This window comes from Sphingomonas ginsenosidivorax, assembly GCF_007995065.1.
Taxonomy (GTDB): domain Bacteria; phylum Pseudomonadota; class Alphaproteobacteria; order Sphingomonadales; family Sphingomonadaceae; genus Sphingomonas; species Sphingomonas ginsenosidivorax.
Genome location: NZ_VOQR01000001.1, coordinates 3,136,409 through 3,250,937, shown reverse-complemented (window position 1 = coordinate 3,250,937; position 114,529 = coordinate 3,136,409). Strand labels below are relative to the sequence as shown.

Genomic DNA, 114,529 nt, shown 5'->3' with positions numbered 1-114,529 from the left:
TGCACCTCGTTCCAGCGCAGCGGCCAGCCTTCGCGCGGAACGGGCTCGCGAAACTCCCAGCGCCCGCCGCCATCCTCGTCGGACCCGGGCACGAACTCGCCATGCGCCTGCCAGTCGTCGGACTTGGGCGCCCACATCGCCTGCGGTTCGGGCCGGACGAAGCGGAAGCGGCCATAGCGCTCGAGCTTCTTGCCGTGCCCCGAATCGACCAGGCCGTAATCCGCCCAGGGTTCGCCGATCAGCGTGTCGAGCTTCATGCGCCGCCCCTCACGCCGTGGCCGTCGCGCGCTCGGCGATGTAGCCGGTCACCGCCTCGAACGTCGCGGGCAGCGTCGCCAGCCGCTCCTCGCGCTCGAACAGGTCGCCCAGCCGCGCGGGCAGGGGCGGCCGCAGCCCGATCGCGCGTTCGACCGCATCGCCGAACTTGGCCGGATGCGCGGTCGCCAGCGTCACCATCGGGACGTCGCCCGGCGCGCGGCGGGCGGCGGCCAGCGCGATCGCGGTATGCGGATCGATGACCTGTCCGGCATGCTCGTGCGCCCAGCGCATCGCCAGCGCCATGTCGTCGAAATCGACCCGGTCGCTCGCGAACAGCGCAGACGCCCCCTTCGACTGCGCGTTGCTCAGCCGCATCGCACCCGACGATTCGAATCCCGCCATCTGCGCTGCCTGCGCCTTGCCGTCGCGACCGCCGAGGTCGAACAGCAGCCGCTCGAAGTTCGAGCTGACCTGGATGTCCATCGACGGCGTCGGCGTGTGCGTCACGCCCTTCTGCGAATAGTCGCCGGTCGACAGCGCGCGGTGGAGGATGTCGTTGACGTTGGTCGCGACGATCAGCCTGGCGACCGGCAGCCCCATCTTGGCCGCGACATAGCCGGCGAACACATCGCCGAAATTGCCCGTCGGGACCGAAAAGGCAATTTCGCGCTCGGGCGCGCCGAGGCGGACGGCGGCGTAGAAGAAATACACTACTTGCGCCATCAGGCGCGCCCAGTTGATCGAGTTGACCGCCGACAGCGTGAACCGGCCCGCGAAGGCGCGGTCGTTGAACATCGCCTTCACCAGCGCCTGTGCCTGGTCGAAGCTGCCGTCGATCGCGATATTGTGGATGTTCGGGCTCAGCACCGTCGTCATCTGGCGACGCTGCACCTCGGAGATGCGGCCCGACGGGTGGAGCATGAACACGTCGATGCCCGCGCGCCCCGCCAGCGCATCGATCGCCGCGGACCCGGTGTCGCCGCTGGTCGCGCCGACGATCGTGACATGCTTGGTGCTGCCGGTCAGGAAGCGCTCGAACAACAGCCCGAGCAGCTGCAGCGCGACGTCCTTGAACGCGAGCGTTGGCCCGTGGAACAGTTCCAGCAGCCACTGGTCATGGTCGAGCTGGACCAGCGGCGTCACCGCGGCATGCGCGAACCGGCCGTACGCCTGCTCGCAGAGCGCCTTCAGCTCCTCGCGCGTCATGGCGTCGCCCACGAACGGCATCATCACCGCGACCGCCGTGTCGACATAGGAGAGGCCGGCAAGCTCAGCGATCTCGTCGCGGGTCATGGTCGGCCACGCGTCGGGCAGGTACAAGCCCCCGTCCGAGGCGAGGCCGGCGAGCGTTACCGCTTCGAAACCGAGGACGGGCGCGTCCCCGCGGGTACTGACATAGCGCATGGGGACGAGGGGTTAGCCGCGGGGCGCGCGCCGCACAACCGCGAGGACGTAGATCACGCTCGCGATCCCCGCGAACAGGAACCACTGCACGCCATAGGCGAGGTGGTTGTTGGGAACCGAGGCGATGTCGGGCCGGCCGTTCGGGGCGAGCCCCGCCGGCGGCGTCGCCGCGACCAGCATCATGTCCTGCGCACGGCGGTCGAACAGCGACCCGATCAGCGACCGGCTGTCGGGCGCGTGGCTGATGAAGCCGCGGACCTCGCCGCCGGCCCAGGCGACCTTGGCGTTGGGATCGCGCGTGGTGCCGAGCTGGACGATCATCCCGGGCCCCTCCGCGCCGGTGCGGCAGCGGGCGATCGCACGGTAGCCCGATGCACCCGCACCGGCGAGCGCGATGCTGGTCGGCTGCAGGCAGAAGCCGCTCGCCCGGCGGAACAGCAGCGTGTCGTCGGGAAAGCGCGGGAACGCGATCGGAGGGCGCGCCGGATTGGTGGCAAGCTGCGCTAGGAACGCCTCCTTCTTGGGCAACCGGTCGACCAGCTGCCACACCCCCAGCGCGATCATCGCCGCCACCGCGAGCGCGACGAGGATCGTCGGGACGACGGGCAGGCGCCTCACGGCTGGATGCGCCCCTCGCGCGCGGCGTTGCGATATTCGGCGGCGATCAGCGCGCCCTTGGCGGCCCGCAGCGACAACACGACGCCGCCCGCAGTCACCGGGATCCAGATCAGCATGTGCAGCCACAAGGGCGGATGCAGCGTCAGCTCCAGCGTGATCGCCATCGCGACCACGATCGCGCCCAGGATGAGGGTCAGGAACGCCGCCGGCCCGTCGCCGACGTTGAACCCGCTATAGTCGAGCCCGCACGCCGAACAGCGATCGGCGAACCGCGCATACCCCGCGAACAGCGTCTTCTTGCCACACCGCGGGCAGACCCCCTTGAGGGCGACGTCGACGATCGACGGGGCGTTGGCGAGCGGGTCGGGGGTCAATTCAGTCATCACAACCTTCCGTCATGCCGGGCTTGTTCCGGCATCCACCGTTCCGCACGCTCGACGGCCTGGGGTTCGCGGAAGGGTGGACCCCGGACCGAGTCCGGGGTGACGGCGGTGTCGTGGCCCTTGCGATCAGCCGGCGTGGATGGGTGCGCCCCAGCCGCCCCAGACATAGACGGTCACGAACAGGAACAGCCACACCACGTCGACGAAATGCCAGTACCAGGCGGCCGCCTCGAACCCGAAATGCTGCTTCGGGGTGAAGTCGCCCTTGTAGGCGCGCACCAGGCAGACGATCAGGAAGATCGTGCCGATCAGCACGTGGAAACCGTGGAAGCCCGTCGCCATGAAGAACGACGCGCCATAGTTGATCCCCTTGAACGGGAACGGCGCGTGGACATACTCGTACGCCTGGATCGAGCTGAACAGCAGCCCCAGGATCACGGTCAGCCACAGCCCCTTCAGCACGCCGTCACGGTTGCCGACGCCGATCAGGCCCCACAGCCCGGTCTTCTCGCCGCCACGCTGGTCGTGGATCAGCGCATGATGCGCCCAGGTCACCGTGGTGCCGCTGGTCAGCAGGATCAGCGTGTTGAGCAGCGGGAATTCGAACGGGTCGATGACTTCCAGGCCCTTGGGGGGCCACTGCGCGACGACCGCGGCACCGCCCTCGACGGCGCGGGTGACGGTGCCGTCCGCGAACGTCATCGCGGTCGGGAACAGCGAGAAGTCGAAGAACGCCCAGAACCAGCCGACGAAGAACATGACTTCGGACGCGATGAACAGGATCATCCCGTAGCGGAAATGGAGCTGCACGACCGGCGTATGATCGCCGTGATGCGCCTCGCGGACGACGTCGGCCCACCAGCTGTACATCGTGAACAGCACGCCGGCGAGGCCGGCCAGGAACAGCCAGCCGCCATGCGCGGCATCGTGCATCCACATGATCCCGCCCGACGCCATGACCAGCGCGGACATCGAGCCCACCAGCGGCCAGATGCTGGGGGGAAGAATATGATAGTCGTGGTTCTTGGCGCCGGCCATCGTTGGTCCCCGTTCCTCTGTCCTAAATGTCGTTCTAGCTTGCGAGCTTCGCCGAATCCACCGGGTAAAAGGTGTAGCTCAGCGTGATCGTCTGGATGTCGCTTGCGTCCGGATCGGTGAGGATCTTCGGATCGACGAAGAAGATCACCGGCATCCGTGCGGTCTCGCCCGCCTTCAGCGTCTGCTGCGTGAAGCAGAAGCACTGGATCTTGGTGAAATACTTGCCGGCCTGGGCGGGCGTCACGTTGAACGTCGCGGTGCCGGTCATCGGCCGGTTCGACGTGTTGGTCGCGGTGAAGAACACCATGTCGCGCGCGCCGACGTCGATCGTTTCCGACGGATTCTCGGGCGCGAACTTCCAGGGCAGCTTGGCGCTGACATTGGTGTCGAAATCGACGCGGATCTTGTGGTCGGTCGCGCCCGGCGCCACCAGACCGCGCTGCGTCGTGCCGTTCAGCCCGGTCACCTGGCAGAACAGCCGGTAGAGCGGCACGCTCGCCCAGGCGAGCCCGGTCATGAAACAGATGCCGATCACCGCGAACAACGCGGTCCGGTTGGTCCGCGAGATCCTCATCCGTGCGGCATCCCCGCCTGGATCTTGGCGATCGAGATCGCGAAGACGAGGATCACGAACGCGCCCAGCAGCAACGCCATCACGCGCGCCCGCCCGCGCTGGCGGCGGCGGATTACGTCGTCCGTGACAGGGGCGGGGGCGATGCGCGGCTCGTCGGGGGTCATGCGAACCACCGGTCGAGCACGAGCGCGCCGAACGTCGCGAACAGGTACAGGATCGAATATTTGAACAAGGCCTTCTCCGGCTTCATCGCGTCGTCGACATGGGTAGTGCGCGTCGCCACGCGAACCGCGAGCAGCGCGAACCACGCGGTGAGCAGGGTCGCGGCGACCCCGTAGATCGGGCCCGTCAGGCCCAGCGGCCAGGGCAGCACCGCGGCGGCGGCCATCGGGATGGTGTAGAGCCCGATCTGCGTCCGCGTCACGCGCTCGCCCGCGACGACGGGCAGCATCGGGACGCCCGCATTGGCGTAATCGATCTTCACGAACAGCGCGAGCGCCCAGAAATGCGGCGGCGTCCACAGGAAGACGAGCAGGAACAGCAGGACCGGCAGCAGCGCGACGTCGCCGGTCGCCGCCGCCCAGCCGATCAGCGGCGGAAACGCGCCGGCCGCACCGCCGATGACGATGTTCTGCGGCGTCCGGCGCTTCAGCCAGACGGTGTAGACGAAGACGTAGAACAGGATCGACACGGCGAGGATCGCGGCGGCGACCAGGTTCACGGCAAAGCCCATGAACAGCACCGAGAACGCGCTCAGGCCGACGCCGAAATGCAGCGCCGACTGGCGGTCCATCCGGCCGCCGGGCAGCGGGCGCTTCTGCGTCCGGCGCATGATCGCGTCGATGTCGGCCTCGTACCACTGGTTGAGCGCACCCGCCGCGCCCGCGCCGAGCGCGATGCACAGGATCGCCGCGAATCCGATCACCGGGTGGATCGGCACGGGTGCCGCCAGCATCCCGCACAGCCCGGTGAAGACGACCAGCGTCATCACCCGCGGCTTGGTCAGCGCCAGGAAGTCGCGCCATTCGGCCGGCGGCAGGAGGGGAGCGGCGGTGGTCATGATCGCGGGGCTATACGCGTTGCAGCGGTTCGGGGGAAGGCGGGGTTTTTGGCGAGCGGCGGCCTTTCATCCTCCCGTCATCCTGAACTCGTTTCAGGATCCACCGGCAGGCAGGCGCCACCGTCTCGATCGGGCGCCGCGTGCCGCTCGGTGGATGCTGAACCGAGTTCAGCATGACGAGGGCGGAAACGAAAAACGCCCCGGGTTTCCCCGGGGCGTCGGTCTCTCGGCTGGCCCGACATGGCAGTAAATCCCATGTCGTCGGACGGGCGGTGCCGGCCGGCCGGGCGGGGGCCTGATGGCCCTTGTCCGCCTCAGTCGATCTTCGGCAGCGTCTCGAACTGGTGATACGGCGGCGGCGAGGACAGCGTCCACTCCAGCGTCGTCGCACCGTCGCCCCAGGGGCTGTCGCCGGCGGGCTTGCCCGCGGCCAGGCTCCAGATCAGGTTGATGAAGAACACCACCATCGACGCCGCCATGATCTCGTAGCCGTGCGTCGCGACCGCGTTCCACATCGCGTAGGCGTCCGGATAGTCCGGGTAGCGCCGCGGCATGCCCTGCAGGCCCAGGAAGTGCATCGGGAAGAACATCACGTTCACGCCGATGAAGAAGATCCAGAAGTGCAGATGTCCGAGGAACTCGTTGTACATCTTGCCGCTCATCTTCGGGAACCAGTAATAGAACCCGGCAAAGAGCGAGAAGACCGCACCCAGCGACAGCACGTAGTGGAAATGCGCCACCACGTAATAGGTGTCCTGCATGTAATCGTCGATGCCGCCGTTCGCGAGCACCACGCCGGTCACGCCGCCGACGGTGAACATGAAGATGAAGCCGATCGCCCAGACCATCGGGGTCTTGAACGTCATCGACCCGCCCCACATCGTCGCGATCCACGAGAAGATCTTGATGCCGGTCGGCACCGCGATGATCATCGTCGCGGCGGTGAAGTACATCTTGGTGTTCACGCTGAGGCCGGTCGTGAACATGTGGTGCGCCCACACGACGAACCCGACCACGCCGATCGCGACCATCGCGTACGCCATGCCGAGATAGCCGAACACCGGCTTGCGGCTGAACGTCGAGATGATCTGGCTGACGATGCCGAAGCCCGGCAGGATCATGATGTACACTTCGGGGTGGCCGAAGAACCAGAACAGATGCTGGTAGAGGACGGGGTCGCCGCCGCCGGCCGGATCGAAGAAGGTCGTCCCGAAATTGCGGTCGGTCAGCAGCATCGTGATCGCGGCCGCGAGCACCGGCAGCGCCAGCAGCAGCAGGAACGCGGTGACCAGCATCGACCACACGAACAGCGGCATCTTGTGCAGCGTCATGCCCGGTGCGCGCATGTTGAAGATCGTGGTGATGAAGTTGATCGCCCCCAGGATCGACGACGCGCCGGCCAGATGGAGCGCCAGGATCGCCATGTCGGTCGACGGCCCGGGCTCGCCGTACGTCGACAGCGGCGCATAGAGCGTCCAGCCGTTACCCGCACCGCCGAAGAAGGGCGAGGCGAGCAGCAGCGTGAAGGCCGGGATGAGCAGCCAGAACGACACGTTGTTCATCCGCGGGAACGCCATGTCGGGCGACCCGATCATCAGCGGCACGAACCAGTTGCCGAACCCGCCGACCATCGCCGGCATCACCATGAAGAACACCATGATCAGGCCGTGCGCGGTGATCAGCACGTTCCACAGGTGGAGCGACTGGTCGAGGCTCTGCGGCCCGCCATGGAGCAGCGAGGCCCAGGTGCCGAGATACTGGATCCCCGGTGCGGCCAGCTCGGCCCGCATCAGGCCGGAAATGCCGCCCCCGATGATTCCCGCGACGATCGCGAAGATCAGGTACAGCGTCCCGATGTCCTTGTGGTTGGTCGACATGAACCAGCGCGCGAAGAAGGCGGGCTTGTGGTCGGCGTCGTGATGGCCGTGCGTGTCGTGCGCGACGAACGCGGAGGGGTGGAGCGCGGTGTCGGTCATATCACTGTCCAGCGTTGCCGGCACCGGCCGGGTTGGAGGTCGCGCCCTGCGTGGTCGCAGGGGCTGCAGTCGTTGCGTTCTCGACCGGGCCGGTGGTGTTCGACGCGGCAGCCGCCTCGTCCACCTTGGCGGCCGAGCCATCGGCGCCGGGCTGCGGGATCACCTTGTCCGACGCCTTGCCCGGGGTCGGCATCGTGCCGCCCTTGGCGCGGACCCAGGCGGCGAACTGCGCCGGCGGGACCGCTTCGACCGCGATCGGCATGAACGCATGGCGCGCGCCGCACAGTTCGCTGCACTGGCCGAAATACACGCCGGGCTTGTCGATCGTGAAGCTCGTCTCGTTGAGGCGGCCCGGGATCGCGTCGAGCTTGATCCAGAAGGCGGGAACCGCCCAGCTGTGGATCACGTCGTTCGCGGTGGTGATCAGGCGGATCGGCACGCCGACCGGCAGCACGATGCGGTTGTCGGCCGCCAGCAGGCGGGGACCGTCGGCATCGGTGCGCGCACGCTCGCCGGGACCGACCTGGTCCTTTTCCTTCAACATGTTGGCGGTGATCTCGAAACCGCCATTGTCGGGATATTGATAGGTCCAGTACCATTGGTTGCCGATCGCCTTCAGCGTCACGGCACCCGACGGCGCGGGCTTGAACTGCGCCTGCAGCAGCCCGATCGACGGCACCGCGATCAGCACCAGGATGACGACCGGGGCCAGCGTCCAGATGATCTCGATGAAGGTGTTGTGGCTGGTCTTCGACGGCACCGGATTGGCACCGCGGCGGAAGCGGAAGATGACCCAGGCGAGCAGCGCCAGGACGAGCACGCAGACCGCGGTGATCGTCGGCATCAGGATCGAATCATGCATCCAGTGCGCGAACACGCCGTTCTTGGTGACCTGCGTCTGCAATCCGAAGACGCCGGCGGTCGGCTGGCCGACATGCGGCTGCACCGCCATCGCCGGCGCGCCGTCCACCGCGAGCTCGGGGCTGGCGGGTGCGGCGGTCGCGGGGGCGGCCGACGTGGTCGGCGCGGTGTTGGAGACGCCTGCGGGGGCCGCGGCGGCCTGGGGGGCAGGGGTCGTTGTGGGGGTCGTTGCGGGACTTGCCGCCTGGCCGGCGACGCCGCCGAGACTCGCCAGGGCGATCCCCGCTGCGATCGCGATTCCTCGGATCCTCATTTTGCGCATCGTTATCCTTGACCCCTGTTGCGATGGCTGAAAACCCAATGGCGATGGGTCGGCGGGCACGCACCTGCCCTTTTGCCTAGGGCCTATACGCGGCGCGCGCATCGGCCTCAAGCACCGTTGCAGACGAATTTTGCCGGCCTGTCCGTGGCCTGCGTTGCGCGGCCGGCGGGCGGCTTCTATCAGCGGGCGCGTTGCGCAGGAGCCAGAGATGACCGAGACGACGATAAACGAAGACGCGGTCCTGGCCGAGTTCCGCGCCGCGGACGCCTTGCTCGAAGGGCATTTCATCCTGTCGTCGGGGCTGCGCAGCTCGCGCTACCTGCAATGCGCGCGCGTCCTGATGGACCCGGCGCGCGGTGCCCGGCTCGCCGAGGCGCTGGTGCAGCGCATCCCCGCCGACCTGCGGGCGAAGATCGCCGCGGTCGTCTCGCCCGCGATGGGCGGGGTGATCGCGGGGCACGAAATGGCGCGTGCGCTGGGCGTCGAGGCGATGTTCCTCGAACGTCCCGACGGCGTGTTCGAACTGCGCCGCGGCTTCCGGCTCGAACCCGGGCAGCAGGTGCTGATGATGGAGGACGTCGTCACCACGGGGCTCAGCTCGCGCGAGGCGATCGCCGCGATCGGTCGCGCCGGGGGCGTCACGGTCGCCGCCGCGGCGCTGGTCGACCGCTCGAACGGCTCCGCCGACCTGGGCGTGCCGTTCTTCCCGCTGATCCGGCTCGACGTGCCGACCTATCCCGCCGACGCGCTGCCGCCCGAACTGACGGCGATCCCCGCGATCAAGCCGGGGAGCCGGGCGGCATGACCCCCCACCACGCAGACGCGGGCGCGCTCCGACTCGGCGTCAACATCGATCACGTCGCGACGGTCCGCAACGCACGCGGCGCGGGCTATCCCGATCCGGTGCGCGCGGCGCTGGTCGCCGCCGCGGCGGGGGCGGACGGCATCACCGCGCATCTGCGCGAGGACCGGCGGCACATCACCGACGACGATATCGCGCGGCTGTCGGCGGAGTTGTCGATCCCGCTCAATCTCGAAATGGCCGCGACCGACGAGATGCTCGCGATCGCGCTGCGCCACCGCCCCCACGCCGCGTGCATCGTCCCCGAGAAGCGCGAGGAGCTGACCACCGAGGGCGGGCTCGACGCGGCCGGCCAGTACGACCGGCTCGCCCCGCTGGTCGCCGCGCTGCGCGACGCCGCGATCCGCGTCTCGCTGTTCATCGAACCCGACGCACGCCAGATCGACGCCGCGATCCGCCTCGGCGCGCCGGTGGTCGAGCTGCACACCGGGCGCTATGCCGAACTCGACGGCGAAGCGCAGACCGCCGAGCTCCGCCGCCTCGCCGACGCCGCCGCGCTGGCGGCCAAGAACGGCGTCGAGGTCCATGCCGGCCACGGCCTGACCTATGCCAATGTCGCGCCGATCGCCGCGATCCCGCAGGTCCGCGAACTCAATATCGGCCATTTCCTGGTCGGCGAGGCGCTGTTCGTCGGTCTCGGCGAGGCGGTCCGCCAGATGCGCGACGCGATGGACTCCGCGCGTGGGTAGCGGGGATGCGCGTGGGGCGACGGTGGTAGAAGAAGGGTTTGTTCGCGCGGAGGCGCGGAGACGCGGAGAAGAAGGGAAAGCGGTTCCTGTCGAGCGGCTTGTCCCTGTTCGCAATCGTCATGCTGGAAAGGCGTCTGCGACGCCGGGCACAATCCGCGCGCAGCGCAATAATAGTTTCTTCTCTTCTCCTCCGCGTCTCCGCGCCTCCGCGCGAACCCACCTTCTTCTTGAACGACCGCAATCATGATCCTCGGCCTCGGCTCGGACCTGTGCAACATCGATCGGATCCAGGCGTCGCTCGACCGCTTCGGCGACCGCTTCGAGACCCGCGTCTTCACCGACCTCGAACGCGCCAAGGCCGCCCGCCGCCCGTTCACCAAGGCCGGCACGCTCGCCAAGCGCTTCGCCGCGAAGGAGGCGTTTTCCAAGGCGGTCGGCACCGGCTTTCGCGCCGGCGTGTTCATGAAGGACATCGGCGTCGTCAACGCCCCCTCGGGCGCACCGACGCTCGCACTGACCGGCGGGGCCAAGGCGAGGCTTGACGCGTTGGTGCCACACGGCCACGGCGCCCGCGTACATCTGACCATGACCGACGATCATCCCTGGGCGCAGGCCTTTGTGATCATCGAAGCGGTACCCCTCGACCCGGATGCGAATCGATGAAGGAAGCGGTGTTGGACGGCAGCGAAACGCCCCGGCTCGAAACAACGGAGACGGACCCGCCGCCCCCGGTCCAGGCGAAACGCCGCGGCACCGACTGGTGGGGCGAGATCAAGGGCATCTTCTGGCTGATCCTGGTCGTGCTCGGCTTCCACAGCTTCATCGCCAAGCCCTTCTACATTCCCAGCGAATCGATGCTGCCGGGCCTCAGGATCGGCGACCGGCTGGTCGTCACCAAATTCGCCTATGGCTGGTCGTTCGTCTCGCCGACGATCCCCAACCCGGTCGCGATCTTCAACTCGGTCGTGCTGCATCGGCCCGAGGAGAGCTGGAGCGTCGCGATCCCGTTCATGAAGGGCCGGTTGTTCGGATCGCTGCCGACGCGCGGCGACGTCGTGATCGTCACCCCGCCGGGCACGCACAACGACTATATCAAGCGCGTCATCGGCCTGCCCGGCGACCGGCTCGAGGTCCGCGGCGGCGTCGTGATCCTGAACGGCACGCCGGTGAAGCGCGGGGCCGTCCACGACACGCTGATCCCGGTCGACACAAACAGCCCGTGCAAGGAAGAGGATTATCCCGGCGCACGCGAGACGCTGGGCGACGGCCGGATGATGTGCCGCCTGCCGACGATCACGGAGACGCTGCCGAACGGTCGTCATTACGAGACGATCGAGCTCGGCTGGAGCCCGGGCGACGATTACGGCCCGGTGACGATCCCCGCCAACCACGTCTTCCTGATGGGCGACAACCGCGACCGCAGCGCCGACAGCCGCTTCGAGCTGTCGCAGCTGGGCCTGGGCGGCCCGGTGCCGTACGAGAATCTCGGCGGTCGCGCGGAATTCATCACCTTCAGCCTCGACGGCGACGCGAACTTCAACCCGCTGACCTGGTGGGGGTCGCTGCGCGCGAACCGCGCCGGAACCTCGCTCCATCCCGCAACGACCAACTAGGATGGCCGACGATACCGCCGGGACCGAACGCAGCCCGGTCGAGATGCGCGATCCGTTCCTGCGCAAGGAACTGAAGCGCGCTCTCATCTGGCTCGGCCTCGCCTGTGCGATCGCGCTGACGATCGTGCTGGTGCAGCCGTTGCTGATCATCTTCGCCGGGATCGTCTTCGCCGCGCTGCTCGATGGCGGCGTGCGGCTGCTCGGGCGGGTCCTGCCGATCGGGCGCGGCTGGCGGTTGCTGATCGTCGTGCTGCTGACCTTCGCGTTCCTGATCGGGACGTTCGTCCTGACCGGCGTGCAGGTCAGCGAACAGGTCATGCAGCTGCGCACGACGCTCGAATCGCAGGCCAATCGCTTCACCACCTATCTGACCTCGAAGGGGCTGATGCCGGGCGCGTCCGACGTCAACGGCATCGTCAAGGAGGCGCTCGGCTCGGTCGGGCGAGTGACGTCGTGGGTCGGCACCGCGATCGGCGCGATCACGAGCATGTTCATGATCCTGATCCTCGGGCTGTTCATCGCGATGGATCCGGGCACCTACGCGCGCGGGCTTGCGTGGATGATGCCGACCGATCTGCGCCCCGAATTTGCCCGGACGCTCGACAAGATGGGCACGACGCTGCGCAAACTGCTCGCCGGGCGGCTGCTCGGGATGGCGGTCGAGGGTGTCGCGAGCGGCATCGCGCTGGCAGTCGGCGGCGTGCCGATGGCGATGCTGCTCGGCATCATCGCGGGGATCCTGGCGTTCATTCCCAATGTCGGCGCGATCGTGACCGGCGTGCTGATGGTCGCGGTCGGGTTCAGCGCGGGCGTCGATACGGGCTATTGGGCGATCGGCACCTATCTCGTGGTGCAGACGATCGACGGCTATGTGATCGTGCCGATGGTCGCCAAGCGCACCGTCGACCTGCCGCCGGCGCTGACGCTCGGCGCACAGATCGTGGCGAGCGCGCTGTTCGGCATCCTCGGGCTCGCACTGGCCGACCCGATGACGGCAATGATCAAGACCGCGCTCGAGCGTCGTTCCGAGCGCGAGGCCGAGCACGCCGCCCAGTAACCCGCTGCTCGGTAACGAGCCGGTCGAACAGGGCGAGATAGCGCAGCGCCGAATCGGCGCCCGGCTGCGGTACCGGCGCAGGGCGATCCGCGGTCAGCCAGTGGCGCAGCGCGGCCACCAGCGCCGCCGGGTCGTCGCGCGGCACGATCGTCCCGAGCGTGGGGTCGTCGACGATCTCCGCCACCGCCCGGCTCGACTCGGTCGCGACCACCGGCGTGCCGACCGACAGCGCCTCGCGCAGCACCCCCGGCACGCCCTCGAAATCCGACGTCAGCGCGACCACCGTGGCGCCCGCCATCGCCGGCATCGGATCGGGGACATGCCCGGGCAGGTGGATGCGGTCGGATAGCCCCAGCGCCGCGATCTGCGTGGTCAGCGCCGTCCGCTCGGTGCCTTCCCCGAGCAGGACGAGGTCGATGCCCGCCAGCGCCGGCATCGCCGCGATCAACCGGTCCCAGCGCTTCTGCGGCGCGAGCCGCCCGACGCCGAGGATATAGCGTGGCGGTAGCGCGGGCCCCGTCGCCGCGTCGGCGATCGGCACCGCGGGCGGGTTGGGGATGACGCTGACCCGCCCCGCCATCCGCAGCGCGCGCGCCGCGTCCGCCGCGGTCGCCGGGGTCATCGCCACCAGATGGTCGAGGAACCGCCCGTGCACCGCCAGCCAGCCGGCATGCACCGCGCGCATCGCGGGCCCGTGATCGGCGCGGACCGGCGCGTTCGACATCTTCGCCACGATCGGCGGGCCTTCGCGACCGAGGCGCAACCGCAGCCACGCCGCCAGCCCCGTATAGAAGTTCCCGGGACAGAACAGGATGTCGGGCGCCGCGTCGCCGACCAGCCGTGGCAGCGTCCGCCAGGTCATGCCGGTCACGACCTGCACGCCCTCCGGCATCTCGCGCGCCAGCGGCCCCGCGTCCGATCCGATCAGCAACGTCACGCGCCGTCCCGCCGCGATCCATCCGCGCACCAGCCGCAACTGCGCGCGCTCGACGCCGCCGCCGCGCAGGTCGCGCGCATAGGTCAGGATATGGTCGGCGCGCATGGCGCGTCCGCTAGAGCGGGAATCGCGTCCGATGGAAACCATGTTCACGTGCATGCCACAAACCAGGTGTCTATGGGCGACGCCACGCGGGCAACCCGCTGCGAACCAAGGACGATCGATTGGCAAGCCGCATCGCGGACAGACGGGCAGGGACGGCGAAGGCCACGGCGACGGCGGTCGCGGCGGACATCGCCGGGCTCGAACCGCTCAGGACCGTCAGGACCCGCTGGCCCGCGATCATCGGGGCGCTGCTGACGCTGGCGATGATCGCCGGGCTGCTGCGCGAACTGCTCGGCCACGGGCTGGCAGGGCTCAGCCGCTCGGTCCCGCACGACCCGCGCTTCTATTTCTGTTTCGCCGCGCTCTACATGTCGCTGCCGACCGGCGACTATGTCATTTTCCGCCGGCTCTGGCGGATCCCCCTTGGCGGACTGGTCGCGCTGCTGAAGAAGCGGATCGCGAACGAGGTCGTGTTCGGCTATTCGGGCGAAGCCTATTTCTACGCCTGGGCGCGCAGCCATGCCAAGATGGTGGCGGCGCCGTTCGGCGCGGTGAAGGACGTCAGCATCCTCTCCGCGATCGCAGGGAACGCGATCACGCTGGCGATGCTCGCGGTCGCGCTGCCGCTCGGTCGCGGCCTGCTGACGCCCGACCAGTTCCGCATCGTGCTGGGCTCGGCCGCGATCACGCTCGGCATGTCGCTGCCCTTCCTGATCTTCTCGACGCGGATCTTCTCGCTGCCCACGCGCACGCGCTGGTGGGTGTTCGGCGTGCACTGCGTCCGACTGCTTGCCGGATCGGTGCTGATCGCGCTCGCCTGGCATTTCGCGCTGCCCGGCGTGTCGGTCGGGATGTGGCTGTTCCTCGCCGCAGGAAGGCTGCTGGTGTCGCGGCTCCCGCTCGTCCCCAACAAGGACCTGCTGTTCGCGAGCTTCGCGATCCTGCTGATCGGGCAGGACCGCGCCCTGTCCGAACTCATCGCCTTCACCGCCGCGCTGACATTGCTCGTCCATGTCGTGCTGCTCGCGCTGTTCAGCCTGCATGCGCTCGCCACCCGGAAGGCTGCATGAAGCGCCTGCTTGCCGGCCTGCTCCTGGTCCCGGTTCCCGCGGTCGCGCAGGCAATCCTCGGACCCGATGCGGCGGCCTGCCGCGCCAGCGAAGGTCCCGCGATCCAGGTCGACGCGACCGGCCTGAAGGACCGCACCGGCGACCTCAAGCTCGAACTCTACCCCGCCGACGAGGCCGATTTCCTGAAGCCCGACAAGGACCTGGTCGCCGCGGGCAAGACGTTCCGGCGGATCACCGTCGCCACCCCCGCCGAGGGTCCGGTCGCGCTGTGCATGCGCGTCGCACGCCCCGGCCGCTACGCGCTGCTGCTGGTCCACAACCGCGACGGCAAGAACAAGTTCAGCTTCTGGAGCGACGGCGCCGGTTTCCCCGGCAACCGCAAGCTCGGCCGCTCGCGCCCCAGGGTGGACCAGGCGCTGATCGACGTCGGGGCGGGGATCACCGTCACGCATATCCACCTGCAATATCTGCGCGGGCTCGGCGGCTTCGGCCCGGTCGACCCGGACTGAGGCGGCGATGCGGATCGTCGACGTCAACGAATTCTACTCGCCGGCCGGCGGCGGGGTGCGCACCTATGTCGACCGCAAGATCGGCATCCTGTCCGACTTGGGCCACGAGCTGATCGTCGTCGCGCCCGGCCGCGAGGACCGGATCGAGGAGCGCCCCGGCGGCGGCCGCGTCATCTACCTCAAATCGCCCGCGATGCCGTTCGACAGCAATTACGGGCTGTTCTGGGACCGCCGCGCGATCCACGACCTGCTCGACGATCTCGAGCCCGACGTCGTCGAGAGCTGCTCGCCCTGGCGCCCTGCCTGGTTCGTCGGCGACTGGCGGGGCGGCTGGGACCGTCAGGCGGTGAAGGTCTTCTTCATGCACAACGACAACATCGCCGCCTATGCGCAGCGCTGGTTCTCGGGCGTCGCGAGCCACGAGCGGATCGAACAGGCGTTCGGCTGGTACAGCCGGTACATGCGCCGCTTCCTCGTCAAGTACGACGCGGTCGTCACCAACGGCCCGGCGCTGGAGAAGCGGCTGCGCGCGCGCGGCCTGCGGATCGACGCGGCGATGCCGCTGGGGATCGAGCGCGGGCATTTCTCGCCGACGCTGCGCGATCCGCGGCTGCGCCGTTCGCTGCTTGCACAGTGCGGGCTGCCCGAGGATGCGATGCTGCTGCTCGGACTCGGGCGGCATCACGGCGAGAAGCGCTGGCCTCTGGTCGTCGACGCCGCGACGCGCGCGGGCACCACGCTGCCGATCGGGCTGATCCTGATCGGCACCGGCGCGCAGACCCGCGCGATCGAACGCCGCATCGGCGGATCGCCGCACATCCGCATGTTCGCGCCGGTCTATGACCGCGAACGGCTCGCGCGGATCATGGCGAGCTGCGACGCGCTGATCCACGGGTCGGAGGCGGAACCCTTCGGGCTGGTCGCGTCGGAGGCGATGGCGTCGGGCCTGCCGCTGATCGTCCCCGACACCGGCGGCTGCGCCGAGGTCGCCGACCCGCTGACCAGCGAGCTCTACACCGCGCGGGACGCCGGCGCCGCGGCGAACGCGATCGGCCGGCTCTACGCGCGCGATTCGGCGATGCTGCGCCGTACGGCCTGCGTCGCTGCCGCGCGGGTGCGCAGCGACCGCGAGCATGCGGTCGAGCTCATGGACTATTATGCCGGGCTGGTTGCGGCGAAGCGGGCGTCGCGTACAGGCTGAACCGGCCCGCGCCGCCGATCCGGCGCCCCCGGACCATCGCCGCATCGAGCGCCGGGTCCCCCGCGGTCGCCGCGGACTCCCCACCCGTCAGGATCACCGTTCCCGGCGCGAAGTCCGCCCGGTCGCGCGACAGCACGTGCAGCCGGCCGCCAGCAACGCGACCGGCAGCGCATCGTTGCGCGCGGTCCCGATCCCGAACAACAGGATGTCGCATCCCGCGAACAGCGCGATCGGCGAGCAGCGCCGGTCTCGGCCCGGCTCCCGCCGCGCGCATCGCCGCGTGCGTGAAGGCGACCGCCGCGCCCCCCCAGCAGCGCGTTGGCGATCCGCAGCGCGGGCCACGTCCACGGCCCCGCGATCGGCGCGAACAGGAATGGCTGCAACGGCGTCTGCAGATAGGCGAAGTCGCGGTACGGCAGCAGCCCGTGCGTGGTCAGGACGGTTGCTGCGACATACTGGCTCTCGTCATGGTCCACAGGTCGCAGGAGAGCGAGCGCCATGAAGATGATCGCGAGCGTCGCCCAGGCCATCATGTTCCCCCGCGCAGGCGGGGGCCCAGTCTGGACCCCCGCCTTCGCGGGGGAACAGGGTTGGGAAACGGTGCCCGTCACCCCTCCACCACCCCGGCGAAGGCCGGGGCCCAGTTGGTGAGGTCCTGGTGAGGACACGCTGCGCTCAGTTCGCGAGCGTTCCCATTTGGGCCCCGGCCTCCGCCGGGGTGGTACGCCCTGGGATCCACCCGCCCGGCTTCAATCCTTCACCGCCGTCAGGAAATAATCGAGCGCCACCGAGTCCCCCAGCGCGAACCCGGTCGCCGGCGAGAAGACCAGCCCGCGCGTATCGACCACGCGCAGCCCCGCCGCCACCAGCAGGGCGGTCAGTTCCTCGGGCGTCAGGAACCGGTCCCAGTCGTGCGTGCCGCGTGGGATCCGGCCGGTCCCCTCCGCCACCGCGATCAGCGCGAGCTTCGACAGCGGCGTCCGGTTCGGCGTCGACAGGATCAGCAGCCCGCCGTCCGCGACCGCGCCCGCCAGCCCGCGCACGAACCCCGCCGGATCGGTGACATGCTCGATCACCTCCAGGCTGGTCACCAGGTCGAACTGGCCGGTCATCGTCTCGACACCGCAGGCGCGATAGTCGATCGCGAGCCCGCCCTGCGCGGCGTGTGCCTCGGCGACCGTGATATTCTCGGGCGCGGCATCGATCCCCGTCACCGCGGCACCCAGCCGCGCGAGCGGCTCGCACAACAGTCCCGCGCCACACCCGACGTCGAGTGCGGTACGCCCCTCGAGCGGGGTGAACCGCGTCGTGTCACCACCCCAATGCGCGTCGACCTGTTCGCGGATATAGCGCAGCCGCGCCGGGTTGAGCTTGTGCAGCATCGCCGACGAGCCCTTCGGATCCCACCATTCCGCCGCCATCGCGCCGAAATGCGCGGCTTCCTTCGGATCGATTGTTGCGTTCGTGCGGGTGTCGCTTGCCAGTATCATGCGCGCTACCTATCAGGGCCGCCGCTTCGACCCAAAGGGATTTGCGCACTTGGCCCGTATCGTGATGAAGTTCGGCGGCACGTCGATGGCCGGGATCGAGCGGATCCGAAACGTCGCGCAGCGCGTGAAGCGCGAGGTCAATGCCGGCAACCAGGTCGCGGTCGTCGTCTCGGCGATGGCGGGCGAGACCGATCGCCTCGTCAATTTCTGCCGCGAGGCCTCGTCGCTCTACGACGCGAAGGAATATGACGTCGTCGTCTCGGCCGGCGAACAGATCACGAGCGGCCTGCTCGCGATCGCGCTCCAGGCGGCGGGCGTGCCGGCGCGCAGCTGGCTCGGCTGGCAGCTCCCGATCAACACGTCGGACGCGCACGCCTCTGCCCGCATCGGCGAGATCGATACCGCCGAGCTCGACGCCAGCCTCGCCGCCGGCGTGGTCGCGGTGATCCCGGGCTTCCAGGGCGTCGCCGACGGGCAGCGCGTCTCGACGCTCGGCCGCGGCGGCTCGGACACGTCTGCGGTGGCGATGGCGGCGGCGATGAAGGCCGATCGCTGCGACATCTACACCGACGTCGACGGCGTCTATACCACCGACCCGCGCATCGTGCCGCGCGCGCGCAAGCTGTCGAAGGTGACGTACGAAGAGATGCTGGAACTCGCCAGCGTCGGCGCCAAGGTGCTGCAGACCCGCTCGGTCGGCCTGGCGATGAAGGAAAACGTGCGCGTGCGCGTGCTGTCCTCGTTCGAGGATGGCGACACCAATGACGGCCATCGCGGTACTTTGATCGTGGGCGAAGAGGAAATCGACGACATGGAACGCCAGCTCATCACCGGCATCGCGCACGACAAGAACGAGGCGAAGATCACGCTGACGCAGGTCAGCGACCGGCCGGGCTCGGTCGCCGCGATCTTCGCGCCGCTCGCCGACGCCGGGATCAACGTCGACATGATCGTGCAGAACGTCGCGCACGCGAACGGCGGGACGAAGTCGACCGACGTCACCTTCACCGTCCCCGCCGCCGACCTCGCGCGCTCGCTCGACGTGCTCGACAAGGCGAAGGACGCGATCGGCTATGCCACCGTCGTCCACGACACCCGCGTCGCCAAGGTGTCGGTGGTCGGCGTCGGCATGCGCAGCCACGCCGGCGTCGCCGCGACGATGTTCACCACGCTCGGCGAGCGCGGCATCAACATCCAGGCGATCGCGACGTCCGAGATCAAGGTCAGCGTGCTGATCGAAGAGGACTATACCGAACTCGCGGTCCGCGTACTGCACACCGCCTACGGCCTCGACGCCGAGGACGCGGCCTAAGATCCTCCCCCGCCAGGGGGAGGTGGCGCGCGCAGCGTGACGGAGGGGGCGGAAAGCGAAACGCCCGCTCGGTGTCCTCCCCCTCCGACGCCTTCGGCGCCACCTCCCCCTGGCGGGGGAGGATTTGCGAAGTCGAATTGCGGATTGCGCGACGGGAGGGCATGAGGCCCCGATGACCGATACGCTCGCCCCCACCGATACGTCCTCCGCTCCTGCCGCCACCACGATAGGGGAGGAGAGACTCGCCCGCCGCATGGCGCGCGGCGCAGCGTTTCTCGGGTCCGAGGTCGCGATCCTCGGCGGCGCGATGTCGTGGGTCAGCGAGCGCAACCTCGTCTCCGCGATCTCGAACGCCGGCGGATTCGGCGTGATCGCCTGCGGTGCGATGACGACCGCGCTGCTCGACGCGGAGATCGCCGCGACCAAGGCGCTGACGGACAAGCCGTTCGGCGTGAACCTGATCACCATGCACCCCGACCTGTTCGCGCTGATCGAGGTCTGCGCTAGCCACAAGGTCACGCACATCGTCCTCGCCGGCGGGCTGCCGCCCAAGGGCAGCATCGAGGCGATCAAGGCGCCAAGAGAAGACGGGGGCGGCGCCAAGCTCATCGCCTTCGCCCCCGCGCTGTCGCTGGCCAAGAAGCTGATCCGCAGCGGCGTCGATGCGCTGGTGATCGAGGGGATGGAGGCTGGCGGCCATATCGGCCCGGTCTCGACCAGCGTGCTCGCACAGGAGATGCTGCCCGAGATCGCCGACCAGATCCCCGTCTTCGTCGCCGGCGGCATCGGCCGCGGCGAGGCGATCGCAGGGTATCTCGACCAGGGCGCGGCGGGCGTGCAGCTCGGTACGCGTTTCGTCTGCGGCACCGAATCGATCGCGCACCCCAATTTCAAGAAGGCGTTCATCCGCGCGTCCGCGCGCGACGCGGTGGCGAGCGTCCAGCTCGACTCGCGCCTGCCCGTCATCCCGGTCCGCGCGCTCAAGAATGCCGCGGGCGAGCTCTTCACCGCCAAGCAGCGCGAGGTCGCCGGCCATCTCGACGCCGGCCGCGTCGAGATGATGGAGGCGCAGCTGCAGATCGAGCATTACTGGGCGGGGGCCCTTCGCCGCGCGGTGATCGACGGCGATATCGAGCATGGCTCGGTGATGGCCGGACAGTCGGTCGGCATGGTCAAGAAGGAAGAGCCCGTCGCGGACATCATCGCGTCGCTGATGGCCGAAGCCGCCAGCGCGCTGGAGGCCCGCGCGGCCTGATCCGGGCGCGGTCTGATTCGGGCGCGGGGCGGGGGCACGCCACCGCAAAACCTGCGCCCACTTACCCGCTGTTAACCTTGGCGTGCCACTAATCGGGACGCCGGGGGGCCAGCGAGGTGATGTCGATGAATCGTGTACTAGTGTCCGTTTCCGTCGCCGCCTTGCTGGCGGGGTGCGCATCGCGCCAGGAGATCGCAACGGTCACGCCGCCCAAGGTCATGGTGCCGGTCGTCGCGCCGCCGATGCCCAAGGGCGCCTTCCCCGGGATGGTGATCCCGGTCGCGCTGCCCGACGGCTCCTATCCGACGCCCAACCGCAACCTGACGCCCGCCGCGACGATCTGGCACCTGCGCGCCGCACTCAACGTCGCCGCGCTGGCCTGCCGCGGCCCGCAGGAAGCGACGATCGTCGCCGGCTACAACGCCATGCTCGCCGCGCAGAAGCCGGTGCTGACCAAGGCCGAGGCGACCTATGCCAAGGAATACAAGGCTGGCGGCGGCGACTGGCAGGACCGCTACGACGATTCGATGACGCGGCTCTACAATTTCTTCTCGCAGAGCCCCGCGCGCGATGCGTTCTGCGCGACGGCGAGCACGATCCTGTCCGACGGCGCGATCGTCTCGGCGGAGCGCATGCCCGCGTTCGCCGCCGAGCGGCTGCCCGCGCTCGAGCGCCCGTTCACCGATTTCTACCGCGCCTATGACGCCTGGCGCGGCCGTGCGACGCCGGCGCCCAAGCCGACGCCGCTGTTCGCGAGCCGCCAATATGCCGCGAACACGCCCGTTATGACGATCACCCAGGCGCGCCTGCAGCCGGTGTCGCAGCCGAGCGTCCCGGTGGCCTCGCGCCCGCGGCTCGAACTCGACCCCAGCGTCTTCCAGTAAACCCGCGTCGTCCAGTAACCCCCCCGGTGTTCCTGCGAACGCAGGAATCCAGGGTCACGGGCCGCAGCGCGTGAAACCCTGGGCTCCTGCTTCCGCAGGAGCACCGAAGCCACCCTAACCCTTTAATCCCACGCCCGCTTCGGTTAACGGGTCGGCAATGGGACAGGACTTGCCGACAGCGGGACGCTTCGACGGGCGCGAACACCGGTTTCCGGTGCGCGTCTATTTCGAGGATACCGACCTGTCGGGCGTGGTCTATCACGCCAACTATCTGCGCTACATGGAGCGCGCGCGTTCCGACATGCTGCGCGTCGCGGGCATCGACCAGCGGGCGACCCACGAAGCCGGCGAGGGCGCCTATGCGGTCGCCAGCCTGAACATCCGCTATGCCGCGCCCGCGCGGCTCGACGATGCGCTGCTCATCGTCTCGCGCCTCAAGCAGGTGCGCGCGGCGAGCGTCTCCATTCATCAACGAGTCATGCGCGACGGGGTTGTTCTCGCCGAGGCGGACGTCGTCGCGGCGATGGTCGCGGCCGGCGGCCGTCCGAAGCGGCAACCGCGCGCCTGGACCGACATCTACGAACGCCTCGTTTGGCAGGGGGACTCATGAATCCGGTTTTCAACATGGACGGGGCGACGTTGTCGCCGGTCGCGCTGTTCCTCCAGGCCGACTGGGTGGTCAAGTTCGTGATGGCCGGGCTGCTGCTCGCCAGCATCTGGACCTGGGCACTGATCATCGCGTTCTGGCGGCGGATCGGCCGCACGCGCAAGGCGATGGCGCGGTTCGAACGCGACTTCTGGAAGGCTGAGGACATCGACGTCTTCTACAAGGCGGAGGGCGAGAACGACCTGCCGTCGGCGCGCGTGTTCGCCGCCGGGGTGACCGAATGGCGCCGCTCGACCGCCGGCGGCACGATCGACAAGAACGGCACGCGCGAGCGGCTCGCGACCTCGATGGGGGCGGCGACCGCGGGCGAGATCGACAAATTGTCGGACCGCCTGAACATCCTCGCCACGGTCGGCTCGGTCGCGCCGTTCGTCGGGCTGTTCGGCACCGTCTGGGGCATCATGCGCAGCTTCACCAGCATTGCCTCTGCACAGAATTCGTCGCTGGCGGTGGTCGCGCCGGGCATCGCCGAGGCGCTGTTCGCAACCGCGATCGGGCTGTTCGCCGCGATCCCAGCGGTGATCGCGTACAACCGCTTCAGCCACGGCATCAACCGCATCGAAGCCGCGCTCAACCGCTTCGCCGACGGTTTCCACACCACGCTCTCGCGCCAGCTGGACGGGTCGCGCTAGCGTGGCGATGAACCTGCCCTCCTCGCGGGGCCGCGGCCGCCGCGCGCCGATGGCGGACATCAACGTCACGCCGCTGGTCGACGTGATGCTGGTGCTGCTGATCATCTTCATGGTGACCGCGCCGCTGCTCACCGCGGGCGTCCCCGTGAACCTGCCCGACGCGCGCGCAAAAGCGCTCGACCAGGAGCAGAAGCCGGTGGAAGTCTCGCTCGACGAGACCGGGCGGATCTTCATCGACAAGGACGAGATCGGCGAGGATGCGCTTCCCGTCCGCCTCGCCGCGATCGCCGCCAGCCGCGCGGTCGGGCAGGGCCCGCAGATCTTCCTGCGCGCCGATCGGAAACTCGATTACGGGCGCGTCATGCGCGTGATGGGCGAGCTCAACCGCGCCGGGCTCAACCGCGTCGCGCTGGTCACTGTCGAAGGCGGCGGGGACGCCGCGCAGTAATGGCGACGCGCTGATGGACCGCACCGAGAAGATCGGCCTTGGCGTCGCGATCGTCGGCCACGCGGTCCTGTTCGGGCTGTTGTCGGTCGGCTTCCTCGCGACCCCCAATCCGGCCAAGCTGCAGGAGCAGCCGATCGAGATCAGCCTGGTGCCCGACGTCGCGCTCGAGGCGACCGCACCGCAGAGCGTGACGCCGCCCGCCGAATCGATCGCGCCCGACGTCGGTGCACCCGAGGATGCCGCGCCGCCGCCGCCGGAAGAGGCCGAGCCTGCACCGACTCCCGCGCCGCCCCCGCCCGCGCCCCAGCCGAAACCCGCGCCGAAGCCCGAGCCGAAGCCGGTCCCGGCCAAGCCCGTACCGACGAAGCCCGAGCCCAAGCCCGAGCCGAAGCCGGTCGCCAAGCCGACCCCCGCGCCCAGGCCGAAGCCGGTACCAAAGCCGACGCCGGCGAAGCCCGCACCGACCAAGCCGACCCCCGCCAAGCCGGCGCCGACCAAGGCCGCCACGCCCGCCAAGGCGGCGTCCTCGAAATCCGCGGCGAAACCCTCGACGTCCGCCTCGGCATCGCAATCGCCGTCGCGCGCGGCTGCGTCCAGCGCGAAGGCCAAGCCTGCGGCCGCCAAGGGTACCGGATCGACCGCGAGCGCGACCAATGCGCGGCCGCGCGGGTCGCGGCTCGGCGACAATTTCCTGAAGGGCCTGTCCGACCAGCCCTCGCCCAGCAAGTCGGAGGCGCCGCGCGCGGCCAAGATCGACGCGCGCGCGATGGCCTCGATCGTCCAGGCGATCGCGCGGCAGATCCAGCCCTGCGCGGATCGCCAGGTCAACCCGGGCCCGGGCGCGAACCAGATCGTGACCAAGCTCAACCTGCGCCTGAACGAGGACGGCACGCTCGCCGCGACTCCGCGCCAGGTCGGCCAGACCGGCGTCGACGACGAGAATCGCCGCTACGCACAGCGCGTCGCCGATCTCGGTATCGCGGCATTCAAGGGCTGTTCGCCGCTGAAGCTGCCTGCCGAGTTCTACTCGACGCCCAACGGTGGGTGGAACAACATCAACTATAGCTGGCAGTTGCGGTGAGGGCATCGCACCCTTCGTCACCCCGGACTTGGTCCGGGGTCCACGGTGCCGCAAACCAACCCTTCTCGGTTATGCGTCACCGTGGATGCCGGACCAAGTCCGGCATGACGGGAAGGGGACGAAGCGTGATAAAGGGATGCGTATGAATCATTTCAGTCTGATCGCCGCCCTGTCGGGGCTGGCCCTCACCGCGCCCGCCTTCGCGCAGGACGCCGCCCCGCCGCCGCTCGACCCGCAGGCGGCAGCACCCGCGGCACCCGGGGATTCCGCCGCACTGCAGGGCTCGGCACCGCTCGAAGTGTCGGTCACCGGCGGTATCTCCGCGCCGATGCCGATCGCGATCCCCGCGATGCCGACCGCGGCGGTCGCCTCGACCGCGGCGGGGTCGACCGACGTGCTCGGGCGCCAGCTTTCGGAAATCGTCACCAACGACCTGCGCAACTCCGGGCTGTTCACGCCGCTCAGCCCCGGCCAGCTCCGCCCGATCGCCTTCCCTGAAGTCACCGCGCCGGGGTTCGAGTACTGGGGCGGCACCGGAGCGCAGGCGCTCGTCCAGGGCTTCGTCCGCGCGAACGGCGACGGCAACCTCACCGTCGGCTGCTATCTCTACGACGTCTTCTCGAAGGTCGAGCTGACCCGGCAGGGCTTCGTCGTGCCGCCGTCGGACTGGCGCCGCGCGGGCCACAAATGCGCCGACATGGTCTATACGCGGCTGACCGGCGAAGGCGCGTATTTCGACAGCCGTGTCATCTACGTGTCCGAGACGGGCCCCAAGGGCAAACGCATCAAGCGGCTCGCGATCATGGACCAGGACGGTGCCAACCACCGCTTCCTGACCAACGGCCAGTCGATCGTGCTGACGCCGCGCTTCGCGCCGAACCAGCAGTCGATCGTGTACATGAGCTACGTCAACAACCGCCCGGCGATCTATGTCTACGACATCGGCTCGGGCAAGCAGCGCCTGGTCGTCGCGAATGCCAGCCTGACCTTCGCGCCACGCTTCTCGCCCGATGGCCGCTCGATCCTGTTCTCGATGGCGCAGGCGGGCAACACCGACATCTACCGCGTGTCGTCGCAGGGCGGAGCCCCACAACGCCTGACCAACTCGCCCGGCATCGACACCGGCGGCAGCTATTCGCCCGACGGCAGCCGCATCGTGTTCGAGAGCGACCGTTCGGGCGGCCAGCAGATCTATGTGATGAACGCCGACGGCTCGAACCAGCAGCGCATCAGCTTCGGCGGAGGCCGCTATGCGACCCCGGTCTGGAGCCCGCGCGGCGACCTGATCGCGTTCACCAAGCTCGGTGGCGGGTTCCGCATCGGCATCATGAGCCCGAGCGGCGGCGGCGAGAAGCTGCTGACCGACGACTGGCAGGACGAGGGCCCCAGCTGGTCGCCCAACGGCCGCGTGATCAACTTCTACCGGTCGGGCCGCGGCAGCAGCGGCAAGGCGGATCTCTGGTCGGTCGACCTCACCGGGGTCAACGAACGCAAGATCCCGACCCCGCTCGACGGCTCGGATCCGGCCTGGGGTCCGCTTCGCCCGTAAACCTGCTAAGACGCCCTACGAACGTACCGACATCCACTACGGGAGATCATGAATGTCCAGGTTCACCAACATCTTGCTGGCGGCAACCGCTCTCGTCGCGGTCGCCGGTTGCGCCAAGAAGCGCCCGCCGGTCCTGCCGCCCGCGCCCGCCGATTCCGGCGTCGACCAGGGCAATAGCGGCGCGACCGGTCCGTCGACCGGCGCGATCGTGCCGGGGTCGGACGCCGACTTCCAGCGCTCGGTCCAGTCGAACACGGTCAATTTCGCGCTCGACATGTACGACATCGATTCGACCGCACGTGCGATCCTCGACAGCCAGGCGCAGTGGCTGGCGCGCTACCCGAACGTCCGCGTCACGATCGAAGGCCATGCCGACGAGCGCGGCACGCGCGAATACAACCTCGCCCTCGGCGACCGCCGCGCCAACGCGACCAAGAACTATCTCGCCGCCAAGGGCGTGCCCGCCGAGCGGATGACGACGATCAGCTACGGCAAGGAACGCCCGCTGCGCGTCGGGTCGGACGACCAGAGCTGGGCCGAGAACCGTCGCGCGGTCACGGTCATCCTGAACTAACCGTCACCCTGAACTCGTTTCAGGGTCCACCTCCCCACGGGCGGTATCGTCCTTGGGGAGGTGGATGCTGAAACGAGTTCAGCATGACGACGTTACCCCAGCGCTTCGTCGAGCAGCTTCGCCAGCCGGATCCCCCCGCGGCGGACCTCCTCGCGCGACACCGGCGCCATCTTCTCGATCGTCGCCTCGTCGAGTGCGGCGCGCGCCGGCACCGGGCCACAGCCATCGCCGCCGATCGCCGCCGCATAGGCCGAGTGCGCGATCTCCCAGCTCTCGCGGCTCCAGTCGGTCACCGTGCCCTTGCCGATCCGCGCGCGCTCCGCGGCCGGATAGCGGCGCACCAGGCTCGGCGGCGTCGAGATCGCGCGCTCGGCCAGCGGCCCGTCCCAGATCGAATGGAGGTTGAACCTGGGCGGCGCGTAGATCCCGTAATCCGCCTTCAGGTCGTTGCCGCCCTTGTCGTGGCGGTCGCCGGCGTGCAGCGGCTGGTGCAGGTCGCCGACGAAGTGGATCAGGAACACCAGCGCCTCGACGCGCGCCCTGGCCGGGGTGGCCTTGTCGCGCAGCAGCGTCACGTCGCGCTCGATCTGCGCCGACACGCAATTGCCGTCCTTGCACGCGGGCGTCAGGTCGAACGGCGCGCAGACATCGGCATTCTGGTAATGCCAGCTATAGGCATAGCCGAACCGCGACTTGCCGGCGGCGTCCTTCAGCGGCTTGACGCAGTCCGCCCAGACGCTGGCGTCCTCGATCGTGCCGACGGGGCATTCGGGCGTTTCGAGCAGCGCCTGCTGGCTAAGGATCCGACGGATCGCCGCTCTGGTCCGCGGCGTGACATTGGCCTGCGCGATCTGCGCGACCGTCTGGTGGCCATATTCCCAAAAGGCCCGGGCGGGGCTGGCGGCAACGAGCGCGAGAAGCGCGGCGGGCAGGGCGATCCGAAGCATGGCAGAGGCTCTAGCGCGCTGACATCCCTTCGTCATCCCGGGCTTGTCCCGGGATCCAGGGCCTCACGCGGTATCGTTCGAAACTCTGGATCCCGGGACGAGCCCGGGATGACGGAATCACTCGTCCCCGAAAACCGCCACCGCCCGCGTGCCGCTCGAATCCGCCCGCCCCCGGTTCATCCCCGGAGTCGTGAAATGCCACGCCGCTTCCCCGTCTGCGCCGGCGACGATCACCCCGCCGGTCCCACCCAGCGCCGTGACCTCGCCCATCACCACGCCCGCGGCAGTCGCCACGTCCTCGCCGAGCAACCGCACCCGCGCCGCGATCGCATGCCCCACGCCCACGCGCAGGAAGAATTCGCCCGACCCGGTGCACGACACCGCGCAAACGTCGTCGGCCCAGGTCCCCGCGCCGATCACCGGCGAATCGCCGATCCGGCCCCAGCGCTTGCCGGTCACCCCGCCGGTCGAGGTCGCCGCCGCGACGCGGCCTCCCGCATCGCACGCGACCGCGCCGACCGTGCCGTATTTCATGTCGACGTCGAACGTGTCGCCGCTCGCCTGCAGTTCGGCGAACTGGCGGCGGCGCTCGTCGGTCGCGAACCACGACAGGTCGGCCTGCTCGACGCCCTGTTCGCGCGAGAAACTGTCGGCGCCCGCGCCGGCGAGCAGCACGTGCCGCCCATCCTCCATCACCGCGCGTGCCAGGGCCACCGGGTTGCGCGTCGCGCTGACCTGCGCGACCGCCCCGGCCTTGCGCGTGGCGCCGTCCATGATCGCCGCGTCGAGCTCGATGGTGCCCTCGTGCGTGAACACCGCGCCGCGCCCCGAATTGAAGTGCGGATCGTCCTCCAGCACCTTCACCGCGGCCTCGACCGCGTCGACCGCCGCGCCGCCCGCCGCCAGCACCGCCGACCCCGCGTCGAGCGCGCGATCGAGTCCCGCCCGTGCGCCCTCGTGCTGCGCCGGCGTCAGCGTCTCGGCCGTCAGGCGGCCCGCGCCGCCATGGATCATCAACGTCCAGCTCATTCGGGTCCTTTCAGAGGATGGGAGGCGCGCGACGCAGGTCCGGCCTGAGCCCGATCAGCGCGCGCAGCAAAGGTACCCGCCGTCCGACGCGGTAGAAGACGACGCAGCCGGCCATCGTCGCCGCCAGGATCAGCACGAACTCGACGGCTCCCGGCAAACCCGCGGGCAGCAGCGCGTACATCACCAGCACGATGATCGTCTGGTGCACGATGTAGAAGGGGAACACCGCCTCGGTCAGCATCGGCCGCAGCCGGTGGTCGCGGTTCCAATACACCTCGGCGATCCCGATCAGCGCGACGATCGCGCCCCATTGCTCGAGCGCGTGCGCCGCGCCGTAGGGCGCGTAGGCCCAGCGCGGCGGCCCGTTGCCCCCGGGCCAGAGCTCGACACCGATCACGACGGCATAACCGATCAAGGCGACCGCGCCTGCGACCTTCCACCACCGCACGATCGCCGCCATCGCGGGCTCCGATCGCGCGAGGCCGAAACCGAACAGGAAGGCGGGGAAATAGGTGACGTGCGCGATCCAGTCGCCGAGCAGCGCCTGGCTCTCGCCGACCATGCGGAACCACCAGCCATGGACGAACACCAGCCACAGGGTCGGCAGCACCAGCACCAGCGCGCCGCCGAACACGCGGTCGAACAGCGCCTGCAACCGGTCGCTCCGCACCAGCCCTACGCCGATCGTCAGCGCGACCGTGTAGACCCACAGATAGACGACGAACCACAAATGGTTCCAGGTCGGCAGCATGATCCCGCCGAGCGTGGCGAAGCGGAAATAGTCGCGGCTCCAGAACGTCCAGTAATCGCCCGCATAGCCATGCCTGGTGACCAGCTCGACCCAAGGCTGCGGCGGCACGATCACCGCGATCCCGAACGCCAGCGGCACCAGCAGCCGGATGCAGCGATTGGCGAAGAACCGCCCGACGCTCGGCGACCGCGCCAGCAGCGCGCGGCTCGCATAGCCCGACACCACGAACAACAGGGTCAGCCGCCACGCATTGGTCGCGAGCATCGGCAGCGTCGCCCAGTCCGCGACATGGAGCGACTTCACGTGGAAATTCCACGGCACGAAGACCATGCCGACATGATAGACGATCAGCAGCGCGAACGCGCCGATGCGCAACCAGTCCATGCCGTAATGCCGGGTCATCGCGCGGCCCTAGGGGGCGGCGCGCGCCCTCGCAAGCGCGGGCGCGCCTATGCCTTCATGCGCGGCACGCCCAGGAAGTCGCGCTTGCCGATCGCCATCCCCTGCGCCCGCAGGATCGCATAGGCCGTCGTGGCGTGAAAATAGAAGTTGGGCTGCGAGAACGACAACAGGAAGTTGGCGCCGGTGAACGGCATCGCCATCGTGCCGAACTCGAACTTGGTGTCGCTGTCGGCGAGCGTGTCAAAGTCGTCGCGGTCGATCGCCTCCAGCGTCGCGATCGCGTCGCGCAGCACGCCGTGCAGCCCGGCGAAGTCGGTCGGCCAGGGCGACCGGTCGGGGGAGAAGCTGCCCCCGCGTACGCCCTCGATTCCCCCCACCGAATGCGTCGCACAGGCCTTCAGCTGATAGCCGAACGGCAGCATGTCGTCGGCAAGCCGCGCGTCGATCAACGTTTCGGGCGCGATGCCGCGCTCGGCCGCGAACGCCTCGGCCTTGTCGAGCAACCCGTCCAGCGCGCGCAGGATCTGCAGGTTCGAGGGGATCGTCGCATCGTAGAGGGACAGGGTCATCGCTTGGGCTCCCGGGAGGACGTCTCGTCGCGTCGTTATGCGCGACATCACCGCCGCTCGCCAGCGATGTTCCGTTCGCGGGCCGCAGTCGCTATATGGGGCGCGAACACCCCCGAGGAATCTCCATGTCCCTTCGTCCCTGGCGCGATATCGTCCGCCGCAAGAGCCGTCAGATCATGGTGGGCAACGTCCCCGTCGGCGGCGACGCGCCCGTCACGGTGCAGACGATGACCAACACGCCGACCGACGACGTCAAGGCGACGGTCGACCAGATCCGCCGCTGCGAGGACGCCGGCGTCGACATCATCCGCGTCAGCTGCCCCGACGTCGAATCGACTGCGGCGCTCAAGCAGATCGTCCGCGCTGCCCGCGTGCCGATCGTCGCCGACATCCATTTCCACTACAAGCGCGCACTCGAGGCCGCCGATGCGGGCGCCGCCTGCCTGCGCATCAACCCCGGCAACATCGGCTCGTCCGCCCGCGTGAAGGAAGTCGTCGACGCCGCCAAGGCCAATGGCTGCGCGATCCGCATCGGCGTCAACGGCGGCAGCCTCGAGCGGCATCTGCTCGAAAAGTACGGCGAGCCATGCCCCGACGCGCTGGTCGAATCGGCGATGGACCACATCAAGCTACTGCAGGACCACGACTTCCACGACTTCAAGGTCGCGGTGAAGGCGTCCGACCTGTTCCTCGCGGTCGCCGCCTATCAGCAGCTCGCCGAACAGGTCGATTGCCCGCTGCACCTCGGCATCACCGAAGCCGGCGGGTTCGTCGGCGGCACGGTCAAGTCGGCGATCGGGATGGGCAGCCTGCTCTGGTACGGCATCGGCGACACCATCCGCGTGTCGCTCTCCGCCGAGCCCGAGGACGAGGTCCGCGTCGGGTTCGAGATCCTCAAGGCGCTCGGCATCCGCAACCGCGGCGTCCGCGTGGTCTCGTGCCCCAGCTGCGCGCGCCAGGGCTTCGACGTGATCCGCACCGTCCAGGCGCTCGAGGAGCGCCTCCAGCACATCCGCACCCCGATGAGCCTCAGCGTGCTCGGCTGCGTCGTCAACGGCCCTGGCGAAGCGCGCGAGACCGATATCGGCATCACCGGCGGCGGCGCCGGCAAGCACATGGTCTATCTCGCGGGCGTCACCGATCACCACATCAACGACGCCGACATGGTCGACCACATCGTTCGCCTGGTCGAGGCGAAGGCCGCCGAGATCGAAGCCGCCGACGCCGCGCAACTGGCAGCGGTGGCCGCCTGATCAGTCCCCGGTTCGCGCCCGCCCCGCGGCGCGAACCAGCACCGCGGTCGACAGCAGGATCCCCGACACCAGCGCCCCGACCGACAGGATCCCCCCGCTCGTGATCCTGACCGACGCGGTCAGCCCCGCGCGACGCCCGAACCGGATCGCGGCCTTCGCGCGGTGAACCGGGGCCGGGGGGCGTGCGGACAGGCTCTGTTTCGTCATTCGTCCATCCTCGAAGCTGTACGGCGTTCGGTATACAGCCGCCGCGAATGGCGGACAGCCGTAGGGGGCGTCACCTCGCCCGTCGCCCACCCGTCATCCCGGACTTGATCCGGGATCCAGAGCCACAAGCGTTGCCGCGCGTAACCCTGGATCCTGACGTTTGTCAGGATGACCGAAACTGGTTTGGCACGTTGTCGGGCCAAGCCAGCGTTGGCGATGCCTAGCGTGCTTTGGTCAACGGAATGCGGCTATCCCAGTCATGGCGTTGCCGTTCCTGGTCGGCCAATGGGGGCACGTGGCTTGCCCGACGGACTGTATCCGACAACAAGGCGCGGTTATACGGGTCTTGCGTGAACTGCGTCCCCGGCCGGTTGAACTGCGTGCCGTAGATTTGCGGTTGGCCGATCTGCTGAAGATAGCGATCGAGTGTCGCGGCGGCGATCCACGTCGCATCGCGCCGCCCGCGTGCGATCGCTATGACCGCGAGCGCATGCGCCTTGAGGAAATCGTCTGGCGCATCCCCATGCTGGAAAACATAGGCAGCATGGTAGAAATCGTCGCCGCTGGAGAGCAGTCCCAAGTCGAGCAGCGCCTGCGTACGCCTGCGCCGAACGGTGTCGGCGGGGGAGACCTGTTTCCAGTCGATGCTGGCCGGATCGGCGCGTGCGGCTTGGTCCGCGTCGAATATCCCGGTCATCTCGACATTGGTCGATCTGTTCGTATCCGGGACGTAGCCACGATCGACTTGCCAGGGACCAAATCCTGGCCGCGTTTTCACGCGCGTCAGAATGTAGGGGGTGGTGGCGAACGCGGCCCAGGTCATGCCTGCGGTGGTGGCGTTGACGGTGCGAATGATCAGGCGGTTCGGAGCGCCGCCTGGCCATGGATTATCAAATACCAGTTCGACGCCCTTTGGTACGGCATGCGCCTCGCGTGTCATCTGCCGCTTGGTCGTACTCTCGATCCCGGTAAAGACGTCGCCATCGGTCGTGTAATGTGCCGGCTGGGTCCAAACGCCTCGCCAACCTCGTGCCGTTCGCTGAACCTCGAACAGCATGAGCGTTTTTCCCTCGGCGCGTAGCGCCCAGAGGCCGGCGGGATCGGCGGCGGCCACCGGTGCCGCCAGACAGAAAAGCAGGAGGACGAAAATATGGCGCATCGACGGTCTTCCCATCACGATCGGCATCTTCGCACGTGCGACCAGACATTCAACAGCGAACATCAAGCCGCGCTGAACGGTGCTCGACTGACGGCAGCCTCGGCACGGTGCATCCCGACGACAGGTCCGCAGCCCGCGGTCCGGCCGCCAGCCCCCTCAGTTCAGGACGCCGGCTGCCGCCATCTGCTCATGCTCCTTGTTGATCGCCATCACAGCGACATGGCCGCACTTCATGTGCGGCAGGACGATTTCGCTGCCCTTGGTGTAGCGATGGCCGACGCGGATCGTGTAGCTGCGGAAGATGTAGCTCAGGAAGTTCGGGTAGTAATGCGCCTGATCGATGTCGCGCCACTTCACCCCGGTGACCCCCTTCGCCCAGGGCAGGATGCCTGCCGAGCACCAGATGCCGGTGTCGTCGCGCAGCAACGTCACGCTGTTGACGTAGAGCACGCGGTAGACGAGCCGGGCGAGCGCGGCCAATCCGATGACGATCCCCAGCTTGCCGACGGCAAACCCGACGATCGCGACGAAGCCCCAGCCCAGCACGGGCCTGACATAGGCGGTCCAGGACGATCTGCAGATCACTTCACGGCCAGCATGACCCTGCGACGTATCGACTTCCACGGCCTGTTCCCCCTTGCGCCCGTTTGTGCCACCGTTTCACCGGCCCGCAATGACGAATCGGTTAAAGCCGTCATTTTTCCGTGCCGGAGCAGCGACATACCTTAGCGACCCGGTCGTCGAGCACCAGACTCGCCGGACATCGATTAAGGCTGTCCTACACGCCCACATATTGTCAGACCGCCGCCATGACTTCGCGCACCCCCCTCTTCGCATGCCCGCCGCTGGGTGCGGGAAGGGCGTTGCGGGGGCGACGTAGCGTCAACTTCCTCAACTTCCACCCTAGATCGCGCCGCGAATCGGACTGCGTATCGCCCCGCGAATCGAACACCGCATGACCCGCCCCGCTCCCGCAACCGCCACTGCCCCCGTTACTGCGTTCGCCGTCGCCGCGATCGGTATCGCCAGCTATTCGGCGATGGACGCGCTGGTGAAGGGTCTGTCGATCGCGCACGGCGCGTACAGCGCGGTGCTGTGGCGATCGCTTGCAGGCGTGGTGCTGCTCGCGCCGGTCTTCGTCGTGCGACGCAAGCCGCTGCCGAGCCGCGAGGCGATGATCCTGCACGCCGCGCGCGGGACGGTGGCGGGGGCGTCCGTGCTGCTGTTCTTCTGGGGGCTGGTGCGCGTGTCGATGGCGCAAGGCGTCGCGCTGACCTTCCTCGCGCCGCTGATCGCCTTGTTCCTCGCCGCGGTCGTGCTCGGTGAGACGATCGCGCGCGGTGCGATCCTCGGGTCGCTGGTCGCGAGCCTCGGCGTGCTGCTGATCGCGGGCGGGCAGGTCCAGGCGCATGCGTCGAGCGACGCGGTGATGGGATCGGTCGCGATCGTCGCGGCGTCGGTCCTGTATGCGGGCAGTCTGATCCTGCTCCGGCGCCAGGCGCAACTCGCCGACCCGCTCGAGGTCGCGCTGTTCACCAGCATTGTGCTGTCCGTGCTGCTGCTCGCCGGCGCGCCCTGGTTCGGCGCGGTCGCGCCGGTCGTGCGCCTGCCCGAGATCTTTGGCGCTGCCGCGCTCGGGTCGGTCTCCGCGGTGCTGCTCGCCTGGGCCTATGGCCGTGCCGAAGCGCAGGTGCTGGCGCCGGTCGAATATACCGCGTTCATCTGGTCCGCGATCCTCGGCTGGATCGTGTTCGGCGAGCGCGTCTCGGCCTGGACGATCGGCGGCGCGGTGCTGATCGTCGCTGGATCGCTGGTCGCGCTCCGTGGCAAGACCGTGCCGATCCCCCATACCGAGGCTGCAGCATGATCCGATCCGCCACCCCCGCCGACGTTCCGACGATCCTGCGCTTCGTGCGCGAGCTCGCCGCGTTCGAGCGCGAACCCGATGCGGTCGAGGCGACCGAGCCGATGCTGGCCGATGCGCTGTTCGGCGCGCAGCCCGCGGCCGAGGCGGTGATCGCCGAGACCGCGGAAGGGGCGGTCGGCTTCGCGCTGTTCTTCCACAATTTCTCGACGTGGAAGGGGCGGCGCGGGCTGTATCTTGAGGATCTCTACGTCACGCCGGAGGCACGGGGGCAGGGCGTCGGCGCGGCGTTGCTGCGGCATCTGGCCGGCCTCGCGCTGGATCGCGGCTGTGCGCGGTTCGAATGGTCGGTGCTCGACTGGAACGAAGGCGCGATCCGCTTCTACCGCGCGCTCGGCGCGGTGGGGCAGGAGGCGTGGACGGTTCAGCGCGTCGATGGCGACGCGTTGGTGCGGCTAGCGGGACGGTAACGGGGCGGGTCGAACGCTCGGCATCACGCTCCCACAACCGTCATCCCAGCGAAGGCTGGGATCTCCCGTGGCTAGGACGCAGCAGGAGCCGCGGAAGACCCCAGCCTACGCTGGGGTGACGGGAGTGGTGAAGCGGCAACACTATCGACAGCGAGGGTCCGACTGCCCCCACGACCTCACCCCTTCACGTCGATATTCATCGCGACCGAGATCCGGTTCCCCGTCCCGCCATGCGGCCGCACCCCGTGGCGCAGCCACGCCGGAAACAGCACCAGATCGCCCGCCGCGGTCGTCATCCGGTGCTCGACCGGCTGCGGCTGCCCGTCGATCCCGCGGAGCCGGAACCCCGGCATCCGCATGAACGGGATGGGAAAGCGCGGGTCCTCGAAGAACAGTTCGCCGCCCTCGGATCCCGGCTCGCCCATGTCGACATGATAGACCGCGGCCCACAAGACGCCCGGATGCGCATGGCTCATGTTGAGCGCGCCGGGGGGCGAGACGTTCGCCCACATCTTCACGGTCCATTCGAGCGACGCGGGGTCTCGCCCCTCGAAATGTGAACAGCGCCTGGCCATCTTGACCGCGGTGTCGGCGAGCGCGGCGGCGGCGGGGCCGCCCCAGTCGAGCATGTCGGTCGCCGAATGCCACCCGCCGATGTTCGAGCGCGACAGGCTCGGCACGCTGGCATGCCGCGCGCGAATGCTGTCACTCAGCGCCGCGGTCAGCGCGGCGGCATCGGCCAGCCGTCCGTGCAGGATCGGCGTCTCGAACAGTCCGACCTGTTCCGCGCGGACGCGGATGCCGTCGAACGATCGAGACGCCGTCGTCACCGGGTCAGCGCCCGGCTGCGTCGTCCGCGTTCATCGGTTCCTTGCCCTTGGCCTTCTCGGCCTCGTAGCGCTCGATCGCCTCGATCGTGACGCGCTTGGCCTCGTCGGCGTCGCCCCACTTGCCGACGCGGACCCACTTCTTCTTCTCGAGGTCCTTATAGTGGGTGAAGAAATGCTCGATCTGCTCGAACACGATCTCGGGCATGTCGCCGCGCTCGCCGATGTTGGCGTAGTAGGGGAACACCGCGTCGACCGGCACGCAGACCAGCTTCTCGTCGCCGCCGGCCTCGTCCTCGAGGTTGAGCACCGCGATCGGGCGTGCGCGCACGACGCAGCCCGGGATGAACGGCGAGCGCGCGATCACCAGTGCGTCGAGCGGATCGCCATCGGGGCTCAGCGTGTGCGGTACGAAGCCGTAATTGGCGGGGTAGCGCATCGGCGTGTGCAGGATGCGGTCGACGAACAGCGCGCCGCTCGCCTTGTCGAACTCGTACTTCACCGGTTCGCCGCCGGTCGGAACCTCGATGATGACGTTCAGGTCTTCGGGCGGATTCTTGCCCGTCGGGATCAGGTCGATACGCATTTACGGTCCTTTGCGATGTGACGGTGCCGGCGCGCTTCCGTAGAAGCGGCCGGCACCGGTAGAATGCGGGTGGGATCAGCGCGGCATCAGCAGCTTGTCGAGCCCACCGTCACCTGTACCGACCTTCTGCAGGCGCGGATAGCGCGGGCCGTCATGGTAATCGAGCAGTATGTCCCGGAACCGGTCGTTGTTTTTTACAGTAAGCCGGATCGGCTCCTTGGCAGTCTTGGCCGCCAGGATCGCCGCCTTGATGCGATCCGGCGAATAGGCCTCGCTGTTGATCGCCTCGATCTCGGTACCGACGTCGATCCCCGCCTTGAACGCCGGGCTGTCCCAGATCGACGAGGTGACCACGCCCTCCTTGTTGATCACGAGACCGATCGAATAGCTGACATCGGTGCCGCGCGTCTTCTCGGCCTGCTTCATGTAGTTGGTGATCTCGGGCGTATAGACCAGCTTGTAGCCGTTCATCGCGAAGCCGTTGATCGGCGCGGGCTGGCCGGTCTCGGTCAGCCGGGTGTTGAGGAACGTCGCCCAGTCATAGGGCACGATCCCGTTGAGCGTCGCGGCGACGTCCTGAAACGTATAGGTCAGCTCGCCATAGTCGCCGTCGCGCACGCCGAAGAACGCCTTGGCGAAGTCGTCGATCGACTTGGTCCCGCTCGACTTCTGGCGGAGCATCGCATCGACCTCCATCCAGACCATCAGCCCTTCGTTGTAGTAATCCTCGCTGCGCTGCCAGCTGGTCCAGCCCTTGGGCTTGCGCGCCGAGATCACCGGATCGTTGGTGGTGTCGAGCAGGTTGCGCCACTGGCGCCCCTTGGCGGTGTCGTAGATGCCGAGGATCGACGCATAGCCGTCGAGTGTGTCCTGCTTGCTGACCAGGCCCGAGCGCGCCTGCAGCACATAGCCCCAGAACTGCGTCTGGCCCTCATAGACCCACAACAGCGAATCGCGCATCGGCGTGCGGAAATCGGGGGTCCATAGGTCGGCGCCGCGGCGGAACTTGCCGTCCCAGCTGTGCGTGAACTCGTGCGGCAGCAGGTTGCGGGCCGCGGCGCCGGTCTCCCATTCGGTGAAATAGCCCGGGCGCACGCCGTTCTCGGAACTGCGATGATGCTCCAGCCCGATCCCGCCGAGCTGGTCGGTGATCGACAGCAGGAACTCGTAATGGTCGTAATGCTGCGCGCCGAACGTCTTGACGGCCTGGTCGACGAGGCGCTTGTGCGCGTCGATCTGCTCGGGCTTGGCGGCGAGCTGGTCCATGCTGTCGGCAAAGACGTTGAGGTCGACCTTGGGGCTCAAGGGCCAGACCTTGCCGTACCTGCCCGCCAGCGTCGGCGAATCGACCAGGATCTCGTAGTTGGTGGTGTCGTAGCTGTAGACCGACCCTGCGACCTTCGCCGGCACCGCGCCCGCCGCGGTCCAGCCGGCCGGATAGGTGACGGTCATCTTGATCGGGATCTGCCGCGTGAAATAGCCCGCGGGGTACAGGCTGACGAGGTTCGGCTCGAGGCTGATCATCGTCGGCGTCATCACGACGCGGCCCTGGTCGGGCTTGGTCGCGGAGATGAACTGGAACTCGGCGACGAGCGTCTTCGCACCCGCCGGCACGTCGACATGGAAGGCGAAGACGTCGACCGTATCGCGCGTCCAGGGGACGATCTTGCCGTTCGCGCGGATCACCAGGCCCGCCAGCTTCTCGATCTCGCCGCGTGGGGAATGCGCGCCGGGCAACCACTTCGGATAGAGCAAGGCCATCGGCCCTGCCTTCGCGACCGGGATCGTCTGCTTGACCCGGAAGATGCCGCGCTCGGTATCGGTCGCATCGACGTCGAGCAGCAGCGTGCCCGGATAGGGCGTGTCGACCGCGGCAGGGATCGTGTCGACGAACGGCACCGGCTGCGGCGCGGTGTTGCCGGCGGGCACCTGGGCGAGGACGGGAGCGGCAGACGCGAGCAGCGTCGCGGTGAGGAGCGTTCGGATCAAGGACGGGACTTTCGGCAGAGAGACGATGGCAAGATGTAAGCGCGCGAAAGGGCAGGCGTCCAGTCCTATGCACGGCACGCTTCGTCTGCGCCCGTCATGCTGAACTCGTTTCAGCATCCACCCCGCCACCAGGCGCAGCGCTTGTGGATCGGTGGACCCTGAAACGAGTTCAGGGTGACGGCGGGTGTTGTGGGAAGTACGGCGTCACCCACCCCCCAGCACGTTGATCGTGAACGCGATCACGCCCAGGTTGAACACGAACGCCGCCAGGCTCTGCCCCGTCACCACGCGGCGCACATAGGCGGATGTGATCTGCACGTCGGAGGTCTGGAACGTCATCCCCAGCGTGAAGCTGAAATACAGGAAGTCCCAATAATCGGGCTCGTCGCACTTGGGGATCTCGATCCCGCCGCGATCCTCACCCTTCCCGTCGCCCAGATAATAGAAATGCGCGTAATGCAGCGCGTACACGGTGTTCGAGAACAGCCACGCCAGCGCCAGCGTCGCGATCACCAGCACGGTGGACAGCGTGTCGTTCTTGCCCTGCACCTCCTTCGCCACCGCGACCAGCACGACGATGCTGACGGTCACGCTCAGCGCCAGCAGCAGCGCGCGGTTGGCGTCGTTCGCCGCCGCCGCCTTGCGCATCCCGTCCGCCTCGCTGCGCAGCAACGTCGACACCGCGATCAGGAACACCAGCGCCGCGACGTCGAACGCGACCATCGTCCCGCGACCGACCCCAATGGAAGGAATCGCGATGCCCAGCCCGGCGAGCATCACCAGCACGAACAGCACGAAGCGCGGCGGCGCGATGCGCTGGCCGAGGGATTGATACAGGCCTGCCATGGGCGGGTGCTAGCGCTTCCCGATGGCGACGCCTAGATACGCGGCCGACATGGCAAGAACAGAAACACCGCGCCGCATCCGCGGCACCCAGGACATCTTCGGCGACGACCAGCGCCGCTTCGGGCACGTCCTCGCGACGTTCGAACGCGTCCGCGCGCTCTATTGCTTCCAGCGGATCGACATCCCGGTGTTCGAATCGACCGCGGTGTTCGCGCGCTCGCTCGGCGAGACCACCGACGTGGTTTCGAAGGAGATGTACAGTTTCGAGGATCGCGGCGGCGATTCGCTGACGCTGCGCCCCGAATTCACCGCTGGCATCGCGCGCGCCTATCTGACCGAGGGCTGGCAGCAATTTGCGCCGCTGAAACTCACCACCAGCGGCCCGGTGTTCCGCTACGAACGGCCCCAGAAGGGCCGGTTCCGCCAGTTCCACCAGATCGACGCCGAGGTGATCGGCGCGCCCGAACCCGCCGCCGATGTCGAGCTGCTCGTGCTCGCCGACCAGCTGCTGCGCGAACTCGGCATTTCGGACGGCGTCACGCTCCAGCTCAACACGCTGGGCGACGCCGAGACGCGCGACGCCTGGCGCGCGGCGCTGGTCGCGCATTTCGAGGCGCACCGCGGCGAACTGTCCGAGGACAGCCTGACCCGGCTCGAGAAGAACCCGATGCGCATCCTCGATTCGAAGGACCTGCGCGACCGTCCGATCGCCGACAGCGCGCCCGACATCGACGCCTATCTGACGCTCGAGGCCCGCGCCTTCTTCGACTCGGTGACCGCCGGGCTCGACGCGGCCGGTGTCGCCTGGGAACGCAACGCGCGCCTCGTCCGCGGGCTCGATTACTACCGCCACACCGCGTTCGAGTTCGTCACCGACCGGCTGGGCGCACAGGGCACGGTGCTCGCCGGCGGCCGCTACGACGGGCTGATCGGCTCGCTCGGCGGGCCCGAGACGGCCGGCGTGGGCTGGGCGGCCGGCGTCGAGCGGCTGGCGATGCTGCTCGAAGAACCACAATTGGCGGGGATCGACGCGGTCGTCGTGCCGATGGGCGCCGACGCGGAGGCGCGCGCGACCGGCATCGTCGCCGACCTGCGCCGCGCAGGCGTGGCGGTCGAAATGGCGTACAAGGGCAAGATGAAGGCACGGATGGCCAAGGCCGATGCGCTGGGTGCGCGCTTCGCGATCATCCTCGGCGACGACGAGCTCGCCAAGGGGGCGGCGGCGGTCAAGGCGCTCGACACCGGCACGCAGACCGAAGTCGCGTTCGCCGATCTGGCGGCAGCGCTGCGATGAGCCTCGCTGCCCGTCATCCCAGCGAAGGCTGGGATCTCCCCGTTGGTAACCGCAGCACCTGCCCCGCAAAGACCCCAGCCTTCGCTGGGGTGACGACCGGGGAGGGCGAGTGCGCATGAAGATCTCCCCAGACCGGATTCGCGCGATCGAAGCGCGGCGCGACGAGCTACAGGCGCAGATGGCGACCGGCGATCTCCCCTCCGACCGCTTCGTCGCGGTGTCGAAGGAGTACGCGGAGCTCGAACCCGTAGCGCAAGCCGCGAGCGAAGTCCGCCGCCTCCGCGCGGAGGCGGACAGCCTCGCCTTCATGGCCGAGGATGCCGACGACGAGCTGCGCGCGATGGCCGCCGAGGAACTCCATTCCAACGGCCAGCTGCTCGAAGCCGCCGACCGGAAACTCGCGCTCGCGCTTCTCCCCCGCGACGCCGCCGACGAACGCTCGGCGATGCTCGAGGTCCGCGCCGGCACCGGCGGCGACGAGGCGGCGCTGTTCGCGGGCGACCTGTTCCGCATGTACCAGCGCTATGCCGAATCGCAGGGCTGGCGCGTCGAGATGATCTCGGGCTCCTCGTCCGACGCAGGCGGCTTCAAGGAAGTCGTCGCCAGCGTCACGGGGCAGGGGGTTTTCGCCAAACTCAAGTTCGAGTCCGGCGTCCACCGCGTCCAGCGCGTCCCCGCCACCGAAGCCGGCGGCCGCATCCACACGTCTGCCGCCACCGTCGCGGTGCTGCCCGAGGCGGAGGAGGTCGACGTCAAGATCGACGACAAGGACCTCCGCATCGACGTCTATCGCTCGTCGGGCCCCGGCGGCCAGTCGGTCAACACGACCGACAGCGCGGTCCGCATCGTCCACATCCCGACCGGCCTCACCGTCATCCAGCAGGACGAGAAGTCGCAGCACAAGAACAAGGCCAAGGCGCTCCGCGTGCTGCGCACCCGGCTCTACGAGCAGGAACGCGACCGCCTTCACGCCGAGCGGGCTGGTGCGCGCAAATCGATGGTCGGCTCGGGCGACCGCTCCGAACGCATCCGCACGTACAATTTCCCGCAAGGCCGCGTCACCGACCACCGCATCAACCTGACGCTGCACAGGCTCCCGGAGATCGTCGCCGGCGACATGGGCGAACTCCTCGGCGCGCTCAGCGCCCAGGACGAAGCCGACCGCCTGGCCCAGCTCGATGGCTGAGTCCCCTGATGGCCCCTCCCGCCTGCGGGAGGGGTTGGGGGAGGGCATGTCCGCGAACGACGCGCCCAATGTGACAGGCCCTCCCCCAACCCCTCCCGCAAGCGGGAGGGGAGTAGCAGCAGCCCTCACCACCGCCGCCGCCCGCTTCGCCTTCTCCCCCACCGCCCGCCTCGACGCCGAGCTCCTCATGGCGCACGCGCTCGGCACCAGCCGCAGTGCGATCCTGATCGACCCCGACCGCTTCACCGTCCCCGAAACCTTCGCCGCATTCGTCGACCGCCGCGCGCGCCACGAACCCGTCGCCTACATCACCGGCACCCGCGGCTTCTGGTCGATCGACCTCGCGGTCGGCCCCGGCGCGCTCGTCCCCCGCGCCGACAGCGAGACGCTGCTCGTCGCGGCCCAGGCGCATTTCGGCAAGCGCGAGCCCGCCACCATCCTCGACCTCGGCACCGGCCCCGGCACGCTTCTCCTCGCCGCGCTCACCGAATGGCCCGCGCGCGGCCTGGGCGTCGATGTCTCTCCCGATGCGCTCGCATACGCCCAGATCAACGCCGCCACGCTCGGCATGGCGGACCGCGCCCGGTTCCTCCGCAGCGATTGGGCCAAAGCGATCAACGGCCGCTTCGACCTCGTCCTCGCCAATCCCCCCTATATCGGCACGCACGAGCCGCTCCCCGCCGAAGTCCGCGACCACGAACCGCACGGCGCGCTCTACGCCGGCGAGGACGGCCTCGCCGACTACCGCCTTCTCGCGGAGCAACTGCCCCGCCTGATCGCGCCCGGCGGCGTCGCCGTCGTCGAGATCGGCGCGACGCAAGCCCCTGCCGTCGCCGCGCTGTTCGAGAGCAACGGGCTGTCGACTGCGCTCCATCACGACCTTGGCGGGAATCCGCGTGCGATCACCGCCACTTGAACAATCGACGTTGGACTCCACATTTCGCTTGTGGGACGGGCATGCCGCCCGCTATCAAGCGGGCAGGGGCACGCAACATCGACATTTTGTTGATTGAGAGCGTCGGCTCGCATCCTTCACCATGTCGTTCGACTACAGCATGGCAGGTCCGACGCCCCTTTGGGGCGCGGCATGGGTTCGCATCGCGGCGAGACCCGAATTTGGTTTGAGGACCGAAGTTTTCTTGAGCACAGGAACACCAGCTTGATCAACAACCGGCAAGCCGGCCGCCGTCGCGGTCGTGGCAACAATAATGGCGGCGGCAATGGCGGCGGCGGCGGTGGCCCGCGCCAGGGTGGCGGCGGTGGCGGCCAGCGCGATACCGGCAACCGGATCGACAGCCGTGCGCGCGGCAACGCGACGCAGTTGTACGAGAAGTACAAGAACCTCGCGCGCGACGCGCAGATGCAGGGCGACCGCGTCAACATCGAATATTACCTGCAGTTCGCGGACCATTATTTCCGCGTGCTGAGCGAGCAGCGCACCCGCCTCGAGGAGAGCCAGCCGCAGCACGCGCCGCGCCCGCGCATCCAGCAGCCCTTCGACATCAACGGCGACGACGATTACGCCGACGAGGGCGAACCGATCCGCGCCGGCGAGCAGCAGGGCGACGGGCAGTCGGGCCAGGCCAATGGCCAGTCGCAGAATGGCGGCCAGCGCCAGGACCGCGACGATCGCCCGCGCTACGACTCGCAACGCAGCGACAATCGCCAGCGCGACGGGCAGCGCGATGGCCAGCGCGAAGATCGCCCGCGCGGTGACCGCAACGACCAGCGCCAGGGCCGCGACGACCGCGGCGCGCGTGACGACCAGCCGCGCAACGAGGCGCGCGACGATCAGCAGCGCGGTACGGCAGCCGAGCCGCAGCAGCGCGAGCCGCGCGGCGAGTATCGCGACGCGCCGGCGCGCACGCCCCGCGCGCCGCGGACGCTCGCACCCGTCCAGGCCGACGACGCCGCCGAGCAGCCGACACTGCCGATGCCGGTCGCGACGCCCGTGAGCGACCAGGGCGAGACGCCCGACGTCGCCGCCGCAGCGACCGAGGACAAGCCGCGTCGCCGCGGTCGTCCGCCGCGCGATCGCAGCGCGGAGGAGGCACCCGCTGCACCTGCAGCCGCCGCTACCGCCGACGCCGACCGCCTGCCGCCGTCGCTCGGCATCTCCGCCGCAGCGGCGCCTGCTCCCGCCGCCACGGACGGCGAGGGCGAGGAAAAGCCCCGCCGCCGCCGCATCCGTACCGCGGCGAGCGAAGTCCAGGCCGGCTGATCGGGCAGGCCCGACGCCGAGAACAGGCCGGTACCGCATCATCGCGGTGCCGGCCTTTTTTCTGGGGTCTTCCCATGATCGTCCAAACATGGTTCCCTGCGGTCCCCGGCGCGACAGACGCCGGCCAGAGCGGAGAGCGGACATGACGATCGCAGCGATCCTGCAGACCAAGAGCGACGCGATCTGGTCGCTCGCCCCCGACGATACGCTGGCACAGGCGGTGGCGCTGCTCGCCGAACGCCGCATCGGTGCCGCCCCCGTGGTCGAGGACGGCCGCGTGATCGGCATCTTTTCCGAACGCGACGTCATCCACCGCCTCGGCGCCGACGGCGCCGCCGCGCTCGACCTGCGCGTCCGCGACGCAATGACCGCCCCGGTCCGCGCGGTCGGCGCCAACGAACCCGTGATCGGCGCGCTGTCGCTCATGACGCAACAGCGGATACGACATCTCCCCATCCTGGATGGCGATACCCTCATCGGTTTCGTGTCGATCGGCGACCTCGTCAAATACCGCATCGACCGGATCGAAGCCGACGCAGCGGCAATGCGCGACTATATCCAGTCGGCCTGAGGCGCATGGCGGTCGCGACGCGGCCGACAGCGAATGCGTTTCACGTTGACGCTACCCCGGCGACGCCGTAGGGAAACGGCCGCTGCCAGGCCTGGAGACGTGGGTGAGTGGCTGAAACCAGCGGTTTGCTAAACCGCCGTACCGGGTTTACTGGTACCGAGGGTTCGAATCCCTCCGTCTCCGCCAGCCGGCAGCTAGGTCGTTGATGCGGTTCAAACGCTTGTAAATCTCCCACTTTATTTAGTAGTTTGCTGCGGTGAGTGCTACAAAATCGAAAGCGAACCCGACGCTGCAAAGGGTTACAAAGAATTTACATAAGCGGGGCAACAGCTACGAGTTCCGCAAAGTCATTCCGCGCTGTGTCCGGGGAAGGGAAGTCTATTGGAAATGCTTCGGGGATGTATCGCTTCGCGAGGCGAAGCATGGCGCCGCGGAGTGTCGCAGTTGCGAACGGAAGATCGCCGAAGCGGCGAACAAATCCGATACGACGGCGCGTCTGGCCTCATTCAAACCCGCGGTCATATTCCTGACCGTGGCGAAATCGACCGGGCGGTTCGAGGGTGGGTCCTTGATCGGCAGCAGTCGTGGCCGAGTTGGACCGGGACGCTATGCGGGAGCGTTTGCGCGATCTCGCTCTTTTTGCGGAAGTGACCCCGGCGCATATGCGAAGATTGGCGCGACTCGCTTCTGGGCGTAGGATGGACCGCAGAGCACATCGCGGCGAGCCATCAATGGGTGCTGCCGCCGGACGGACCGCTGGCTGACTATCTCCATGATCTGCCGATGCAACCGAGCGACGTGCGCGACACCTTCGCGATATCGGAGCCATACGGTGCGATCTGGGTTTTCAATTACGCAGGACGATTGCCGAAGTCGTGCCGCAATTTGAACGATGCTACGAAATTTGAGCACTAAATCTCGACGTAAATTCAATCCCCCCCCAATGGACTATACCAATTGTGTAGATTGAAATGATGTAATAAGGAAAACTTATGCCAGAAAGTTGCTTTTTTGCTAACAATGTATGATTGAGGTCACGCGAGAAGCTGTAGCATACGGCATAATAACTGTTCTCGTAGCGGCTGCGATACCTTTCCTTATCAAGATGAGGATTAGGCGAAATCGTGAGCGGCTTCGTCGGCGTGGCATTAAACGGTATGGGCACTGACCGACTTATTTGGTTGTGTGCCTTTGCGTAGCGGATTTGACATGCTTCCGTGAACTTCACCAGTTTGAGCTAGAGTCCGACATACTGAGGAGGCGGACGTGAAGAAGGCTAGGTTCAGCGAGGAGCAGACGATCGCGATGCTGCGTGAGCAGGAGGGCGGGATGAAGACCGCCGATGTGTGTCGGAAACGTGGGATCAGCGGGGCGACGTTGTATGCGTGGAAGGCGAAGTACGGCGGCATGGACGTGTGTCAGGCGCACAATCTGAAGGTACTCGAGTAGGAGAGCGGCCTGCTGAAGCGGTTGTTGGCCGACGCCATGCTCGACGATGCGGTACGGAAGGAAGTTGCGGCAAAAAATTGGTGACGCCCGCCGCTCAGCGGAAGGCTGTCGAGCATGCTCTACAGCTGTTTGGCATCAGCGAACGTTGGGTATGTACCGTCTTCGGCGTGGACAGGACTTCGGCGCGCTACGCCCCCGGCGTAGTGATGATGGCGACCTGCGGTCGCGGCCGCGTGTCGGCGCTTCGGCTACGGGCGGCTGGAGGATCATGCTGGCCCGCGGAGGGCTGTTCATGAACCACAAGGAACTGCTGCGGTTATAGCGCGAGGAGAACTTTCGGGTCAGGCGTGGACGTGGCCGCCAGCGAGTCATGGGTACGCGAGCGCCGATGACGCTGCCGTAGGGGCGGAACCAGCGCTGGCGCCTCGACTTTGTAAGCGAGACACGCTGATCAGGGGTCGACGACTTTACGCGCGAGTGCCTGGCGCTGGTCGCCGACACCTCGCTGTCAGCCGTGCGTGCCGCTAGTGAGCTGGACACCATCATCGTCGTCAGAGGCGTACCGCCGCTGACGATCGTGAGCGACAACGGCATCGAGTTGACCAGCTTGGCGATTTTGAGATGGACGCAGAAGTGGCCTGTCGAGCGGCACTACATCGCGCCGGGCAAGCCGCAGCAGAACGGCTACGTCGAGAGCTTCAACGGTCGTCTGCGTAACGGATGCCTCAACAAGGCGCTTTTCGTGTCGCTCGGCCATACCCGTTCGATGCCGCGGCTCTGGCCCTACGACCACAACCATGTGCGCCAGCATAGTCGTGTTGGCAGGCTGACGCCCGCCGATGCTACCAAGCAGGTTAGACAGCGCCGCCCCGAGCGGCACCATACCGCCCCGGACTCCAGTTATGACTGGTAAAGCCTTGGAGAGCACGTCACGATCCGTGACTTCGAATCGATGTCGGCACAACGTCGAACGCGCTCAGGCAACAGAAATACCGGAACCAACAACAAATGGGTTTTCATCCATGAACGTGCAGAGATCCCCAGCTTTTCGAAAATAAGTCGCCGAACAAAATTCGGCGAATTAATCTTGCGCGTTACCGAATCGTGGCAATTTCATGAGCCCTACGAATGATGGGAGGAATCAAAACATTTGATCATGAATAACATCTTATGAGCGCAATCCGATCCTGTCAGTGCCTAAGCACGAAAGATCGTCTGACGTAAGGGAAAAGGTTGGGATGGTGCGCTACGCATGAAAGTGAGTATTATAAGCAACGCCCCCCCAATAATTACATGCTCGATTAAATAATTTCCCGCGCCGGATGCTAAAAGATTATTACCCGAAAGATAGACGCTGACCACAAAATAAAAAACATTTGGGCGTATTATCAACTTTCCGAGGCAAATCCCCAGTAATAAGCCACAAATATACTGTACAGCTGGAAATATTAGGAATGCCCACCAGCCGAAATCGGCAAAATATATGCCAATACCGAAAGACGGGGAGCCTTGGTCAAGTAGGAACCATTGCGGAAAGTACTGAGCTGCAAGTCTAAATTCGCCAAATGCTTTAGGTTTGTTCGGCCATATCGCACGCGGAACTTTGGGTACCCACTGCATTTCCATTGTTAGCTTTCCGCCGTATGAGCCGAAAGTATCGCTATCGACGACTAAAGATCCATTCCGATTATAATCAGAGTATTCCGAGATCGAGACGAATATGTTGTCGATATCACCCCGAAAGTTAAGGGCAAATACGTAGAGACCAAGAGCGCCTATAATAGCGAAATAAATTGACGATCGACTAAGAGAGTATTTAAGGCCATGTAGATAAACGCAAGATATAATAAATATCGAAGCAAGAATAACAAACTGGCCCTTGCTGCCCTTAAGTAGAATAAGTGTAACCATTACCACATAAAATAAAAGTGCGCCTCGTCGGTTGGAAATCTGGAAAACGATGTAGGCGCAGAACGTCAGTAGAGACGAGCCAAATGTGTAGAGCCCATATCCAGTACGAGTCAGCTCATAAATTCGTCGCGGTTCAAAAACATAAGCGCGAAACTCTATAAGAATAGGTGCATACGCGAACCATGCGGCAACCAACAGTAGCCAGGCTAGAGGCAAGTGGTTAGGCAACCCAAAGTGTCGAGGAGGGTTTGGCGGTTGCCGCGTCGCTAGCAAACCGATCACGAATGCCGCATAGCCGCAGAACGACAAAGCATTCACGATTAACATCGCCCAAGTATCGTAGGCAAACAAATGAAGAGCAAAGCCGATTGGCTCAAAGATAAACTCGATTGCCACCTTTAGCCCGGTAAAAATCGTGATGGCATTGACCACCGAGCCGACCTTGAAGCTGTAAAACAGAAACAGAGCTAGCGTCGCCGACCCGAAGATAAGAAAAATAAGAATCATGCGGCAAGCTGTCGTTCAATGCGGCAGTTCGTAATAAAGGCCATAATCATTTCCAAAAGCCGCGATGCATTGACCAGCGTCGCTTCAATGGCAGGGGGATTTGTTCTTCGGCCTGGCCAAGCTTATAGCCAGCGAGCTTGGCAGCGTTGCGCCACAAACTTGCGGGCCATAACCGAGCGCGGCGTAGCCCAAGAAACCGTAGTTCAGACACCACATAGCGCCGTCCTTCGCCTCCAGTGCCCCCCAGCGTTGAGCGGATCCATGTTTCGCGCGCGTGGAAAACGCCGGTATCGAAATAGCGCTGCGCCTCCTCCTTTACGGTGTAATTATGCGAATGGCGGCACATCGCTTCGCTGGCATAGACGATCTTCCAACCCGCCATCACCATCCGCGCGGCGACGTACATATCCTCGGCAAGAATAACATTAGTGGGAAAGCCGCCCGCGGCTACCAGAGCGGTGCGTAGATAGGCCGCAAACGAGTTGGACATGAAGGCCGCTTTTAATCCGTATAGCTTAAGGTTGTTGCGATCGACGACCCGACCTTCGGCTGGATAATTAAACAACCGAGCATGTTCGGCGAAGGGATTGGCGTTTTGATGCGGCAACTGCCGTCCGCATGCAGCGCCTACGGTGCGATCGTCGAAACAGGCAACAAGCTTGGCGAGAGCTTCGGGCTCCACCAATTCCGCATCCTGCGTTAGAAAAACGAGCACATCATGATCGACGAGCAGGTCCACGACCATCTGCCGGGTGCCGCCATGATTGAAGTCGCGCTGATTGATCGGTATGAAGATATCGGCGCGTGAACGCCCCAATTCCGCGGTGCCGTCGCACGAACTCGAATCAACGATGACAAGGTCATGGTCAAGCGTCTGCACGTCCAACGACGCTAAGAGGCGCGTGAGCTCGCTGTGGCTGTTGTAGGTAGGCACGATACAGGCGATACGCATAACCTAAGGATCCAAAATACCGAGTCGCCGTTGGCATGTGGCGAGATATAATCAGTAGCCCGACGCTAGTAAGGCCCAATATTGGGCTGCGCAGGCATCCCAATCAAATGTGGCGGCTCGGCGCAACCCCGCTTGTTGAAGCGCCCCTCGTAGGATGTCGTCGGTAGCCAATCGGTTGAGTCCGCAGACGATAGCATCGAGCGAAGTCGGGTCGACTGTAAGGGCTGCATCGCCAGCAATCTCCGCCAGCGACGTTGTGTCAGACGTTATAACGGGACACCCGCACGCCATTGCCTCCACCACCGGGAGGCCGAACCCTTCGTAAAGCGACAGGAAGGCGGTCATGCGCGCGCCACGATAAGCGTCAGCGAGATCAGTGTCAGAGAGGTGGCCTAAATACCGAAGTCGGTCGCCGATACCGAGCTGAGCGGCCCGTACCGAGCTGACGCCATCGTCGACGCCGGTTAGCCACAAGCGATAGCCGCGCGCTGGTAACAACGAATGGGCGAAGGCGGTGATCAGCCCATCGATGTTCTTGTAAGAGCGCCGATTGCCAACATACAGTATGTAACGCTCAGTTCTTTTGAGCGCGGTTTCACCGTTTGAAACTGGATAAAAGGCGTTGGATACGCCATTATAAATGCGTACGACGCGATCGGCGGGAAAGTCTGTCCATGCTAATAGCTCGTCGCGAGTGTAATCCGATACGGTGAAGATGCGATCGACGTTGCGTAGCAGCGGACGGACAACAAGGTCGTAGTAAAGTCGATGCCGAAGTGAATAGTAATGCAGGTGCGTGAGGTCATGCACGGTGATTGAAATTGGTGTTTTGGCCGAGCGGACGACCGGGGGAAAAAAGCCGGGTGACCATACTGCATCAGCTTGCGTTGCGCGGATCGCGCGGGCAAAACCGATAGGCGTAAGAATGCCAGCGTTCGGTCGGTCGACGCGCATTTCGACGACGCGCACATGGGCGGGCCGTCTAGCTAGAATCTCGCGGCCCATCCGAGCGATCCCCCCCTCGCGAAGCCAGCTTGCATCGACGGCAAGGGTAAAGGTGCGGCCAGGAGCGTTCATGAAGTCTCAATTGCTAGATGGGGGCGCATATATTCCAGCATTGCGCAAATCAGTCCATAACCTTCGTGAGCGTGATATGCGCAGCACATTCCAAGCGGTTGCGGGGGGGTAACTTCTTCGGTAACGCATCGCCAAACCTGCCGATCGATTTCGATGGAAGCCTGATGAGGCAGAGCCGCACACCGGTCCGCCATGCATCTCCGTATCGGGTCGCGGCTGCCAAGGCGACAAGGGTCTCAATGCCGGATGGTCGGCGATCCAGGTTCGTATCCGGAGTGAGTATGTGAGCTTCAAGATTGCCCTAGCTAATAATCGCGCGTTGCGCAGCCTGCCCGGCCAATCAATCCTTGATGCGGCGCGGCAGCAGGGCGTTGTACTCGCGTACAGCTGTCGAACGGGGCGTTGTGGAATCTGCAAAGCGCCGCTGCTTGCAGGTGATACTGCGCTGCTGCGTTCGGAGGCTGAGAGCCTAACCCCTGACGAGGCGGCAGGCGGACTGATCCTAACATGCTGCCGCACCCCTACCAGCGACATCGTACTTGATATCGAGTCGCTCGACCGGCTTGCGGGCTTCGAGACGAAAACGGTGCCGGCCCGCATTGTTTCTATAGAGCGTCTCGCACGCGACATCGCTCGCGTCGTATTAAAGACGCCTCCCGCCTCGCCGATGCGGTTCCTGCCGGGCCAGTATGTCGACGTTATCGCGGAAGGTGTCCGCCGCAGCTATTCGCTGGCCAATGCGCCGCGCGGCGACGGCCTGCTCGAACTCCTCATCAAGCGCTACAAGGGCGGCACGCTGAGCGAATATTGGTTCGAGCGCGCCAAGGCCAACGACCTGCTGCGGATCGAGGGGCCGTTCGGGACCTTCTTCCTACGCGAGGAGGGGCCGACCAACATTGTCTTTCTGGCGACCGGTACCGGCATCGCTCCCGTCAAGGCGCTGCTCGAGGAACTGGCGGCAAACCCCGAACGGGCCGCGCTCCATCGCCTTACTGTCTTCTGGGGCAACCGCGAAGCCGAGAGCTTCTGCTGGGATCCCGTTGGATTGGGCCTCGACGTCGGCGTTCATCACTTGCTATCGGGCGCCGATGCCTATTGGAACGCCGCGCGGGGATATGTACACGATGCCGCGATCCGTCAGGGGATCGATCCCGACGACACGGTCGTCTATGCATGTGGCTCGAACGCCATGATTACATCCGCACGAGAGACTCTTTTGGCGCTCGGTCTTCCGGCCAACCGCTTTTTCTCCGACGCATTTGTCAGCTCGAACTGAGGTAGGGCAATGAAGGCAGTCATTCTGGCCGGTGGTCTCGGCACGCGTTTCGCCGAAGAGACCAGCCTGCGCCCCAAGCCGATGATCGAAATCGGCGGCCGCCCGATCCTGTGGCATATCATGAAGATCTACGCCGCACATGGCGTCACCGACTTCGTGATCTGCTGCGGGTACAAAGGCTATGTGATCAAGGAGTATTTCGCGAACTACTTCCTGCACATGTCCGACGTCACATTCGACATGAAGGCGAACGAGATGCTCGTACACGAGAAGCGCGCGGAGCCGTGGAAGGTCACGCTGATCGATACCGGCGACGATTCGATGACCGGCGGTCGCCTCAAGCGGGTCGCCGATCACGTCAAGGACGAGGAGTTCTTCTTCTTCACCTATGGCGACGGCGTTGGTAACATCGACATCACCAAGTCGATCGAATTCCATCGCAGCCATGGCAAGGCTGCAACGTTGACCGCGACCTATCCGCCGGGCCGGTTCGGCGCATTGCAGGTGAAAGACGGTAAGATCACCGAGTTCCTCGAAAAGCCGCAAGGCGATGGCGGCATGATAAATGGCGGCTATTTCGTACTGTCGCCCAAGGTGCTCGACTATCTCGAAGGCGATGCGACGATCTGGGAGCAGGAGCCCCTACGCACGCTTGCGACTGATGGCGAATTGATGGCGTACGAGCATCACGGCTTCTGGCAGCCGATGGATACGTTGCGCGACAAGCAGTATCTCGAGAGCCTGTGGGAGGGCGGCAAGGCTCCGTGGCGGATATGGTGACGCCTATCGACAACACTGCCGCGCCAATCACAAGCAAGGGCGTTGTTGACCCCGCATTTTGGACAGGCAAGCGCGTCTTCCTGACCGGTCATACTGGGTTCAAGGGCAGCTGGACGTCGCTCTGGCTGCAGAAGATGGGTGCAAAGCTGACCGGCTTTGCGCTCGCCCCTCCGACCAGTCCGGCGCTGTTCGAGGTTGCCGGCGTGGCGGCCGGCATGACGTCGATCATCGGAGACATCCGCGATCGCGAAGCGCTGGAGACCGCGCTGGTCGCGGCTGATCCAGAAATCGTAATCCATATGGCGGCGCAGCCGCTGGTGCGCGCCTCCTATGACGATCCGGTCGGCACCTATGCCACCAACGTCATGGGCACAGTCCACCTGCTCGAGGCAGTCCGCAAGGCATCGTCGATCCGTGCCGTCTGCGTGGTAACGACCGACAAATGCTATGAGAACCGCGAATGGGTTTGGGGCTACCGCGAAGACGAAGCGTTGGGCGGCTATGACCCGTACAGCAACTCGAAAGGGTGCTCCGAACTGGTGACGTCGGCCTATCGTCGGTCATTCTTCACCGGCGACGGTCAGCCCGCGCTCGCCTCGGGGCGCGCCGGCAACGTCATCGGTGGTGGCGACTGGGCAGCCGATCGCCTGATCCCGGATATCCTGCGCGCGGTCGCCGATGGCGCCCCTGTGATGATCCGCAATCCGCTTGCGACCCGGCCTTGGCAGCACGTGCTGGAGCCGGTATCGGGCTATCTCGTGCTGTGCCAGGCGTTATGGGCCGATCCTAGAGCCGCCCAAGCTTGGAACTTCGGTCCGCGCGACGAGGACGCTCAGCCGGTACAGTGGATCGTCGATCGCATGTGCGCCCGCTGGGGCGATGGCGCCGACTGGACCCTTGATGAATCGGTTCAGCCGCACGAGGCAAATTATCTTAAGCTCGACATCTCCAAAGCGCGCTTTGGGCTTGGATGGCAGCCACGCTGGTCGCTGCCGCAGGCACTTGACCGGATTGTCGCCTGGCAGCGCGCCTGGCTGTCGGGAGCCGATATGTACGCTTATTCGCTTGAAGAGCTGGAGCGCTTTGCCGGCGCCAGTAAAACCTTTTCCGCACAGGACTTGTTTCAATGAACGCTGACGAACTTCGCAAACAGATCCGCACCCTGGTCGGCCAATATGCCGAACAGCAATTCGCACCCAAGCCGTTCGTACCCGGTGAATCCGTGATCCCGCCCGCGGGCAAGGTGATCGGTGCACCAGAGATCGAGATGATGGTCGAGGCGTCGCTCGACGGCTGGCTGACCACCGGCCGCTTCAATACCGAATTCGAGGCGAAGCTCGCCAAGATGGTCGGCGCACCGTTCTTGCTGACAACGACCTCAGGCTCGTCCGCGAACCTGCTGGCGCTGTCGTGCCTGACCAGCCACAAGCTTGGTGAACGCCGCCTGAAGCCTGGGGATGAAGTCATCACCGTGGCGGCCGGCTTCCCGACCACCGTCAACCCGTCGATCCAGCATGGCCTGATCCCGGTGTTCGTTGATGTCGAAGTGCCGACGTACAACATCGACGCCAGCCTGATCGAAGCGGCAATTACCGAAAAGACGGGCGCGATCATGATCGCGCATACGCTTGGCAACCCGTTCAACCTCGCGGAAGTCCGCCGAATTTGCGACGAGCACGACTTGTGGCTGGTAGAAGATTGCTGCGATGCACTTGGCGCGACCTATAACAACAAGCTCGTTGGCACTTGGGGCGACGTCGCGACGCTCAGCTTTTACCCGGCGCACCATATGACGATGGGCGAGGGCGGTGCAGTTTTCACCCAGTCGGCTGAACTGCGCCCGCTGATCGAATCGATCCGTGACTGGGGCCGCGACTGCTATTGCGCACCCGGCTGTGATAACACCTGCGGCTCGCGCTTCGGCCAGCAGCACGGCACGTTGCCGTTCGGCTACGACCACAAGTATGTGTACTCGCACCTCGGCTACAATCTGAAGATCACCGACATGCAGGCTGCCTGCGGCCTCGCGCAGCTCGACCGCGCGGAAGGCTTTATCGCCGCGCGTCGACGCAATTTCGGTTTGCTGACTGAGCGCCTGAAGAGCCTCGAAGAGATCTTCATCATGCCCGAGGCGACGCCGAATTCGGATCCGTCGTGGTTCGGCTTCCCGCTAATGCTGCGCGACGGTGTCGATGCAAAGCGCGTCGATGTGACCCGCTTCCTCGACCAGAACAAGATTGGCACGCGCCTGCTATTCGCCGGCAACCTGACGCGGCAGCCCTATTTCCAGCACGTCAACTACCGCGTGGTTGGCGATCTCACGCAGACCGACCGGGTGATGAACAACACGTTCTGGCTCGGCCTCTACCCTGCGCTTGGCCAAGAGCATTTCGATTATGTCGGTGAGAAGCTCGAAGAATTCTTCGGACTGAATTTCTAATATTATTATGGATACTACACCAACCGACATCCCAGGTTGTTACGTCCTTCAACCAAAGGTTGTGGGCGACCTGCGCGGCTCTTTCGTTAAGACCTTTCATGACGAGCGTTTCGCGGAACTGGGCTTAAGAACTGACTGGCGGGAGGAGTATTTCTCGGTATCGGCCCGGGGGGTCGTTCGTGGCATGCACTTCCAGACTCCGCCGGCCGCTCATGCGAAGATGGTGTTCTGTCTGACCGGCGAAGTGCTTGACGTGGTTTTGGACCTGCGTCGTGGTTCGCCCGCTTTCGGGCGCCCACTTGGGTTTACGCTGAGCGCGCAGAATAGCAGAGGGCTGTATCTGCCTAGTGGATGTGCGCATGGATTCCTCTCGATCAGCGAGGCAAGTGGCATGTATTACAAGGTTACGAGCGTACATTCACCGGCGCATGACGCTGGAATCGCTTGGAACAGTATCGGGTTCGATTGGCCAATTAAGATGCCCGCCCTATCGGAGCGGGATGGTCGGCATCACAGTTTGGCGGATTTCGATACGCCATTTACGTTCGATCCCGCACAGGCTGCACGATGAGTCGTCGCGCACTTATTACGGGCGTCACAGGCTATATTGGCGGAGAGCTTGCTAAGCGGTTACTGGCCGACGGTTGGCAGGTCGATGCGATTGTGCGGCCGCAGAGCGATGTCGCGGCGTTGCCATTCGGGACTACGGTGAAACTACATACGGTAGACAGCAGGCGCGATTTAACATCGGCGGTCGCTTTTGCAAAGCCTGACATCGTGTTCCATCTTGCCTCTCTTTACCTCGCCGACCATAAGTCGGATCAAATACCAGCATTGGTGGAATCAAATATCTTGTTCCCGGCTCTTTTGGCGGAGGCTATGGCAGCCAACGGGGTCCGTCATCTCATCAACACGGGCACCGCTTGGCAGCACTTCAAAGGTGAGGAGTATCTGCCAGTAAACCTCTATGCGGCGACAAAGCAGGCTGCGGAAGATCTGCTGCTATACTATGCAGACGCACATAATCTTTCAGTCGTTACACTGAGGTTGTTTGATACCTATGGAATGGGTGATAAGCGTCGCAAGCTTATCCAAATTCTAATCGACGCCGTACGCAGTGGCTTGCCGCTCGACATGTCGCCTGGAGAGCAGGTCGTAGACATGACGCATGTTGACGATGTGATCGACGCTTTCCTGATCGCGGCCGATACGGTTTCGCGTATCGACCCTGGTACGCATGAAGCCTTTTTCGTTTCCGGTGAACGATATCAAGTTAAGAGTCTGGTGAACCTTGTTGCCGGGGTAAGCAAGCGCACATTGCAGGTAAATTTTGGCGGAAGACCGTATCGCCAGCGTGAGGTCATGACGCCAATCGCAAGCGACGGCCGCGTGTTGCCGGGTTGGCAAGCCCGACGGACTCTCGTCGACGAGATCGAGCGCCAGCTCCACTTATGAGGCACTGGATACGTGTGCTCTGGCCGGCTGGGCCAATGGCCGGTGGCGGTGCTCGGTCCGCATTGGCAACAGTCGGATTGACAGCAGCCGTTGGTTGGAGCGCGCGTATTGTTGCGGCTGCCGCGCAACTCATCGCAGTGCGGCTATTGATTCAAACGCTAAGCGCGCCAGGTTACGGGATATTTGCAGTAATTATCGGGTTGCTGAATTGGTTTGCCTTGGCTGATTTGGGATTTGGCGCCGGGTTACAAAATTTTATTTCTGCTCAGCGGGTTGCAGGTAATAGCGCGCTGCATGCAATTCGATCAACATGTATATTGCTGCTGCTACTGCTAGTTATGTTCGTGCTGCTATGGACAGGTGTATCGCACTGGGTCGGCCCGTTGCTGTTGCATGACCTGCGTCAGGTAACGGCCAGCCAGGCGGCAACAATCTTCTTGGGCTTCGCGATTGTGGCGACGGGGGCGGGGCTCGCGTCAGTTGGACTGAAAATCTGCTTTGCCGAGCATCGTGGCTACATCGCACACATGTTGACGCTCGCTAGTACCCTGACCGGCGTTGCCGCGATTCAACTGCTCCGTTTCATACCAATGGACCAGCGAATTACTTGGGCGCTGGTTCTCTATCAAGGCCCGCTCTGGTTACTACCAGCGGGGTACCTCGTTCATCACGTTTGGAAGACGCGGCGTGATCAGCCCTGGCTAAAATTTGCTGAAATTCGTGCGACGTTGCACGCGATATGGTTGTCGGCTCGTGTGTTTCTGCTGTTCGGCATTCTCGGCGCACTGGTTCTGAACATCGATTATGTGCTGCTTGCACAGGCAGTCAAGGCTGAGGATATTGCAGTCTATGCCGTATTTGCCCGTATATTTGCGTTAATATTTTTCGTATTTAGCGCGGTCACGCAAGCTTATTGGCCCGTAATGGCAGAGCTTTTTGCCAAGGGTGACCACGTGTCATTAAATTCATCGATATTCAAGTGTTTGGGATTTGGCTTAGTCGTCATAGTGGGCGGAAGTATCTTATTTTATTTTGGCATAGATATTGTTAAGTTAATTCTATTTACGAAGAACGATATTATTTTGCCGCGGCATTACATAATATTATTTGCTGTATATTGGATGATTCGTGTCTGGACCGATACATTCGCCACGGTCATTCAAAGCGGGGGCAAAACAGCGATTTTATGCGCGGCCGTTGCCGTCCAGGCGGTTGTGAATTTTATATTTAGTTATATTGGTGCGATAAAATATGGAATTACTGGGCTAATGGTGGGGACGTCCATTGCCTTTGTCGTCACTGTTGCATGGATGCTACCGCTTTACGTATGGCGTTACATGATAAATTCTCGTCAAATGGAGATAAGTTTGTGAACGTTGGCAAACATGCCGTGAGTACGCCTGCATTGTCGATTTGCGTTCCTACCTTCAATCGTGCTGATTGTTTGCCGGCATTGTTTGACTCTATTCTGGCTAACATTTCAGAATTGACGTTACCGTGGCAGGTATCCGATATTGAGATTGTCGTTACGGACAATGCATCGACCGATTGTACTGGCGAAATCATCAATTACTATTGTTCGCGTTTTGCCCGGTTCGTGTACGTTCGGCACCCGGAGAATATGGGCGCTGATCGAAACTTTCTCGCAGCGATCGCTTCCGCCTCCGGCGGCTTCTGTTGGCTAATGGGCAGTGACGACAAGATCGAGCTGGGCGCTCTTCAACGCGTCCTCGAGGCAACACGTGCATGGCATAATGCAGCTGGTTTCTCGGTTGCTATGGTGCCTTACGATGCCGATCTGCAGGTTCGTGCTCCGCTTGGTAAGGGGCAGGTGCGTTATAGTGGCGATCAGCTCGTTACTGGTGCTGACAATATCTTCCGCGATTTTGGTGTATATCTCGGCTTCATCTCCGCGCAGATCATCCGTCGCGATTTGTGGAACGCAGTCTGCGCGGGCGGCGAGCAACTCAATTTTCTTAACGCCTATGTTCATGTCTTGGTGATCGGCCGCATGATTCAGCAGGTGCCAACATGGGGCTATATCCATACGCCTTGCGTAGGCTGGCGCGGCGGTAACGACTCTTTCTCAGATGATGGCTGGGTACGGCGTCTCGAAATCGATCTGCTGGGTTACCGGGCGGTCACCCGTGCCTTGTTCGGTGAGGGGCATCCGGTCGTAGCGGATGTTCGGGATCGGCTGGCCGAAGGGCATAACTTGAGCCAGTATCGGCACGCTAAGCTCCGTGGAGAGTCTGCGACTAGCCTGCACCGTGCAGCGCAACTGCTGCGCACCCATTTGGCCTTATCGCCGGTCTATCGACGGAAAATCCTCCCCTGGATACTGACGCCGCGCTGGCTCGCGCATGGCTCATATATAGCCTATAGGCGGATTGCCCGACCATTCGTTCGGCGTGTTCGGCTGCTTGCGGAGCGTCGTCGGAGCCCGGATTGATCGGGGCGCAGGCAAGGGCGCTGGAACACAGTGGGGAACTGTGAAGCTTCATCATCTTTGACAAAGGCGTATCGCATTGTGAACCGACGTCTCTTTCTTGCTGTCGGAACCGCCACCGCCGCGCTGGCTGCGACGCAGTTGCTGCACGGACAGCGTACAGTACCGCCTGAACGTGCAGCGTCGAAGAAGGTGTCGGAGTTCGGCATCGACGGCGCCGCAATGCAGCGTGCGATTGACAGTGACGCTCGCGAGATCGTGATCGATGTTCTCGTAACGATCCTGTCGGACGTACGGCTGCGTGCGAACCAGACGCTACGCTTTGCCGGAGGTCGACTGCGCGTACCTGCCAATGCCCGCATCAAGCGAGCGGTGCTGTACGGTGAGGGGATCACGGGCGTCGCGATCATAGACGCAGCTATAGAGCGCAACGGCAGCCAGGGCGTCACGGGAATCCGGCTGCTCAACGTCGGCGATACCAGGATCAAGGGGGGGCGACTGACCCGCGCGAATCTCGCGCTGGAGAGCTACGACGGCGCCGTTGCGCGCGCCATCACCGTGTCGGGGCTTACCGTCGATCTTTCAGGCTGGCGCGACACCGCAATCTGGATCAGTGGTATCAATGGCGTGGCCTTACGCGATGTCGAATGTCTTGGCGGGATTGAAGGGGTCGGCATCTACAATGGTGCGCACGCGATCCAGCTCACAAGTGTCTCGAGTCACGATCATGTGCGTGATGGTTTCGTCATCATCGCCGGCTACGATGTGTCGCACAATGATTGCCGTGCGTATGATAATGGCCAGTCCGGCTTCACGACACAGCGCCAGACCAGCGCGCGGGACAGCCGTGACAGCCGATGGACCGGCTGCAAAGCATCGAGCAATGGCTTCGACGGTTTCGACATCCGTGGCGCCACCAGCAAGTCGTGGGGGGTCGACACCGGCTTCACGCTCGCCGACTGCCAGGCACAGGATAATCGACGTTGCGGATTTTATATCGTCATGGCGGAGGGTACGGTGCTAACCGATTGTTCGGCAACCGGTAATGACGCACAGAACCTGTTCATCGATGACAGCGACGGTGTTGTTGCGCGACGTTTTCGGTCCGTTTCTGGCGCGAAAACGGTGGAGCCAGGACCGAACAAGGCGGGTATTCTAGTGTATAACAGTCAGTCAGTACAACTGGAGCAGCCGGTATCGCGAAATGATCAAGCCGCGACTCAGGATTTTGGCGTGTCGCTGACCGGTCGCAGTGCGCGTGGAAGGCTGACAGGCGGTAGCTTGATGGGCAACACCGTCGGAACGGTCCATGCTGCGGTCAATACGTTGCGCGTTGACTGATGGAGAAAGAATTACCCGGCGGCAAGGCTACCGTGAGTATACCGAGGGGGTTGCCAGCCAACACGCGCCGGGTTGTTGCTGTCGATGCTCGGGTCCTCACCCAGACGGGTAAAGGCGTGCCGCGTTTTCTCTACGAGACGCTGCGCAGGCTTGCGCTGCGGCCGGAGTTCAAATTGATCCTTTTCAGCAATCGGCCGCTCCATATGGACAATGTGCTGCCGATCGAGACGGTCGTCGATACCGCTTGGCGACGCGTGCCTGGTTCGATATGGATGCTGGCGCGCCTCAATCAACTCGCCAAGGGAGCCGGAGCCGATACGCTTTGGGGGCCCTCGCACGTGTTACCAACAAAGAGTCGTGGGCTCCGCACGATCGTGACGGTGCATGATCTGGTGCATCGCCTGATGCCGGAGACCATGGATCGCTGGAATCGATTTGTGTCGCGTCGACTGGTCGACGGCTCGATCCGACGTGCCGACCGTATCGTTGCGGTCAGCAACACCACGGGTGACGACATGGTCGCACTGCTCGGAATCGCGCGTTCGCGGATCGACGTCGTTCGCCTCGGTGTGCGGTTCGTGAAGACACCTGTGCCGGCCTCTGCGACAACGCCCGACGGCTACCTGTTTGTGCTCGGCTCGATTGAACCACGCAAAAATATCAGTGGATTGCTTGATTGCTTCGCATCGTTGCAGCGAAGCCTTCCAGGGCTGTCATTGCGCCTGACCGGGGCGCACAGTTGGAGCCAGAGCGCGACGCTACGGCAGATCCGTAACAACGATGCCTGCACAATTTTGGGCTTCCTCACAGACGCAGACGTCACCGCACAGATGGCGGGCGCGCGCGCTTTCGTCATTCCTTCGCACTATGAGGGGTTCGGGCTTCCGATCGTTGAAGCGGTCGGGCTCGCGCCGGTGATTGCTGCCGACATCCCAATCTTCCGGGAGTTAGCCGAAGCAATTGACGGCATTCATTTTGTCGATTTTGGAAACCCCGATGCCGCGGCCGCTTCGATCGCAACCTTCTTGGCCAGTGACCCAGCGCCGGCAAACTTCCGTACTGGGGCCGCAGACGAACTGAACTGGGATACGGTGGCGGATCGCTATGCCGTGATCTTGGATGATCGCGATTGACCCAGGACGGGGCAGCAGTGCTCGGCAAAAAGACGGTTTAACGCGCACAGCCGATCGCGTAAGCGACCGGAATGCAGTTTCTCGCTCGTCTTCGGCTCGGAGCCAACGTGCCAGCCGTTCTACTGATTATTCTGGCTACGGCAGTCTGGGTAGGCGGGGGAGGGTCCCGTGGCAACCTACTCGGACAGGCCTTGGTGCGTGCGGCAGCTTGGACGTGTCTTGTTTTGATGGCGCTTCTGGGCTCGCGCCGCCCCGTGCTGCGCGGCAAAGTCGTGCTCGGATTTGTCCTCGCAAGCATTTTGCTGGCAGCGCTCCAATTGGTACCCCTGCCGCCTGCTTGGTGGGCAGGGCTACCTGGCCGATCCGCTTATGCTGTGGCGGACGTGATTGCCGGGGGGGCGCCGCCATGGCGGCCCATGGCAATCGTACCATCTCTTACGCGCAATGCGCTCAATTCGCTGGTCGTGCCGCTAGCCACAGTTTTGCTGATCGCGGATCCGCGCCGTGTCAACGACCGGCTGATCCTGCGCTTGCTCGTCTGCTTGGTTGTCGCTACCATGGGGCTTGGGCTACTGCAGTTCGCCGGTATCCCTTTGTACGTGCCGATCATCAACGGCGGAGATGAGATCAGCGGCAACTTCGCCAACAAGAACCATTACGCGTTGGTGATGGCTTTTGGCTTGATGCTTGTGCCTGTCTGGGCATTTTACGAGCAACGTGCCATGAACTGGCGAGTACCCGTGACGCTTGCGTTGATTCCTCTGTTGGTTCTTGCAATTTTGGCTAGCGGCTCGCGCGCCGGAATGGCCGTCGGTATCATCGCGTTAGCTGTTGCAGGGGTACTGGTCCGTCGACCGCTTCGTTACGCGTTACGACGCTACCCACGTTGGGTGTTGCCTTCGGTCGTGGGGGGCATGATTGTGACGCTGGTGTCTCTGTTTGCGGTTAGTTTCGTCGCAGGTCGAGCGGTATCGGTAGATCGCGCATTGGCGCTCGACCCTAGCCAAGACATGCGTCGAAGCGGATTACCAACGGTTTGGGCCATGGTCGGCGAATATTTTCCGATTGGCGCAGGGCTAGGTAGCTTTGATACGATCTTTCGTCAGCATGAGCCAATTTCCTTGCTCAAACTGACTTATTTCAACCGTGCACATGATGATTTTCTTGAGATCGTGCTCGACGCAGGCCTTTTAGGTCTCGTTTTAATGATGGCGGTACTCGGCTGGTGGGCAGCAATGTCGTGGCGCGTTTGGCGTCCGAGAAAAATCAGTGATACGGTATTACCGCGGGTGGGGTCGGCCATGCTGCTGCTGACGATGCTCGCGAGCATCGTCGATTACCCTGCCCGTACGCCGATGATCATGTTCTTGGTGGTGATCGCCGCCGTATGGTTGGGGGAGCATTCCGAGCAGGGGGAAGGCTCCTTTACCGGCTAGCTATAAGCTTCTATAGCGCGTTGTCTCCTCTGTTTTTCCTAAGGTTTCCTGAGCGTATGCGTCGGTTTAGTGGTGCCTTGATACTTACCGCGCTCACGGCGGGTTGCGCGCATAATGAGCCGATTGTCTCCAGCGGACAGCTAACGGTGGTCCCGGATACCCGAGGGCTCCCGGCGCCAGAACGGCAGGATCTGACGGCGCAAGATCGTCCCTCGCTTGTTGGTCCCCTCGACACCATTCAGGTCGACGTATTTAACGTGCCGGATCTCTCGCGGGAACTACAGGTTGACGCCTCGGGTCGGATAGCAATGCCGCTCGCTGGTACTATTGATGCACGTGGCCGTACTTCTCAGGAGCTGTCAAAAGCCATCGAGCAAGCGCTGCGTGGTCGATATGTGCGTAATCCCGAAGTCACGGTGAACATCCGTAGCTCTGTCAGCCAAGTCGTGACGATCGATGGGCAGGTCGCTGAGCCGGGATTATATCCTGTCACCAACCAGATGACGCTGCTGCGCGCTATCGCGTCTGCAAAGGGCTTGTCGGAATTTGCCAGACAGGAAGACGTGGTCATTTTGCGGACCGTTGCTGGCCATCGTATGGCTGGTTTGTACGATGTGGCGGCCATTCGTCGAGGAGCGTACGCCGATCCCGCAATTTATGCTAATGATGTGATCGTGGTCGGCGATTCACCGCAGCGCCGCCTCTTCCGCGACTTTGTGTCACTTTCGCCGATTATCGCAGCGCCGTTGATCGCCATCCTGCAGTAGAGTCAACCTGATCATGAACGTTACTGCGCCTCTTTCAGGCAATAAAGGTTTTGGTCTGGAGCCGCTCGCTGGCTTACATACCGATGCCGAACAAATTCCGGCATTCCGCCATTATCTTAGGATCGCGATCCGCCGTCGTTTCATTATTCTCGGCGCGGTTGTGGCTTGTATGGTGTTGGGAGTGGTTATCACGTTGCTGATGACGCCGCGCTATACTGCTACTACAACTGTCGAAATCTCACGGGATTCGGATAAGGTAACTGACTTTCAAGGTGTAGAGCGCGAGACCAGTGTCGCGGACCAAGAGTTTTATCAGACGCAATATGGTCTGCTTCGCGCGCGTACGCTATCCGAGCGTGTGGCGGATCGTCTAAGGCTTCCAGACGACCCCGTGTTTTTTGAGCGGTTCCACTTCACAAGTAATGATCCGGCATTTTCGGTGACGAACGGTCGTTTCGCGGCAGGGATGCGAAATGCTCGACTACGGGCGGCGAGTGATATTCTGCTAAAGAACTTGTCTGTCGATCCAACGCGGCTGTCGCGGCTCGTTGATATCAGCTTCACCAGTCCGGATGCCGGTTTCTCAACCAATGTCGTGAACACTTGGGCTGACAGCTTCATCCACATCAATCTGGAGCGCAAAATCCAAGCGACCTCGTATGGGCGCAACCTGTTGCAGCAGCAGCTTGGCCAAGCGAAGGAGCGGCTTGACGGCTCGCAACGGCAGTTAGTTACGTATGCGTCCGAGCAGCAGATCATTAATTTGCCAGCGCAGTCAAATAACGGCACCACGACCGCCGAACGGCCTATCGTCGCTGATGATTTGGCGGCGCTTAATACCGTCCTGACTCAGGCTACCGCAGACCGCATTCAGGCCGAAGCGCGCTACAAGCAAGCCGGTCGAGGCGGAGCTTCGGCGGAGGCTCTGCGCAACCAGGCTATCAATAATCTTCGCCAACGGCGGGCGGAGTTGGCAGCCGATTATCAGAAACTCATGACACAGTTCGAGCCGGGCTATCCGGCAGCCAAAGCAATTCAATCGCAGGTCGATCAGCTAGACAGGTCAATTGCGCGTGAGGAAGGGCGTGTTACGGGTTCTCAATTCGCCGATTATCGTGAGGCGCAAGAGCGCGAGCAGGCACTGCAAGCACGGGTGAAGCAGCTCAAATCGAACTATCTCGACCTGCGTCGACGTAGCATTCAATATAATATCTACCAGCAGGAGGTGGATACCAACCGCGCCTTGTATGATGGGTTGTTGCAACGCTTCAAAGAGATCGGCGTTGCTGGCGGTGTTGGCATCAACAACATATCGATTGTTGACAATGCTGACGTTCCACAAAAGCCATCTAGTCCGCGACTTTTGGTTAATCTCGCCATCGCGCTTGTGGCCGGTCTGGCAATAGGTATCTTGCTGGCAATTGCGCTGGAGCAGGTTGATGAAGCGATTGCGGATCCGGTCGAGCTCGAGCGACGTCTGAAGCTGCCTCTGCTTGGATCAGTCCCCAAGGTCGCAAATGGGGAAGAGCCTAAAGACGCGCTGCTCGACCGTAAATCGTCCCTTGTTGACGCCTATATGGCCGTGCAAACGAACCTAGGCTTTACGACGGAGCATGGCGTTCCGCGCTCATTCGCCGTGACATCAACCCGGCCCGCCGAAGGCAAGTCAACGACGGCGCTCGCGCTGGCAACGACATTGGCGCGTAGCCATCGCAAAGTTATTTTGGTGGATGGGGACATGCGTTCGCCGTCGGTTCATCACCTGGGCGGTGTTGATCACGATGCAGGTCTTAGCAACTTTTTGGCGGGTGAAGATAATATCGGCAGCTTGATATTTGAGATGCGCGATTTAGGCATTGCCGCGATGACAGCGGGCCCCATACCGCCCAACGCGGCCGAATTGCTGACGGGAAATCGATTGGCAGTGTTGATAGAGCGTTTGCTCCAGACATATGACCATGTCGTTATCGACAGTCCGCCTGTGATGGGGCTTGCAGACGCGCCGCTGATCGCTGCGCGAGTAGAAGGTGTCGTGTTCGCCATTGAGGCGCGTGGCATACAGGCGACATCGATCAAGACCGCGTTGGCCCGCCTTGCGAGTGCCAACGTCCGCATCTTTGGTGGCGTACTGACCAAGTTCGAAGCGCAACGTGGCCATTATGGTTACGGCTATGAATATGGTTATAGTTATGGCCATGAGCAGAAAACCAGTTGAAGAGCGACCAGTGACAGATTGGCTGCCTGCGGTACCCGCAGTACGATCATGGCACGAATGGATCGTACGGATTGCGCTAGCGCTAGGACTTGCGGCGTTTGGCGTAGATGCCAGCCGACAGGCGTTGGCGTTAGCAGTAAGTAGCTCGGATCCAGCGCGTGCTTATTCGTTGGCACCAACGGATGGCCTGGTGCTCGCAGATCTCGCTCAAAGCCTGATCGGCCCGAGAACGACCAAAGCTGACCGACAACGTGCCAGTCAGCTTGCCGTGCAGGCGTTAAGGCGTGACGTGACTGCTGTACCAGCATTGGTAGCATTGGGGCTTAATAGCCAACTCAAAAATGGATCGTCAGGGGCACGCCCCATATTTGACTATGTGCAGCGGCTGACCAGGCGCAACCTGCAGGCTGAACTATGGCAAATTCAGGATTCGGCTGTCCGAGGTAACGTCAGCAATTCGCTGCGCCACATTGACATCGCGTTACGTACCTCTCGCCAAGCGCCGGATCTCCTATTCCCTGTTCTCGGAGCCGTGATTCAGGACGTGGATACGCGTGAGAGATTGGCGCGGATTATGTTGACACATCCTCGCTGGAACGAGCTCTTCATTCCCTATGTTGCAGGGAATGGTCAGGATCCATTGGCGGTCGCTGCGCTGTTTCGGCGTCTCGCCGCAGGATCGATTGTAATCCCGGCGCCCTCACAGGCGATCATTGTTGCGCGACTGGTGACGTCACATCCCGATCAGGCATGGGCCTATTATGCCTCGTTCCGCCCGGGGGTGACGCGAACGCACTTACGTGATGGTCGTTTTTCCACAGCAATCGTCGAGCCGTCGCCGTTCGATTGGGTGCCTACGGATGATACGAGCCTGAGCGTTTCGATCTTGAGGGCGAGGGAGGGAGGCGCGGTTGAGCTTTCTGTTCCCTCTAGCAGCGGTGGGCAATTGCTCAGCCAGTTCCAGTATCTACCGCCTGGAATTTATGACCTGAGAGGGAAAAGCGCTGACATCACTCAGGCGTCCGCGGCACGGCTGTATTGGAAGCTTGATTGCGAGGGAGGCCGTGAACTTGGGCGGGTCGAGATGCTCGCCGCTCAATATAGAGGTGGGCGTTTCGCCGGGCATCTCAGTGTCCTTGCTGATTGTCCGATCCAACGTTTATCGCTGGTTGCTCGACCAAATGATGCAATAGAAGGCTTGACTGGTCGCATTACCGAAGTACGGCTCGCCCCGGTGGGGGAGCGATAATCGTGACCCGTCTTTCGATCGTCATGGCTGTAATTGTTGGTATACTAACCCCGGTTTTGGCACAGGATGCTCCGGCCTCGGCGCAGGAGGCTCCGGTTTCGGCGGGTCGCATTGCGGAAAGCAGTGCCGGCACAGTGGGGCAACGGCTTACGAACACCAGTACTGGGAAAGCTACTAATATTGCGCCAATGGCGCGACTTGAAACGCGTGTCTCGAACCGCCTCCATTCGCGGCTGCGCAACCGGATCGATCGCGATTATGTCTCTGCGACCGACCCCACTAGCTCGTTCAGCGAGGCGGGTGAGCGAACGCGAGATCCGCAGGCATCTGCTCGGCGGTAAGCTATGTTACCCAAAAGAGCAGTGAGTCGACGCTAAGCACTGTATCGACAGGTGTATTGAACAACGGATTGACACAGCGGACGGCCGAGCTGTTGTGGTGGAAATGGCCATCCCCGTACCGATCGACTATAGACGTAGTAAGGCTCGGACTGACGTGCCCTGTCTTTCATCCAACGGGAACCAGAGACCGACTGACGTGACCCCAGTCTTTCATCCAGCTGCGACCAGAGACCGACCGGTGTTGTCGCGCATGAGCGCAGATGAAGCAACGGGCGGCGTTAACCCCGCCCGTTGCTGTTCGAGCCCAGCGGCAAATGCTGCCGGGGTAGCGTAGCCCAGCGACGAGTGGGGCCGCTCGGTGTTGTAGTCGTCGACCCAGCGGGCCAGGATCGAGCGGGCCTGACCGATGGTGAAGAACAGCGTCTCGTTGAGCAGTTCGTCGCGCATGCAACCATTGAAGCTTTCGACGAAGCCGTTCTGCTGCGGCTTGCCGGGCGCGATGTAATGCCACTCGACCCCGGTGTCCTGGCACCAGGCAAGGACGGCGTGACTGGTCAGCTCGGTCCCATTATCGCTGACCACCATGCACGGCAGCCCGCGACGTTCGGCGCCCCATGCATTCCCGGCTGTAGTCGTCGATGACGTTGAGCATACGGAACCGCCGGCCGCAGGCCAATGCATCCGACACGAAGTCGAGCGACCAGCGCTGGTCTCGTTCCTGCGGGATTGCCATCGGCGCCCGCGTGCCCAGCGCGCGCTTGCGGCCGCCACGCTTGCGCACCGTCAGCCGCTCCTCGCAATACAGCCGGTAAACCTTCTTCAGGTTCATGCCCTTGCCCTCACTCCGCAACAGGATCGCCAGCCGTCGATAGCCGAAGCGACGACGTTCGTTCGCGATCTCGCGCATCCGTACGCGAACAGCGTCGTCCTTCCCGCGAAGCGGCTCATATTGCCACGCCGACCGGTTGACCCCGATCAACCTGCAGGCGCGACGCTCGGAAAAGCTGTGGTCGGCCATCAGCTTCTCCACCGCAGCGTAGCGCTCTGCAGACCGGGTCAGTTTTTTCCCAGCAAATCCTTCAGCGCCGACACGTCGAGCATCGACTCCGCCGGCAGCTTCTTCAGCCGGCGGTTCTCGTCCTCGAGCGCCCGCAACCGCGCCGCCTCCGACACGGTCATCCCGCCGTACTTCGCCTTCCAGTTGTAGAACGTCGCGTCACTGATCCCATGCTTCCGGCACAGCTCGGCAGTCTTCACGCCGGCCTCATGCTCGCGCAGCACGCCAATGATCTGATCCTCGTTAAATCGGCCTCGCCGCATTACTCGTCTCCATCTGACGAGCTAACTTACCAATGGCATGATGTCTGGGGAGCAGGTCACTCGACGCCCACGTCGCCGGACCATGCGAGCACTGCGTTCGAGGTGAGTTCGGTCCCATTGTCGCTGACGATCATCTTCGGCCTTCCGCGCTCGGCGATCAGATCGGTCAATTCGCGCACCACCCGCCGGCCCGAGATCGACGTGTCCACCACCGCCCGGAGGCCTTCGCGCGTCACGTCGTCGACGATGTTGAGCACGCGGAACCGGCGGTCGGTCACGAGCTGGTCGTGCACGAAGTCCAGGCTCCAGCGCTGGTTGGGGAGCGCCAGCATTGGCGCGGGCGCCCGACTGCCTGTAGCGCGCCTTCGTCCCTTCCGGCGCCTGACCGTCAGCCCTTCCTCGCGGTAGAGCCGCTGGGTCTTCTTGCGGTTGATTGTGATGCCGTCCCGACGCAGTAGGATATGCAACCACCCATAGCCGAACCGCCGGCGCTGCTGGGCCAACTCGCGCAAGCGCGACCGCAGGTCGCCATCATCGCCCCGGCACGAGCGATACTGCATGCTTTTGCGATCCGCCCCGACGACTGCACACGCCTGCCATTCGCTCATCCCCAGCGCCGTCTGGAGATGCGCGACAGCTTCCCGCTTCGCGGCAGGCCTCACCATTCTTCTGATAGCAGGTCCTTCAGGCCTGCGTTGTCGAGCATCGCGTCCGCCAACAGCCGCTCGAGCCGGGCGTTCTCGTTCTCGAGCGCCAGCAGCCGCATCGCATCGGGGACCTCCAGGCCGCCGAACCTGGCCTTCCAGGCGTAGTAGGTCGCGCTCGACATCCCGTGCCGCCGGCACAGATCCGTCACCACCGCACCAGCCTCGCCTCCTTCAGGATCGCGGTGACCTGCTCTTCCGAAAACTGCTTCCGCTTCATCTGTCCGCCCCCTCTTCGGGGTCGGACCCTAGCTCGAACTGGAGGAAAAAGCGGCGGTTACGTCAGGTGCAGCACCGCCCGGAGGGGCCCGATACCAACCCTGAACTCTAGTTATGACTCGTAGAGCCTCGGGGAGCACGTTGGATTGAGCTTAACAACGCTGCAACCGAAGCCATGTTGAAATTGCGAATAAATTAACGAAGCCGCGCTTCGCGACCCCTCATATCGATTTGCAATTCATATGACTTTTCAGCCAGCTCGCCGTCCGTCAGTTTCTATTCCTTTCGGATTTGACGAACGAGGACATTGCCTTAACGATTATCGATAAGCGAGAGTAACTGTCGACGTTCCCTGATCCGATAACACTTAGGGTTTACGCCGGTGCGGGATGGATACGCGGTTCAAATCGCCATCTACTCTGTCTCTCCCATGGGGATGATAACAAAGTATTGGTTTCGAGCGGATTAAGAAGAACCCGGTAAAAATACTGAGTGTCTCGAAAACGCGTGCTAGCTTCATGCAGTAACTATAAAGGACTGCAGCAACAAATTTTATAGTCTTGAGGGTCAGTGCGGGTAAATATTGCTCATCTGCCTCTGGATCCAGCGACTAGACCCCCGGTTTGGGCATTCGGCTGCAGTGAGCTGTCAACGGACGCGTATGCCGGTTATCTGCGTGCCTGACACGAAGGTCGCCAGCGCGCAGTAGGTCCGAGCGGGGGCGCTGCGCGTTCCACGGATCGATGCGAACGGTACTGGTGGAGTATTCGGCGGAGTCTGCGATGGTTGCGGCCCGGCGCGTTAGTGCTCGATGACGGTCTCCTTCGGATAGGTAGAATCGGAGGCTTCAGGCCACGGCTGGTAGCCGGTCCAGGAACTTGTCCAGCGTGATCGGGTAGTCGCGCACGCGGACGCCGGTGGCGTTGTAGATGGCGTTGGCAATCGCCGCGGCGACGCCGCAGATGCCGAGCTCACCCACGCCCTTGGCCTTCATCGGCGAGGCGTCGGGATCGAGCTCGTCGAGGAAGATCACGTCCTGACGCGGGATGTCGGCATGGACCGGCACTTCGTAGCCCGCCATGTCGTGGTTGACGAAGAAGCCGAAGCGCTTGTCGACCGCGAGTTCCTCCATCAGCGCGGCGCCGACGCCCATCGTCATCGCGCCGATGACCTGGCTGCGCGCGGTCTTCGGGTTGAGTATCCGGCCGCCGGCACACACCGCGAGCATCCGGCGCATTCGGACTTCCCCGGTCATCGCATCGACCCCCAGCTCGACGAAGTGCGCGCCGAACGTCTGCCGCTCCATCGATTTCATGTACGCGTCGTCATAGGTCATACTGTCTTCGCCGACGATCGCGCCGCCGCGTGCCGCCTCGTCGAGCGGGATAGCCCGATGTCCGCTCAGCACCTTGCCGTCCGCAAAACCGGTGTCCCGGGCGTTCAGCCCCATTCGCTGTGCGATCGCCTCGCGCAGTTTGACGCTCGCGGCATAGACGCCGCTGGTGGCGCTGGCGGCGCCGCGCTGGCCTAGCGAGCCGCTCGCCGCCGGGAACGCGGAGTCGCCGATGCGCACGTCGACTCGGTCGACGGGGACGCCGAGCATCTCCGCGGCGGTCTGCCCCATGATGGTGTAGCTGCCGGTGCCGATGTCGGTCATGTCGGATTCGACGAGGATCCGGCCTGCCATTGTCAGCGTCACCCGCGCGCCGGACGGACTGACCGGCCCGCCGCGGATCGCCGCCGCGGTGCCCATTCCGACGAGCCAGCGGCCGTCACGCACCGTTCCGGGCTTGGCCGAACGCCTGTCCCAGCCAAATCGCTCGGCGCCGGTGCGGAACGCCTCCGGCAGCTGCCGGATCGTGAAGCGCGTGGTGGGTTCGGCCGGGTTTACCTGCGTGTCGTTCAGGATGCGCAGCGCGACCGGGTCCATGCCGAGCTTCTCGGCGAGTTCGTCCATCGCGATCTCGATTGCCATCAGGCCCGGCGCTTCGCCCGGTGCGCGCATGGCGCTCGCTTCTGGCAGATCGAGTTGCGTCTGCCGTACCGTCGTGCGGCGATTGGCGCCCGCGTAGAGCAGCAATCCGGGCAACGGCGCGCGTTCCGAGATCCCTCCCGGCAAGTTTCCGTCCCAGGCGTCGTGGCCGAAGGCAGTGATGCGGCCGTCGCTGGTCGCACCGATTCGCAAGCGCTGGATCGTCGCGGCGCGGTGCGTCGTGTTGTTGAACAGATGCGGGCGTGCGAGCGTGACCTTGACGGGACGCCCGACCGCACGGGCCGCCAGCGCGGCCATCACCGCGTCCGACAATATGGTCGCCTTGCCGCCGAACCCGCCGCCGATGAACGGCGAGTCGATGCGGATATTTTCCTTCGGCATTCCCATGATCTTGGCAAAATCGCGCAAACCCCATTGAACGATCTGGATCGACGTCCACAAAGTCACCTTGTCGCCTTCCCAGGCTGCGATCGTCGCATGCGGCTCCATCATGACATGCGCGTGGTCGGGCGTGGTGTAGGTCGCATCGACCTTCACCGGCGCAGCAGCATAGGCCGTGTCGAAATCGCCGACATGGGTATCGGGAAAGGCCTTCGGTTCGACGCCGGATACACGTGCCGTCTCCAGGTCGAACGCGCCGGGGGTCCGGGCGTAATCGACCCGTATCAGGCTTGCGGCGTAGCGCGCCTGCTCGAAGGTCTCCGCAACCACCACGGCGACCGCCTGATGATAATGGTCGACGGCAGGGCCGGCGAGCGGCCGCGCCGTGTAGAAATCACCGACACCGACATGCCCGGCATTCTCGTGCGTCACGATTCCGATCACGCCCGGCGCGGCACGTGCGGCGCTCAGGTCGATCGCGTTGATCCGGCCCTTGGCGATCGCGGCACCGAGGATCACGCCGTACGCCTGGTTCGGGACCACATCGTGGCGCTCATAGGCGTAGGGCGCAGTGCCGGTTACCTTTAGCGGGCCATCGATCCGGTCCACCGGTTTGCCGACCACCTTGAGCTGGTCGATCGGGTTCTTGCCTGCAGCCTTGTCGAATTTCATGCGGCGTCTCCTATCTTGGCATCGGCCAGGACGGCGCCCAGCGCGCGTTCGACCAGCGTGATCTTGAAGGCATTGTCGGGACGCGGTCTGGCGCCTGCCAGCAAGCTGCCCGTCACCGTCTTGGCGCCACGCTGCAGCTGCGCCTCGGCCGCCGCGACCCGCCAGGGCATGGGCGCTACACCGCCAACCGCGACGCGACCGCTGCCATCCTTGTTGATGACGGCCGCTACCGAGACCAGCGCGAAGGCATAGGATGCGCGGTCGCGAACCTTGCGATAGACGTGCGTGCCGCCGATCGGCCGCGGCAGGGTCACCGCAGTGATGAGCTCACCCGGGGCGAGCACAGTCTCGATATGCGGCGTCGCTGCGGGCAAGACATGGAAATCGGCGATCGGAATGTCTCGCGTGGTGCCGTCGCTGCGCACCGTCTCGATCGTCGCATCGAGCACCCGCATCGCGACCGCCATGTCGCCGGGATAGGTCGCGATGCAGGCGTCGCTTGTGCCGATTACGCCCAACTGCCGGCTATAGCCGCCGATCGCCGCACAGCCCGACCCCGGCTTGCGCTTGTTGCACGCCTGATTGGTATCGTAGAAATAGGGGCAGCGCGTGCGCTGGAGCAGATTGCCCGCGGTCGTTGCCTTGTTGCGCAGCTGACCGCTTGCGCCCGCGACGATCGCACGGGAAAGGACGCCGTAATCGCGGCGCACGATCGGGTCGGACGCGAGTGCGGTGTTGGTGACGAGCGCACCGATGCGCAGACCGTCGCCGGTTCGCTCGATCCGGTCGAGCTTGAGGTCCTGCACGTCAACCAGATACTGTGGCGCTTCGATCTGCAACTTCATCAGGTCGAGGAGGTTGGTGCCGCCGGCGATGAATTTCGCGCCGGGATTGCGCGCAACCGCGGCCGCTGCCGCTGCAGGGGTTTTGGCCCGCTCATAGGTAAACGGCTTCATGCCTTGGCTCCTGCGACATCGGTCATCGCTTCGATGATGTTGGAATAAGCGCCGCAGCGGCAGATATTGCCACTCATCCGCTCGCGCATCTCGGCATCGCTAGCCTCGGGTTTGTCGATCAGGCTGGCGGAGACGTGGCTTGGGATGCCAGCCTTGATCTCTCCGAGCACTGCGACCGCCGAGCAGATCTGCCCGGGCGTGCAATAGCCACATTGATAGCCGTCATGCCGCACAAACGCGGCCTGCATTGGATGAAGCTTATCAGGCGTGCCGAGCCCTTCTATGGTGGTGATCCTGTCGCCTTGGTGCATGACTGCCAGAGTGAGGCACGCGTTAATTCGCACGCCGTCGACCAGCACGGTGCACGCGCCGCACTGGCCGTGGTCGCAACCCTTCTTGGTGCCGGTCAGCTGCAGATTCTCGCGTAGCGCGTCGAGCAGCGTGGTACGCGTGTCGACGTCGAGTTCGCGGCGCTTGCCGTTGATGTCGAACGCGACCTTCATGAGGGGAGGTCCGGCCGCGGCCTGGGCAGCATCTGCGGCTGGAGCGGCAACGAGCGCTGCGGCCGCCGCACCGCCGGCGAGCACGCCGCGACGAGAGACTTCGAGTTCACCGGCCATTGTCATCGGCTCCGTCTGTTTCGGGTTGGTGTGCGGCATCATTTCGGCCCTTGGTACTGCGCGTCCTAGACCGGCTCGAGCCAGGTGACGCTCCTGTCGCCGGATGCTTCCGCAACATCTGCTTCATCGGAATGTCCTTGTTGGCTGGCATCACGAGGGCTTCACGCCAAGCCAGCTATTGACCTGAGTGAGCGTGCGCCGTTCCTGGTCGGCTTCCATCACGAACGGATCCTCGACCCGCGCACCCGGCGCGTGGCTCGCCAGGACCGCGGAGCTGTTGCCGGTCCCGTACCCGCCATGCGTGATGAAGGGCCGGAGCGTCTTTCCTTGCAGGTCATGCGCGCGCAGGAACGAGCGGATCACGGGCGGCGCTGTCTCGCCCCAGATCGGAAAGCCGAGGAAGACCGTGTCGTATGTAGCGACGTTCGTGACCGTCTCGGCCAGCGCCGGCTCGAAGCCACTGTCGCGCTCCTGCCGCGCCTGTGCGACGGTCTCCTCGTAATCGTCGGGATAGGCGCGCGCGGGACGGATCTCGAAGAGCGTGGCGCCGAGCGTGCGTGCGATCGTGCCGGCGATGACCCGTGTGTTTCCAGAGCGCGTGAAATACGCAACCAGGACTTTGCCGTTGGCCAGGCTCCGGGAATTGCCCGGCTGCGCACAGGCGCTGGTGCTCGCGACCAGCGGCAGGATGGTCAATGCAGTAAGCACCGCCCGGCGGGACAGATCGCTCGTCGGCGTCATCTCGAACTCCCCCTGCTCAACGCCGCGTCATCTTCAACACCGCCTCGGGCAGGCGCTCGCCCTGAACAGCGAAGCCGGCCGTTCCGGTCTCGATCTCGGCAAGATCGTCGGGCGTCAGCGCAAGATCGACGGCGCCAAGATTTTCCTCGAGCCGCACGACCTTGCTCGTGCCGGGAATCGGTACGATCCACGGCTGCTGGGCGAGCAGCCAGGCGAGCGCGACCTGAGCCGGCGTGGCGCGGTGGCGCTCGGCAACCCGCTGCATGACGTGAACGAGTGCCATGTTGGCCTTGCGGGCCTCGCGCGAGAAGCGCGGCACGTGGTTGCGAAAATCCTCGGGCGCGAACACCGTGTTCTCGTCGATCTTCCCGGTCAGGAAGCCGGCGCCGAGCGGGCTGAACGGCACGAAACCGATGCCCAGCTCCTGAACGAGCGGAAGCAGTTCCTCCTCCGGCTCCCGCCAGAACAGGGAATATTCGCTCTGCAGCGCCGTGACCGGTTGTACGGCGTGCGCGCGGCGGATCGTCTCGGGTGCGGCTTCGGACAGGCCGAAATGGCCGACCTTGCCCGCCGCGATCAGCTCCTTCACAGCGCCGGCGACGTCTTCGATCGGCACCGCGGGATCGACGCGGTGCTGATACAATAGATCGATATGGTCGGTACGCAGCCGTTGGAGCATCGCGTCGACGACCGCAACGATATGATCGGGCCGGCTGTTGGTGCCGCCGCTACGCTGTCCGGAAGCGAGATCGATATCGAAGCCGAACTTCGTCGCAATAACGACCTTGTCGCGCACCGGCGCGAGTGCCTCGCCAACCAGATCCTCGTTCGTAAAGGGGCCGTAGGCTTCGGCGGTGTCGAATAGCGTTACGCCGTGGTCGACCGCGGTGCGCAGCAGCGCGACCGCATCCTGCCGATCACCACCCGGACCGTACGTGCCCGCGAAGCTCATGCAGCCGAGGCCCAGCGCGGAAACCTTCAGGCCGGCGGCTCCCAATGTACGGTATTGCATCGTCTATCTCCGTAAAATCCGAGGGGTGTCAGCGCGCAGTTTTCGGCGGCGCTTCCACGCCCGAAAAAGCGAGCACGGCGTCGGGCAGGCGCTGACCCTGCACTGTGATCGCGGCGACGGCAGCGTTCAGTTGCACGACTTCGGCCGCCGAAAGCCGGACCGCGGCCGCACCGCTGTTCTCGACCATGTGTGCCATCTGGGTCGTGCCGGGAATGGGCACGATCCATGGCCTCTGCGCCAACAGCCAGGCGAGTGCGATCTGCGCGGGCGTCGCTTGCTTGGCGACGGCCCAGCGCTTCAGCAGTGTGACCAAAGCGAGGTTGGCAGCGATATTATCCGGCGCGAAGCGTGTCTCGCCGCCGCGAATGTCGCCCTGCGCGTAGCGTGTCTGCGCGTCGATCGCGCCGGTCAGGAAGCCGACCCCGAGCGGACTCCACGGCACGAAGCCGATACCAAGCTCTTCGCACAGCGGCAGGACATCCGTTTCGGGCCCGCGCCACAGCATCGAATACTCGCTCTGTACCGCGGTGATCGGCAGTTCCTTGTGCGCGCGGCGCAGCGTGCCCAAGCCCATTTCGCACAGGCCCCAATGCAGTACCTTGCCTTGCGCTTTGAGGTCCTTGATCGCACCGGCGACGTCCTCGATCGGCACGGCCGGATCGACGCGGTGCTGATACAACAGGTCGATCCGATCGGTGCGCAGGCGTTTCAGGGAGCCCTCGACTGCAGCCTTGATGTGCTCGGGCCGGCTATTCAGGCCGGGCCGGCGCTCGCCGGTCACGAGATCGATGTTCCAGCCGAATTTCGATGTGATCACGACCTTGTCGCGAAACGGGCTGATCGCATCGCCGAGAATGCGTTCGTTCTCATGCGGGCCATAGGCTTCGGCGGTATCGAAGAACGTCACATCGCGATCGAACGCCGCGCGGATGATGTTGAGCATCTCCGGCCGGTAGGGAACAGTCGTCTGATACGTGCGGTGCATGTTCTGGACGCCAAGGCCGATCGCGGACACTTCCAGCGTCCCGAGCTTGCGGCGCCCGTTCGCCAACGCAGCAGCCCCGTGAGGGTTTTTACCCTGGACCATCGGTTGCGCCTTCGCGGCGGCGAGTGCGGGTATCATCGCCAGGCCGCCTGCTGCGCCGAGCAGACTGCGGCGGCTAAGGTCTTTTCCAGTCGTGTCGGTCATAGCGCGAGCCTTTTCAAATCGACGGTTGCGGGGTTGCAGACAAAGGCACGAGGCGTTCGCGCTGCGCCGGCAGCACGATCGCGACCAGCACGACGCTGAGGCACAGCAGGAGCATGACGGTCGCAGCATCGAACGCGGTGGTGATGCGATAGGCAGTGAGCGCCGGTCCGGTCAGCGCGCCGGCGCCGATCCCCGCGACGGCAACCAGCACGCTGAGCCCGACCGAACTGCCAAGCTGATGTGCGACGTTGACCGCGCCCGACGCGATCCCGGCATCCGCGTCACTGACGCCCGATACGCCGGCCGACGTCAGCGGGCTTAGCGTCAGCCCCTGGCTGATGCCGATGAGCAGCATCGGCAGCGCAACCGACACGACATAGCCCGTCTCGACCGAGGCGCGGCTCAGCCAGGCCATGCCCACGATGCCGGTCAAAATGCCGGTCACGAGTAGGGCGTTTGGACTGTAGCGCTTGACCAAGCGCGGTACGGCGATTGCGAAGGGACGTGCAGGATCGTCGCGGGCACGAAAGCGAGCCCCGTGATCGCCGGGCTGTAGCCTGCCACCTCCTGCAGATAGAGCGTCGTGAAGAAGAAGAACCCGACCATTGCGGCGAGATAGAGAACGCGCGCGGAATAGGCGCCCGAGCGGACGCGGCTGTCGAAAACGCGCAGCGGCAGGATCGGCTGGGAGGCCTTGCGTTCGATGGCGATGAAGGCCGCCAGCAGTATGACGGCCGCGCCGACGGTCGCCTGCGTTACCACGTCGCCCCAGCCGGTTTCGGCCGAACGGATGAAGCCATAGACGAGCCCGCTCATCCAGAGCGCCGACGTCACCGCGCCGGCGATATCGAGCGTGCCGGCATGGCGCGGCGTCTCGCTGATGTAGCGCCGCGTCGCGAGGATCAGGCAAATTCCGATCGGCAGGTTGACGTAGAACCCTGCGCGCCACGACACCCATTCGGCGAGAATGCCGCCCAGCACGAGTCCTACCGTTGCCGAGGCGCCGGCCGCCGCGGCATAATAGGAGACCGCCCGGGTGCGCTCCGGACCCTCGGGGAAATTATTCTGCAGGAGCGCGAGCGTCGAGGGCGCGAGAATCGCGGCACCAAGCCCCTGGATCGCCCGCCAGCTCAGCATCCAGGCCGCCGATGGCGACGCGCCGATCGCCAGCGAGGCGAGCGTGAAGATCGCCAGCCCGGTCATGAACATCCGCCGGCGACCAAGAATGTCTCCGGCACGCGCGCCGAGCAGCAGGAAACTGCCGAACGTCAGCGTATAGGCGCTCTGCACCCAGGCGAGGTTTGTTTCGGAAAAGCCGAGCTGCTGCTGGATTTTCGGCAGGCCCGTGAGCACGACCGAAATATCCAGCACGATCATCACGTAGCTTGTCAGGATAATCGCTAGGATTGCGCCCTGATGGGGCCGCGTAGGTGGCGCGTCCGATACGGCGCTGTCCCTGGTCCTGGTCATGCCGTCTCGCTTCCGTCGATCACTCGGCCAACGCGCATGCTCGACCTCGCCAAGCATATAGCAGTGGGTGGGGTAAACGATTACCGGGGGCAATCGGCATGCCATGAGAAGGTGACCTAATTAATGTCGACCGAGAATTTCAACACGCTCGCGGCTTTTGCCGCCGTCGCGCGCGAGCGCAGTTTCACCCGGGCCGCCGCCAAACTCGGTGTCTCGCAATCGGCGCTGAGTCAGACGGTCAAGAATCTCGAGGAACGCGTGGGCATGCGGCTGCTTACCCGCACGACGCGCAGCGTTGCGCCGACCGAAGTCGGCGAGCGCCTGTTGCAGATGGTCGCACCACGGTTCGAGGAGATCGAACTGGAACTGGCAGCGCTCAGCGAACTGCGCGACAAGCCCGCGGGAACGATCCGGATCACCTCGGGCGAACACCCCGCGACGACGGTATTGCAGGCCGGCCTGGCAAGATTTCTGCCGGATTATCCCGATATCAACGTCGAGGTCATCATCGACTATGGTCTCGCTGATATCGTCGCCCAGGGGTTCGATGCCGGGATCCGGCTGGGCGAGCAGGTCGCCAAGGACATGGTGGCGGTACGGATCGGCCCGGACATGCGCATGGCAGTGGTCGGGGCACCGGCCTATTTCGCGCGCCACTCAGTTCCGCAAACGCCCAGTGACCTGACCGTGCACAATTGTATCAACCTGCGATTGCCGACCTATGGCGGCCTGTACGCCTGGGAATTCGAGAAGGAGGGCCGGGAGCTCAACGTCCGCGTCGAAGGGCAATTGGTGTTCAACAACAGTGGCCAGCGGCTGTTATCGGCGCTTCAGGGACTGGGTCTCGCCTATATGCCCGAAGACCAGGCGGTGGAGCACATCACCGCCGGGCGGCTGGTGCGTGTCCTGGAGGATTGGTGCGAGCCGTTCTCCGGCTATCATCTCTATTATCCCAGCCGCCGGCATCACTCACCGGCGTTTTCGATCTTGGTCGAAGCGCTGCGATATCGTGGCTGACCTGTCCGCCCGCCCGAGGGCGACGTTTCCGACTGATAGTGGTTTCTTGCGTCGGAAGACCGTCGCCAGCGTGAAGGAAGACGGCCCGGTCGCGCTTCAAAGATGACCGGATGATCACGTCGATCATCCGGTCGATCCCTCACTTCTTGCGTGCGCGCTTCGGCGCGGCGGCAGCTGCTGCGTCCTCTTCCTCGTCCGGCTGGTCTTCGCCCGCCTCGGTCAGCGCTTCGCCGAGCGCCTTGAGTTTGTCCTGGGACTTGTCGGACCGATCGGCGATCTTGGTCGTTGCCGTGCCGAGCCGGTGGAGCAGGGCATAGATACGATCGCTGTCGGGCGTGTCTTTCTCGAGTTGCTTGCGAAGAGCGCCGAGATCGCGAAGAATCCCCTTCGCGCCGGGTACGTCGACTTCGGCGAGCGCTGCTTCCCAGTCCTCGACCATGTCGGCGCCCTTTGTCGCCTTGGTTTCGTCCAGACCGCGATTGAGCGCGTTCATCGTTCCGGCAAACTTAACCGCCATGTTTCTAATCCTCTCGCAGGGATAATCCCTTGGGGCGAACGAGGTGTGCGGCGATTGTGTCCGTGCGGCTTCGCGCTGTCGTATTGATGCAGAGCAACCCCGTCTTCGGATACGCTTGGCCGCGTCGGGCTGCTGGCGTTTACCTTCAAACGTCGATGCGCCGCATGAACAGCGTTCGAGTAAACCGCGATCGAGCCAAGAGATGCATCGATCGAATGTCCCTTTGGTTTGGACCTGCCGCAGCCCGCGACCTACCAGGATGCGAACGACTGGCCACGCAGGGATTGCGATGCGCCGCGCTGTTGGAGGAGCCTCGCGATGACCACCATGGACCCCGTGCATATGGCACAGCGACTGGGAAGCGGCCTGCTGTCGTTCCCGGTCACGCATTTCGATGCGGACGGCGCGTTTCTCGAAGACCCTTACCGCGCGCATTGCGCCTGGATGCTCGAACACGAACTGTCGGGGCTGTTCGCCGCGGGCGGCACCGGGGAGTTCTTCTCGCTGACGCCGGCCGAGGTCGCGCAGGTGGTCGCGGCCGCGGTCGAGGTCGCCGACGGGCGGCTGCCGGTCATCTCGGGCTGCGGCTACGGCACGGCGATCGCCACCGGCATCGCGCGCGATGCGGAGAAGGCCGGCGCCGACGGACTGCTGCTGCTGCCGCCTTATCTGGTCGGATCGAAGCAGGAGGGGCTCGCCGCGCATATCGACGCGGTGTGCAAGGCGACCGGGCTCGGCGTGATCGTCTACAACCGCGACAACGCCGTGGTCGACGACGAGACGCTTGCCGGGCTGTGCGATCGCAACCCCAATCTCGTCGGCTACAAGGACGGCGTCGGCGACATCGAGCTGATGACGCGCATCTATGCACGGATGGGCGACCGGCTGACCTATATCGGCGGGCTGCCGACCGCGGAGACCTTCGCGGTGCCGTATCTGACGATGGGCGTGACGACCTATTCGTCGGCGATCTTCAACTTCATGCCCGAATGGGCGCTGGCCTTCTACAAGGCGGTGCGCGCCGACGATCGCGTCACGGTGATGAACCAGCTGCGCGATTTCGTGCTGCCCTATATCAGCCTGCGCAACCAGGGCCGCGGCTATGCGGTGTCGATCGTCAAGGCGGGGATGCGGATCGTCGGCCGCGATTCCGGTCCGGTCCGCTCGCCGCTCACCGACCTGTCGGCAGCCGAGGACGCACAGTTGCGCGCGCTGATCGAACGCGCGAGCCCGCAGGCCCTCGCCGAGGCGGCATGACACGCAGAGCGGCGGGGCATAGGCTGTGAGCATGTTCGAACTCAGCCAGCTCCGTTGCTTCGTCGCCGCCGCCGAGGAACTCCATTTCGGCCGCGCGGCGCTGCGACTGAACATGACGCAGTCGCCGCTCAGCCGGCAGATCCAGCTGCTCGAGCGTATCCTCGACGTGACGTTGCTCGAACGCACCAGCCGACAGGTGTCGCTGACGCCCGCAGGCCGCGTGTTCCTGATCGAGGCGCGGCGGATCGTGCGGCTGGCGGAGAGCGCGGCATTGTCGGCGCGGCGCGTGGCGAAGGGCGATGCCGGGCGCGTTGCGATCGGCTTCACTGCGGTCTCGGGCTACAATCTCGTGCCGCAGATCGTCGCGCAGGCGCGCGCGGGCCTGCCCAATATCGAGCTCGAACTGCGCGAGATGGTGACGACCGATCAGGTCGATGCGCTGCTCACCGGGCTGATCGACATCGGCTTCGTGCGCCCGCCGCTCGACCGGCACGAGTTCGACACCGCCTGCGTGCTGGTCGAGCCGCTCGTCGTCGCGCTCCCTTCGGGCGATCCGCGCCAGTCGAAGGCGGTGCTCGAACTGTCGGATTTCGACGGGCTGCCGCTGATCATGTATGCGCGCCAGGGCGCCGGCTATTTCCACGCGATGCTGATGCGATTGTTCGAGGATGCGGGTGTGACCCCGCAGTACGTGCAGCACGTGACACAGATCCATTCGATGCTGGGGCTGGTCCATGCCGGGCTGGCGGCGGCGATCGTCCCCGAATCCGCATCGGGGCTGCACATGAACGACGTGCAGTTCCGTCGGCTCGCGACGACCCCCGAGCGCCCGGTCGAGCTGCACATGGCGTGGCGGCGCGACAACCGGAACCCGGTGCTCGAGCCGATGCGGCGGCTCTGTGCCGAGATGGCGGGGTGATCGACCGGCGGACGGTGATCGCCGGGCTGGCCGCGACGCCGGCGCTGGTCGCGGCGAAAGCGGCCGTCCCGATCGCGACCACGCGGCACGGCCGGGTGCGCGGGATCGTGGAGCGCGGCGTGGCGGTGTTCCGCGGCGTGCGCTACGGCGCCGACACCGCGGCGCGCCGGTTCCGGCGCGCGGTGCCGCCTGCCGCCTGGACCGACGTCGCCGACGCCACGCGGTACGGCGCCGCGTCACCCCAGACCAAGGCCGGCGAGCCGACCAGCGAGGACTGTCTGTTCCTCAACGTCTGGACGCCTGCGCTCGATGCCGCGCGGCGACCGGTGATGGTGTATCTGCACGGTGGCGCGCATGCGCACGGCTCGGGCAGCGACCCGCTCTACGATGGCGGCAATCTCGTGCAGCGCGGCGATGTGGTCGTCGTGACGCTCAACCACCGGCTCGCCGCGCTCGGCTATGCGTATCTCGCGCAGCTGGGCGGCCCGGCGGAGTCGGGCAACGTCGGCAATCTCGACATCGTCCTCGCGCTCGAGTGGGTGCGCGACAACATCGCGCATTTCGGCGGCGATCCGGGCCGCGTCATGCTGTTCGGCCAGTCGGGCGGCGGCGCCAAGATCGTCACGCTGATGGCGATGCCGCAGGCGCGCCCGCTGTTCCACGCCGCCGCGACGATGAGCGGGCAGCACGTCACCGCCGCCGGTCCGATGCACGCCACCGCACGGTCCCGCGCGTTGATGGCGAAGGTGGGCGCGGCCGACGTCGCGGCACTGGCGACGATGCCGGTCGCGCGGCTGGTCGAGGCGATGGCGATGACCGATCCGCTGGAGGGGAAGGGCGAGATCAGCTTCACCTCGACGCTCGACCACCACGTCCTCGCGCGGCACCCGTTCTTTCCCGATGCGCCGCGGGAGGCGGCGCATATCCCGCTGATCTGCGGCAACACGCATGACGAGACCGGTCTGTGGATCGGCGAGATGCTGAAACGCGGCGACACGACCTGGGCGAACCTGCCCGAACGGCTGACGCGGGAGACGACCAAGGACCTGGCGCCCGACTTTGTCATCCGCCGGTACCGCGACCTCTATCCGGACCGTACGCCCGGGCAGATCCTGCTCGCCGCGACCACGGCGGGCCGGTCCTGGCCCGGGCATCTGATCCAGGCGGAAGAGCGCGCGAAGATCGGCGCGCCGACCTGGATGTACCAGCTGGATTTCCCTGCGCCCGAGGCGGGCGGGGTGCTCGGCGCCTTCCATTCGCTCGATATCGGCCTGGTGTTCGACAATACGGGCGTCGCGACTGCCCGGACGGGCGACGGGCCGGACGCGCGCAGGCTCGCGGGGCGGATGGCGGATGCGTTCATCGCGCTGGCGCGGACGGGGGATCCGAATTGCGCGAGCGTCCCGGTCTGGCCGCGCTACGACCTCGCACGGCGCGGCACGATGATCTTCGACCGGCAGGTCCGCGTCGAGGACGACCCGCGGCGCGAGGAACGGCTGCTGTTCGCGGTGGCGCCGTACATCAAGCCAGGCGGCTGACCCCGGCGTCATCCGAACCGTTCTCCTGCGAAAGCAGGAGCCCAGGAGTCACGGTCGGGGTCGTTCGTAACCCTGGGCTCCTGCGTTCGCAGGAGCACGGGCCATACCGGTCGCTGCGCGGACGAGCCGAAGCGGTTCCGGGATGACGGGAATTAGGCACGGTCCCAGGGAAACGCCAGCGTCGGCCGATTGGCGTAGCGCCGCATCGCCAGCGTCATCCGCGCCCCGCACCCCGGCTCGAGCCGGATCGTGAACGCCGCCCCGCCGACGGTGGCCGATGTCCCTGCGACCTCGACCGCCTCGATCCGGTGCTCCGCATAGGCGCCACCCTGCACAACGACGGTCCGCGCCTGCCGGCCCAGATTGACCAGGGTCACCTCGGTCGTCATGTCGCCGAGCGTGTGCACCAGTGCCGCGACATCCTCCGGCACGCCTGCGCGGCGGCGGTCGGGATCGAAATAGCGCAGCCGGCAATGCAGCGGTACGCCGCCCTGCGGGGGGCTCGTCTTCGACCAGGGGGGGCGGGCGATGTGCAGGCCGCCGGTCATCAGCTGGACGAGGCTCTTCACGCTCGCCGGGTTGATGTCGATCGGCCAGTCGGCGAGCCGGGTCTCGGGCGTCGTCGGGTCGGCCTTCGCCGCTGCGATGCGATCGGCGACGTGCTGGAGGTCCGCCGCGAGCGCGGTGGTCGGATAGTCCGGGTTCTGCCCCTCGAGGAACGACACCCAGGGCGTCTCGCCCGCCGCCGCGCGATCGGCGGGGTCCTGCGTCACGTACCAGATTTCGAACCCGTTGGTGCGATAGGCGCCCGGTTGCCAGCCATACCAGCCTTGCGCGCCGTGCATCGTCGGCGTCTGCAGCGTGCCGTCGATCGTTCGCGCGAGACCGTTCAGCCGCGCCGACTGCCTGCGCCAGACGTCGATATAGGCGCGGTCGCCGGTCAGCAGCGTGCCGTTCATGAACGCGGTGATCGATCGGGGGACGCGGTTGCGGTTCTCGCGCTTGCCGGTCTGCGGCACCTTTGGCGAGAAGCCCCAGCCATAGGTGCCCGTCCACCAATCCTTGCCGACCGTCCCGTCGAGCCCGACATGGCTCGGGACGATGTCGTCGTTCTTCGCGGCGCGCGTCACCCAGGCGTCGAGATAGTCGAGCGCCCAGGCGCGATACCGATCGCCGCCGCCCAGCGCATAGGCGTTCAATCCCAGCGTCGTCGCCTGCAGGTTGAGCGGATTGTCGCCGACCACGTCGCCATAATCGGCATAATGCGCGAGCGTCTGCGCATAGGTCGTCTCGCCATGCTCCATGTGGAAGCGCTCGCCCGCCGCGAACGGATCGCCCGCCCAGTCGAGCGCGGTGGCGGCGGTGAGCTTCGGGCCGCGGCTGCCGTTGAGCAGGCTGCGGATGATGCGCAGGCGGGGGTCGTAATTCTTCACCGTCGGATCGCGACCGGTGTAGAAATCGGCATAGCGCCGCGTCCGCTCGAGCAGCTTCGCATCGCGCGGCGCCGACAGCCCCATCGAGTTGAACGTCGTCAGCCCCTCGGCATTGTGCTGCCAGTCCATCTGCACCGGGAATTCGCGGTAGTACATGCCCGCGCGCGCGATCGGCACGTCGACGGTCCGCGCCGCTGTGTATTGCCTGAGGTGGCCTTCCCAGAAGCGCTGCGTCAGCGTCAGAATACGGTCGGACCCGCCGAGCGCGTGGAGCAGCGCCCAGTCGTTGGTCGCCTCCGCCGCGTCGTCGGGCCCGTCATTCGCGCCCCAGCGCGCGAAGACCTTCAGCTGGTCGCGGCCGTCGACATATTTGGCGTAGAACGCCTCGCAGGCCGCCGCATTCGCCGTGAGAAGCCGGCGCTGCAGTACCGCCCATTCGGGTGCCGCCATCGGCGTGCTCACCACCAGCGCGGCGGGTGCGGTCCGCGCGCGGGCGGGGAGGGCGGCGAGCGCGGCGGCACCGCCCAGCAGCATGCGACGATCGATCACTTGGCGAGCTCGACGCGGCGGATGGGGCCGACGATCCCGAAATAGGCGACGATCGTCAGCAGGCAGTGCGCGCCGACGAACACCAGCGCCCAGTCGAACGATCCGGTCGCCGCGACGATATAGCCGATGACGATCGGCGTGACGATACCGGCGACGTTGCCGAACATGTTGAACACGCCGCTGGTCAGCCCCGCCAGCTCCTTGGGCGCGACGTCGGACACCACCGCCCAGCCGAGCGACGCGACGCCCTTGCCGAAGAACGCGACCGCCATCAGCGTGATGATCAGCCATTCCGATCGTACGAACACGCAGGCGATGATCAGGCTCGCGAGCAGCATGCCGACCAGCAGCGGCCCCTTGCGGGCAATGTCGATCGAGCCGGTCCGCCTGAGCAGCAGGTCGGAGACATAGCCGCCGACCAGCCCGCCCGCGAACCCGCACAGCGCGGGCGCGGCAGCGGCGAAGCCGGCGTGCATGATGTCGAACCCGCGTTCCTTGACGAGGTAGATCGGAAACCAGGTCACGAAGAAATAGGTCAGCACGTTGATGCAATATTGGCCGAGATAGATGCCGACCAGCATGCGGTTGGCGAGCAGCTGGCGGATGTTGGTCCAGGTGAACGAGGGTGCGCGGACCGCGACCGCTTCCTCCATGCGGATCAGCCCGCCGCCCGCCTCGATATGCGCGAGCTCGGCGGCGTTGATCTGCGGGTGCCGGATCGGGCTGTGGATATAGGCCAGGAACACGCCCGTCGCGAGCAGCCCGAGCACGCCCATCACGTAGAAGACCGACCGCCAGCCGAAGCTGTGCACCAGCCACCCCATCAGCGGCGCGAACGCCACCAGCGAGAAATACTGCGCCGAATTGAAGATCGCCGACGCGGTGCCGCGTTCGGCGCCCGGGAACCAGGCCGCGACGATCCGCGCATTGCCGGGGAAGGAGGGGGCCTCCGCGACGCCGACCAGGAAGCGCAGGCAGAACAGCGTGGCCAGCACCGAAAGCCCCGGCACCAGCCCGACGAACCCCAGTCCGACGAACCCTTGGGTCGCGGTGAACAGCGACCAGGTCGCGATCGCGACGGCATAGACCCGCTTGGTCCCGAACTTGTCGAGCAGCAGCCCGCCCGGCACCTGCGCGAGCACATAGGCCCAGGCGAACGCCGACAGGATATAGCCCATCTGCACCGGCGACAGGCCGAGTTCGGCGGAGGCGGCGCTGCCCGCGATCGAGAAGGTCGCGCGATCGGCATAGTTGATCGAGGTGATCAGGAAGATCAGCGCGATGACGCTGTAGCGCACGCGCGTCGGGCGCGCCGCGGGCCCGCTGGTGGCGGCTGGACGCGCGGTGCCGGGGACGGCGGTGTCGGTCATGCACTCTCTCCTGCTGGGCGCTGCCCGCTCTGGCGGGGGCATGCGAACTCTGGCCCCGACGCTACCGGGGCAGGGGGCCGCCGTCCAAGTCGAAATCGGCGTCGATCAAGCCAGGACTTGGCACGATGGCACCGAACGGGCTCGGCACGGATCGGTGCAGGATCGGCAACGATCCATGCCTGATTGAGATTGGCGTATCGGCCCCGCGCGGGTCTACCGAGACTCCACGGACCGGCTCGCATCGAAGCCGGCACTGGGCAAAGCGCGATAATGCGCCGCCCCGAGGGGAGTCTGATCGCCATGACCGGCATTCATCGTTTCAAGTCCGTGCTCGCTATCGGCAGTGCGCTATCCGCATCGATGCTGATCGTGTCGGTCGCCCACGCGCAGGCGGCGCCCGAGACCAACGCGCAGAAGGACGCTCGCGCGCCCGGCGACACCACCGACACCGATACGCCGCCGGCATCGCCCGCGCTGCCGCCCGAACAGCCGGTCGCCGGCGCTCCCGGGACGATCGACGCGGCCGCGGCCGACGCCTCCGCGCCCGACATCGTCGTTACGGGCTTTCGCGCGAGCCTGACCAGCGCGCTCGGGATCAAGCGCAACCAGACGGCCGCGGTCGACGTGATCAAGGCGGAGGACATCGCCGAATTCCCCGACCTCAACCTCGCGGAGTCGCTGCAGCGCATTCCCGGCGTCGCGATCACCCGCGTCAACGGCGAAGGCCGCAGCATCGCGGTCCGCGGGCTAGGCCCCGAATATACCCGCGTCCGCATCAACGGCATGGAAGCGATCGGCACCACCGGCGGCACCGACAATTCGGGCGGCGTGAACCGCGGTCGCGGGTTCGACTTCAACATCTTCTCGTCGGACCTCTTCAATAGCCTTGCGGTCCGCAAGACCGCGACCGCCGACGTCGAGGAAGGGTCGCTCGGCGGCACCGTCGACCTGCAGATCGCGCGGCCGTTCGATTACCGCAAACCCACGGCGGTGGTGTCCGCCCAGGCGAGCTACAACGACCTGCGCAAGCGCGCGACGCCCAAATTCTCCGGCCTCATCACCGCGTCCAACCCGGAAAAGACGTTCGGCGTGCTGCTCTCGGTCGCGTACGAGGAGCGCAGCGTCCGCGAAGAGGGCGCGAACATCACGCGCTGGACCTATGGCGGGTTCAACGGCGGGTTCAACGCCGCCTCGACGCTGCCCGGCAAGACGCTCGCACAGATCAACGACGCCAATCCCGAGACCGCGCTCTACCACCCGCGCATCCCCGGGCTGGTCAGCTACGACATCTTCCAGAAGCGCCTCGGCGCCGCCGGGTCGGTGCAGTTCCAGCCGACCTCCAAGACCCTGCTCTCGATCGATGCGCTCTATTCGCGGCTCGACGGCACGCGGAAGGAGTCGCAGCTGCAGGCGATCAGCTTCAGCCGCTCGGGCACCGGCAAGCCGCAGACGACGATCCGCACCGGCGTGGTCGACGGCGACAACAACATCATCAGCGGCACCTTCGACGGCGTCGATCTGCGCACGCAGGCGCGCTACGACGAGCTGACGACCGATTTCTACCAGGTTACGGCCACGCTCGACCAGAAGATCGGCGACAGCATCAAGTTCGGCGGCGTCGTCGGCTATGCGGACTCGAAGTTCAGCAACCCGGTACAGACCACCGTCACGCTCGACGCGGCCAACACAAACAATTTCCAGTACGATTTCACGACGCGGTTCCCGCTGATCAGGCCCGGCGTCGACGTCAGCAACCCGGCGAGCTTCGGCTTCGTCAACGGCACGTCCGAGGTGCGGATCCGCCCGCAGACGGTCGACAACAGTTTCACCAACGCCAAGGGCTTCGTCGAATGGACGGTCTCGCCGGCGCTCAAGCTGAAGGCGGGCGCCGACTGGCGGCGGTTCGAATACAGCTCGACCGAGCAGCGTCGCCTGTCGGGGGAGACCGTGGTCACCACACTGACCCCGGCGCAGGTCGCAGCGGCGACGACATTGTTCTCCGGCTTCGGCAAGGGACTCGACGTCCCCGGCGGCACTCCCACAGCGTTCGTCGTCCCGGACCTGGCCAAGTTCGCCAGCCTCTACGGTATCTACAGCAACCCGCTCTATGCGACCGGCGGCATCGAGAACGCGACCGCACGCGGATCGTTCATCACCGTGCGCGAGGACGATCTGGGCGGCTGGGGGATGGGCGAGTTCAACTTCGCCGACCTGGGCGTGCCGGTCCGCGGCGACCTCGGCGTCCGCTACGTCAAGACCGACCAATATTCGACCGGCTATGCGAGCCAGGGCGCGGCGATCAACCTCGTCGCGGCGGATCGCAGCTATCATCGCTGGCTGCCGTCGGGCAATCTGGTGATGGACGTCACCGACAAGCTGCTCGTCCGCCTCGCGTCGGCCAAGACGCTGGCGCGCGCCGGCATCTCGTCGATCACGCCGGGCGGCAGCCTCAACGTGTCGGGTGGCAACCGCAGCTTCAGCAGCGGCAACCCCGACCTCAAGCCGACCGCGTCGACCAACTACGACGCGTCGATCGAATGGTATCCGACGCGCGGCGCGATCTATGCGGTGTCGGCGTTCCGCAAGGACATCGGCAGCTTCGTCCAGACGCTCAGCACCGGGGTGCCGTTCAGCGCGCTGGGGCTGCCCGCATCGCTGCTGACGGGCACCACCGCGTCGCCGACCGACGTCTTCATCGTCAGCCAGCCGGTCAATTCGAGCGGCGGCCGGTTGCAGGGGTTCGAGGTCAACATCCAGCAGCCCTTCAGCTTCCTGCCCGGCATCCTGTCGAACTTCGGCGTGCTCGCCAACTACACCTATGTGAAGTCCGACATCGATTACCTGATCTCCGCGACGAGCGCCGCGACCGTCACCGAACCGCTGATCGGGCTGTCGAAGCATGCCGCCAACGGCACGCTCTACTTCGAGACCGAGAAATTCTCGATCCGCGGCTCGGTCGCCTATCGCTCGAAATACCTGACCGCGGTCCCGGGTACCGAGGGCAACGCGTATAACGGCACCAACAGCACGACCAATTTCGACGCGCAGATGTCGTATAACGTCACCGACTCGTTGAAGCTGAGCCTCGAGGCCGTGAACCTGACCGACCAGGTCAACGACCAGTTCGTGGACGAGACCAACCGGCTCAACGTGCTGACGCACAGCGGCCGCCAGTTCTTCCTCGGTGCCCGCTACTCGTTCTAGGTCGCGACGCCGCCCATAGTCGTCCCGGATCGACGCGGGCGGCGGCTGCGGTCACGGTGGCGCGCGACCGCGCGCGCGGTTCGGGACCTTGCGAAGAAGTGCGTTGAAGGTTGCCGCCCGGCTTTATACGAGCACCGGATTCGTCCCATCCGTCGCCTCGCGCGTCGCAACCGCGGCGGGCGGCACGGATGACGACAGATCGTCAGGGTTTTGAGCCGCAATGAATTATCGCCATTCCTTCCATGCGGGCAACAGCGCCGACGTCGTGAAGCACAGCCTGCTGATCGCGCTGGTGCGGGCCTTGCAGCAAAAGCCGGGCGCGCTGACCCTGATCGACACGCACGCCGGCTGCGGGCTGTACGATCTCGACGGTGAGGCGGCCCGACGGACCGGCGAGGCCACGCAGGGCGTGCTCAGGGCCTTTGCCGACCCGAACCCCTTGCTGGCAGACTATCGCGCCGTCGTGGAGGCGGTGAATGTCGACGTCCAGCCACGCCTCTACCCCGGTTCGCCGCGGGTCCTGGCGCAGCTTCTGCGCCCGCAGGATGTGCTCGTCTTGAACGAAAAACACCCCGATGACGCCTATACGCTTCGCGGCGTGATGCGCGGCACCGCCGCTGCCGTGCACGAGCGCGACGCCTACGAGCTATGGCTGGCGATGGTGCCGCCGCGAACCGCGCGCGGCGTCGTGGTCGTCGACCCGCCGTACGAACAGCCCGATGAGCGCGCCCGCATCACGGCAACCCTCGCCGCCGCGCACCGCAAATGGGCGCACGGCGTGACGGTGATCTGGTACCCGCTGAAAGAGCGCACCACGCACGAGCGGTGGAAGGACCAGTTGCGCAGGCTCGGCATACCCAAATTGCTGCAGATCGAGCACTGGTTGTACGACAGCGATCAGCCCGACATCTACAACGGTGCAGGCCTTTACATCGTCAACCCACCCTTCGCCTTCACCCAGGCGCTACCGCCCCTGCTGGAAGCGCTGCGCGCCGCGCTGGCGCCGGAGGGGCATAGGGGCGAGATCACGGCGGATTGGCTAGTCTGAAGGGTAAAGGCCTATTGATGATCGGAAGGCCGAGATTGGTAGAAACGAAACTGTCGCCGTACGTCCGGAACCGGGTCAGCGCCGCTGCGAAGTCGGCGGCTCTCTGCTTGCGCTAGTCGTTCAGGGCCGCGATCCCGACCATCCCGTCCTGACCAAATCTGCATAAGTTCCAACGCTGAAACAGTCCGTCCGCTTCGCGATCCCGTCCCAACCCTTCGGTCTGTGACCCTCTTTCCGGAAGCTGTCATAGCATCTGCCAGAGCACATCAAGACGTTGCGCTGCCCTGGCTAGCCAGCGTTGATGGTGTACCTGAGGCCTCTCCACGTATTCCGCTTTCAAGTCCAGCAGACGTCACTTGGCGCGATTTAGATCGCATTAACTGACTAAATCCAAACAAAACAAATCCGTTACAGTCGAGGCTGATCGGGTAGCCCACATTGATAGTCGATTACGGATCAATCAGGCTGGTATTTGCTTCAGTATGATTTGACTCCCGAATTGATCAGTCACACAACACTATTGTGAGCGACTCGATGAGAGCGCCATCAATATATAGGGTGTGTCAACAAGCACGGCTCTGCAGTCTGGGCTACCATCATCTGTTATGGTGGGTGGATTGTTATGCCCGACGCTCGGTAACTGGCGCTATCCTGCGCGGCTATGCCACGCTGGAGAACGTCTTTGCACTTTCAGCGCAGGAGAAAAGCAATGCCAGAATTGTCTATCGCCGAAAGACTGAAGTCTATCGGGCTAGTGCATGACGGGAATCTCGAAGACCTCAACGTCGAGGCCGGAACAACGATAGACCTCGATCCGCGCAACGACCGTTTCAAGAGTTATCTGGACCGCATGACGCTCGATTCGATTCGGCGCGTCAAGCAGGTCATGGGCATTCCCGACGACGCCGTGGAGGAAACCGACCCCCAGGCAAGGCCGCAAACACCAATCCGCCCTACGCTGGGAGACCGCGTGCCCTTGTCGCAGCGCATTCCGCCGCTGGTGTTGGCCGGGGCCGCGGCGCAAGACGTGGCAACCACCAAACGCCTGTACGACATCAGCGCGGAATATGTCTTCGGTGACAGCAAGCGTATCGATCGGAGACAGATCGAAGCGGTCGACAAGTGGATCAAGACCGCCGGTATCAAGATCCAGATCTTTCTGTTCAAGAACATCCATGTGGGCAAGGGTGCGACGCTGAATGTCCAGTCCGCGGCGTTGTTTGCCCATCACATCACCGTCGAGAAAACCGGGCGCATAAAATTCAAGTCCGGCACTCATTCCACCGTGCACGCAGCCAGCTTCAAAGGACTTTGAGCGACCGATTTCAGGAGATTGCCATGTCTTTTAATATCCTCCTCAACGGCACGCCGGGTGCCAACGGAACCAACGGCACGGGTGGCCAGCAAGGCGGCTCGGGCGGACAAGGGCAGAATGCCGCATGCCACTGGGACGGCGACGATGCCGGCACGGGTGGTGGCCCAGGCAACAACGGCTCGCCGGGGTCGAACGGGACGAACGGCTTTGCCGGGCAGGACGGCGGTTCGCTGACCATCTCCGTTTCCGAATTCCTGACCGGCTTCAACGTGGAAGGGTCGGGCGGCGGCGGCGGCAACGGCGGCATGGGCGGCCCGGGCGGAGCCGGTGGCAGCGGCGGCAATGGCGGAAACGGTCAGGGCTGCGAGTCGGACGAGAATGGGGGGCGCGGCGGCGATGGAGCGACGGGCGGCCGCGGCGGAAACGGCGGTAAGGGCGGAAACGGTGGCACCGTCGTGATCCGCTACCAGACCGGGGTTCCGATACCGAGCTATACGGCGGTGATGGGCGGCGGCCAGGGGGGTACCGGTGGCGCAGGCGGTCCCGGCGGTTCGCCGGGGCAGGGTGGCCGGCGCGGCGGCACCGGCAACGCGGCGGCTCAGGGCAATCCAGGAGCTCCCGGCGATACCGGCGCCAATGGCGCGAACGGGTCGCTCGGATCGGCGATCCTGGTGCAGATTCCCTGACGTCGGCCGATCATGCGGGACCCCCTGATAGCCCATGGCGTGTGGTGGCTGGCGGTCGGGTTGAAAGTCCTTATCGGCATGATCTTCCTGAGCGCAGGCGTTTCCAAGGCGATGCGGCGATCAAGCCTAGAGCGGATGGTGCGCCACCACGGGATACACAATCCGCTTCTGGTCCGCTTGGTAAGCAACGGCCTTTTAACGGCGGAGATCACAATCGGCGGGATCCTACTTATCGCGTGGAGCCGGTTGGGCATTAGGATCGGGTCTGCAGGCGCGATTGCGCTACTGTTGATCTTTGCCGCGCTGTCGCTGCGCCTAGCGCTACTGAAGCGGCCCTTCCGGTGTCAGTGCAGTCCGCTGCTTGCCGGCCACACATCGGGTCCAGCCGTGGCGCTGCGCAATCTCGGGCTCGCGGCGCTGACCGGGATGTTGTTCTTCCTCCACCTCGACGAGAGCGGGATCGCTACATGGACGATCACCTGAACTTGCTGCACCATGTCGAGGCCACGGTGCCTGCGGCTCGTGGTGTCCATGCGCTGTTTCGGCAAGTCAGGCCGGACGATGATCCGACGTTATGGCATTCGACCCTCAACAATGATGGCACGCCGTTCCAGATCGCTATTGCCGACACGGGCGACGGACATCGCAGCGTACGATTGATCGTCGATCCGTTTCGTCTGGGCCGCGACGAAGTTGACCGGCAGGGCTCCAATCTTGCCGCCTTTGCCCAGCTTCAGAGTCGGTGCAGCGCCCGTGCAGCCGATCGCTGCCGCCGGTTCATGGCCATGCTCGCACCCTCGTTCGAACAGGTGTCCGAACGCCGCAGCGGCGATATCTGGCTCGCTGCGGATCCAAGCCGTGCAGGGGTGGCCATCTATGTCACAGCACGCAGCCGCAGCCCCGATGAACAGGCCGAGCGGCTGATCGCGGAAGCCAACATCGACCAGCATCGCGCGGCGGTCACAGCGATTCACGCGGTCTGCACCGTGCAGGCGTACAGCATGCAGGGGTCACGGACCGGCAATCTTTCGGTGAACATTTATTGGAAGCCGCCCGTCGGCATGCAGAGCATTCCGCGCGAGATCGGTTTCGATCTGCCGCTCTGGCGGTTCGGAAGCCATGAGGGAGCACTAAGCCGCGCCTCGGCGGGTGCGTTGACCTTTTGCAGCACGTTTGCCGTCACAGGTGACGGGCGCGGTAGCAAGCTTGATCTGTGCAACCACTGCCTCGGGCTGGATGCGCAAGGGTGCCTAGCCACGCTTGATCAGTTCTGCGCGATCTCTTCAGGCTTTGCTGACAACGTTGCGCATGCCGCCGCTGCACAGACAGCCGAAATCGCGTTTCTTGGCGTCAGGATGCGTGCCGGTGAAAACGCCCCCTATGTTTATCTCAAACCCGTTCGCCATGGTGCCACTGCATCTGCAGAGTATTGGCCATGACGGCAGTCAGCGAGATTTATTCGCGGGGTTACTGCGATACCTATGCCGCGCTCTACATCGATCCATGGCCTGCCAAGCACGCGGCCAATCTGAGAATACTCGACTTCTTGCTGGACCGCGGCCCGCAGACCCGTTGGCTCGATCTGGCCTGTGGACAGGCTTGGCATTTTGCTCACCTGGCGGGGCGGGCGCAGATGACCGGCGTGGATGCAAGCGCATCGCAGCTAGCCAAGGCGCGCATTGCCGCGCCTCATGCCACCTTCGTTTGTGATGATCTGCGCACCTTCGAACCGACGCCTGACGCCTTCGATCTGATTACCGTGTTCTGGGGGGCCTATTGCTATCTGGCCGACTGGTCGCAGATCGCCACGCTCCTTACCAAGGCGGTCTCGGCGCTCAGGCCTGACGGATCGATCTATATCGAAGTGCTGCCGATCGAAGCGATCGACACGTTCGACAGCTCCAGCTTCGCCAAGACGACCGGATTTCGCTCTCGCCGTGCCGGGCAGTCGAACCACTGGATCTATCGAGACACCGGCGGTCTTCATCGCATGATGAGTCCGCCGACGCGCTGTTTCGAGGCGCTGTTCGAAGGCCGATTCCACCACGTGCGCGTACATGACGACGGCTGCTTCATGCAGCATCTGGTGGCATACCGTCGGCTAGCGTGCGGAAGGCCCGCGCAGGCAGATCCACCCGGATGAAGGTACGCTACTCCATGCTGCAACTGGAGCCATCTGGAAATCACAGCCCTAGTCACTCCTTCCGGGACGTGAATCCGCGCTTACGTTCTCGAATATCGCATGATCGAGCTTTTCAGCGTTGCACGAACGATGTTCGCGCGTGCGCACCTTGAGGAGCCGCTGCAATCTTAGACTAGGATGGCCCACCGCCGCGCGGATTGTCGGGTGGAAAACCACCCGAGGGAATCATTCGGGATCGCGCTGTGCCTTCGCACGTGCACTGACATTCGCCGTTCCCCTCATTGGACGGATCCTCGACGGCGCAGATTGACCGAAAGTAGAACGCCGCCGTCGCCGAACCGCGCGTAGAGCGTCGGGAGGACGAAGAGCGTCAGCAGCGTCGCCGAGATGAGCCCGCCGATGACGACGGTCGCAAGCGGCTTCTGCACTTCGGCGCCGGCCCCGTGGCCGAGCGCCATCGGGACGAAGCCGAGGCTGGCGACGAGCGCGGTCATCGCCACGGGGCGCAACCGGGCGAGCGCGCCGTCGTGCGCGGCGCGGACCCTTTCCATGCCATTGGCCATCAGGTCGTGGATCGACGACACCATGACCAGCCCGTTGAGCACCGCGATCCCCGACAGCGCGATGAAGCCGACCGCCGCTGAGACCGAGAAGGGCATGCCGCGCAGCACCAGTGCGAGCACGCCGCCGACCAGCGCGAGCGGCACGCCCGTGAAGACGATCACCGCGTCGCGGACCGATCCGAGCGCGCCGTACAGCAGCAGCATGATGACCGCGAAACAGACCGGCACGACGAGCAGCAGCCGGTCGCGTGCCGAGGCGAGGTTCTCGAACTGGCCGCCCCATTCGACATAGGTGGCCGGCGGCATCTTCACCTGCGCGTCGATCGCGGCGCGCGCGTCGGCCACGACGCCGGCGACGTCGCGGTCGCGGACGTTCGCCTGGACGACCACGCGTCGCTTGCCGTTCTCGCGGCTGATCTGGTTGGGGCCGTCGACGACCGCGATGTCGGCGACGGTCGACAGCGGCACGAACCCGCCCGCCGAGGTCGGCACCGGCACCTGCGCCACCTGCGTCAGGTCGGAACGCGACGCCTCGGACAGGCGGATTACGACAGGGAAGCGGCGGTCGCCTTCGAAAATCAGCCCGGCCTCGCGCCCGCCGATCGCTGCCGCAACCGTATCCTGCACGTCCCCCGCAGTGACGCCGATCCGCGACATCGCCATGCGGTTCGGCCGGATGTCGAGCATTGGCAGCCCTTCCGTCTGTTCGACGCGCACGTCGACCGCGCCGCGCGTGCCGCGCAGGACATTGGCGATGCGCTCGGCGGCGGCGTTCATGCCCCCGAAGTCGTCACCAAACACCTTGACCGCGATGTCGCCGCGCACGCCCGCGATCAGTTCGTTGAAGCGCATCTGGATCGGCTGGGTAATCTCGTACGCATTGCCGGGCAGCGTCGAGAGCCGCGTCTCAATCCGGTCGACCAGCGCCTCCTTGGCGAGGCCCGGGTCGGGCCATTCGGCCCTCGGCTTCAGGATGACGAAGGTGTCGGTCGCGTTGGGCGGCATCGGATCGCTCGCGATCTCGGACGTGCCGGTGCGCGAGAAGGCGAAGCGGACCTCGGGCTGGCGTGCGAGCATCTTCTCGACCTGGAACTGCATCGCCTGGCTCTGGTCGACCGAGGTGCCGGGGATGCGGACCGCCTGGACGAGGATGTTGCCTTCGTCGAGCTGCGGAAGGAACTCCTGGCCGAGCGTAGTGAAGGCGACGCCGGCGATGGCGAGCGCGCCGACCGCGATCCCGAGCGTCAGGCCCGGGCGGCGCATCGCCTTGCCGAGCCCCGGCGCGTAGCGGCGGCGTAACCAGCCGACGATGCGGCTCTCCGTCTCGTCGACCGGTTTGCTCAGCCAGATCGCGATGGCCGCGGGGACGAACGTCATCGACAGGATGAAGGCGAAGACGAGCGCGATGATGACGGTCAGCGCCATCGGTTCGAACATCTTGCCCTCGACGCCGGTGAAGGTCAGCAGCGGGGCGTAGACGAGGATGATGATCGCCTGGCCATAGACCGACGGCCGGATCATCTCGCGTGCCGATGCAGCGACCAGGTCCAGCCTGTCGCGAAGCGGCAGCGGTCCGTCACTGCCATGCTGTGCCTCGCCGAGGCGACGCAGCGCATTCTCGACGATGATGACGGCGCCGTCGACGATCAGGCCGAAGTCGAGTGCGCCCAGACTCATCAGGTTCGCAGACACGCCCGCCTTCAGCATGCCGATGCCGGTGAGCAGCATCGTGACCGGGATCACCAGCGCGGCGATTAGCGCGGCGCGGAAATTGCCGAGCAGCACGAACAGAACGACGATGACCAGCACCGCCCCTTCGGCGAGATTGCGGCCGACGGTCGCGATCGTCGAATTCACCAGCTCGGTGCGGTTGAGCACGGGTTTCGCGACGACGTCGACGGGGAGCGCACGGCCGATCTCCTCCAGCCGCTTGCCCACGCCGGTCGAGACGGTGCGGCTGTTCTCGCCGATCCGCATCACCGCGGTGCCGACGACGACTTCGTGACCGTTCTCCGACGCCGACCCCATGCGCAGTGCCTGGCCGGTGCGGACGGTGGCGATCTGGTTGAGCAGGATCGGCACGCTCTCGCGCGTCGCGACGACGGTGCGGGCGAGTTCGTCGGCGTTGCGGACGCGGCCGTCGGCGCGGACCGCGAGACCTTCGCCGTTGCGGTCGACGATTCCTGCGCCGGCGCTCGTGTTGTTGCGCTCGAGCGCGGTGGCGAGGTCCTGCAGCGTGATTGTCATCGCCGCCATCCGCTGGATGTCAGGGACGACGAGATATTGCTTGGTATAGCCGCCCAGGCTGTCGACGCCGGCGAGGCCCGCGCTGCTCTTGAGCTGCGGCGTGACGATCCAGTCCTGCACGGTGCGCAGATAGGTCGCCTTGTCGGGTTCGGAGACGAGATGGTCGCCCTCGGGGGTGATGTAGCTGCCGTCCTTCTGCAGGCCGGGCTCGCCGTTTCGGTGGTTGACCTGGTCGAGCTCGCGATATTCGACCGTCCACATGAAGATGTCGCCGAGGCCGGTGGCGATCGGCCCCATCTCGGGCGTCACGCCGTCGGGCAGATCGGCCTCGGCGGTCCGCAGCCGTTCCGCCACCTGCGCGCGCGCGAAATAGATGTCGGTCTTCTCGTCGAACACGGCGGTGACCTGCGCGAACCCGTTGCGGCTGAGCGAGCGGCTATATTCGAGACCGGGAATGCCGGCGAGCGCGGTCTCGACCGTGAACGCGACCTGCTTCTCGATCTGGTCGGGCGACAAAGCGGGCGCGACGACGTTGATCTGCACCTGGTTGTTGGTGATGTCGGGGACGGCGTCGACTGGCAGCCGCTGGATCGCGAAGACCCCGGCAAGCGCCGCGGCGAGCGTCAGGAGGAGGACGAGCCAGCGCTTCTCGACGGCGAGCGTTACGATGCGGGACAGCATGGCCTAGTCCTCGTCCTTCGCGGCGCTCTTGCCGAGTTCGGCCTTGAGCGTGAACGAATTGGTCGAGGCGATGCGCTCGTCGCCGGTGAGACCGGCGGTGACAGTCACCGCACCGCCATTGGTGCGGCCAAGCGTCACCGGTACGGCCCGGAAGCCGGTCGCGGTACGGACGAACACGTGCGGCCGGTCGCCGATCATCTGCACGGCGGCGGAGGGCACCGCGACGCTGCGGTCGCCGCTGGCCGGGAGCAGGACCGACACGCCGACCGTCTCGCCGACGCGCCACGTGCCGCCCGCATTGTCGATCGTCGCGATCACGGGAACCAGACGCGTGGTCTCGTCGAGAATCGGCGAGACGAAGGTGACGCGTCCGTCCTGGCGGCGGCCTACGGATGTCACCTCGACGCGCGTGCCGGGCTTCACGCGTCCCGCGTCCGCGGGGACAAGCGACATCGTCACCGACACCGTGCCGAGGTTGGCGACGCGGAACAGCTCGGCGTCGGCGGCGATCTGCTGGCCGAGCGTCGCGGACCGCGCGATCACCTGGCCGGCAATCGGTGAGCGCACCGCGATGCGGTTGAGCGCACCGCCGCCGCCACCGGTCGCCGACAGCTGCTGCCGCGCGAGACGTAGCGCGATGCCGGCCTCGGTCGCGGCGGTGCGGGCTGCGACGAGATCCTGTTCGGGCGATACGCGTTCGGCGAACAGGCGCTGTTCGCGCCGCAGGTTCGACCGGGCGAGCGCGGACCGCGCACCGGCCGCTTCCACTTCGGCGTTGAGCGCCGCCGCCTCGCGGCTTTCGATGATCGCCAGCGTCTGGCCACGCCCAATCGACTGGCCGAGATTGCGGGTGAGCGAGACCAGTCGGCCGCCGATCGGGGCGGATACGACCTGCACGCGCTGCGGATCGCCCTCGATCGTCGCCGGCAGCTCGATCGCGCCGGCCACGCCCCCCACCGTCGGGCGGGTCACCTCGATGCCGGCATCGGCGATCTGCTGGACCGACAGACTGGCGACGGCGGGATCGCCTGCGCGCCTGTCCTTGTCATCGTTCGCTTGCGCGCCGGCGTTGCTCTCCTGCTCGGGCGAGCGGCCGCAGCCTGCGACGGCGAGGGCCATGATGACGGGCGCGATCGCCCGCAGGATTGCGCTGTTCATCGATCGGTGTCCTTGGGCGAGGGCGCGGCGGCGGTGAGCCGCTCGAGACGGGCCTGTGCGTCGTGATAGGCGGCGAGCGCATCGATCGCCGCCGTCCGGGTCTCGAGCAGCGTCCGTTCGGCGTCGAGCAGGTCGAGCTGGCCGAACTTGCCTTCGCGGTAGCCGATCCGCGCGATCCGGGCCGCCTCCTGCGCAGCGGCGAGGGCAGGGCCGGCGGCGTTGCGCGCCGTCGTAGCGGCGTTCGCCGCATCGGCCTGCGCGCCGGCGATATCCTGTTCGGCGTCGAGCAGCGCCACGCGCCGCAGCGCGTCCGACTGATCGCCCTGGGCGTCGGCCACGGCGACGGCCGAACGGCCACCGTTGAAAACGGTGAGCGGGATCGAGACGCCGAAGACCGCCGCGACGTCGTTAGTCTGTTCAAGCCTGCGCGCGCTGGCACTGAGCGTGAGGTCCGGCACGCGCTGGCTGCGCGCGAGGCGGACCTGTGCGGTGGCGGTGTCGAGATCGGCGCGGGCGGCGGCTGCGGTCAGCGTGCCCGTCGCGCCGGGCGCCGGGGACTCGCGGACGATATCCACGCGCTGGAACCACGCGTCGTCGAGCACTCCGACGGCTATGCCGAGCAGTCGGGCGAGGTTCGCCGAGGCGACGGCCGCCGACCGTTCGGCGCGCTCCAAGGCGCCATCGGCGGCCACGCGCGCGACATCGGCGCGCTGTTCCTCGAGCGGAGAGGCTCGACCGGCCCGCACCCGTACGCTGGCGACGCGCAGGACCTCGGCAGCGATGCCGCGCTGGTCGCGGGCGATGCCGAGACGGCGCTGCGCGGCGAGGGCGATGACATAGGTCTGCGTGACGCGCAGGCGGAGGTCGGCGCGTGCTATGTCGCCCTGGAGACCGGCGCGGCCGATCTGTGCATCGGCGACCGCGATCCGGGCGCCGCGCTTGCCCCCGCGTTCGAGCGGCAGGGCTAACCCGACGGTGGTTTCCGACGAGCGCAGCCCTTGGTAGATGCCGGTTCCGGCGACGTTCTCGGCCTCGGCAATGATCGACGGGTTCGGGCGAAGCCCGGCGACGCGGCGTTGCGCTTCGGCGGCCCGGACGCCTGCGGATGCCGCATCCTGGAAGGGCGAGGCGGCGCCCGCGCGGGCCAGCGCGTCGGCGAGCGTTAGGACCGGGTCCAAGGCCGGCGGACGGGTCTGGGCCTGCAGCGACGATGCGCAGACCCCTGCGGCCATGACGGCCGCGACGATTCGATGCATGGGAATGCTCCTGACGACGGGGACGAGGGCGCGCACGGCGCACCCGATCGACGTGTCAGGCCTGTGGCGGTCTCAGCGCGGCGTCGGCATCGCGGCCGACGAGTGCGGCGTCGTCGAAGGACACAAGCGTGGAGCCGGCCGGGCCGGTCATGCCGGACAGCGTGTCGGCATCCGGCGCGCTCATATGATGGGCATGGCAGCTGCCGTGATGGTGCGGATAGCCCTTGTCGGCATCGCCCGCGACCTGGTCGCCGTCGCCATCGACATGCGACGCGGCCCCGTACTGGCTGGTCTCGATGCACCCCCCGATCTCAGCCGCATGCGCCACCCCGACCCAGGCGGTCAGGACGAGCATCAGACAGGCAAGGAAGGGCAGGAGCCTACGCATTGCCAAGTGCGATAGCAGAGAATGGCACTGCAGGAACAGGGCGCAGCGGCTCGACCCGCTCATGTCGGGTTCGAGAATGAATGACGGAAGTCGGGGGGCTTCTTGGCGTCCGCCTATGGTCTTGTCCGATGTAGCGACAGGTGTGCCGTCAGCGGTCCGCCGCGCAGAGAACACCTGAAACGTGAGAAGCCGCAAGAGGTCGTTTGGGCTCCCGGCATTGATGCTGGCCTAACGCCGCGCGTCGCGAACCAGAGGAAACGCGACGACCGCCAGCTCTGCCATTCGCGATAGCGCCCGGCAGCGGAAGCTTGGTCCCGAGCCAGGTCGGCGAATCCTGCATCCCCCGCGGACCAAACGCCGTCTGATCCCCGCCGATCAACCCCCGCGCATCTACGAGAAATCGAGCACGACACGCGACGGCACGTCGCCGTGCTCGAGGCGATCGAACACCGTGTTGATGGCGGACAAGGGCTGCAACTCGATGTCCGCCTTCACCTTTCCGTCGGCAGCGAACTGGAGGCATTCGGCCATGTCCTTGCGCGTGCCGACGAACGATCCGCGCACCGTGATGCAATTGGCGACGACGTCGAACAGCGGGACGGGGAACTCGCCCGGCGGCAGGCCGACGAGTACGCAGGTGCCGCGCTTGCGGGTCATCGCGACGCCCTGTTTGAACGCGGCGAGCGAGGGTGCCGTGATCAGCACGCCGTGCGCACCGCCGCCGGTTTCCGCCTTGAGCACCGCTGCCGGATCCTGGGTCTTCGCATTGATGACGAGGTCGGCACCGAGCCTCGTAGCGTGCGCGAGCTTGCCGTCGTCGATGTCGATCCCGGCCACGTTGAGGCCCATCGCCTTGGCATATTGGATCGCCAGATGGCCGAGGCCGCCACATCCCGAGATCGCGACCCATTCGCCCGGCCGGGCCTGGGTTTCCTTGATCCCCTTGTAGGTGGTGACCCCGGCACAGATCAGCGGCGCCGCCTCATGGGCGGTCAGGCCCTGCGGGATATGCGCGACATACTCCGGATCGGCGAGCAGGTAGTCGGCGAAGCCGCCATTCCGCGTATAGCCTCCGAACTCGGCCTCGGCACACACGGTCTCCCAGGCGGACAGGCAATATTCGCAGTGGCCGCAGGCGGAATAGAGCCACAGCACGCCGACCCGGTCGCCGTCCCGGACCGTGGTCACGCCCGCGCCGCATGCAACGACGATGCCGATCGCCTCGTGCCCGGGAATGAAGGGCGGGTTGGGCTTGACCGGCCAGTCGCCCCGGGCGGCGTGGAGGTCGGTGTGGCACACGCCGCATGCCTCGGTCTTGACCAGGATCTGGCCGGGACCGGGCGTGGGGATCGCCAGGTCCCGGAGGACCAGCGGCTGTCCGAAAGCCGTGACGACGGCAGCCTGCATTGTCTTGGCCATGACGGTTTCCTTTTTGGTGCGATGGACGGGAGGCGGGGGAGTCGTGGCGGGATCACGCGCTCCCCTTGAGGAGAGCGCCGGGGCCGATCTACCATGATCGAGCCGTAGCGCGGCGATGGCGAGTGCCAGCACCACCATGATCGGCACCGCCAGCGCGGCCATGCCGACCCAGGGGTAGAGCAGCGCCCCGCATACCGCTCCGGTTGCCAGGCTCAGCCACTGCGCAAGATAGGGTAGCCACGCCCAGCGCTCGCCCCCCGCGGCCGCGCCTGCCAGTCGCTGGCCGAGCTTCACGAGCGTGCCGGTCATATAGGTCAGCCCGATCTGCGTTTCGCCGTCGCGTTCGAAGACGGCATTTTCCGCACCCATCGCCAGCGCCATCGCGATGAACGCGACGCTGCGCCCGCCACCGGCGTGCAACGCGACCGACGCGCTGAGCAAAGCGGCCACGACGAGCAAAACCCAGGTGCGGCGTCGATCGCCCGAGATCCGACTGATCGTGGATCCTAGGACCACGCCGAGGACGAAACAGCCGATCAACCCGGCGGCGACCAGCCCGTCCTGCCCGTGGTCCGCCAAACCGACGCCCATCCGCGTGGTGTTGCCGCTCATGAACGACACGAAGAAGCCGCCGAGCGCGAGAAATCCGACGGCATCGACGAACCCCGCGACCCAGGATGCGACCCCCGCGAAGACCCGTACGCGCGTGGCCAGGCGGTTCACCGGTCGGCGCCTGTACGCAAGCCCGGCATGCACTCGCCCCCAGCTAGCGCGATGCGGCTCATCAGGCGGGGCAGGCGAACCGCCGCCTCACGGGCCATCCGGCGCGATCACCGTCACGGGCGCGCCGGTGCCGGAATCCTTCAGCGTGTCGCGGGTGACCAGCAGGGTGGTGCCGGGCGTGAGCACCGAGTCCAGCAGCTCTCCGAAGCCGGGGGGAAGATGGCCCTTCGCTGCCTCCTCGGGCGAGAGCTCGGTGCCCGCGTCCGGCGCCTGTCCGGGTAGCGGAAGCCGCAGCCAGTGAGCGCCGCCAGCATCCTTGCGTCCCAGCGTGAAGGCCTCGGTCGCCGTTACCGGGCCGTCGATCGCGATCGCGCTCGACCCGATCTCGACGCCGTTGCGCAGAACGATCAGTCGCCGATCGCGGCCGCTCACGACGATCGACACGGGCCCCGTCCGGGCGCGATCGGGGCGCCAGACGAATGGGGTCGCGCTCGGCTCGGCGGCGCCGGACAGGAGCGGCGGGGTCGGGACCGCGACCGGCACCGCGGCATCGTCGGTGATGACGACGGTCATGCCCAGGCGGGTTATCCGATAGAGCAGCGCGGCGAAGGCGCGGGGCAGACGAATGCAGCCGTGCGATGCCGGGTATCCGGGAAGATTGCCGGCGTGCATCGCGATCCCGCCCCAGGTCAGCCGCTGCATGAACGGCATCGGCGCGTCGGCATAGACGTTCGAGACATGGTCGACGTCCTTCTGCAGCACCGTGAAGACGCCGGTCGGGGTCGCATGGTCGGGCGTACCGCTCGAGATCGTCGAGACCCCGATCGGAACGCCGTTGCGATACGCATAGGCGCGCTGCGTCTTGAGGCTGACGATCACGGTGACGGGACCGGCGGGCGCGATCTGCGGCGCCCACAGGAACTCGCCCGGCTTGAGGTGCTCGATCCGCCCATCGACCGTCGCGGGCGCGGCCTGCCCGACCGCGGCCGTGGTGCAACCAAGCGTGAGCAGTATCGCGAGATACCGAACGCTCACCGCGTCGGCCGTGCCGGTGCCGGCATTGTCGCGGCCGCCACCCGGCCACCGGGCCTCGACGCCAGGGCGGTGCGCGGTCGTCCGGCCTGGACCGGCTTCGCAGCCCGCGCGCGGCGCGTCTGGACCAGGACTTCCGCGCGCCTGCGATATCGGACCGCCAGGTCTTGATGGACCTTGCGCGCGCAACAGTCGGCGGCAGCGCGCGCCATCCGCAGCGACTGCGCCATGCGCCGCTGCACGTATCGAAGCTCCGCATCGTCTGGGTCCATGGTGAATTCCCGGCTCGCTGCCGGGGGCGGCGTGCGATCGAGCACCGGATTAGGGGGCAGGGCGCCGATCGTCTGGCATCGGGAAACACGTACCCGATCCCGCTGCACATCGTTCGTTCGGCGCTACGCGCCCTCTCGCGCCAGGATGGCGGCACAGTGGCGGGCGATCTGCGCGTTTTCCCTGGCAGGCACCACGCGGACCGCAAGGTCGCCCACCCATGCCAGGCGCGCGCAGATCGCGGTTCGCACGTGCGCATCATGTTCGCCGATGCCGCCGGTGAAGACGAGCAGGTCGATCCCCCCCAGCGCGGCGATCATGCCGGCAATCTGCTTGCTCGCCGAATAGCAGAACATGTCGATGGCAAGTCGCGCGTCCGCGTCCCCGTCCGCCTTCCCCGCGAGCACGCGCATGTCGCTGGTGCTGCCGGAGATACCCGAGAGTCCGGAATGCTGGTCGATCAGCTGCTCGAGCGCCGTCGCATCCAGCGCCTTCTCGCGCATCAGGAACAGCAGGACGCCCGGGTCGAGGTCGCCGCTCCGCGTCCCCATGATCATCCCGCCCGACGGCGTCAGTCCCATGCTCGTATCGATCGATCGCCCGCCGAGGATCGCGGTGATGCTCGCGCCGTTGCCGAGATGGGCGAGGATCACGCGCTCCGGCAGATCGGGTCCCAGTGCCGCCACTGCGGATTCGCACGACAGCCCGTGAAAGCCGTAACGACGCACGCCGTCGCGCCGCAGCGTGCGCGGGATCGGCAGCGTGTACGCGATTGGCGGCAGGCTCGCGTGGAACGCGGTGTCGAAACAGGCGATCTGCGGCAACGTCGGATAATGCGCGATGGCCTGGTGGATCAGCGCCAGCGAGGCGGGATCGTGGAGCGGCGCGAATATCGCTGCCGCCTCGAGATGCCGCAGCACGACGGGATCGATGAGGCAATGGTCGGTCAGCGCCGGACCACCATGGACGATGCGGTGGCCGATCACGGCCGGCGCGGGCAGTGCGGTCTCGGCGATCAGGCGATCGATCCGCGCGAAGGGGTTGTCCTTGGCGACGGTCTCGAGGTCGTCCGCGAGAAGCTCCGAGACGTCGCGGGCGCCGACCGCGTACAGCCCGATCTTCAGCGACGAGGACCCGCTGTTGAGGACCAGCACGACCGTGCCCGGATCGGCGGGGTTGCCGGTCGTCGTCACGGCCTGCGACGCGCGCCCCGGGCAACCAGGCGATGCGATCTCACGCGACCGCACCCCATGTCCAGCCGCGGATCTCGGGCAGGTCTTCGCCATGCGCCGCGATGTAGCGATCATGCTCGACCAGCGCGTCGCGCATCTGCTGCTTGAGATAGGCGCCCCGGCTGCCGAGCGCGGGCAGTGCGTCGATCGCGTCCTGGACCAGATGGAAGCGATCGATCCCGTTCTGCACGCGCATGTCGAACGGCGTCGTGATCGTCCCTTCCTCCTGATAGCCGCGCACGCGCAGGTTGCGATTGGCGCGGTGATAGGTCAGCCGCTGCACGAGCCCGGGATAGCCGTGGAACGCGAAGACGATCGGCGCGTCGCGGGTGAACAGCGAGTCATAGTCGGCGTCGCTCAGGCCATGCGGATGCTCGGCGCAGGGCTGGAGCCGCATCAGGTCGACGACGTTGACCACGCGCACGCGGAGTTCGGGCAGGTGCTCGCGCAGGATCGAGACCGCGGCCAGCACTTCCAGCGTCGGCGTATCGCCGCAGCAGCCCATGACCAGATCGGGTTCGCCGTCCTGGTCGTTGCTCGCCCATTGCCAGATGCCGATCCCTTGCGTGCAGTGCGCGATCGCCTGGTCCATCGTCAGCCATTGCGGCAGCGCGTGTTTGCCGGCGATCACGACGTTCACATAATGCCGGCTGCGCAGGCAGTGATCGACCACCGACAACAGGCAATTGGCATCCGGCGGCAGATAGGCGCGGACGATATCGGCCTTCTTGGTGATCACATGGTCGAGGAAGCCGGGGTCCTGGTGCGTGAAACCGTTATGGTCCTGTTGCCAGACATGCGACGACAGGAGGTAGTTGAGCGAGGCGATGTCGCGCCGCCACGGCAACTCGGCCGTGACCTTCAGCCATTTCGCATGCTGGCTGACCATCGAATCGACGATGCGGATGAACGCCTCGTAGCTGTCGAACACGCCGTGCCGACCGGTCAGCAGATAGCCTTCGAGCCAGCCCTGGCACTGGTGCTCGCTGAGCATGCCGTCGAGCACGCGTCCCGACCGGGCGAGCGATTCGTCGCCCGCCACGGTCTCTGCGTCCCATTGGCGGTCGGTGACGTCGAACACGCCGCTGAGCATGTTCGACAGCGTCTCGTCGGGCCCGAAGATCCGGAAATTGCGCGTCGCCTGATTGAGGCTGACGACGTCGCGCAGGAAATAGCCGAGCACGCGCATGTCCTGCGCCTCGCATGATCCCGGCGCGTCGATCGTGACCGCATGGTCGCGGAAGTCGGGCATGCGCAGGTCGCGCAGCAACGTACCGCCATTGGCGTGCGGGTTCGATCCCATCCGCCTGTCGCCCCTGGGTGCGAGCGCGGCGAGGTCCGGGATCAGCCGTCCGCTCTCGTCGAACAGCTCGTCGGGGCGATAGCTCTTCATCCAGTCTTCGAGCAGCGCGACGTTTCCGGGGTGCGCGGCGTCGACGATCAAGGGTACCTGATGCGAGCGGAACGTGCCTTCGACCGGCCGTCCGTCGACGGTCTTCGGCCCGGTCCAGCCCTTTGGCGACCGCAGCACGATCATCGGCCAGGCGGGGCGCCGGTCGAGGCCGCTGCCGCGGGCCTCGGCCTGGATGGCGTGGATCCGGGCGATCGCCTGGTCGGTCGCGGCGGCCATCTGCCGGTGCATCGGCATCGGATCGCTGCCCTCGACGAAGATCGGGTCCCACCCGCACCCCCGGAAGAACTGTTCCAGTTCGTCGTGCGGGATCCGCGCCAGCACGGTCGGACTGCTGATCTTGTAGCCGTTGAGGTGGAGTATGGGCAGGACGACTCCGTCGCCCACGGGATCGAGGAACTTGTTCGAATGCCAGGCGGTCGCCAGTGGCCCGGTCTCGGCCTCGCCGTCGCCGACCACGCAGGCGACGATCAGGTCGGGATTGTCGAACACCGCGCCGAACGCGTGCGCCAGCGAATAGCCGAGCTCGCCGCCCTCGTGGATCGATCCCGGCGTCGACGGCGCGACGTGGCTGGAAATACCGCCCGGGAACGAGAATTGCTTGAACAGCGTCTTGAGGCCGGCGACGTCCTGGCCGACATTCGGGTAGACCTCGCTGTACGAGCCCTCGAGATAGGTCTGGCCGACGATCGCCGGGCCGCCATGCCCCGGTCCCGCGACATAGAGCATGGTCAGGTCGTGCGCGACGATCGCGCGGTTGAGATGCGTGTAGATGAAATTCTGGCCCGGGCTCGTGCCCCAGTGGCCGACCACCAGCGGCTTCACATGCGCAAGGGTCAGCGGCTCGCGCAGCAGCGGATTGTCGTAGAGATAGAGCTGCCCGACCGAGACATAGTTGGAGGCGCGCCAATAGGCGTCGAGCCCGTTCAGCTCGGCGTCGCTCAAACCCTCGGGCCGTCGTGCTACGATCGCGTCCATCGGTGAATTCCAACGTGTTGGGACGGCGCCGCGACCCCGAGGTCGAGGCGGCGAGCCTGCTTCAGGATATCTGAGGCTCGACCCTACGCGGCTGCAGAATGGCGAAGCAGCCTCGGGAATTACCTATCCTCATTCGATCACGGTGCGCCGACGCCCGGAGTTCAGTTGGACAGCAACGCGCAGCGATTGCCGCCGAGCAGCATGTCGCGCGTCACGCCGCCGAATGCCCATTCGCGGATCCGGCTGTGGCCATAGGCCCCGGCAACGATCAGGTCGGCGTCGTGTTCGGTCGCGATCGTCGAAAGCCGCTCGGTGACGCTGCGCCCCGCGGGGGACAGGTGCCGGTCCGCGGTGACGCCGTGTCGTTCGAGCCATGCGACGACCTGGCCGACCTCGATATGCGCCTCGCTCATCTCCGCCGTCACGGCCGCGACGACGACACGGTCGGCGCGTTTCAGGAAAGGGAGCGCGTCGGCGACTGCGCGGCGGCATTCGCGCGAATCGTTCCACGCGACCATCACGGTCTCGAACACAGCCGGTGCGGCGGCCGGGGGGACGACGAGCACGGGCCGGCCTGCCCGCAGGACGAGGTCGCCGATGTCCGCATGCGTGTTGCCGATAGTCTCGCTACGCTTGCCGATCCCGGCGATCACGAGGTCGGCGGATCGCGCCTCGGCGGCGACGACATCGGCGATCGGCGCCAGCGTGGGGATCGAGCGCCATTCACGGGCATAGGGCGCGAGCACGGCGCAGTCCCGGAACTCCGACTGCGCCCGTTCGAGCGCGGCATCGACGATGCCGCGTTCGGCGGCCGCAAAGTCTCCGGAATAATAGCCGTCGCATGTCCCGATCTGCACGGGCTGCGCTGCGGCGACCCCGATCACGCCCGCGCCGAACCGCTCGGCCTGCACGGCGGCGGTCGCGAGCAGCGCCGCGTTGGAACAGCCCGCATCCAGATGCACCATCAGCGTAGCGTAGGTCACACGATATCTCCCAAGGGGCCGGTCTCGCCAATGCCCGGTAGCCGGGGTGTCGCAGGGGCGGGGGCACGCCACCAGCGTCGGAAATTACGCAGGCGAGAGGGGGCGCAGGACGACGCAGCCGCTCCCCGCACGCGCGTCGCTTGCGCCATCCACCGCCCTTAGGCTGTCCGGTCGCCCGCTGCGGCCGGGGCCGGTGCGTCCTCTGCCGGTGTACCCGGATCGACGTTCGCACCGTGCACGGTGATGCGGCGCGGTGTCAGCGTCTCGAGCGTCGCGCGGGCGCGTTCCATTTCCGCCGCCGTGCCGTGCGCCATGACCAGGAAGCCGTCGGCGGTCACTTCGGCCTGGTAGATGATGATGCTCTCCTCCGGGATACCGAGGCTCGCGAGACCGGCCGCGAGCGCACCGGCGCCGCCGAATGCGACGGCACCCTCGATCGCGGACACGCCCGCAGCAGCGAGATGGCCGAGCAGCACGACGCCCCCGACCATCGGTACCGTCGCATACAGCCCGCCCATGAACAGCCCCCACAGGCTGCCCCACAGCGCGCCGCGCGATCCCCAAAAGCGGATGCGATCGCCGCTGGTGTAGAAGCCGGTCGCGGTCTCGCTCGTGTGATAGCCCTTGCCGACGACGCTCAGGCGGCGAAACGCGAAGCCCGACGCCGCCAGGGCCTTCACGGCCGCATCGGCTTCGTCGTGACTGTCGAACACGGCGACGATCGAATGGGGGAATTGCATCGGGTGTTCCTCGGATTTGCACGGTCCGAAACCGTAGAAGTCGCGTGAAGCGGTACCAGCGTCGGGAAGTACCTACCGACCCTCGACAATGCCCGACCTGGCGCCGAGCGCCACGGAGTCGATCCGAAAACCACGCGTGGGGTGCCGCGCGCGATCGGGGAGGCGCGCCCGGACGGCCTGCGTAGTTGCCGACGGTGATGCCGCACCCGCGCCTCCGCTATGCTGGATCGGCGTGTCGCTCCCGGTCATCGGGCCGCGATGCCGTCATCACCGGATCGGACGTAGCGATGATCACCAACCGATCGACCGACCCAGCGGCGACGCGCGCGCCATGAACGTGGAGCGTCCTTTCGACGTCGCGGCCGCGAACGGGCCGGTCGCATGGCATGCGATGCCGGCCATCGACGTCGCCGCCCGGCTCGGCACCACCGAGGACGGCCTTCATCCCCGCGATGCCGCCGCACGACTGGCGCGCGATGGACGCAACGCGCTGGCGCGCTCGCCGACGCCGTCGCCGGTGCTGCTGTTCGTCCGCCAGTTCAACAGCCCGCTGATCTACCTGCTGATCGCGGCCGCGGCGATTTCGCTCGGTCTCGGCCATCGCACCGACGCGGCATTCATCGGTGTCGTGCTGGTGATCAATGCCGCCATCGGCACCTTTCAGGAAGGCAGGGCCGCCGCGAGCCTCGATGCCCTGCGCGGCATGATCGGGCACACGGCCACCGTCCGGCGCGGCGGGGTGCGGGGGGTGGTGGACGTGCGCGATGTCGTCGTCGGGGATGTCGCCCTGCTGGAAAGCGGGATGGCGGTGCCGGCCGACATGCGGCTGTCGTCGAGCACCGGGCTGCGTGTCGATCAATCGACCTTCAGCGGGGAATCGCGGACCGTCGCGAAGGACGCGGACGCGGTGGTCGCGGAGCACACGCCGCCCGCCGACCGGGCGACCATGGTGCTGGCCGGCACGATGATCGACCAGGGTCGCGCCGTCGGGATCGTCGTGGCGACCGGCGCCGACACCGCGCTCGGCGCGATCGACGCATCGATGCGGTCGACCCGGGCGACGCCACCGCCGCTCAGCCTCAGGCTCGACCGCCTCGCCCGCCAGATCAGCATCGCGACGATCGCCCTGATCATCCCCTTCGCGGTGATCCTGCTGCTCCAGGGGCGGCCGGGCGACCAGATCCTGCTGCTGGCGGTCGCCCTGGCGGTGTCGGCGATCCCCGAAGGGCTGTCGATCGCGGTCACCGTCGCGCTTGCCGCCGGCACCCGGCGGATGGCCGCGCGCAACGTCATCGTCCGCTCGCTCCCGGCGGTCGAGGGCCTGGGCGCGTGCACGATCATCGCCAGCGACAAGACCGGCACGCTGACGCGGAACATCCTCTCGGTCGAGCGTGTGCTGCTGGCCGACGGATCCGCGTTCGACCGGTCGGACTGGTCGTCGCATACGGACGTGCTCGCCGCGATCGCGCGGGCAAGCGCACTGTGCAACGAAGCGTCGATCGGGGCGGATGGCGCGCCGCTCGGCGATACCGTCGATGTCGCGCTGCTGCGCTTCGCGGCGGATTGCGGCGTCGACCTGCCCGCGCTTCGCACCGCGGCGCGGCAGCCCGCGCTACCGTACGAGCCGGCCAACAAATTCTCCACGGTCGCGATCGACGAGGGGCAGGGCCGCTACGTCTTCGCCAAGGGCGCACCCGAGGTCGTCCGGCCGATGTGCGGTCCGATCGATGCCGCTGCGATCGCGACGGCCAGTGCGATGGCCGGCGACGGCTACCGGATCATCGCGGTCGCGGCGTCCGACGGTGCGACGACGATCGACGCGATGAATCCGACCGGGCTCGTCTTCCTCGGCTGGATCGGGCTGATCGATCCGGTTCGCCCGGAGGTTCCCGCCGCCATCGCGTCGTGCGCGCGCGCCGGGATCGGCGTGCGGATGGTGACCGGCGACCATCCGGGCACCGCGCTGACGATCGCGCGCGGCCTGGGCCTCAGCGTCGACGCGGCACAGGTCGTCACCGGCGCACAGATGAGCGCGCTGAGCGACGCTCCGGCGGATCTGGCCGCGCTGGTACTGGGCGGGCGGGTCTTCGCGCGGATCGAGCCGGTGCAGAAGCTGGAGATCGTCCGCATCCTGGCGGCGAGCGGCGAGCTGGTCGCGGTGACCGGCGACGGGGTCAACGACGCGCCCGCGCTGCGCGCCGCGCATATCGGCGTCGCGATGGGCGTCGGCGGCACCGACGTGGCGCGCGACGCGGCCGATCTGGTGCTGGCGGACGACAATTTCGCGTCGATCGTGGCGGGTGTCGAGGAAGGGCGCATCACCTATGCCAATGTCCGCCGGATCGTCATCATCCTGCTCGCGACGGGGATAGCGGAGATCGGCATGTTCCTGGGATCGGTCGCGCTCGGCCTGCCGATGCCGCTGACCGCGGTGCAGTTATTGTGGCTCAACCTGGTCACCAACGGCGCGCAGGACGTGATGCTGGGGTTCGGCCGCGGCGAGGGCGACGAGTTGCGCCGACCGCCGCGGCGGCCCGACGAGCCGATCCTCGACCGCAGCGCGATCGCGCTGATGATCCCGCCCGCGATCGTGATGACCGGTCTGGCGCTGATCCTGGTCGACGGCATGCACCGGCAGGGCGCGCCGCTCGCCGCGATCCAGAACGCGGTGCTGCTGATGACGGTGCTGTTCCAGAACGTCTATGTGCTGTGCATGCGCAGCGAGCGACGCTCGATCCTGCGCGAGCCGCCCTTCTCCAACCCCTGGCTGCTGCTGGGTGTCGGTGTCGCGCTCTCGCTGCACCTGCTCGCGATGTTCTGGCCGGCGCTCGGGCGCGTCGTCGGCACCGCGCCCGTGTCGGTCGCCACGCTGTGGTTCTGTCTCGGCGCCACCGCCACGACCGTCGTCGTCACCGAAGTGACCAAGCATGTCGTGGCGCGCTGGCGGCGGCCCGTCAGGCCGGCGGGCGCTCCGGATCGATCGTGAGGGGGATGGACAGGCCCTCGCGCGGACCGTCGTCACCGAGGGTGCCGCCGCCGATGCGCGTGCGCCTTGATTTCTGGGTTACCCCGCGGCGTTCCAGCTGCCCCAGCCGCGATCGACCGAGGCGGCGATCGCCGCCACCAGCGGGCGATCGCCGATATTGCGATCGAACACCGTGTCGCCATTCCGGGCCGCCTCGCGCGCGAGGCTGCCGTCGTTGTTCAGGCCGTCGAGCAGGATGCCCTTGCCGCGCCAGCCGCTCGCCCGCATCGCCCGCAGAAGCGCGAGTCCGTCGACCTGGGGCATGTCGGTGTCGACGATGATGCATCCGTAGTCGCGCGAGCGCGGATCGGCCAGCAGTGCGGCGCACGTCGCATAGGCCCGGACGTCGTAGCGTTCCGAGCGCAACATGATCTGGCGGGCATGGCGGATGTCGCTGTCGCCGTCGACCAGCGACACGCCGATGCTCTCCGGCGGGGTAAGATCCTTCATGATGATGCCAAATCCTTGTGAGCCACACGGATCGCATCCAACGCCGTCCATTGTCTGTACGTAGAAGACGAGGGTGGGGCGAGGCTCAGCCCTTCGCGCCCAGCCCCGCCGCAAAGGCGATGCGCAGGACGTCGGACAGGCTGCGCGCATCGACCTTGTCCATCAGGTTCGCGCGGTGGACCTCGACGGTGCGGGTCGCGATCCCGAGATCGAACGCGATCAGCTTGTTGGGACGTCCAAGCACCATGCCGTCCAGCACGTCGCGCTCGCGCGGGGTGAGCGCGGCAAGCCTGACGACCGCCTCCGCGGCCGCCACATGGTC

At 65.7% G+C, this 114,529-nt stretch carries 102 protein-coding genes, 1 tRNA gene and 4 pseudogenes (2 of these 107 cut by a window edge); 53 read left to right on the top strand and 54 right to left on the bottom strand.

Features of this window, described 5'->3' with window-relative positions:
• The 10 genes from FSB78_RS14740 to coxB all read right to left on the bottom strand — a co-directional run.
• Positions 1-257, bottom strand: partial view of a class I SAM-dependent methyltransferase gene (locus FSB78_RS14740; protein ID WP_147083341.1) — the start only. It extends 613 nt beyond the left edge of the window; the window shows 257 of its 870 coding nt (coding positions 1-257); it begins with the start codon at positions 255-257; the stop codon falls past the left edge of the window.
• A gap of 10 nt (positions 258-267) precedes the next feature.
• A complete protein-coding gene (gene thrC / locus FSB78_RS14735; RefSeq protein WP_147083340.1) occupies positions 268-1,662 on the bottom strand; it encodes a threonine synthase in 1,395 nt (464 codons plus the stop codon).
• Positions 1,663-1,674: 12 nt separating this feature from the next.
• Positions 1,675-2,280: an SURF1 family cytochrome oxidase biogenesis protein gene (locus tag FSB78_RS14730; RefSeq protein ID WP_147083339.1), complete on the bottom strand. Its 606-nt coding sequence runs from the start codon at positions 2,278-2,280 to the stop codon at positions 1,675-1,677.
• Entirely contained in the window at positions 2,277-2,663 is a 387-nt protein-coding gene (locus tag FSB78_RS14725; protein WP_147083338.1) for a DUF983 domain-containing protein, read from the bottom strand. The genes FSB78_RS14730 and FSB78_RS14725 overlap by 4 nt, the downstream gene beginning before the upstream one ends.
• A gap of 126 nt (positions 2,664-2,789) precedes the next feature.
• Positions 2,790-3,701 (bottom strand): cytochrome c oxidase subunit 3, encoded by a 912-nt coding sequence (locus tag FSB78_RS14720; RefSeq protein WP_147083337.1) that lies wholly within the window; start codon positions 3,699-3,701, stop codon positions 2,790-2,792.
• A gap of 34 nt (positions 3,702-3,735) precedes the next feature.
• Positions 3,736-4,275: a cytochrome c oxidase assembly protein gene (locus tag FSB78_RS14715; protein ID WP_147083336.1), complete on the bottom strand. Its 540-nt coding sequence runs from the start codon at positions 4,273-4,275 to the stop codon at positions 3,736-3,738.
• Positions 4,272-4,439 carry a hypothetical protein gene (locus FSB78_RS19320; protein WP_199743191.1) on the bottom strand — a complete coding sequence of 56 codons (168 nt, stop codon included), beginning with the start codon at positions 4,437-4,439 and terminating at the stop codon, positions 4,272-4,274. The genes FSB78_RS14715 and FSB78_RS19320 overlap by 4 nt, the downstream gene beginning before the upstream one ends.
• Complete coding sequence (locus tag FSB78_RS14710) at positions 4,436-5,335, bottom strand: heme o synthase (protein WP_147083335.1); 900 nt, start codon at positions 5,333-5,335, stop codon at positions 4,436-4,438. Before FSB78_RS14710 ends, FSB78_RS19320 begins: the two co-directional genes overlap by 4 nt.
• Before the next feature lie 314 nt (positions 5,336-5,649).
• Entirely contained in the window at positions 5,650-7,311 is a 1,662-nt protein-coding gene (gene ctaD / locus FSB78_RS14705; protein WP_147083334.1) for a cytochrome c oxidase subunit I, read from the bottom strand.
• A gap of 1 nt (position 7,312) precedes the next feature.
• Positions 7,313-8,494, bottom strand: a complete 1,182-nt coding sequence (gene coxB, locus FSB78_RS14700) for a cytochrome c oxidase subunit II (protein ID WP_199743190.1) — start codon at positions 8,492-8,494, stop codon at positions 7,313-7,315.
• Positions 8,495-8,702: 208 nt separating this feature from the next.
• Between coxB and pyrE the strand changes: the two genes are divergently transcribed.
• The 5 genes from pyrE to FSB78_RS14675 all read left to right on the top strand — a co-directional run bounded on the left by pyrE (position 8,703) and on the right by FSB78_RS14675 (position 12,715).
• On the top strand, positions 8,703-9,299 hold the full coding sequence (pyrE, locus tag FSB78_RS14695; protein ID WP_422396706.1) for an orotate phosphoribosyltransferase: 597 nt from the start codon (positions 8,703-8,705) through the stop codon (positions 9,297-9,299).
• Complete coding sequence (locus FSB78_RS14690) at positions 9,296-10,045, top strand: pyridoxine 5'-phosphate synthase (RefSeq protein ID WP_147083332.1); 750 nt, start codon at positions 9,296-9,298, stop codon at positions 10,043-10,045. Before pyrE ends, FSB78_RS14690 begins: the two co-directional genes overlap by 4 nt.
• 243 nt (positions 10,046-10,288) lie before the next feature.
• The gene (gene acpS, locus FSB78_RS14685; protein ID WP_147083331.1) at positions 10,289-10,708 is read left to right on the top strand and encodes a holo-ACP synthase; all 420 of its coding nucleotides are present in this window, start codon (positions 10,289-10,291) and stop codon (positions 10,706-10,708) included.
• Positions 10,705-11,658 carry a signal peptidase I gene (lepB, locus tag FSB78_RS14680; protein ID WP_147083330.1) on the top strand — a complete coding sequence of 318 codons (954 nt, stop codon included), beginning with the start codon at positions 10,705-10,707 and terminating at the stop codon, positions 11,656-11,658. The genes acpS and lepB overlap by 4 nt, the downstream gene beginning before the upstream one ends.
• Position 11,659: 1 nt before the next feature.
• Positions 11,660-12,715, top strand: coding sequence for an AI-2E family transporter (locus FSB78_RS14675; protein WP_147083329.1), 1,056 nt, complete (start codon positions 11,660-11,662; stop codon positions 12,713-12,715).
• On the opposite strand, the gene FSB78_RS14670 is transcribed toward FSB78_RS14675, so the two are convergent.
• Positions 12,660-13,757 carry a glycosyltransferase gene (locus FSB78_RS14670; RefSeq protein WP_147083328.1) on the bottom strand — a complete coding sequence of 366 codons (1,098 nt, stop codon included), beginning with the start codon at positions 13,755-13,757 and terminating at the stop codon, positions 12,660-12,662. The two genes, FSB78_RS14675 and FSB78_RS14670, sit on opposite strands and share 56 nt — an antisense overlap.
• Positions 13,758-13,888: 131 nt before the next feature.
• On the opposite strand from FSB78_RS14670, the gene FSB78_RS14665 reads away from it, so the two are divergent.
• Genes FSB78_RS14665 through FSB78_RS14655 form a run of 3 tightly spaced genes read left to right on the top strand, consistent with a single transcriptional unit; the run spans position 13,889 to position 16,537 of the window.
• A complete protein-coding gene (locus FSB78_RS14665) occupies positions 13,889-14,827 on the top strand; it encodes a hypothetical protein (protein ID WP_147084242.1) in 939 nt (312 codons plus the stop codon).
• Entirely contained in the window at positions 14,824-15,336 is a 513-nt protein-coding gene (locus tag FSB78_RS14660) for a DUF2141 domain-containing protein (protein WP_147083327.1), read from the top strand. Before FSB78_RS14665 ends, FSB78_RS14660 begins: the two co-directional genes overlap by 4 nt.
• A 7-nt stretch (positions 15,337-15,343) precedes the next feature.
• A complete protein-coding gene (locus tag FSB78_RS14655) occupies positions 15,344-16,537 on the top strand; it encodes a glycosyltransferase (RefSeq protein WP_147083326.1) in 1,194 nt (397 codons plus the stop codon).
• On the opposite strand, the gene FSB78_RS19315 is transcribed toward FSB78_RS14655, so the two are convergent.
• A complete protein-coding gene (locus FSB78_RS19315) occupies positions 16,492-17,067 on the bottom strand; it encodes a hypothetical protein (protein WP_199743189.1) in 576 nt (191 codons plus the stop codon). The two genes, FSB78_RS14655 and FSB78_RS19315, sit on opposite strands and share 46 nt — an antisense overlap.
• Positions 17,068-17,286: 219 nt before the next feature.
• The gene (gene ubiG, locus FSB78_RS14645; protein WP_147083325.1) at positions 17,287-18,027 is read right to left on the bottom strand and encodes a bifunctional 2-polyprenyl-6-hydroxyphenol methylase/3-demethylubiquinol 3-O-methyltransferase UbiG; all 741 of its coding nucleotides are present in this window, start codon (positions 18,025-18,027) and stop codon (positions 17,287-17,289) included.
• 49 nt (positions 18,028-18,076) lie between these two features.
• Between ubiG and FSB78_RS14640 the strand changes: the two genes are divergently transcribed.
• The 9 genes from FSB78_RS14640 to pal all read left to right on the top strand — a co-directional run bounded on the left by FSB78_RS14640 (position 18,077) and on the right by pal (position 26,429).
• Positions 18,077-19,339, top strand: a complete 1,263-nt coding sequence (locus FSB78_RS14640) for an aspartate kinase (protein WP_147083324.1) — start codon at positions 18,077-18,079, stop codon at positions 19,337-19,339.
• Positions 19,340-19,592: 253 nt separating this feature from the next.
• Positions 19,593-20,594 (top strand): NAD(P)H-dependent flavin oxidoreductase, encoded by a 1,002-nt coding sequence (locus FSB78_RS14635; RefSeq protein WP_147084240.1) that lies wholly within the window; start codon positions 19,593-19,595, stop codon positions 20,592-20,594.
• Between the two features lie 125 nt (positions 20,595-20,719).
• Positions 20,720-21,478, top strand: coding sequence for a hypothetical protein (locus FSB78_RS14630; protein WP_147083323.1), 759 nt, complete (start codon positions 20,720-20,722; stop codon positions 21,476-21,478).
• Positions 21,479-21,635: 157 nt separating this feature from the next.
• Positions 21,636-22,088, top strand: coding sequence for a tol-pal system-associated acyl-CoA thioesterase (gene ybgC, locus FSB78_RS14625; protein ID WP_147083322.1), 453 nt, complete (start codon positions 21,636-21,638; stop codon positions 22,086-22,088).
• Complete coding sequence (tolQ, locus tag FSB78_RS14620) at positions 22,085-22,777, top strand: protein TolQ (RefSeq protein WP_147083321.1); 693 nt, start codon at positions 22,085-22,087, stop codon at positions 22,775-22,777. The genes ybgC and tolQ overlap by 4 nt, the downstream gene beginning before the upstream one ends.
• Before the next feature lies 1 nt (position 22,778).
• Positions 22,779-23,225: a protein TolR gene (gene tolR, locus FSB78_RS14615; RefSeq protein ID WP_147083320.1), complete on the top strand. Its 447-nt coding sequence runs from the start codon at positions 22,779-22,781 to the stop codon at positions 23,223-23,225.
• A 13-nt stretch (positions 23,226-23,238) separates the two neighbouring features.
• Positions 23,239-24,306: a cell envelope biogenesis protein TolA gene (locus tag FSB78_RS14610; protein WP_147083319.1), complete on the top strand. Its 1,068-nt coding sequence runs from the start codon at positions 23,239-23,241 to the stop codon at positions 24,304-24,306.
• Positions 24,307-24,448: 142 nt separating this feature from the next.
• Complete coding sequence (tolB, locus tag FSB78_RS14605; protein ID WP_422396704.1) at positions 24,449-25,855, top strand: Tol-Pal system beta propeller repeat protein TolB; 1,407 nt, start codon at positions 24,449-24,451, stop codon at positions 25,853-25,855.
• A 52-nt stretch (positions 25,856-25,907) separates the two neighbouring features.
• Positions 25,908-26,429: a peptidoglycan-associated lipoprotein Pal gene (gene pal / locus FSB78_RS14600; RefSeq protein ID WP_147083317.1), complete on the top strand. Its 522-nt coding sequence runs from the start codon at positions 25,908-25,910 to the stop codon at positions 26,427-26,429.
• Between the two features lie 92 nt (positions 26,430-26,521).
• On the opposite strand, the gene FSB78_RS14595 is transcribed toward pal, so the two are convergent.
• The 4 genes from FSB78_RS14595 to FSB78_RS14580 all read right to left on the bottom strand — a co-directional run bounded on the left by FSB78_RS14595 (position 26,522) and on the right by FSB78_RS14580 (position 30,127).
• The gene (locus FSB78_RS14595) at positions 26,522-27,376 is read right to left on the bottom strand and encodes a S1/P1 nuclease (protein ID WP_147083316.1); all 855 of its coding nucleotides are present in this window, start codon (positions 27,374-27,376) and stop codon (positions 26,522-26,524) included.
• A gap of 117 nt (positions 27,377-27,493) precedes the next feature.
• Complete coding sequence (locus FSB78_RS14590) at positions 27,494-28,405, bottom strand: isoaspartyl peptidase/L-asparaginase family protein (protein WP_147083315.1); 912 nt, start codon at positions 28,403-28,405, stop codon at positions 27,494-27,496.
• A gap of 10 nt (positions 28,406-28,415) precedes the next feature.
• Positions 28,416-29,558: an acyltransferase family protein gene (locus FSB78_RS14585; RefSeq protein WP_147083314.1), complete on the bottom strand. Its 1,143-nt coding sequence runs from the start codon at positions 29,556-29,558 to the stop codon at positions 28,416-28,418.
• Positions 29,559-29,605: 47 nt separating this feature from the next.
• Positions 29,606-30,127 carry a DUF1993 domain-containing protein gene (locus FSB78_RS14580; RefSeq protein ID WP_147083313.1) on the bottom strand — a complete coding sequence of 174 codons (522 nt, stop codon included), beginning with the start codon at positions 30,125-30,127 and terminating at the stop codon, positions 29,606-29,608.
• A 125-nt stretch (positions 30,128-30,252) separates the two neighbouring features.
• Between FSB78_RS14580 and ispG the strand changes: the two genes are divergently transcribed.
• Positions 30,253-31,380, top strand: coding sequence for a flavodoxin-dependent (E)-4-hydroxy-3-methylbut-2-enyl-diphosphate synthase (ispG, locus tag FSB78_RS14575; RefSeq protein ID WP_147083312.1), 1,128 nt, complete (start codon positions 30,253-30,255; stop codon positions 31,378-31,380).
• Here ispG and FSB78_RS14570 read toward each other — a convergent pair whose 3' ends face one another.
• The 3 genes from FSB78_RS14570 to FSB78_RS14560 form a co-directional block, all read right to left on the bottom strand.
• Entirely contained in the window at positions 31,381-31,587 is a 207-nt protein-coding gene (locus FSB78_RS14570; protein ID WP_147083311.1) for a hypothetical protein, read from the bottom strand. It abuts the gene before it with no gap.
• 220 nt (positions 31,588-31,807) lie between these two features.
• Positions 31,808-32,809 (bottom strand): hypothetical protein, encoded by a 1,002-nt coding sequence (locus FSB78_RS19310; RefSeq protein ID WP_199743188.1) that lies wholly within the window; start codon positions 32,807-32,809, stop codon positions 31,808-31,810.
• Positions 32,810-32,902: 93 nt separating this feature from the next.
• Positions 32,903-33,370 (bottom strand): hypothetical protein, encoded by a 468-nt coding sequence (locus tag FSB78_RS14560; RefSeq protein WP_147083310.1) that lies wholly within the window; start codon positions 33,368-33,370, stop codon positions 32,903-32,905.
• Between the two features lie 331 nt (positions 33,371-33,701).
• Between FSB78_RS14560 and FSB78_RS14555 the strand changes: the two genes are divergently transcribed.
• Together FSB78_RS14555 and FSB78_RS14550 are read left to right on the top strand one after the other, a co-directional pair.
• On the top strand, positions 33,702-34,613 hold the full coding sequence (locus FSB78_RS14555; protein ID WP_147083309.1) for a DMT family transporter: 912 nt from the start codon (positions 33,702-33,704) through the stop codon (positions 34,611-34,613).
• Positions 34,610-35,080 (top strand): GNAT family N-acetyltransferase, encoded by a 471-nt coding sequence (locus tag FSB78_RS14550; RefSeq protein WP_147083308.1) that lies wholly within the window; start codon positions 34,610-34,612, stop codon positions 35,078-35,080. Before FSB78_RS14555 ends, FSB78_RS14550 begins: the two co-directional genes overlap by 4 nt.
• Positions 35,081-35,256: 176 nt before the next feature.
• On the opposite strand, the gene FSB78_RS14545 is transcribed toward FSB78_RS14550, so the two are convergent.
• The 4 genes from FSB78_RS14545 to FSB78_RS14530 all read right to left on the bottom strand — a co-directional run bounded on the left by FSB78_RS14545 (position 35,257) and on the right by FSB78_RS14530 (position 39,328).
• Positions 35,257-35,910 carry a TIGR02466 family protein gene (locus FSB78_RS14545; RefSeq protein ID WP_147083307.1) on the bottom strand — a complete coding sequence of 218 codons (654 nt, stop codon included), beginning with the start codon at positions 35,908-35,910 and terminating at the stop codon, positions 35,257-35,259.
• Between the two features lie 4 nt (positions 35,911-35,914).
• Positions 35,915-36,493: an inorganic diphosphatase gene (gene ppa / locus FSB78_RS14540; protein ID WP_147083306.1), complete on the bottom strand. Its 579-nt coding sequence runs from the start codon at positions 36,491-36,493 to the stop codon at positions 35,915-35,917.
• Positions 36,494-36,568: 75 nt separating this feature from the next.
• Complete coding sequence (locus FSB78_RS14535) at positions 36,569-38,482, bottom strand: M61 family metallopeptidase (RefSeq protein WP_147083305.1); 1,914 nt, start codon at positions 38,480-38,482, stop codon at positions 36,569-36,571.
• A 204-nt stretch (positions 38,483-38,686) separates the two neighbouring features.
• Positions 38,687-39,328, bottom strand: coding sequence for a DUF1345 domain-containing protein (locus tag FSB78_RS14530; protein WP_147083304.1), 642 nt, complete (start codon positions 39,326-39,328; stop codon positions 38,687-38,689).
• A gap of 49 nt (positions 39,329-39,377) precedes the next feature.
• Here FSB78_RS14530 and hisS point away from each other — a divergent pair, with 49 nt between their 5' ends.
• The 7 genes and pseudogenes from hisS (at position 39,378) to FSB78_RS14495 (ending at position 46,962) form a co-directional block, all read left to right on the top strand.
• A complete protein-coding gene (hisS, locus tag FSB78_RS14525) occupies positions 39,378-40,622 on the top strand; it encodes a histidine--tRNA ligase (RefSeq protein ID WP_147084238.1) in 1,245 nt (414 codons plus the stop codon).
• A 115-nt stretch (positions 40,623-40,737) separates the two neighbouring features.
• Positions 40,738-41,808, top strand: coding sequence for a peptide chain release factor 1 (prfA, locus tag FSB78_RS14520; protein ID WP_147083303.1), 1,071 nt, complete (start codon positions 40,738-40,740; stop codon positions 41,806-41,808).
• 46 nt (positions 41,809-41,854) lie between these two features.
• Positions 41,855-42,724, top strand: a complete 870-nt coding sequence (prmC, locus tag FSB78_RS14515) for a peptide chain release factor N(5)-glutamine methyltransferase (RefSeq protein ID WP_147083302.1) — start codon at positions 41,855-41,857, stop codon at positions 42,722-42,724.
• A 243-nt stretch (positions 42,725-42,967) separates the two neighbouring features.
• Complete coding sequence (locus tag FSB78_RS14510) at positions 42,968-44,029, top strand: DUF4167 domain-containing protein (RefSeq protein ID WP_147083301.1); 1,062 nt, start codon at positions 42,968-42,970, stop codon at positions 44,027-44,029.
• Between the two features lie 142 nt (positions 44,030-44,171).
• Positions 44,172-44,600, top strand: a complete 429-nt coding sequence (locus FSB78_RS14505; protein ID WP_147083300.1) for a CBS domain-containing protein — start codon at positions 44,172-44,174, stop codon at positions 44,598-44,600.
• Positions 44,601-44,693: 93 nt separating this feature from the next.
• Positions 44,694-44,786: transfer RNA gene (locus FSB78_RS14500), tRNA-Ser, on the top strand.
• A gap of 1,080 nt (positions 44,787-45,866) precedes the next feature.
• Positions 45,867-46,962: pseudogene (locus FSB78_RS14495) on the top strand (IS3 family transposase).
• A 284-nt stretch (positions 46,963-47,246) separates the two neighbouring features.
• Here the strand turns inward: FSB78_RS14495 and FSB78_RS14490 are convergent.
• From FSB78_RS14490 to FSB78_RS14480, 3 genes are all read right to left on the bottom strand, one after another.
• Complete coding sequence (locus FSB78_RS14490; protein WP_147083299.1) at positions 47,247-48,467, bottom strand: hypothetical protein; 1,221 nt, start codon at positions 48,465-48,467, stop codon at positions 47,247-47,249.
• 46 nt (positions 48,468-48,513) lie between these two features.
• Entirely contained in the window at positions 48,514-49,401 is an 888-nt protein-coding gene (locus tag FSB78_RS14485) for a glycosyltransferase family 2 protein (RefSeq protein WP_199743186.1), read from the bottom strand.
• Positions 49,402-49,470: 69 nt separating this feature from the next.
• A complete protein-coding gene (locus FSB78_RS14480) occupies positions 49,471-50,496 on the bottom strand; it encodes a glycosyltransferase family 4 protein (protein ID WP_147083297.1) in 1,026 nt (341 codons plus the stop codon).
• Between the two features lie 283 nt (positions 50,497-50,779).
• Between FSB78_RS14480 and FSB78_RS14475 the strand changes: the two genes are divergently transcribed.
• From FSB78_RS14475 to FSB78_RS14410, 14 genes are all read left to right on the top strand, one after another.
• Positions 50,780-51,772 (top strand): FAD-binding oxidoreductase, encoded by a 993-nt coding sequence (locus FSB78_RS14475; protein WP_147083296.1) that lies wholly within the window; start codon positions 50,780-50,782, stop codon positions 51,770-51,772.
• A 9-nt stretch (positions 51,773-51,781) separates the two neighbouring features.
• Positions 51,782-52,552, top strand: a complete 771-nt coding sequence (rfbF, locus tag FSB78_RS14470) for a glucose-1-phosphate cytidylyltransferase (RefSeq protein WP_147083295.1) — start codon at positions 51,782-51,784, stop codon at positions 52,550-52,552.
• Complete coding sequence (rfbG, locus tag FSB78_RS14465; RefSeq protein WP_147083294.1) at positions 52,546-53,682, top strand: CDP-glucose 4,6-dehydratase; 1,137 nt, start codon at positions 52,546-52,548, stop codon at positions 53,680-53,682. Before rfbF ends, rfbG begins: the two co-directional genes overlap by 7 nt.
• Entirely contained in the window at positions 53,679-54,992 is a 1,314-nt protein-coding gene (gene rfbH, locus FSB78_RS14460) for a lipopolysaccharide biosynthesis protein RfbH (protein WP_147083293.1), read from the top strand. The genes rfbG and rfbH overlap by 4 nt, the downstream gene beginning before the upstream one ends.
• A 7-nt stretch (positions 54,993-54,999) precedes the next feature.
• Complete coding sequence (rfbC, locus tag FSB78_RS14455) at positions 55,000-55,563, top strand: dTDP-4-dehydrorhamnose 3,5-epimerase (protein WP_147083292.1); 564 nt, start codon at positions 55,000-55,002, stop codon at positions 55,561-55,563.
• Positions 55,560-56,447 (top strand): NAD-dependent epimerase/dehydratase family protein, encoded by an 888-nt coding sequence (locus FSB78_RS14450; RefSeq protein WP_147083291.1) that lies wholly within the window; start codon positions 55,560-55,562, stop codon positions 56,445-56,447. Before rfbC ends, FSB78_RS14450 begins: the two co-directional genes overlap by 4 nt.
• 35 nt (positions 56,448-56,482) lie before the next feature.
• Positions 56,483-57,820, top strand: a complete 1,338-nt coding sequence (locus tag FSB78_RS14445; RefSeq protein ID WP_158638019.1) for an MATE family efflux transporter — start codon at positions 56,483-56,485, stop codon at positions 57,818-57,820.
• A complete protein-coding gene (locus tag FSB78_RS14440; RefSeq protein WP_158638018.1) occupies positions 57,775-58,899 on the top strand; it encodes a glycosyltransferase family 2 protein in 1,125 nt (374 codons plus the stop codon). The genes FSB78_RS14445 and FSB78_RS14440 overlap by 46 nt, the downstream gene beginning before the upstream one ends.
• A 78-nt stretch (positions 58,900-58,977) precedes the next feature.
• On the top strand, positions 58,978-60,237 hold the full coding sequence (locus tag FSB78_RS14435) for a right-handed parallel beta-helix repeat-containing protein (protein ID WP_147083288.1): 1,260 nt from the start codon (positions 58,978-58,980) through the stop codon (positions 60,235-60,237).
• A gap of 50 nt (positions 60,238-60,287) precedes the next feature.
• Positions 60,288-61,370: a glycosyltransferase family 4 protein gene (locus tag FSB78_RS14430; protein WP_158638017.1), complete on the top strand. Its 1,083-nt coding sequence runs from the start codon at positions 60,288-60,290 to the stop codon at positions 61,368-61,370.
• Between the two features lie 227 nt (positions 61,371-61,597).
• Positions 61,598-62,806: an O-antigen ligase family protein gene (locus FSB78_RS14425; RefSeq protein ID WP_158638016.1), complete on the top strand. Its 1,209-nt coding sequence runs from the start codon at positions 61,598-61,600 to the stop codon at positions 62,804-62,806.
• A 77-nt stretch (positions 62,807-62,883) separates the two neighbouring features.
• The gene (locus FSB78_RS14420; protein ID WP_242008318.1) at positions 62,884-63,573 is read left to right on the top strand and encodes a polysaccharide biosynthesis/export family protein; all 690 of its coding nucleotides are present in this window, start codon (positions 62,884-62,886) and stop codon (positions 63,571-63,573) included.
• Positions 63,574-63,586: 13 nt separating this feature from the next.
• Entirely contained in the window at positions 63,587-65,788 is a 2,202-nt protein-coding gene (locus tag FSB78_RS14415; protein ID WP_147083284.1) for a GumC family protein, read from the top strand.
• Between the two features lie 190 nt (positions 65,789-65,978).
• Positions 65,979-67,037, top strand: a complete 1,059-nt coding sequence (locus FSB78_RS14410) for a hypothetical protein (RefSeq protein ID WP_147083283.1) — start codon at positions 65,979-65,981, stop codon at positions 67,035-67,037.
• Positions 67,038-67,588: 551 nt separating this feature from the next.
• On the opposite strand, the pseudogene FSB78_RS14405 reads toward FSB78_RS14410, so the two are convergent.
• The 10 genes and pseudogenes from FSB78_RS14405 to FSB78_RS19545 form a co-directional block, all read right to left on the bottom strand.
• A pseudogene (locus FSB78_RS14405) lies at positions 67,589-68,698 on the bottom strand (IS3 family transposase).
• Between the two features lie 59 nt (positions 68,699-68,757).
• Positions 68,758-69,622, bottom strand: a pseudogene (locus tag FSB78_RS14400) (IS3 family transposase); the annotation flags it as partial.
• Between the two features lie 846 nt (positions 69,623-70,468).
• Positions 70,469-72,667, bottom strand: a complete 2,199-nt coding sequence (gene paoC / locus FSB78_RS14395) for an aldehyde oxidoreductase molybdenum-binding subunit PaoC (protein ID WP_147083282.1) — start codon at positions 72,665-72,667, stop codon at positions 70,469-70,471.
• Entirely contained in the window at positions 72,664-73,623 is a 960-nt protein-coding gene (locus tag FSB78_RS14390) for an FAD binding domain-containing protein (protein WP_147083281.1), read from the bottom strand. The genes paoC and FSB78_RS14390 overlap by 4 nt, the downstream gene beginning before the upstream one ends.
• Positions 73,620-74,249 carry an aldehyde dehydrogenase iron-sulfur subunit PaoA gene (gene paoA / locus FSB78_RS14385; protein ID WP_147084236.1) on the bottom strand — a complete coding sequence of 210 codons (630 nt, stop codon included), beginning with the start codon at positions 74,247-74,249 and terminating at the stop codon, positions 73,620-73,622. Before paoA ends, FSB78_RS14390 begins: the two co-directional genes overlap by 4 nt.
• A 144-nt stretch (positions 74,250-74,393) precedes the next feature.
• Positions 74,394-74,984 carry a flavodoxin gene (locus FSB78_RS14380; protein WP_147083280.1) on the bottom strand — a complete coding sequence of 197 codons (591 nt, stop codon included), beginning with the start codon at positions 74,982-74,984 and terminating at the stop codon, positions 74,394-74,396.
• A gap of 16 nt (positions 74,985-75,000) precedes the next feature.
• Complete coding sequence (locus tag FSB78_RS14375) at positions 75,001-75,996, bottom strand: aldo/keto reductase (RefSeq protein WP_147083279.1); 996 nt, start codon at positions 75,994-75,996, stop codon at positions 75,001-75,003.
• A 28-nt stretch (positions 75,997-76,024) separates the two neighbouring features.
• Positions 76,025-77,185 carry an aldo/keto reductase gene (locus tag FSB78_RS14370; RefSeq protein WP_147083278.1) on the bottom strand — a complete coding sequence of 387 codons (1,161 nt, stop codon included), beginning with the start codon at positions 77,183-77,185 and terminating at the stop codon, positions 76,025-76,027.
• A gap of 13 nt (positions 77,186-77,198) precedes the next feature.
• The gene (locus FSB78_RS19550) at positions 77,199-77,630 is read right to left on the bottom strand and encodes an MFS transporter (RefSeq protein ID WP_242008317.1); all 432 of its coding nucleotides are present in this window, start codon (positions 77,628-77,630) and stop codon (positions 77,199-77,201) included.
• The gene (locus tag FSB78_RS19545; protein WP_242008316.1) at positions 77,627-78,556 is read right to left on the bottom strand and encodes an MFS transporter; all 930 of its coding nucleotides are present in this window, start codon (positions 78,554-78,556) and stop codon (positions 77,627-77,629) included. Before FSB78_RS19545 ends, FSB78_RS19550 begins: the two co-directional genes overlap by 4 nt.
• Before the next feature lie 222 nt (positions 78,557-78,778).
• On the opposite strand from FSB78_RS19545, the gene FSB78_RS14360 reads away from it, so the two are divergent.
• A complete protein-coding gene (locus FSB78_RS14360) occupies positions 78,779-79,672 on the top strand; it encodes a LysR family transcriptional regulator (protein WP_147083277.1) in 894 nt (297 codons plus the stop codon).
• A 139-nt stretch (positions 79,673-79,811) separates the two neighbouring features.
• Here FSB78_RS14360 and FSB78_RS14355 read toward each other — a convergent pair whose 3' ends face one another.
• Positions 79,812-80,189, bottom strand: coding sequence for a hypothetical protein (locus FSB78_RS14355; RefSeq protein WP_242008315.1), 378 nt, complete (start codon positions 80,187-80,189; stop codon positions 79,812-79,814).
• A gap of 327 nt (positions 80,190-80,516) precedes the next feature.
• Here FSB78_RS14355 and kdgD point away from each other — a divergent pair, with 327 nt between their 5' ends.
• Genes kdgD through FSB78_RS14340 form a run of 3 tightly spaced genes read left to right on the top strand, consistent with a single transcriptional unit; the run spans position 80,517 to position 83,903 of the window.
• Positions 80,517-81,446 carry a 5-dehydro-4-deoxyglucarate dehydratase gene (gene kdgD, locus FSB78_RS14350; RefSeq protein ID WP_147084233.1) on the top strand — a complete coding sequence of 310 codons (930 nt, stop codon included), beginning with the start codon at positions 80,517-80,519 and terminating at the stop codon, positions 81,444-81,446.
• 31 nt (positions 81,447-81,477) lie between these two features.
• The gene (locus FSB78_RS14345; protein ID WP_147083276.1) at positions 81,478-82,365 is read left to right on the top strand and encodes a LysR family transcriptional regulator; all 888 of its coding nucleotides are present in this window, start codon (positions 81,478-81,480) and stop codon (positions 82,363-82,365) included.
• Complete coding sequence (locus FSB78_RS14340; RefSeq protein WP_242008313.1) at positions 82,362-83,903, top strand: carboxylesterase/lipase family protein; 1,542 nt, start codon at positions 82,362-82,364, stop codon at positions 83,901-83,903. Before FSB78_RS14345 ends, FSB78_RS14340 begins: the two co-directional genes overlap by 4 nt.
• Positions 83,904-84,055: 152 nt before the next feature.
• On the opposite strand, the gene FSB78_RS14335 is transcribed toward FSB78_RS14340, so the two are convergent.
• Entirely contained in the window at positions 84,056-85,885 is a 1,830-nt protein-coding gene (locus FSB78_RS14335) for a DUF8034 domain-containing protein (RefSeq protein WP_242008311.1), read from the bottom strand.
• On the bottom strand, positions 85,882-87,255 hold the full coding sequence (locus FSB78_RS14330; RefSeq protein WP_147083275.1) for an MFS transporter: 1,374 nt from the start codon (positions 87,253-87,255) through the stop codon (positions 85,882-85,884). The genes FSB78_RS14335 and FSB78_RS14330 overlap by 4 nt, the downstream gene beginning before the upstream one ends.
• Positions 87,256-87,555: 300 nt before the next feature.
• On the opposite strand from FSB78_RS14330, the gene FSB78_RS14325 reads away from it, so the two are divergent.
• The 7 genes from FSB78_RS14325 to FSB78_RS14295 all read left to right on the top strand — a co-directional run bounded on the left by FSB78_RS14325 (position 87,556) and on the right by FSB78_RS14295 (position 95,651).
• Positions 87,556-90,459: a TonB-dependent receptor gene (locus FSB78_RS14325; protein ID WP_242008309.1), complete on the top strand. Its 2,904-nt coding sequence runs from the start codon at positions 87,556-87,558 to the stop codon at positions 90,457-90,459.
• A gap of 220 nt (positions 90,460-90,679) precedes the next feature.
• A complete protein-coding gene (locus tag FSB78_RS14320; RefSeq protein WP_147083274.1) occupies positions 90,680-91,507 on the top strand; it encodes a 23S rRNA (adenine(2030)-N(6))-methyltransferase RlmJ in 828 nt (275 codons plus the stop codon).
• Between the two features lie 709 nt (positions 91,508-92,216).
• Positions 92,217-92,822 (top strand): hypothetical protein, encoded by a 606-nt coding sequence (locus FSB78_RS14315; protein WP_147083273.1) that lies wholly within the window; start codon positions 92,217-92,219, stop codon positions 92,820-92,822.
• Positions 92,823-92,845: 23 nt separating this feature from the next.
• Positions 92,846-93,508, top strand: a complete 663-nt coding sequence (locus FSB78_RS19670) for a hypothetical protein (RefSeq protein WP_158638015.1) — start codon at positions 92,846-92,848, stop codon at positions 93,506-93,508.
• Positions 93,509-93,547: 39 nt separating this feature from the next.
• Positions 93,548-93,991 carry a MauE/DoxX family redox-associated membrane protein gene (locus FSB78_RS14305; protein WP_147083271.1) on the top strand — a complete coding sequence of 148 codons (444 nt, stop codon included), beginning with the start codon at positions 93,548-93,550 and terminating at the stop codon, positions 93,989-93,991.
• Positions 93,976-94,947, top strand: a complete 972-nt coding sequence (locus FSB78_RS14300) for a hypothetical protein (protein ID WP_147083270.1) — start codon at positions 93,976-93,978, stop codon at positions 94,945-94,947. The genes FSB78_RS14305 and FSB78_RS14300 overlap by 16 nt, the downstream gene beginning before the upstream one ends.
• Positions 94,944-95,651, top strand: a complete 708-nt coding sequence (locus tag FSB78_RS14295) for a class I SAM-dependent methyltransferase (protein ID WP_147083269.1) — start codon at positions 94,944-94,946, stop codon at positions 95,649-95,651. Before FSB78_RS14300 ends, FSB78_RS14295 begins: the two co-directional genes overlap by 4 nt.
• A gap of 278 nt (positions 95,652-95,929) precedes the next feature.
• Here the strand turns inward: FSB78_RS14295 and FSB78_RS14290 are convergent, their stop codons facing one another.
• From FSB78_RS14290 to FSB78_RS14240, 12 genes and pseudogenes are all read right to left on the bottom strand, one after another.
• A complete protein-coding gene (locus FSB78_RS14290) occupies positions 95,930-99,142 on the bottom strand; it encodes an efflux RND transporter permease subunit (protein ID WP_147083268.1) in 3,213 nt (1,070 codons plus the stop codon).
• 3 nt (positions 99,143-99,145) lie between these two features.
• Positions 99,146-100,300 carry an efflux RND transporter periplasmic adaptor subunit gene (locus FSB78_RS14285; RefSeq protein ID WP_147083267.1) on the bottom strand — a complete coding sequence of 385 codons (1,155 nt, stop codon included), beginning with the start codon at positions 100,298-100,300 and terminating at the stop codon, positions 99,146-99,148.
• Positions 100,297-101,556 carry a TolC family protein gene (locus tag FSB78_RS14280; RefSeq protein WP_147083266.1) on the bottom strand — a complete coding sequence of 420 codons (1,260 nt, stop codon included), beginning with the start codon at positions 101,554-101,556 and terminating at the stop codon, positions 100,297-100,299. The genes FSB78_RS14285 and FSB78_RS14280 overlap by 4 nt, the downstream gene beginning before the upstream one ends.
• Before the next feature lie 55 nt (positions 101,557-101,611).
• Positions 101,612-101,944 (bottom strand): hypothetical protein, encoded by a 333-nt coding sequence (locus FSB78_RS14275; protein ID WP_147083265.1) that lies wholly within the window; start codon positions 101,942-101,944, stop codon positions 101,612-101,614.
• Between the two features lie 390 nt (positions 101,945-102,334).
• Entirely contained in the window at positions 102,335-103,363 is a 1,029-nt protein-coding gene (locus FSB78_RS19305; RefSeq protein WP_199743290.1) for a zinc-dependent alcohol dehydrogenase, read from the bottom strand.
• A 126-nt stretch (positions 103,364-103,489) separates the two neighbouring features.
• A pseudogene (locus tag FSB78_RS19300) lies at positions 103,490-104,086 on the bottom strand (YoaK family protein); the annotation flags it as partial.
• Positions 104,087-104,173: 87 nt separating this feature from the next.
• Positions 104,174-105,121, bottom strand: a complete 948-nt coding sequence (locus FSB78_RS14265) for a L,D-transpeptidase (protein WP_242008307.1) — start codon at positions 105,119-105,121, stop codon at positions 104,174-104,176.
• Positions 105,118-105,390, bottom strand: a complete 273-nt coding sequence (locus tag FSB78_RS14260) for a hypothetical protein (protein ID WP_147083263.1) — start codon at positions 105,388-105,390, stop codon at positions 105,118-105,120. Before FSB78_RS14260 ends, FSB78_RS14265 begins: the two co-directional genes overlap by 4 nt.
• Positions 105,391-105,513: 123 nt before the next feature.
• Positions 105,514-106,581, bottom strand: coding sequence for an acetate/propionate family kinase (locus FSB78_RS14255; RefSeq protein WP_242008305.1), 1,068 nt, complete (start codon positions 106,579-106,581; stop codon positions 105,514-105,516).
• Between the two features lie 40 nt (positions 106,582-106,621).
• A complete protein-coding gene (locus tag FSB78_RS14250; RefSeq protein ID WP_147083261.1) occupies positions 106,622-109,009 on the bottom strand; it encodes a phosphoketolase family protein in 2,388 nt (795 codons plus the stop codon).
• Between the two features lie 161 nt (positions 109,010-109,170).
• Complete coding sequence (locus FSB78_RS14245; RefSeq protein WP_199743185.1) at positions 109,171-109,992, bottom strand: universal stress protein; 822 nt, start codon at positions 109,990-109,992, stop codon at positions 109,171-109,173.
• 158 nt (positions 109,993-110,150) lie between these two features.
• A complete protein-coding gene (locus FSB78_RS14240) occupies positions 110,151-110,732 on the bottom strand; it encodes a general stress protein (RefSeq protein ID WP_199743184.1) in 582 nt (193 codons plus the stop codon).
• A 331-nt stretch (positions 110,733-111,063) separates the two neighbouring features.
• On the opposite strand from FSB78_RS14240, the gene FSB78_RS14235 reads away from it, so the two are divergent.
• Positions 111,064-113,718 (top strand): cation-translocating P-type ATPase, encoded by a 2,655-nt coding sequence (locus tag FSB78_RS14235; protein WP_158638012.1) that lies wholly within the window; start codon positions 111,064-111,066, stop codon positions 113,716-113,718.
• 78 nt (positions 113,719-113,796) lie between these two features.
• Here FSB78_RS14235 and FSB78_RS14230 read toward each other — a convergent pair whose 3' ends face one another.
• Both FSB78_RS14230 and FSB78_RS14225 read right to left on the bottom strand, forming a co-directional pair.
• Entirely contained in the window at positions 113,797-114,207 is a 411-nt protein-coding gene (locus FSB78_RS14230; protein ID WP_158638011.1) for a response regulator, read from the bottom strand.
• 85 nt (positions 114,208-114,292) lie between these two features.
• Positions 114,293-114,529, bottom strand: the 3' portion of a protein-coding gene (locus tag FSB78_RS14225) for a response regulator transcription factor (RefSeq protein WP_147083258.1). The gene runs 387 nt beyond the window's last position; the window shows 237 of its 624 coding nt (coding positions 388-624); its start codon lies beyond the right edge, outside the window; its stop codon occupies positions 114,293-114,295.

What these genes read in the sequence shown, in the direction of transcription:
- FSB78_RS14325 (WP_242008309.1), top strand. Translation starts at nt 87,556, where the DNA reads ATGACCGGCATTCATCGTTTCAAGTCCGTGCTCGCTATCGGCAGTGCG.
- FSB78_RS14670 (WP_147083328.1), bottom strand. Translation starts at nt 13,757, where the DNA reads ATGCGCGCCGACCATATCCTGACCTATGCGCGCGACCTGCGCGGCGGC.
- FSB78_RS14595 (WP_147083316.1), bottom strand. Translation starts at nt 27,376, where the DNA reads ATGCTTCGGATCGCCCTGCCCGCCGCGCTTCTCGCGCTCGTTGCCGCC.
- FSB78_RS14630 (WP_147083323.1), top strand. Translation starts at nt 20,720, where the DNA reads ATGAATCGTGTACTAGTGTCCGTTTCCGTCGCCGCCTTGCTGGCGGGG.
- FSB78_RS14590 (WP_147083315.1), bottom strand. Translation starts at nt 28,405, where the DNA reads ATGAGCTGGACGTTGATGATCCATGGCGGCGCGGGCCGCCTGACGGCC.
- paoA (WP_147084236.1), bottom strand. Translation starts at nt 74,249, where the DNA reads ATGACAATGGCCGGTGAACTCGAAGTCTCTCGTCGCGGCGTGCTCGCC.
- ubiG (WP_147083325.1), bottom strand. Translation starts at nt 18,027, where the DNA reads ATGATACTGGCAAGCGACACCCGCACGAACGCAACAATCGATCCGAAG.
- FSB78_RS19310 (WP_199743188.1), bottom strand. Translation starts at nt 32,809, where the DNA reads ATGTTCGCTGTTGAATGTCTGGTCGCACGTGCGAAGATGCCGATCGTG.
- FSB78_RS14505 (WP_147083300.1), top strand. Translation starts at nt 44,172, where the DNA reads ATGACGATCGCAGCGATCCTGCAGACCAAGAGCGACGCGATCTGGTCG.
- FSB78_RS14710 (WP_147083335.1), bottom strand. Translation starts at nt 5,335, where the DNA reads ATGACCACCGCCGCTCCCCTCCTGCCGCCGGCCGAATGGCGCGACTTC.
- FSB78_RS14240 (WP_199743184.1), bottom strand. Translation starts at nt 110,732, where the DNA reads ATGCAATTCCCCCATTCGATCGTCGCCGTGTTCGACAGTCACGACGAA.
- FSB78_RS19305 (WP_199743290.1), bottom strand. Translation starts at nt 103,363, where the DNA reads ATGGCCAAGACAATGCAGGCTGCCGTCGTCACGGCTTTCGGACAGCCG.
- coxB (WP_199743190.1), bottom strand. Translation starts at nt 8,494, where the DNA reads ATGCGCAAAATGAGGATCCGAGGAATCGCGATCGCAGCGGGGATCGCC.
- FSB78_RS14440 (WP_158638018.1), top strand. Translation starts at nt 57,775, where the DNA reads ATGGCGTTACATGATAAATTCTCGTCAAATGGAGATAAGTTTGTGAAC.
- FSB78_RS14360 (WP_147083277.1), top strand. Translation starts at nt 78,779, where the DNA reads ATGTCGACCGAGAATTTCAACACGCTCGCGGCTTTTGCCGCCGTCGCG.
- FSB78_RS14280 (WP_147083266.1), bottom strand. Translation starts at nt 101,556, where the DNA reads ATGCATCGAATCGTCGCGGCCGTCATGGCCGCAGGGGTCTGCGCATCG.
- FSB78_RS14375 (WP_147083279.1), bottom strand. Translation starts at nt 75,996, where the DNA reads ATGCAATACCGTACATTGGGAGCCGCCGGCCTGAAGGTTTCCGCGCTG.
- kdgD (WP_147084233.1), top strand. Translation starts at nt 80,517, where the DNA reads ATGGACCCCGTGCATATGGCACAGCGACTGGGAAGCGGCCTGCTGTCG.
- ispG (WP_147083312.1), top strand. Translation starts at nt 30,253, where the DNA reads ATGTCCCTTCGTCCCTGGCGCGATATCGTCCGCCGCAAGAGCCGTCAG.
- FSB78_RS14445 (WP_158638019.1), top strand. Translation starts at nt 56,483, where the DNA reads ATGGCCGGTGGCGGTGCTCGGTCCGCATTGGCAACAGTCGGATTGACA.
- rfbC (WP_147083292.1), top strand. Translation starts at nt 55,000, where the DNA reads ATGGATACTACACCAACCGACATCCCAGGTTGTTACGTCCTTCAACCA.
- pal (WP_147083317.1), top strand. Translation starts at nt 25,908, where the DNA reads ATGTCCAGGTTCACCAACATCTTGCTGGCGGCAACCGCTCTCGTCGCG.
- thrC (WP_147083340.1), bottom strand. Translation starts at nt 1,662, where the DNA reads ATGCGCTATGTCAGTACCCGCGGGGACGCGCCCGTCCTCGGTTTCGAA.
- FSB78_RS19670 (WP_158638015.1), top strand. Translation starts at nt 92,846, where the DNA reads ATGTCTTTTAATATCCTCCTCAACGGCACGCCGGGTGCCAACGGAACC.
- FSB78_RS14355 (WP_242008315.1), bottom strand. Translation starts at nt 80,189, where the DNA reads ATGGCGGTTAAGTTTGCCGGAACGATGAACGCGCTCAATCGCGGTCTG.
- FSB78_RS14490 (WP_147083299.1), bottom strand. Translation starts at nt 48,467, where the DNA reads ATGATTCTTATTTTTCTTATCTTCGGGTCGGCGACGCTAGCTCTGTTT.
- FSB78_RS14260 (WP_147083263.1), bottom strand. Translation starts at nt 105,390, where the DNA reads ATGGACCCAGACGATGCGGAGCTTCGATACGTGCAGCGGCGCATGGCG.
- FSB78_RS14655 (WP_147083326.1), top strand. Translation starts at nt 15,344, where the DNA reads ATGCGGATCGTCGACGTCAACGAATTCTACTCGCCGGCCGGCGGCGGG.
- FSB78_RS14290 (WP_147083268.1), bottom strand. Translation starts at nt 99,142, where the DNA reads ATGCTGTCCCGCATCGTAACGCTCGCCGTCGAGAAGCGCTGGCTCGTC.
- FSB78_RS14380 (WP_147083280.1), bottom strand. Translation starts at nt 74,984, where the DNA reads ATGACGCCGACGAGCGATCTGTCCCGCCGGGCGGTGCTTACTGCATTG.
- FSB78_RS14570 (WP_147083311.1), bottom strand. Translation starts at nt 31,587, where the DNA reads ATGACGAAACAGAGCCTGTCCGCACGCCCCCCGGCCCCGGTTCACCGC.
- FSB78_RS14250 (WP_147083261.1), bottom strand. Translation starts at nt 109,009, where the DNA reads ATGGACGCGATCGTAGCACGACGGCCCGAGGGTTTGAGCGACGCCGAG.
- FSB78_RS14555 (WP_147083309.1), top strand. Translation starts at nt 33,702, where the DNA reads ATGACCCGCCCCGCTCCCGCAACCGCCACTGCCCCCGTTACTGCGTTC.
- FSB78_RS19315 (WP_199743189.1), bottom strand. Translation starts at nt 17,067, where the DNA reads ATGGCCTGGGCGACGCTCGCGATCATCTTCATGGCGCTCGCTCTCCTG.
- pyrE (WP_422396706.1), top strand. Translation starts at nt 8,703, where the DNA reads ATGACCGAGACGACGATAAACGAAGACGCGGTCCTGGCCGAGTTCCGC.
- FSB78_RS14550 (WP_147083308.1), top strand. Translation starts at nt 34,610, where the DNA reads ATGATCCGATCCGCCACCCCCGCCGACGTTCCGACGATCCTGCGCTTC.
- ybgC (WP_147083322.1), top strand. Translation starts at nt 21,636, where the DNA reads ATGGGACAGGACTTGCCGACAGCGGGACGCTTCGACGGGCGCGAACAC.
- FSB78_RS14530 (WP_147083304.1), bottom strand. Translation starts at nt 39,328, where the DNA reads ATGGCAGGCCTGTATCAATCCCTCGGCCAGCGCATCGCGCCGCCGCGC.
- FSB78_RS14330 (WP_147083275.1), bottom strand. Translation starts at nt 87,255, where the DNA reads ATGACCGACACCGCCGTCCCCGGCACCGCGCGTCCAGCCGCCACCAGC.
- FSB78_RS14675 (WP_147083329.1), top strand. Translation starts at nt 11,660, where the DNA reads ATGGCCGACGATACCGCCGGGACCGAACGCAGCCCGGTCGAGATGCGC.
- prfA (WP_147083303.1), top strand. Translation starts at nt 40,738, where the DNA reads ATGAAGATCTCCCCAGACCGGATTCGCGCGATCGAAGCGCGGCGCGAC.
- FSB78_RS14610 (WP_147083319.1), top strand. Translation starts at nt 23,239, where the DNA reads ATGGACCGCACCGAGAAGATCGGCCTTGGCGTCGCGATCGTCGGCCAC.
- tolB (WP_422396704.1), top strand. Translation starts at nt 24,449, where the DNA reads ATGAATCATTTCAGTCTGATCGCCGCCCTGTCGGGGCTGGCCCTCACC.
- FSB78_RS14580 (WP_147083313.1), bottom strand. Translation starts at nt 30,127, where the DNA reads ATGACCCTGTCCCTCTACGATGCGACGATCCCCTCGAACCTGCAGATC.
- FSB78_RS14720 (WP_147083337.1), bottom strand. Translation starts at nt 3,701, where the DNA reads ATGGCCGGCGCCAAGAACCACGACTATCATATTCTTCCCCCCAGCATC.
- FSB78_RS14425 (WP_158638016.1), top strand. Translation starts at nt 61,598, where the DNA reads ATGGCGCTTCTGGGCTCGCGCCGCCCCGTGCTGCGCGGCAAAGTCGTG.
- FSB78_RS14635 (WP_147084240.1), top strand. Translation starts at nt 19,593, where the DNA reads ATGGCGCGCGGCGCAGCGTTTCTCGGGTCCGAGGTCGCGATCCTCGGC.
- FSB78_RS14715 (WP_147083336.1), bottom strand. Translation starts at nt 4,275, where the DNA reads ATGAGGATCTCGCGGACCAACCGGACCGCGTTGTTCGCGGTGATCGGC.
- FSB78_RS14230 (WP_158638011.1), bottom strand. Translation starts at nt 114,207, where the DNA reads ATGAAGGATCTTACCCCGCCGGAGAGCATCGGCGTGTCGCTGGTCGAC.
- FSB78_RS14390 (WP_147083281.1), bottom strand. Translation starts at nt 73,623, where the DNA reads ATGAAGCCGTTTACCTATGAGCGGGCCAAAACCCCTGCAGCGGCAGCG.
- FSB78_RS14315 (WP_147083273.1), top strand. Translation starts at nt 92,217, where the DNA reads ATGCCAGAATTGTCTATCGCCGAAAGACTGAAGTCTATCGGGCTAGTG.
- FSB78_RS14345 (WP_147083276.1), top strand. Translation starts at nt 81,478, where the DNA reads ATGTTCGAACTCAGCCAGCTCCGTTGCTTCGTCGCCGCCGCCGAGGAA.
- FSB78_RS14285 (WP_147083267.1), bottom strand. Translation starts at nt 100,300, where the DNA reads ATGAACAGCGCAATCCTGCGGGCGATCGCGCCCGTCATCATGGCCCTC.
- FSB78_RS14585 (WP_147083314.1), bottom strand. Translation starts at nt 29,558, where the DNA reads ATGACCCGGCATTACGGCATGGACTGGTTGCGCATCGGCGCGTTCGCG.
- tolQ (WP_147083321.1), top strand. Translation starts at nt 22,085, where the DNA reads ATGAATCCGGTTTTCAACATGGACGGGGCGACGTTGTCGCCGGTCGCG.
- FSB78_RS14370 (WP_147083278.1), bottom strand. Translation starts at nt 77,185, where the DNA reads ATGACCGACACGACTGGAAAAGACCTTAGCCGCCGCAGTCTGCTCGGC.
- FSB78_RS14690 (WP_147083332.1), top strand. Translation starts at nt 9,296, where the DNA reads ATGACCCCCCACCACGCAGACGCGGGCGCGCTCCGACTCGGCGTCAAC.
- prmC (WP_147083302.1), top strand. Translation starts at nt 41,855, where the DNA reads ATGTCCGCGAACGACGCGCCCAATGTGACAGGCCCTCCCCCAACCCCT.
- rfbH (WP_147083293.1), top strand. Translation starts at nt 53,679, where the DNA reads ATGAACGCTGACGAACTTCGCAAACAGATCCGCACCCTGGTCGGCCAA.
- FSB78_RS14415 (WP_147083284.1), top strand. Translation starts at nt 63,587, where the DNA reads ATGAACGTTACTGCGCCTCTTTCAGGCAATAAAGGTTTTGGTCTGGAG.
- ctaD (WP_147083334.1), bottom strand. Translation starts at nt 7,311, where the DNA reads ATGACCGACACCGCGCTCCACCCCTCCGCGTTCGTCGCGCACGACACG.
- FSB78_RS14480 (WP_147083297.1), bottom strand. Translation starts at nt 50,496, where the DNA reads ATGAACGCTCCTGGCCGCACCTTTACCCTTGCCGTCGATGCAAGCTGG.
- hisS (WP_147084238.1), top strand. Translation starts at nt 39,378, where the DNA reads ATGGCAAGAACAGAAACACCGCGCCGCATCCGCGGCACCCAGGACATC.
- FSB78_RS14725 (WP_147083338.1), bottom strand. Translation starts at nt 2,663, where the DNA reads ATGACTGAATTGACCCCCGACCCGCTCGCCAACGCCCCGTCGATCGTC.
- rfbF (WP_147083295.1), top strand. Translation starts at nt 51,782, where the DNA reads ATGAAGGCAGTCATTCTGGCCGGTGGTCTCGGCACGCGTTTCGCCGAA.
- FSB78_RS14275 (WP_147083265.1), bottom strand. Translation starts at nt 101,944, where the DNA reads ATGCGTAGGCTCCTGCCCTTCCTTGCCTGTCTGATGCTCGTCCTGACC.
- acpS (WP_147083331.1), top strand. Translation starts at nt 10,289, where the DNA reads ATGATCCTCGGCCTCGGCTCGGACCTGTGCAACATCGATCGGATCCAG.
- lepB (WP_147083330.1), top strand. Translation starts at nt 10,705, where the DNA reads ATGAAGGAAGCGGTGTTGGACGGCAGCGAAACGCCCCGGCTCGAAACA.
- ppa (WP_147083306.1), bottom strand. Translation starts at nt 36,493, where the DNA reads ATGCGTATCGACCTGATCCCGACGGGCAAGAATCCGCCCGAAGACCTG.
- rfbG (WP_147083294.1), top strand. Translation starts at nt 52,546, where the DNA reads ATGGTGACGCCTATCGACAACACTGCCGCGCCAATCACAAGCAAGGGC.
- FSB78_RS14295 (WP_147083269.1), top strand. Translation starts at nt 94,944, where the DNA reads ATGACGGCAGTCAGCGAGATTTATTCGCGGGGTTACTGCGATACCTAT.
- FSB78_RS19320 (WP_199743191.1), bottom strand. Translation starts at nt 4,439, where the DNA reads ATGACCCCCGACGAGCCGCGCATCGCCCCCGCCCCTGTCACGGACGAC.
- FSB78_RS14450 (WP_147083291.1), top strand. Translation starts at nt 55,560, where the DNA reads ATGAGTCGTCGCGCACTTATTACGGGCGTCACAGGCTATATTGGCGGA.
- FSB78_RS14235 (WP_158638012.1), top strand. Translation starts at nt 111,064, where the DNA reads ATGAACGTGGAGCGTCCTTTCGACGTCGCGGCCGCGAACGGGCCGGTC.
- paoC (WP_147083282.1), bottom strand. Translation starts at nt 72,667, where the DNA reads ATGAAATTCGACAAGGCTGCAGGCAAGAACCCGATCGACCAGCTCAAG.
- FSB78_RS14320 (WP_147083274.1), top strand. Translation starts at nt 90,680, where the DNA reads ATGAATTATCGCCATTCCTTCCATGCGGGCAACAGCGCCGACGTCGTG.
- FSB78_RS14300 (WP_147083270.1), top strand. Translation starts at nt 93,976, where the DNA reads ATGGACGATCACCTGAACTTGCTGCACCATGTCGAGGCCACGGTGCCT.
- FSB78_RS14660 (WP_147083327.1), top strand. Translation starts at nt 14,824, where the DNA reads ATGAAGCGCCTGCTTGCCGGCCTGCTCCTGGTCCCGGTTCCCGCGGTC.